This window comes from uncultured Mobiluncus sp. (assembly GCF_947254095.1).
Lineage (GTDB): Bacteria > Actinomycetota > Actinomycetes > Actinomycetales > Actinomycetaceae > Mobiluncus.
Genome location: NZ_CAMYBV010000001.1, coordinates 57,672 through 166,595, shown reverse-complemented (window position 1 = coordinate 166,595; position 108,924 = coordinate 57,672). Strand labels below are relative to the sequence as shown.

90 protein-coding genes and 1 riboswitch (1 of these 91 cut by a window edge) are annotated in these 108,924 nt (G+C 56.8%); of the genes, 68 read left to right on the top strand and 22 right to left on the bottom strand.

What is annotated here, in order from left to right; genetic code table 11:
* Nucleotides 1-539 precede the first annotated feature (539 nt).
* From thrS to Q0X47_RS00640, 16 genes are all read left to right on the top strand, one after another.
* Nucleotides 540-2,549, top strand: coding sequence for a threonine--tRNA ligase (gene thrS / locus Q0X47_RS00715; RefSeq protein WP_297721547.1), 2,010 nt, complete (start codon nt 540-542; stop codon nt 2,547-2,549).
* Between the two features lies 1 nt (nt 2,550).
* Nucleotides 2,551-3,108 (top strand): HIT domain-containing protein, encoded by a 558-nt coding sequence (locus Q0X47_RS00710; RefSeq protein WP_297721544.1) that lies wholly within the window; start codon nt 2,551-2,553, stop codon nt 3,106-3,108.
* Nucleotides 3,109-3,150: 42 nt separating this feature from the next.
* Complete coding sequence (gene ybaK / locus Q0X47_RS00705) at nt 3,151-3,624, top strand: Cys-tRNA(Pro) deacylase (RefSeq protein WP_297721541.1); 474 nt, start codon at nt 3,151-3,153, stop codon at nt 3,622-3,624.
* Nucleotides 3,625-3,685: 61 nt separating this feature from the next.
* On the top strand, nt 3,686-4,585 hold the full coding sequence (gene pdxS / locus Q0X47_RS00700) for a pyridoxal 5'-phosphate synthase lyase subunit PdxS (protein ID WP_282921644.1): 900 nt from the start codon (nt 3,686-3,688) through the stop codon (nt 4,583-4,585).
* Between the two features lie 49 nt (nt 4,586-4,634).
* Nucleotides 4,635-5,255 carry a pyridoxal 5'-phosphate synthase glutaminase subunit PdxT gene (pdxT, locus tag Q0X47_RS00695; RefSeq protein WP_297721538.1) on the top strand — a complete coding sequence of 207 codons (621 nt, stop codon included), beginning with the start codon at nt 4,635-4,637 and terminating at the stop codon, nt 5,253-5,255.
* Nucleotides 5,256-5,285: 30 nt separating this feature from the next.
* Nucleotides 5,286-5,918, top strand: coding sequence for an NUDIX hydrolase (locus Q0X47_RS00690; protein WP_297721535.1), 633 nt, complete (start codon nt 5,286-5,288; stop codon nt 5,916-5,918).
* Nucleotides 5,919-6,098: 180 nt separating this feature from the next.
* The gene (locus tag Q0X47_RS00685) at nt 6,099-7,538 is read left to right on the top strand and encodes an L-serine ammonia-lyase (RefSeq protein WP_297721532.1); all 1,440 of its coding nucleotides are present in this window, start codon (nt 6,099-6,101) and stop codon (nt 7,536-7,538) included.
* Between the two features lie 150 nt (nt 7,539-7,688).
* Nucleotides 7,689-8,450 carry a YebC/PmpR family DNA-binding transcriptional regulator gene (locus tag Q0X47_RS00680; RefSeq protein WP_297721529.1) on the top strand — a complete coding sequence of 254 codons (762 nt, stop codon included), beginning with the start codon at nt 7,689-7,691 and terminating at the stop codon, nt 8,448-8,450.
* An 8-nt stretch (nt 8,451-8,458) separates the two neighbouring features.
* Nucleotides 8,459-9,100 (top strand): crossover junction endodeoxyribonuclease RuvC, encoded by a 642-nt coding sequence (gene ruvC / locus Q0X47_RS00675; RefSeq protein ID WP_297721526.1) that lies wholly within the window; start codon nt 8,459-8,461, stop codon nt 9,098-9,100.
* Between the two features lie 36 nt (nt 9,101-9,136).
* On the top strand, nt 9,137-9,721 hold the full coding sequence (gene ruvA / locus Q0X47_RS00670) for a Holliday junction branch migration protein RuvA (protein ID WP_297721523.1): 585 nt from the start codon (nt 9,137-9,139) through the stop codon (nt 9,719-9,721).
* Nucleotides 9,714-10,751 (top strand): Holliday junction branch migration DNA helicase RuvB, encoded by a 1,038-nt coding sequence (gene ruvB / locus Q0X47_RS00665; protein ID WP_297721520.1) that lies wholly within the window; start codon nt 9,714-9,716, stop codon nt 10,749-10,751. The genes ruvA and ruvB overlap by 8 nt, the downstream gene beginning before the upstream one ends.
* Nucleotides 10,752-10,823: 72 nt before the next feature.
* The gene (gene yajC / locus Q0X47_RS00660; protein WP_297721517.1) at nt 10,824-11,312 is read left to right on the top strand and encodes a preprotein translocase subunit YajC; all 489 of its coding nucleotides are present in this window, start codon (nt 10,824-10,826) and stop codon (nt 11,310-11,312) included.
* Between the two features lie 54 nt (nt 11,313-11,366).
* On the top strand, nt 11,367-13,544 hold the full coding sequence (gene secD, locus Q0X47_RS00655) for a protein translocase subunit SecD (RefSeq protein ID WP_297721514.1): 2,178 nt from the start codon (nt 11,367-11,369) through the stop codon (nt 13,542-13,544).
* Nucleotides 13,541-14,656 (top strand): protein translocase subunit SecF, encoded by a 1,116-nt coding sequence (gene secF, locus Q0X47_RS00650; RefSeq protein WP_297721511.1) that lies wholly within the window; start codon nt 13,541-13,543, stop codon nt 14,654-14,656. Before secD ends, secF begins: the two co-directional genes overlap by 4 nt.
* Nucleotides 14,653-15,198, top strand: coding sequence for an adenine phosphoribosyltransferase (locus Q0X47_RS00645; protein ID WP_297721508.1), 546 nt, complete (start codon nt 14,653-14,655; stop codon nt 15,196-15,198). Before secF ends, Q0X47_RS00645 begins: the two co-directional genes overlap by 4 nt.
* 128 nt (nt 15,199-15,326) lie before the next feature.
* Nucleotides 15,327-17,669, top strand: a complete 2,343-nt coding sequence (locus Q0X47_RS00640; RefSeq protein WP_297721505.1) for a bifunctional (p)ppGpp synthetase/guanosine-3',5'-bis(diphosphate) 3'-pyrophosphohydrolase — start codon at nt 15,327-15,329, stop codon at nt 17,667-17,669.
* 49 nt (nt 17,670-17,718) lie between these two features.
* On the opposite strand, the gene Q0X47_RS00635 is transcribed toward Q0X47_RS00640, so the two are convergent.
* Nucleotides 17,719-19,269, bottom strand: a complete 1,551-nt coding sequence (locus tag Q0X47_RS00635) for a DUF349 domain-containing protein (protein WP_297721502.1) — start codon at nt 19,267-19,269, stop codon at nt 17,719-17,721.
* A gap of 150 nt (nt 19,270-19,419) precedes the next feature.
* On the opposite strand from Q0X47_RS00635, the gene Q0X47_RS00630 reads away from it, so the two are divergent.
* From Q0X47_RS00630 to Q0X47_RS00605, 6 genes are all read left to right on the top strand, one after another.
* Nucleotides 19,420-20,130 (top strand): MBL fold metallo-hydrolase, encoded by a 711-nt coding sequence (locus tag Q0X47_RS00630; protein ID WP_297721499.1) that lies wholly within the window; start codon nt 19,420-19,422, stop codon nt 20,128-20,130.
* 19 nt (nt 20,131-20,149) lie between these two features.
* Nucleotides 20,150-21,469: a histidine--tRNA ligase gene (hisS, locus tag Q0X47_RS00625; RefSeq protein WP_297721496.1), complete on the top strand. Its 1,320-nt coding sequence runs from the start codon at nt 20,150-20,152 to the stop codon at nt 21,467-21,469.
* The gene (locus Q0X47_RS00620; RefSeq protein ID WP_297721493.1) at nt 21,462-23,156 is read left to right on the top strand and encodes a dynamin family protein; all 1,695 of its coding nucleotides are present in this window, start codon (nt 21,462-21,464) and stop codon (nt 23,154-23,156) included. Before hisS ends, Q0X47_RS00620 begins: the two co-directional genes overlap by 8 nt.
* A complete protein-coding gene (locus tag Q0X47_RS00615) occupies nt 23,156-25,030 on the top strand; it encodes an ABC transporter (RefSeq protein ID WP_297721489.1) in 1,875 nt (624 codons plus the stop codon). Before Q0X47_RS00620 ends, Q0X47_RS00615 begins: the two co-directional genes overlap by 1 nt.
* Before the next feature lie 143 nt (nt 25,031-25,173).
* Nucleotides 25,174-26,991, top strand: a complete 1,818-nt coding sequence (aspS, locus tag Q0X47_RS00610) for an aspartate--tRNA ligase (RefSeq protein ID WP_297721486.1) — start codon at nt 25,174-25,176, stop codon at nt 26,989-26,991.
* 100 nt (nt 26,992-27,091) lie between these two features.
* Nucleotides 27,092-27,715, top strand: coding sequence for an L-threonylcarbamoyladenylate synthase (locus tag Q0X47_RS00605; RefSeq protein WP_297721483.1), 624 nt, complete (start codon nt 27,092-27,094; stop codon nt 27,713-27,715).
* Nucleotide 27,716: 1 nt separating this feature from the next.
* On the opposite strand, the gene Q0X47_RS00600 is transcribed toward Q0X47_RS00605, so the two are convergent.
* Nucleotides 27,717-30,059 carry an MMPL family transporter gene (locus Q0X47_RS00600; protein WP_297721480.1) on the bottom strand — a complete coding sequence of 781 codons (2,343 nt, stop codon included), beginning with the start codon at nt 30,057-30,059 and terminating at the stop codon, nt 27,717-27,719.
* A 50-nt stretch (nt 30,060-30,109) separates the two neighbouring features.
* Between Q0X47_RS00600 and Q0X47_RS00595 the strand changes: the two genes are divergently transcribed.
* From Q0X47_RS00595 to Q0X47_RS00560, 8 genes are all read left to right on the top strand, one after another.
* The gene (locus Q0X47_RS00595) at nt 30,110-31,447 is read left to right on the top strand and encodes a replication-associated recombination protein A (protein WP_297721476.1); all 1,338 of its coding nucleotides are present in this window, start codon (nt 30,110-30,112) and stop codon (nt 31,445-31,447) included.
* A gap of 139 nt (nt 31,448-31,586) precedes the next feature.
* The gene (gene rpsD / locus Q0X47_RS00590) at nt 31,587-32,207 is read left to right on the top strand and encodes a 30S ribosomal protein S4 (protein ID WP_296182961.1); all 621 of its coding nucleotides are present in this window, start codon (nt 31,587-31,589) and stop codon (nt 32,205-32,207) included.
* A gap of 119 nt (nt 32,208-32,326) precedes the next feature.
* Entirely contained in the window at nt 32,327-32,683 is a 357-nt protein-coding gene (locus tag Q0X47_RS00585) for a DUF948 domain-containing protein (protein WP_297721473.1), read from the top strand.
* An 8-nt stretch (nt 32,684-32,691) separates the two neighbouring features.
* Complete coding sequence (locus Q0X47_RS00580; protein ID WP_297721470.1) at nt 32,692-32,985, top strand: hypothetical protein; 294 nt, start codon at nt 32,692-32,694, stop codon at nt 32,983-32,985.
* A 105-nt stretch (nt 32,986-33,090) separates the two neighbouring features.
* Nucleotides 33,091-35,778 carry an alanine--tRNA ligase gene (alaS, locus tag Q0X47_RS00575; protein ID WP_297721468.1) on the top strand — a complete coding sequence of 896 codons (2,688 nt, stop codon included), beginning with the start codon at nt 33,091-33,093 and terminating at the stop codon, nt 35,776-35,778.
* 58 nt (nt 35,779-35,836) lie between these two features.
* Nucleotides 35,837-36,298, top strand: a complete 462-nt coding sequence (gene ruvX, locus Q0X47_RS00570) for a Holliday junction resolvase RuvX (protein ID WP_297721465.1) — start codon at nt 35,837-35,839, stop codon at nt 36,296-36,298.
* A 21-nt stretch (nt 36,299-36,319) separates the two neighbouring features.
* Nucleotides 36,320-37,798 (top strand): endolytic transglycosylase MltG, encoded by a 1,479-nt coding sequence (gene mltG / locus Q0X47_RS00565; RefSeq protein ID WP_297721463.1) that lies wholly within the window; start codon nt 36,320-36,322, stop codon nt 37,796-37,798.
* A 6-nt stretch (nt 37,799-37,804) separates the two neighbouring features.
* Entirely contained in the window at nt 37,805-38,647 is an 843-nt protein-coding gene (locus Q0X47_RS00560; protein ID WP_297721460.1) for a shikimate dehydrogenase, read from the top strand.
* 29 nt (nt 38,648-38,676) lie between these two features.
* On the opposite strand, the gene Q0X47_RS00555 is transcribed toward Q0X47_RS00560, so the two are convergent.
* The 6 genes from Q0X47_RS00555 to Q0X47_RS00530 form a co-directional block, all read right to left on the bottom strand.
* Entirely contained in the window at nt 38,677-39,342 is a 666-nt protein-coding gene (locus Q0X47_RS00555; RefSeq protein WP_297721458.1) for a hypothetical protein, read from the bottom strand.
* Between the two features lie 16 nt (nt 39,343-39,358).
* Nucleotides 39,359-40,444 (bottom strand): LacI family DNA-binding transcriptional regulator, encoded by a 1,086-nt coding sequence (locus Q0X47_RS00550; protein ID WP_297721455.1) that lies wholly within the window; start codon nt 40,442-40,444, stop codon nt 39,359-39,361.
* Nucleotides 40,445-40,470: 26 nt separating this feature from the next.
* Nucleotides 40,471-41,976 (bottom strand): 4-alpha-glucanotransferase, encoded by a 1,506-nt coding sequence (gene malQ / locus Q0X47_RS00545; protein WP_297721452.1) that lies wholly within the window; start codon nt 41,974-41,976, stop codon nt 40,471-40,473.
* Between the two features lie 8 nt (nt 41,977-41,984).
* Nucleotides 41,985-42,893, bottom strand: a complete 909-nt coding sequence (locus tag Q0X47_RS00540) for a carbohydrate ABC transporter permease (RefSeq protein WP_297721450.1) — start codon at nt 42,891-42,893, stop codon at nt 41,985-41,987.
* On the bottom strand, nt 42,890-43,735 hold the full coding sequence (locus tag Q0X47_RS00535) for a carbohydrate ABC transporter permease (protein WP_282921610.1): 846 nt from the start codon (nt 43,733-43,735) through the stop codon (nt 42,890-42,892). Before Q0X47_RS00535 ends, Q0X47_RS00540 begins: the two co-directional genes overlap by 4 nt.
* Before the next feature lie 93 nt (nt 43,736-43,828).
* Nucleotides 43,829-45,163, bottom strand: a complete 1,335-nt coding sequence (locus Q0X47_RS00530; protein ID WP_297721447.1) for an ABC transporter substrate-binding protein — start codon at nt 45,161-45,163, stop codon at nt 43,829-43,831.
* Between the two features lie 321 nt (nt 45,164-45,484).
* Between Q0X47_RS00530 and Q0X47_RS00525 the strand changes: the two genes are divergently transcribed.
* The 6 genes from Q0X47_RS00525 (at nt 45,485) to nusB (ending at nt 50,816) form a co-directional block, all read left to right on the top strand.
* On the top strand, nt 45,485-46,168 hold the full coding sequence (locus tag Q0X47_RS00525) for a prepilin peptidase (protein ID WP_297721444.1): 684 nt from the start codon (nt 45,485-45,487) through the stop codon (nt 46,166-46,168).
* Nucleotides 46,169-46,207: 39 nt separating this feature from the next.
* Entirely contained in the window at nt 46,208-47,482 is a 1,275-nt protein-coding gene (aroC, locus tag Q0X47_RS00520; RefSeq protein ID WP_297721441.1) for a chorismate synthase, read from the top strand.
* On the top strand, nt 47,482-49,092 hold the full coding sequence (gene aroB, locus Q0X47_RS00515) for a 3-dehydroquinate synthase (protein WP_297721439.1): 1,611 nt from the start codon (nt 47,482-47,484) through the stop codon (nt 49,090-49,092). Before aroC ends, aroB begins: the two co-directional genes overlap by 1 nt.
* On the top strand, nt 49,089-49,535 hold the full coding sequence (locus tag Q0X47_RS00510) for a hypothetical protein (RefSeq protein WP_297721436.1): 447 nt from the start codon (nt 49,089-49,091) through the stop codon (nt 49,533-49,535). Before aroB ends, Q0X47_RS00510 begins: the two co-directional genes overlap by 4 nt.
* Nucleotides 49,536-49,605: 70 nt before the next feature.
* Complete coding sequence (efp, locus tag Q0X47_RS00505) at nt 49,606-50,169, top strand: elongation factor P (protein WP_297721433.1); 564 nt, start codon at nt 49,606-49,608, stop codon at nt 50,167-50,169.
* Between the two features lie 71 nt (nt 50,170-50,240).
* Entirely contained in the window at nt 50,241-50,816 is a 576-nt protein-coding gene (nusB, locus tag Q0X47_RS00500; protein ID WP_297721430.1) for a transcription antitermination factor NusB, read from the top strand.
* A 9-nt stretch (nt 50,817-50,825) separates the two neighbouring features.
* On the opposite strand, the gene Q0X47_RS00495 is transcribed toward nusB, so the two are convergent.
* Complete coding sequence (locus Q0X47_RS00495; protein WP_297721427.1) at nt 50,826-51,044, bottom strand: hypothetical protein; 219 nt, start codon at nt 51,042-51,044, stop codon at nt 50,826-50,828.
* A 185-nt stretch (nt 51,045-51,229) separates the two neighbouring features.
* Here Q0X47_RS00495 and pyrR point away from each other — a divergent pair, with 185 nt between their 5' ends.
* The 21 genes from pyrR (at nt 51,230) to hisG (ending at nt 73,749) form a co-directional block, all read left to right on the top strand.
* A complete protein-coding gene (gene pyrR, locus Q0X47_RS00490; RefSeq protein ID WP_297721424.1) occupies nt 51,230-51,796 on the top strand; it encodes a bifunctional pyr operon transcriptional regulator/uracil phosphoribosyltransferase PyrR in 567 nt (188 codons plus the stop codon).
* 5 nt (nt 51,797-51,801) lie between these two features.
* Nucleotides 51,802-52,770 (top strand): aspartate carbamoyltransferase catalytic subunit, encoded by a 969-nt coding sequence (locus Q0X47_RS00485; protein WP_297721421.1) that lies wholly within the window; start codon nt 51,802-51,804, stop codon nt 52,768-52,770.
* Nucleotides 52,767-54,077 (top strand): dihydroorotase, encoded by a 1,311-nt coding sequence (locus tag Q0X47_RS00480; RefSeq protein WP_297721418.1) that lies wholly within the window; start codon nt 52,767-52,769, stop codon nt 54,075-54,077. Before Q0X47_RS00485 ends, Q0X47_RS00480 begins: the two co-directional genes overlap by 4 nt.
* Nucleotides 54,078-54,147: 70 nt before the next feature.
* A complete protein-coding gene (gene carA / locus Q0X47_RS00475; protein ID WP_297721556.1) occupies nt 54,148-55,353 on the top strand; it encodes a glutamine-hydrolyzing carbamoyl-phosphate synthase small subunit in 1,206 nt (401 codons plus the stop codon).
* A complete protein-coding gene (gene carB, locus Q0X47_RS00470; protein ID WP_297721415.1) occupies nt 55,353-58,682 on the top strand; it encodes a carbamoyl-phosphate synthase large subunit in 3,330 nt (1,109 codons plus the stop codon). Before carA ends, carB begins: the two co-directional genes overlap by 1 nt.
* 71 nt (nt 58,683-58,753) lie before the next feature.
* On the top strand, nt 58,754-59,644 hold the full coding sequence (gene pyrF, locus Q0X47_RS00465) for an orotidine-5'-phosphate decarboxylase (protein ID WP_297721413.1): 891 nt from the start codon (nt 58,754-58,756) through the stop codon (nt 59,642-59,644).
* An 85-nt stretch (nt 59,645-59,729) separates the two neighbouring features.
* The gene (mihF, locus tag Q0X47_RS00460) at nt 59,730-60,041 is read left to right on the top strand and encodes an integration host factor, actinobacterial type (RefSeq protein ID WP_297721410.1); all 312 of its coding nucleotides are present in this window, start codon (nt 59,730-59,732) and stop codon (nt 60,039-60,041) included.
* Entirely contained in the window at nt 60,041-60,613 is a 573-nt protein-coding gene (gene gmk, locus Q0X47_RS00455) for a guanylate kinase (protein ID WP_297721407.1), read from the top strand. Before mihF ends, gmk begins: the two co-directional genes overlap by 1 nt.
* 47 nt (nt 60,614-60,660) lie before the next feature.
* Complete coding sequence (gene rpoZ / locus Q0X47_RS00450) at nt 60,661-61,029, top strand: DNA-directed RNA polymerase subunit omega (protein ID WP_297721404.1); 369 nt, start codon at nt 60,661-60,663, stop codon at nt 61,027-61,029.
* On the top strand, nt 61,016-61,603 hold the full coding sequence (locus tag Q0X47_RS00445; RefSeq protein WP_297721402.1) for a flavoprotein: 588 nt from the start codon (nt 61,016-61,018) through the stop codon (nt 61,601-61,603). Before rpoZ ends, Q0X47_RS00445 begins: the two co-directional genes overlap by 14 nt.
* Nucleotides 61,604-61,620: 17 nt before the next feature.
* On the top strand, nt 61,621-62,280 hold the full coding sequence (locus Q0X47_RS00440; RefSeq protein WP_297721399.1) for a phosphopantothenoylcysteine decarboxylase: 660 nt from the start codon (nt 61,621-61,623) through the stop codon (nt 62,278-62,280).
* A 9-nt stretch (nt 62,281-62,289) separates the two neighbouring features.
* A complete protein-coding gene (gene metK / locus Q0X47_RS00435; RefSeq protein WP_297721396.1) occupies nt 62,290-63,483 on the top strand; it encodes a methionine adenosyltransferase in 1,194 nt (397 codons plus the stop codon).
* Nucleotides 63,484-63,567: 84 nt separating this feature from the next.
* Nucleotides 63,568-65,619, top strand: coding sequence for a primosomal protein DnaI (locus Q0X47_RS00430; RefSeq protein ID WP_297721393.1), 2,052 nt, complete (start codon nt 63,568-63,570; stop codon nt 65,617-65,619).
* 52 nt (nt 65,620-65,671) lie between these two features.
* Nucleotides 65,672-66,637, top strand: coding sequence for a methionyl-tRNA formyltransferase (gene fmt / locus Q0X47_RS00425; RefSeq protein WP_297721390.1), 966 nt, complete (start codon nt 65,672-65,674; stop codon nt 66,635-66,637).
* Nucleotides 66,634-68,160 (top strand): RsmB/NOP family class I SAM-dependent RNA methyltransferase, encoded by a 1,527-nt coding sequence (locus tag Q0X47_RS00420; protein WP_297721388.1) that lies wholly within the window; start codon nt 66,634-66,636, stop codon nt 68,158-68,160. The genes fmt and Q0X47_RS00420 overlap by 4 nt, the downstream gene beginning before the upstream one ends.
* 65 nt (nt 68,161-68,225) lie before the next feature.
* The gene (rpe, locus tag Q0X47_RS00415; protein WP_297721385.1) at nt 68,226-68,888 is read left to right on the top strand and encodes a ribulose-phosphate 3-epimerase; all 663 of its coding nucleotides are present in this window, start codon (nt 68,226-68,228) and stop codon (nt 68,886-68,888) included.
* A 49-nt stretch (nt 68,889-68,937) separates the two neighbouring features.
* Nucleotides 68,938-69,059, top strand: a riboswitch (FMN riboswitch).
* 99 nt (nt 69,060-69,158) lie between these two features.
* Nucleotides 69,159-69,962, top strand: a complete 804-nt coding sequence (locus Q0X47_RS00410) for an ABC transporter permease (protein ID WP_367178265.1) — start codon at nt 69,159-69,161, stop codon at nt 69,960-69,962.
* A 26-nt stretch (nt 69,963-69,988) separates the two neighbouring features.
* A complete protein-coding gene (locus Q0X47_RS00405) occupies nt 69,989-71,101 on the top strand; it encodes an ABC transporter substrate-binding protein (RefSeq protein WP_297721381.1) in 1,113 nt (370 codons plus the stop codon).
* Nucleotides 71,102-71,207: 106 nt separating this feature from the next.
* The gene (locus Q0X47_RS00400; RefSeq protein ID WP_297721378.1) at nt 71,208-72,500 is read left to right on the top strand and encodes a methyl-accepting chemotaxis protein; all 1,293 of its coding nucleotides are present in this window, start codon (nt 71,208-71,210) and stop codon (nt 72,498-72,500) included.
* Between the two features lie 59 nt (nt 72,501-72,559).
* Nucleotides 72,560-72,823, top strand: a complete 264-nt coding sequence (locus tag Q0X47_RS00395) for a phosphoribosyl-ATP diphosphatase (RefSeq protein WP_296179713.1) — start codon at nt 72,560-72,562, stop codon at nt 72,821-72,823.
* A 77-nt stretch (nt 72,824-72,900) separates the two neighbouring features.
* Nucleotides 72,901-73,749, top strand: a complete 849-nt coding sequence (gene hisG, locus Q0X47_RS00390) for an ATP phosphoribosyltransferase (protein ID WP_297721373.1) — start codon at nt 72,901-72,903, stop codon at nt 73,747-73,749.
* A 12-nt stretch (nt 73,750-73,761) separates the two neighbouring features.
* Here hisG and Q0X47_RS00385 read toward each other — a convergent pair whose 3' ends face one another.
* Nucleotides 73,762-74,955 (bottom strand): DUF3866 family protein, encoded by a 1,194-nt coding sequence (locus Q0X47_RS00385; protein WP_367178264.1) that lies wholly within the window; start codon nt 74,953-74,955, stop codon nt 73,762-73,764.
* 68 nt (nt 74,956-75,023) lie between these two features.
* On the opposite strand from Q0X47_RS00385, the gene Q0X47_RS00380 reads away from it, so the two are divergent.
* Genes Q0X47_RS00380 through Q0X47_RS00360 form a run of 5 tightly spaced genes read left to right on the top strand, consistent with a single transcriptional unit; the run spans nt 75,024 to nt 82,271 of the window.
* Nucleotides 75,024-77,171, top strand: a complete 2,148-nt coding sequence (locus tag Q0X47_RS00380) for a WYL domain-containing protein (RefSeq protein ID WP_297721371.1) — start codon at nt 75,024-75,026, stop codon at nt 77,169-77,171.
* Between the two features lie 9 nt (nt 77,172-77,180).
* Nucleotides 77,181-77,501 (top strand): histidine kinase, encoded by a 321-nt coding sequence (locus Q0X47_RS00375; protein WP_297721368.1) that lies wholly within the window; start codon nt 77,181-77,183, stop codon nt 77,499-77,501.
* Between the two features lie 12 nt (nt 77,502-77,513).
* A complete protein-coding gene (locus Q0X47_RS00370; protein ID WP_297721365.1) occupies nt 77,514-79,964 on the top strand; it encodes an RNA helicase in 2,451 nt (816 codons plus the stop codon).
* Nucleotides 79,952-81,541 carry an apolipoprotein N-acyltransferase gene (lnt, locus tag Q0X47_RS00365; protein ID WP_297721363.1) on the top strand — a complete coding sequence of 530 codons (1,590 nt, stop codon included), beginning with the start codon at nt 79,952-79,954 and terminating at the stop codon, nt 81,539-81,541. The genes Q0X47_RS00370 and lnt overlap by 13 nt, the downstream gene beginning before the upstream one ends.
* The gene (locus Q0X47_RS00360; RefSeq protein WP_297721361.1) at nt 81,528-82,271 is read left to right on the top strand and encodes a polyprenol monophosphomannose synthase; all 744 of its coding nucleotides are present in this window, start codon (nt 81,528-81,530) and stop codon (nt 82,269-82,271) included. Before lnt ends, Q0X47_RS00360 begins: the two co-directional genes overlap by 14 nt.
* A 57-nt stretch (nt 82,272-82,328) precedes the next feature.
* Here the strand turns inward: Q0X47_RS00360 and Q0X47_RS00355 are convergent, their stop codons facing one another.
* The 4 genes from Q0X47_RS00355 to Q0X47_RS00340 form a co-directional block, all read right to left on the bottom strand.
* Nucleotides 82,329-82,679: an RNA polymerase-binding protein RbpA gene (locus tag Q0X47_RS00355; protein ID WP_297721358.1), complete on the bottom strand. Its 351-nt coding sequence runs from the start codon at nt 82,677-82,679 to the stop codon at nt 82,329-82,331.
* A gap of 280 nt (nt 82,680-82,959) precedes the next feature.
* Entirely contained in the window at nt 82,960-83,481 is a 522-nt protein-coding gene (locus Q0X47_RS00350; RefSeq protein ID WP_297588608.1) for a MerR family transcriptional regulator, read from the bottom strand.
* Between the two features lie 193 nt (nt 83,482-83,674).
* Nucleotides 83,675-84,412, bottom strand: a complete 738-nt coding sequence (locus tag Q0X47_RS00345; protein ID WP_297721355.1) for a MerR family transcriptional regulator — start codon at nt 84,410-84,412, stop codon at nt 83,675-83,677.
* A complete protein-coding gene (locus tag Q0X47_RS00340) occupies nt 84,409-84,855 on the bottom strand; it encodes an FHA domain-containing protein (protein WP_297721352.1) in 447 nt (148 codons plus the stop codon). Before Q0X47_RS00340 ends, Q0X47_RS00345 begins: the two co-directional genes overlap by 4 nt.
* A 171-nt stretch (nt 84,856-85,026) precedes the next feature.
* On the opposite strand from Q0X47_RS00340, the gene Q0X47_RS00335 reads away from it, so the two are divergent.
* Both Q0X47_RS00335 and Q0X47_RS00330 read left to right on the top strand, forming a co-directional pair.
* The gene (locus Q0X47_RS00335) at nt 85,027-90,126 is read left to right on the top strand and encodes a DUF3320 domain-containing protein (RefSeq protein WP_297721349.1); all 5,100 of its coding nucleotides are present in this window, start codon (nt 85,027-85,029) and stop codon (nt 90,124-90,126) included.
* Between the two features lie 65 nt (nt 90,127-90,191).
* Complete coding sequence (locus tag Q0X47_RS00330) at nt 90,192-91,052, top strand: hypothetical protein (RefSeq protein ID WP_297721346.1); 861 nt, start codon at nt 90,192-90,194, stop codon at nt 91,050-91,052.
* Nucleotides 91,053-91,140: 88 nt separating this feature from the next.
* Here Q0X47_RS00330 and msrB read toward each other — a convergent pair whose 3' ends face one another.
* A complete protein-coding gene (msrB, locus tag Q0X47_RS00325; protein WP_297721343.1) occupies nt 91,141-91,533 on the bottom strand; it encodes a peptide-methionine (R)-S-oxide reductase MsrB in 393 nt (130 codons plus the stop codon).
* Nucleotides 91,530-94,379, bottom strand: a complete 2,850-nt coding sequence (gene uvrA, locus Q0X47_RS00320; protein ID WP_297721340.1) for an excinuclease ABC subunit UvrA — start codon at nt 94,377-94,379, stop codon at nt 91,530-91,532. Before uvrA ends, msrB begins: the two co-directional genes overlap by 4 nt.
* A gap of 81 nt (nt 94,380-94,460) precedes the next feature.
* Here uvrA and Q0X47_RS00315 point away from each other — a divergent pair, with 81 nt between their 5' ends.
* On the top strand, nt 94,461-94,745 hold the full coding sequence (locus Q0X47_RS00315) for a YciI family protein (RefSeq protein WP_297721338.1): 285 nt from the start codon (nt 94,461-94,463) through the stop codon (nt 94,743-94,745).
* Between the two features lie 34 nt (nt 94,746-94,779).
* The gene (locus tag Q0X47_RS00310) at nt 94,780-95,769 is read left to right on the top strand and encodes a bile acid:sodium symporter family protein (RefSeq protein ID WP_297721335.1); all 990 of its coding nucleotides are present in this window, start codon (nt 94,780-94,782) and stop codon (nt 95,767-95,769) included.
* A gap of 4 nt (nt 95,770-95,773) precedes the next feature.
* Here Q0X47_RS00310 and Q0X47_RS00305 read toward each other — a convergent pair whose 3' ends face one another.
* Nucleotides 95,774-97,444: a cell wall-binding repeat-containing protein gene (locus tag Q0X47_RS00305; protein ID WP_297721332.1), complete on the bottom strand. Its 1,671-nt coding sequence runs from the start codon at nt 97,442-97,444 to the stop codon at nt 95,774-95,776.
* A 31-nt stretch (nt 97,445-97,475) separates the two neighbouring features.
* On the bottom strand, nt 97,476-98,498 hold the full coding sequence (locus Q0X47_RS00300) for a TerC/Alx family metal homeostasis membrane protein (protein WP_297721329.1): 1,023 nt from the start codon (nt 98,496-98,498) through the stop codon (nt 97,476-97,478).
* 287 nt (nt 98,499-98,785) lie between these two features.
* Here Q0X47_RS00300 and putP point away from each other — a divergent pair, with 287 nt between their 5' ends.
* Entirely contained in the window at nt 98,786-100,441 is a 1,656-nt protein-coding gene (putP, locus tag Q0X47_RS00295) for a sodium/proline symporter PutP (RefSeq protein WP_297721325.1), read from the top strand.
* Between the two features lie 126 nt (nt 100,442-100,567).
* Complete coding sequence (locus tag Q0X47_RS00290) at nt 100,568-104,077, top strand: bifunctional proline dehydrogenase/L-glutamate gamma-semialdehyde dehydrogenase (protein WP_297721321.1); 3,510 nt, start codon at nt 100,568-100,570, stop codon at nt 104,075-104,077.
* A 185-nt stretch (nt 104,078-104,262) separates the two neighbouring features.
* On the opposite strand, the gene uvrB is transcribed toward Q0X47_RS00290, so the two are convergent.
* The 4 genes from uvrB to rpsA all read right to left on the bottom strand — a co-directional run.
* Entirely contained in the window at nt 104,263-106,434 is a 2,172-nt protein-coding gene (uvrB, locus tag Q0X47_RS00285) for an excinuclease ABC subunit UvrB (protein ID WP_297721318.1), read from the bottom strand.
* Nucleotides 106,431-107,126 carry a dephospho-CoA kinase gene (coaE, locus tag Q0X47_RS00280; RefSeq protein WP_297721315.1) on the bottom strand — a complete coding sequence of 232 codons (696 nt, stop codon included), beginning with the start codon at nt 107,124-107,126 and terminating at the stop codon, nt 106,431-106,433. The genes uvrB and coaE overlap by 4 nt, the downstream gene beginning before the upstream one ends.
* On the bottom strand, nt 107,119-108,294 hold the full coding sequence (locus Q0X47_RS00275; RefSeq protein ID WP_297721312.1) for a glycerate kinase: 1,176 nt from the start codon (nt 108,292-108,294) through the stop codon (nt 107,119-107,121). The genes coaE and Q0X47_RS00275 overlap by 8 nt, the downstream gene beginning before the upstream one ends.
* Before the next feature lie 225 nt (nt 108,295-108,519).
* A protein-coding gene (gene rpsA, locus Q0X47_RS00270; protein ID WP_297721309.1) for a 30S ribosomal protein S1 crosses the window boundary here: on the bottom strand, nt 108,520-108,924 show its 3' portion. It continues 1,068 nt past the right edge of the window; the window shows 405 of its 1,473 coding nt (coding positions 1,069-1,473); its start codon lies beyond the right edge, outside the window; its stop codon occupies nt 108,520-108,522.

Sequence of the window (108,924 nt, the reverse complement as noted above, 5' to 3'; positions counted from 1 at the left end):
CGCGCAATTTTGCGTAGCAAAATTGCTGGCACCATGGCGTGTGCTACGCGCAATTTTGCGTAGCAAAATTGCTGGCACCGCGATGTGGGTTGAGCGCAGTTTTGTGTAGCAAATTTTCTGGCTCTATGGTGTGTGCTGGCTTGCAATGGTCCATAAAACCAAAACGCGTCAGCGGGGGACCCGCTGGCGGCTTTATCCGAGGCCAAGGAAGTGGCGCGCAATTTTGCGTAGCAAAATTGCTGGCACCATGGCGTGTGCTACGCGCAATTTTGCGTAGCAAAATTGCTGGCACCGCGATGTGGGTTGAGCGCAGTTTTGTGTAGCAAAATTGCTGGCACCGCGATGTGGGTTGAGCGCAGTTTTGTGTAGCAAAATTGCTGGCACGGTGGCGTGTGCTACGCGGAATTTTGTGTTGGATTTTTCCAGAATTTTGTGTCTTTCTCCGGTCGTGTCGTTAGAGGACTGTAGCTAAAACTTTTTTCGTTTAATTCTGTCGCGTATAAGATTGTTTAGTAAACCCAGACTGAGAAAGGCGCAAAGTGTCCGAGATTAACGTCACTATTGACGGGAAAGCAACCCAGATTGAATCCACCACCACCGGCGAGGACCTGTACCGGGACCGCAAGGAAGTCATTGCTTACTTCATCAATGGTCAGGCCCGCGACCTGTATCGCGAACTTCAAGACGGGGACACGGTTGAAGCCATCACAATTGACTCCGAGATGGGCTTGAACATTTTACGACACTCCTGCACTCACGTGATGGCCCAGGCGGTCAAGCAGGTTCGCCCGAACGTAAGGTACGGCATCGGTCCTTTCATCGAAAACGGCTTTTACTACGATTTTGGCGTTGACGAGCCTTTCACCCCGGAAGACTTGAAAGCCATTGAAAAATACATGGCGCGGATTTGTAAAGAAGACCAAAAGTTTGTGCGCCGGGTCGTCACCGAAGAGGAAGGCCGCCAAGAACTCGCCGATCAGCCCTACAAGCTGGAATTGATTGGTTTGAAAGGATCGGACGCGGACAATGATCAGGCTGCTGCCGGAGCGTCGGTGGAAGTCGGTGGCACCGAACTAACGATTTACGACAACGTGCGCAAGAACGGTGAGGTAGCCTGGAAGGACTTGTGCCGCGGCCCGCATGTACCTTCGACCCGTCTGCTGAACGGGGTGTTTAAGCTGATGAAGGTGTCGGCCGCATACTGGCGCGCCGACCAAGCCAACGACTCCCTGCAACGTATCTATGGCACCGCTTGGGCGACCAAAGACGACCTGAAAGAGTACGTGACCCGCATGGAGGAGGCCGCCAAACGCGACCACCGCCGGCTGGGCAATGAGCTTGACTTGTTCAGTTTCCCGGAGGAAATCGGTTCCGGCTTGGCGGTGTTCCACCCCAAGGGCGCGATGGTGCGCATGGAGATGGAAAACTATTCTCGGCGCCGCCACCTCGAGGAGGGGTACTCCTTCGTCTACACTCCGCACGTCACCAAGGGGCAGCTGTTTGAAACGTCGGGCCACCTGGAATGGTACAAAGACGGCATGTTTCCGCCCATGCGTGTGGACGAGGAATGCGACGACCAGGGCAACGTCACCAAGGAAGGCTTCGACTATTACTTGAAGCCCATGAACTGCCCTATGCACAATCTCATCTATAAATCCCGTTCACGTTCCTATCGAGAGCTGCCGCTACGTTTGTTCGAATTCGGTACCGTTTACCGTTACGAAAAATCCGGTGTGGTTCACGGCCTGACCCGCGGACGCGGCTTTACCCAAGATGACAGCCACATCTATTGCACGCGCGAACAGATGAAAGACGAGTTAACGAAACTGTTGAACTTCGTGCTGGATTTGCTCAAAGACTACGGTTTGGATGACTTTTATCTGGAGCTGTCCACGAAGGATCCGCACAAGTTCGTGGGCACGGACGAAATCTGGGAGGAGGCGACCAATACGTTGGCGGAAGTCGCTACAGCCTCGGGCTTAGAGTTGGTGCCGGATCCCGAGGGGGCGGCGTTCTACGGTCCCAAGATTTCCGTGCAAGCCCGCGACGCGATTGGGCGGACCTGGCAGATGTCGACCATTCAGCTGGACTTCAACCTGCCCGAACGTTTTGATTTGGAATACACCGCAGCCGATGGCACTCGGCAGCGTCCCGTGATGATTCACCGCGCCCTATTCGGTTCTATCGAGCGCTTTTTTGGGGTGCTTACCGAACACTACGCCGGAGCGTTCCCGGCTTGGCTGGCGCCGGTGCAGGTGCGTTTGGTGCCGGTGGCAGAGGCTTTCAACGACTACTGCGACGACATTGCGAACCGGCTGCGGGCGGAAAATGTGCGGGTCGAGGTCGATGAGACAGATGACCGTTTCGGCAAGAAAATCCGCAACGCCGCCAAGGACAAGATTCCTTTCACGCTCATCGCCGGCGGGGAGGACGCCCAGGCGAACGCAGTGTCCTTTAGGTACCGCGGCGGGGAGCAAAAGAACGGTGTCCCGATTGACCAGGCGATAGCGGAAATCCTGGAGGCCATCCGCAGCCGCAGGAACGATTAACATGACTGACTTACCCGCGGAATCAAGCGACAACTTCGGCGCGCAAACTGACGGACTGGAGCGCTTGTGGACCCCTCATCGGATGGTGTACATTGACGATGGGCCACATCGTGACGTGAAAGCGTGCCCGTTTTGCGAGGGTCCGAAAGGCGATGACGAACAGAACCTGATTGTGTATCGGGGCAAGACTTGCTTCGTGGTGATGAACCTGTTTCCCTACAATCCCGGCCATGTTCTGGTTTTGCCTTACCGTCACGTTCCTGACTACACCGATTTGGACTTTGCTGAACGCATCGAATTTGGTGAACTGACCGCGCATACGATGGAGGTCATTCGCCAGGTCAAAGCGCCGCAAGGCTTTAACCTGGGGATGAATCAGGGCGCGGTCGCGGGTGCCGGAATTGCGGGTCACCTGCATCAACACATCGTGCCGCGCTGGGCGGGGGACGCGAATTTCTTTCCCATCGTGGCGCGCACGAAAGCTGTCCCGGAACTGTTAGGCCAGACCCGCAAAGTTCTGGCTGAGGCGTTCGGTGACTGGCAGCCGCGCGAAATCTGAAATCTCCCGGCACGGGACTTGTGAAACTGCAGCTCAATCACGATGAAAACCACCAAGACCAACGCGATGCGACTGTTGGACAGCGCCGGGGTAGCTTATGAAACCTCGAGCTACCCCACGGACGGGGACATCGGCGCACTGCATACCGCCGAAGTCTTGGGAATTTCCGCCGAACTCATCTACAAGACCCTGGTGTTGGAGGACGGGCAGGGCGGACACTACGTCGCGGTCGTTCCCGCCGATGCCGAACTGGATTTGAAAAAGACCGCCGCGCATTTCGGCGTGAAACATGTCCAGCTCATCAACTGGCGGACGCTGCGGGACGTGACGGGGTACATCCGCGGGGGATGCTCCCCGTTGGGGATGAAAAAATTGTTCCCTACCGTCATCGAAGAAACCGCCGTTTTGCACGATAAGTTCTATGTTTCGGCAGGGTTGCGTGGCCGGCAAATTGTGCTTAATCCTCAGGATTTGGCACAAGTGGTGTCGGCCGGTTTCGCCGATATCGTGCAGTAATCGCTAAAATAGGGACGACTGAGAAATCGTAACCAGAATTTGAACAAGGAAAGAAGGCAAAATGTCTGATCAACTGGCGCAAGGAACCGGGACTGATTTGGTGAAGCGGGGCATGGCTCAAATGCTCAAGGGCGGTGTCATTATGGATGTCGTCAATGCGGAGCAGGCCAAGATTGCCCAAGATGCCGGTGCCGTTGCGGTGATGGCTTTGGAGCGTGTTCCGGCGGATATTCGGGCTGAAGGCGGCGTCGCGCGGATGAGCGACCCTGATCTGATTGACGGCATCATCAACGCGGTGTCTATTCCCGTGATGGCAAAAGCCCGGATTGGCCATTTTGCGGAAGCTCAGGTGTTGCAGAGCCTGGGGGTGGACTACATTGACGAGTCCGAAGTCTTGACCCCTGCCGACTACAAGCATCACATCAACAAGTGGGATTTCACCGTGCCCTTTGTGTGCGGAGCCACTAACCTCGGTGAGGCTTTGCGCCGTATCAGCGAGGGCGCAGCCATGATTCGTTCCAAGGGCGAAGCCGGTACCGGTGACGTGTCCAACGCGGTAACCCATATGCGCACCATGACTTCGCAAATCAACCGGCTGACCACCATGCGTCCCGATGAGCTGTTTGATGCCGCCAAGGAATTGCAGGCTCCCTATCCGCTGGTCAAAGAGGTTGCGGAAACCGGGAAGCTGCCGGTCGTGCTGTTCACCGCGGGCGGTATCGCCACCCCGGCTGACGCGGCATTGATGATGCAGCTGGGTTCCGAAGGTGTGTTCGTGGGGTCCGGCATCTTTAAGTCGGGCGATCCGGCGAAGCGCGCGGCGGCGATTGTCAAAGCCACAGCCCGCTACAACGAACCGGAAGTCGTCGCCGAGGTGTCCCGTTCCTTGGGCGAAGCTATGGTCGGCATCAACGTTCACGACATTCCCGACGACGCGCGCCTGGCTCAGCGCGGTTGGTAATCCGCGGTATTACTGATTTTTGCCAAAAACGCCAGAGAAAAGAAAGATTTTGGAGCAAAATCAATGGCGCGTGGGTGTCCTCGCTCTGCAAGGTTCGGTGGTTGAGCACGTGCAGGCTTTGCGCGTGCTAGGAGCCGTACCGGTGGAGGTAAAAGTTCCCTCCCACCTGCAGGATTTGGATGGATTGATTATTCCCGGGGGAGAATCGACCACCATGTACAAGTTGGCGCGCGCCTTCGACCTGTTCGAACCGTTGAAAGCCTTTGTCCACAGTGGAAAAGCCATTTATGGTAGCTGCGCGGGCATGATTATGCTGGCGGACCACATTGTTGACGGAATCGAGGGGCAAGAAACTTTGGGGGGATTGGACGTGGTCGTGCGGCGCAATGCGTTTGGCCGGCAAGTCGATTCGGCGCAAAGTTTTGTCGACCCTCGTTCTTTTGGTGGCGACCAGCCCCTTCCAGCTGTATTCATTCGCGCCCCCTGGGTGGAATCAGTCGGAGCGGGGGTGGAAGTGCTCTCGACTTGGCAACAGACCCCGCAGTCGGCTCCGCGCGTGGTGGCGGTCCGCCAAGGCCCCTTGCTGGCGACCTCATTCCACCCCGAAGTCACTGACGACCTGCGCGTACACCGCTACTTCCTGAACCTTGTGAAAACTCAAGCTGACTGAGACGACACCGAAGGGGCGAGGGAACAGGTCATGGACGAGTTTTTGCACTCCGGCGGGCACGGCGAAACTGCGCCGAACGCTAGGCCTGACAACGACACCGAAACCTCTATTGACGACTATTTCCTGCGGGAATGGCCCCGGGACGAGGCCGGCTATTATCATCGCCAAGCGGCGCGAGTCGTGGCTTTCAACAGCCGCGATGAGCTGCTGTTGTTGCGCGGACATGACTTTTCTGACTTCGAGCACTGGTGGTGGTTCACAGTCGGGGGCGGTCTGGAAGCGGGGGAGGACCCGCGAGACGGAGCCGTGCGGGAGTTCTTTGAAGAAACTGGCTACCGCCTGAGTCCAGATGCGCTGGTTGGGCCGGTGCTGCGCCGTCACGCCACCTTCGACTTTCACGCCTTGACCTGCCGTCAGGACGAACTCTTCTTTCTCACTAGGCTTCCCGGGGCGCCCGTGTTCGTGCGTGACGGGTTTACTGCGGTCGAACGGGAAGTTTTAGATGAAATGAAATGGTGGGACCTCGACGCTTTACAACGTGAAATAGCTGGCGGGGCAGTGGTATACCCGCTGGATTTGGTTTCCCTGGCTCGCGGATGGGTGCGAGGCTGGGACGGGACCTGCCCAGAAATCAGCGAAGGTACCGTCGGGAAACGCCACTGAGTTGGTTAAACGTTTGGTGCCCGGTCAAAGACCAGGACTTGCGGTTCATAGTCACTACGTATTCCTGAACGTAGTTCATCAGTCTGACTGGCGATAGAGGCGTGCTCCTGGTGTCGCGAGATTAGCAATCGACAGAGTGGTGCTATCCCCGGGGCAGGTTTCGGGCTAAAATTGATGTTTATGCTCGCTTCCTCGCTTTCCGTGTTCGATGTTATCCAAGTCGGTGTCGGCCCCTCCGCTTCGCACACCGTCGGTCCGATGCGGGCCGGAGCGGATTTCGCGGCACTGTTGCTTGATTCCGGCCAGCCTTTCCAGCGTCTGGAGATTGAGCTCCAGGGTTCTTTGGGTGCCACCGGCCGCGGCCACCTCAGTGATGGCGCCGTGCTGTGTGGGCTCTCCGGTTTCATTCCCGCTACGGTCCAGCCTGGTGGGGTGGCGCGTCTGTTAGATGCGGTGACTCCCGAGGGGTCACTAGTCTTGCCGGGCGGATTGACGGTTCCTTTCTGTTTTGAACGGGATTTGCTTTTTCGACCGCAGACAATAGCCCCGTTCCATGCCAATTCTTTGGTGATTCGAGCCTACGACGACACCCAGGTCATTTTTTCGAAACGCTACTACTCGATTGGTGGAGGATTTGTCACCCGTGACGAGGCGGATTGTGGGGAACCCGGAGAGCTGACCTCACTGGATGAAAGTACCGCCGCAACTGCCGTGCCTTACCCGTACAACTCTATGGACGACCTTCTGCAATTGGCGCAAAGCGAGGGCAAATCCCTCGGCGACCTGGTGCGTGCCAACGAGTTGAGCCGCATGACCCGTGCAGAGTTGGGACACGGGCTGGACAATTTGCGCAAGATGATGAACAAATGCATCGATAATGGCTGCGCGAACACGGAGGCTATCCTGCCAGGCGGATTGTCCGTGCCGCGCCGAGCCCACCGGCTGTTCGCTCACTTGCGGGCTCGTGACGGCAAGCCCGGAACCCCCGCCATCTGGCGCAGTTTCGCCCAAGATCCCATGCGGGCGATGGATTGGGTGAATCTGTGGGCGCTGTCGGTGAATGAGGAAAACGCGGCTGGCGGAATGGTGGTGCGAGCCCCCACGAACGGCTCAGCGGGTATCGTGGCCGCGGTGGGACGCTACCTGCAGTGGTTTTGTCCCGAAGTGGAAACGAAATGCGGCCCGGCACAACGGGACTACCTGACGGTAGCCGGAGCTGTGGGTGGAATCATTAAAACGAACGCCTCCGTGGCCGGGGCGGAAGTCGGCTGCCAAGGTGAAGTCGGATCCGCGGCGGCGATGGCTGCGGGAGGTTTGGCGGCGGCTCTGGGGGGCAGTCCCCATCAAATTGAGAACGCGGCTGAAATCGCGATGGAGCATAATCTGGGTCTGACCTGCGATCCTATCGGAGGACTGGTGCAGGTGCCCTGTATCGAGCGCAATGCCATCGCCGCAGTTCACGCCATCAACGCCGCCCGGATGAGCTTGTGGGGAGACGGAACACATCGGGTCAGCTTTGACGAAGTCATCGAAACTATGTACGAAACCGGCTTGGATATGAGCTCGAAATACAAAGAAACTGCCACCGGGGGACTGGCGGTTAACGTCGTGGAATGCTGAGAAATGGTTCGCTCGAGGGCTGAAATTCGGGTTTCCCGCGACTGAGGTTCGGGAATTAAGTCGGATTTGCGGTAACCTCAGTTAGACGATGCGAGGAATGTTTTATTAAAATGTCTTTGTTATAGGCAAGAAGTTTAAGGAGATACACCAATGTCGGGTCACTCAAAATGGGCCACCACAAAACATAAGAAAGCCGCCATCGACGCCAAGCGCGGCAAGCTGTTTGCGCGCCTGATTAAGAACATCGAAGTGGCGGCGCGTACCGGCGGAGGTGATCCTGCCGGTAATCCGACCCTTTTTGATGCCATTCAGAAAGCCAAGAAATCCTCCGTTCCTGCGGATAACATCGATCGCGCGGTGAAGCGCGGTTCCGGCGCTGAATCGGGCGGTGCCGACTGGCAGTCCATCACTTATGAAGGCTACGGCCCCAGTGGTGTGGGTTTCATCGTGGAGTGCCTGACCGATAACAAGAATCGTGCCGTGTCCGAAGTGCGTACCATCTTTAGCCGCAATGGTGGCAACATGGCTGATTCCGGCTCGGTGTCCTATCAGTTCGCCCGCCGCGGGGTCGTCGAAGTCGCCAAAGTCGACGGCTTGGACGAGGACAAGATTCTTGACGCGGTACTGGCCGCCGGTGCCGATGACGTGGAAGATGCCGGTGAACTCTTTATTATCGAGACCGAACCGGCGGACTTGGTGGCGGTGCGCACCGCTTTGCAAGACGCGGGGATTGACTACGATTCGGCCGAATCCCAGTTCGTTCCCTCGGTTAAGGTTGACCTTGATCTAGAGGCATATCGCAAGGTCATGCGCCTGTTTGACGCCCTTGACGACAGCGACGACGTTCAGAACGTGTTTATGAACGGCGACGCCTCCGACGACGTCATCGCACAATACGAAGCTGAAGAGTAAACAACTTCATGAGAGTTTTGGGCATCGACCCCGGTATCACCAGGTGTGGTATCGGGGTCGTTGACTTTGACACGAGTCGGCAGTGTACCTTGGTCTATGTCGACGTCGTGCGCAGCGACCCGAACACCGCTACTCAGTTTCGGCTGTTGAAAATTTCGCAAGGCATAGCGGAGGCTATCACCCGCTTTCAGCCGGACATCGTAGCTCTGGAGCGTCCTTTCGCGAAAGAAAATCGTCAATCCGTGGCTACCACTATGCAGGCTATGGGCATCGCGATGGTCGAGGCTGCCCGCCGGGGTCTGCCCGTGGCGGTGCACACTCCCTCGGAGGTGAAAGCGGCTGTGAGCGGCAATGGGAGTGCCTCGAAAGCGCAGGTGCAAGCCATGGTGGCACGGATCCTGCGGTTGGATAAACCTCCGAAACCCGCCGACGCGGCCGACGCGTTGGCCATTGCCATCACCCAAGCTTGGCGCGGTACGGGGATTCTCGGTGCCGGGTCAGACGGAGACTTTAGCGTCAGTCTGAGCGGAAAAGTGAAAACTCCGGCCGGAACCCACCTGACCGCCGCCCAACGCTTGTGGGCGGAAGCGGAAGCAAAAACTCGACGTTCCGGCGCGGTGGATCCGCGGCGGCACCAGAAACCGCTATAGTACAAGTGTTCGAATTTCTAACCGCGAGGACAATCAGTGATTTCGATAATTAAAGGGGAAGTCGTCTCTAAGAAGCTCGACCGCGCCACGGTTCTGGCGGGGGGACTGGGACTGGAGTTTTTTGCCACCCCCAACACTTTGGCCGCTTTGGTTCCCGAAACGGTCGCCACCGTGCAAACCTACCTGGTGGTTCGCGAAGATTCCCTCACTCTCTATGGATTTGCCACTGCCTCGGAACGTGATACTTTCGCGACTTTGATGCAGGTCAAGGGGATAGGCCCCAAGCTCGGTCTGGCTGCCCTGTCAGTGTTGAGCCCCGAGGCTTTGGCGGCGGCGGTAGCTAACAGTGACGTGGCCACCTTGCAAAGTATTCCCGGAGTGGGCAAGAAATCTGCCGAACGGATGATTCTGGAAATCGGGGACAAGCTCGGCGGCGTTCCCGGCGTGGCGGCGCCCGCGGGGACGGCAGCCGGATTCAACACTTCCACCGTCGTCGAAGCACTGAGCAATCTGGGCTACAGTCAAGCCCTCGCTACTGAAGCCGTCAGCGCGGTGCAGGCCAACGACGCCCCGACAGCTCTGCGGGAAGCTTTGAAGTACCTGGGGAGTAAACGTGGCTGAAGATACAGATTTTTCCTACGAACAGCGTTTGGTCGATTCCTCCGCTCCCGATGCGGAACGCGCCGCGGAAGCAGCTTTGCGACCAAAGACGCTCAGCGATTTTATCGGTCAGAAAATCGTCAAGACCCAGTTGCAGCTGGTTCTTTCGGCTGCCAAAGAACGCGGCGAGGCCGCTGACCATGTTTTGTTAGCGGGTCCTCCCGGGCTGGGTAAGACGACTTTGGCGATGATTATCGCCGCGGAAATGTCGTCGTCGCTGCGCCTGACTTCCGGTCCGGCTATAGGTCACGCCGGGGATTTAGCGGCCATACTGTCCTCCCTGCAAGAGGGCGACGTGTTGTTTATCGACGAAATTCACCGGTTGGCGCGTCCCGCCGAAGAAATGCTTTACCTGGCGATGGAGGATTTTCGGGTCGATGTGGTGGTGGGCAAGGGTCCGGGAGCGACTTCGATTCCTTTGACTCTGCCGCCCTTTACGCTGGTCGGAGCCACGACTCGGGCGGGTCTACTGCCTGCCCCGCTGCGTGACCGTTTCGGTTTTACCGCGCATCTGGAACCCTACCAGCCCCCCGATTTGGCTCTCATCGTGAAACGTTCGGCCAGTTTGCTGGGTGCTGAAATTACCGAGGACGCGGCCGGCGAAATCGCCAGTCGCTCCCGCGGTACCCCCCGGGTGGCAAACCGTTTGCTGCGTCGAGTCATCGACTTTGCCCTGGTCCACGACCATCCTCGCTGTGACCTGGAGTCGGCGCGCCGTGCCTTGGAACTCTTTGAAGTCGACGAACTCGGCTTAGACCGCTTGGACCGCAGTGTTTTGCGGGCGGTAATAGAGAGGTTTGCCGGCGGCCCGGTCGGGTTGCACACCCTTGCGGTGTCGGTCGGGGAGGAACCGGAGACGATTGAAGAAGTCGTGGAACCGTTCCTGGTTCGAGAGGGCCTTTTGGTGCGTACCAACCGCGGACGCGCCATCACCCCGAAAGGCTGCGAACACCTCGGGGTCACCCCACCGGCCGAAAATGCCCTGTTTTAGTGGGGTATATTTTCCGTTTTTATCCCGCAGGCTTTAGACTTGGAAGGTCGCCTATTTAAGGAAGGTTTATCTGTGCTGCCATTTCAAAATGCTGCAACCAACGCCCAAAATCCCATTTTTACCTGGGTGATACTAGGTCTCGCGTTCGTGTTGATGGTTGTCTTTATGCGTCGCTCCGGTCAGAAACGTGTGTCCCAGATGGAGGAACAGCGCAAGAGTATGGAACAGATGATGACTCCGGGAACCTGGGTGCGTACCACTTCCGGGTTCTTTGGTAAAGTCGTCGAAGTCAGCGGGGAAGTCATCACCTTGTCGAATCTGACCGGCGAGGAAACCCTGTGGGATATCCGAGCCATCGCCAAAGTGGAGGATCCGAACTTCGGGACGGTCAATGACTCGGATGCTGGTGTGCAAACGGCTGTGGAGGTGTCGGATTCGGAGGGGCATTCCGCTCCGCAAGCCCCTGAAACTAAGTCGAACGACTCCGGTTTTGGCCCGAACGAGGACGAAGATTCCTCCCACGGTGAGGACACCGAAACAGGCGAGGGTCACACCTACTGACCCCAAAGATTCTTTAGAGAAAACATTGCAAGTTAGATAAAAGAAGGAAAATCTGTGGCTGCCAAAAAGACTAAGAACAAGGCGTTGCGCACACTCATATTTTTCATCGTGATTGTGGTGGCTCTGGCCGGGACTTTGGTTGGTTCGACCATTTTCTCAAACGGTTCGTTCGCCCCGAAGCTGGCAATCGACCTGGAAGGCGGAACCCAGCTGATTCTCACCCCGAAGAATACAGAAGCCAAGGCCAAGGCCATCTCGGATGCCGATATTGAACAGGCTATTGAGGTTATTCGCCAGCGTATCGACGCCTCCGGCGTGGCCGAAGCTGAGATTGCTCGTAACGGTCAGGAAAATATTTCGGTTGGTATTCCGGGCAACCCCAGTGAAGAAACTTTGGCTTTGATTCAGCAGTCCGCGGTTATGCGTTTCCGTACCGTCCTGCTCAGCGCTCCGGGTAACGCCACGAACAATGAAGATCCCCAAGCGCTCTTGGGGCAGCTGACCGGCGCCGCGGCTCCTGCCGGGCAAAACCAGCCGGCGGCGGGTGCAGCTGGTGGCCAAGAGACTCAGACCAAGGTCGGTGAAGGCAAGAACACGGTGACGATTCCACCGTCTGCACCAGCTGAGAAGGGTCAGACGCAGTCTTTGGTGTTCAACTCTACTGATCCCAACGCCACACCCACGCCGAGCGAGCCGAAACAGACTGAACCCGCTATCGCCCCGGCTGCTAAGCAGCCGTCCTCCGCGGCGATTCCTTTCGATGAACTCATGAAAGAGGCGGAAAAATATCCCGACACCCCGGCTGGTCAGTCCAATGTCATCAATGACCGCAAACACATTACCGTGCGGGACATGTTCATCTTTAACCACCTGGATTGTACCGACCCGGCCTCCCTCAAGGGCGGCTCGTTGGACGATCCGAAAAAGAACCTGGTGGCCTGTTCTAAGGAAGGCTACGAGAAATACATCTTGGGCCCCGAAGTCCTCTCCGGTACCAACTTGGTTTCTGCGTCTTCCGGGATGGGAACCAACCAGCAGGGTAACGCCACCGGTCAGTGGGAAGTTGCGCTGAAACTCGATGCCGATGGGGCTAAGAAATTCGACGAAGTTGCTAAGGTGCTGTACCCAAACCAATCCAAGGGAACGAACCGCAATCCTGACAACAACCGTTTTGCGATTGTGCTGGACTCTTTGGTCGTTAGCGCCCCGGGGGTCAACGCCCCGGCATTTGGCGGCTCAGCATCTATTTCCGGTTCTTTGACGCGGGAATCTTCCGCCACTTTGGCGAACCAGCTCCAGTTTGGTTCTCTGCCTTTGAACTTTGAACAGCAGTCGAAGCAGTCCATCTCGGCGACCTTGGGCGGAGAACACCTGAAAGTCGGGTTCTATGCCGCTATTGTCGGTTTGATTCTGGTCGTGCTATACCTGCTGCAGCAGTACCACGCTTTGGCAGGCTTGGCGACGGCCTCCCTGTTCCTCGCGGGCGGCATCGTGTACCTAGCTGTGGCAATTTTGTCGTGGTCGATGGGATACCGTCTGTCTCTAGCGGGCGTGGTCGGTTTGATTGTGGCAGTCGGCGTGACCATGGACTCGTTCATCATTTATTTCGAACGTATCCGAGACGAGGTGCGTGACGGCAAGCCCTTGGCCACCGCGGTTGAAACCGGCTGGAATCGGGCAAAGCGCACCATCGTGGTGTCCGATATTGTGAACATCGTGGCTGCGGTGGTTCTCTATGTTCTGGCTGTCGGCGGCGTGCAGGGCTTCGCGTTTACCTTGGGCTTGACCACCCTGGTGGACTTGGGAATCATCTTCCTGTTTACCCACCCGATGATGTCATTGCTAATCAAGACCCGTTACTTTGGTGAAGGCCGGAAGTTTAGCGGCCTGGACCCGCTGCACCTCGGTGCCAGTAGTGACCGCATCTATATGCAGTCTGCCTCGACGACGTCTTCGTCCCGCAAAAAGAAATCTGCAAAAAAGGTCGCCGCTCCAACCATCTCTCTGGCTCGCCAAAAGGCCGGTCTGCCTCAGGTGGATGAGGAGGAGGCCGAAGAGACTTCTGCGACCCCGGCTGAGGACACCACGCCGGAAACTCCCGCGAAAGAGCCTGCACCGGAAACTTCTCAGGAAGAACCGAACGACCTCACTTCTGAAACAGCGGAAGCTGCTGAAAGCGAGGACACCGCCTCGAAAGACGAACCCGCCCAGGGAGAGGAGGACGCGAAATGATGAGTTACGCCCAGTGGGGTAATGCGCTTTACGCCGGGAAAAAGTCTTACCGAATCATTCAGAAACGCCGAATTCCGCTCACTGTCGGAGCTATTTTGATGGCTATTTCCGTCATCGGGATTGCAATTTTTGGGTTGAATCCGTCTATCGAGTTTACCGGCGGTGCCGAGTTCGTAGTCACTAACACAGCATCGAATCCGCCCCAGCAACCCGCCTACGATGCGGTGAAAGCCGCCGGCCTGAACGAACAGACCAAGGTTGCCCAGATGGGCACGAACGGTCTGCGCGTCCAAACCAGTCAGCAACCCACCGACGTGGAACTGAAGATTCAAAAGGAGCTGGCCAAAGCCTACAACGTGGATATTTCGAAAGTCTCTAAGACTTCGATTGGTCCGTCATGGGGGGCTTCGGTGTCCAAGCAGGCTTTGGTTGGTTTGCTGGTATTCATGGGCATGATTGCGCTGTTGCTGATGGCATACTTCCGCACTTGGACCATGTCATTCTCAGCACTGTTTGCGTTGATGCATGACTTCCTGATTACTCTGGGGGTTTTTGCCTACACGCAGATTGAGATTACTCCGGCAACGATTATCGGTTTGCTGACCATCTTGGGTTACTCCCTGTATGACACGGTGGTGGTTTTCGATAAAATCCGTGAAAACACCCGCGATATGTACAATCAGTCGCGTTCCAAGTACAACGAGTTGGCGAACCTCTCCATTAACCAAACCATGGTGCGTTCCATCAACACCTCCATCACCGGTATTCTGCCGGTATCGGCGATTCTGTTCCTGGGGGCGGCGCTCCTGGGGACATCCACCCTGCTGGATATCTCCATGCCGCTGTTTATCGGCATGATTGTCGGTACTTTCAGTTCTATCTTTATCGCTACGCCGATGCTGACGCTGATTCGGGGTCGTTCGCAAGCCATCAAAGACCACAACGCCAAGGTTGACAAGGCTCGCGCCGCCGCTGTGGAATCTGGTGCCGCCACCCTCAACGAGGACGGCTCATTCAAAGAAGTCACGCCCGCCGTGGTGGCCGCTCCCATGGTTCCCGGGCACCATAAGGGGCAGGCTGCACAACCGAAACGGAAGAAGACTAAGAAATGAACACCGCTGTCGACTTAGACCCGCGGCTCGGCGAGATTGTCGCCGCGCACCTGACTTCGATTCCTGATTTTCCCCGGCCCGGTATTCTGTTTCGGGATTTTTCCCCGTTGCTCGCTTCGGGGGAACCTTTCCAGGAACTGATTTCGGGGATTGCCGAATACTATCGGGGGCGTGTCAACGCGGTCGCCGGTCTGGAGTCGCGCGGTTTTATTCTGTCTTCACCCTTGGCTGTCGAACTGGGTGTGCCCATGATTATGGTGCGTAAGGCAGGAAAACTGCCCGGTAAGGTAATTAGCGAATCCTACGATTTGGAATACGGCTCTGCTTCCATTCAGGTCCAGCCGGAAACGGTGAATGGCTTTGAAAATATTTTGGTGGTTGACGACCTGTTGGCGACGGGAGGCACCGCGGCTGCGTCTGTGAAGCTGTTGGAGAAGGCAGGGGGACACGTGTCGGAGATTCTAGTGTTGATGGAGCTAAAGGCTTTGAACGGACGTGCTTTGCTGGGCAACACCCCATTCCAATCGCTGTTGGAACTGTAGGTGTGTTTTTCGCGGCCGTTGGGTATCCTGCCTGGGGCGTTGTTGACGTGGCGGCTGATTTTGGAAAAAAATCCAGGTCACGCCTGGTGCGACTAACGCTTATCGGGGAAAACAATTAGAATCTCTGTATGGAGCAAGCGCCGGAGATTGTCAACGAGCCTAGTGAGAATACTGGCGCTTTGCTGGGGTCTTTGTTCCGTTTAACCCGCACCCGCGGTTCGTACCGTGAACTGGAGCCCGTGTTGCGGGCTGTCAAGGAAAACCACCCGAAAGCTGATTTTGCCCTGTTGGAGCGGGCTTATGTGACTGCTGAACGCTACCACCGGGGTCAGTTTCGCAAATCAGGGGAGCCCTACATTACGCATCCGGTTGCGGTCGCGACAATCCTCGCCGAACTAGGCATGTCGGAAACGACGGTAGCCGCGGGGCTGTTACACGATACGGTTGAGGATACCGATTATTCTTTGGAGCAATGCCGGCGTGATTTTGGTGAGGACATCGCCGCTTTGGTCGATGGGGTTACCAAGCTCGACAAAGTGAAGTACGGTGATTCTGCCCCAGCCGAAACTATCCGAAAAATGCTGGTCGCGATGGCAAAAGACATCCGGGTCCTGCTCATCAAACTCTCTGACCGTCTGCATAATGCGCGTACTTGGCGCTATGTCAGTAAAGAGAGCGCGGCGCGTAAGGCTAAGGAAACCCTGGAAATTTATGCTCCGCTGGCTCACCGGATGGGGCTCAATGCCATTAAATGGGAGCTGGAGGACCTGGCTTTTAAAACCCTCTATCCTCAGATTTACCAAGAAATCGACAAGCTTATTCAAGAGGCCGCGCCCCGACGGGAGGAACAGCTCAGCGCCATCATCCAGACTATTGAAGGCGACTTACGGGAAGCAAAAATCAAGGGGACAGTGACTGGGCGGCCGAAACACCACTACTCGATTTATCAAAAGATGATTGTGCGCGGCCGCGATTTCAACGATATTTATGACTTGGTGGCGGTACGTGTGCTGGTGGAATCCGTGCGGGATTGTTACGCCGTGCTGGGGCTGATGCACTCGCGGTGGTCTCCGATGCTAGGCCGGTTCAAAGACTATATCGCGATGCCTAAATACAACCTGTACCAGTCGCTGCATACCACGGTCATTGGTCCCAGAGGAAAACCGGTAGAGATTCAGATTCGCACCTATGAAATGCACCGCCGAGCCGAATTCGGGATTGCCGCCCACTGGAAATACAAGGAAAACCCCAACGCTAAATCGCTGAAAAAGTCCGAGGGTGGCAAAGTCTTGGACCTGGAAAATGAGATGGGCTGGCTGCGCCAATTGGTTGACTGGCAAAAGCAAACCCAAGACTCAGGGGAGTTCCTAGACTCGCTGCGTTACGAAATCAACTCTGCGCAGGTCTATGTTTTCACCCCGAAAGGCCAGGTCGTGGTGCTAGCTGCCGGATCCACCCCGGTGGATTTCGCCTATTCTGTACACACCGAAGTGGGGAATAAGACAGTCGGTGCCAAAGTCAACGGCAAGCTGGTGCCTCTGGAGTCAAAACTCGAAAACGGCGACACGGTGGAAATCTTCACCTCCAAGTCTCCCGGTGCGTCCCCCAGTCGGGATTGGCTGTCCTTCGTGGCCACCCCGCGCGCGAAATCAAAGATTAAAGCCTGGTTTTCAAAGGAGCGCCGCGAGGAATCCATCGATAAAGGCCGCGAAATCCTGGCGAAAGAAATCCGTAAACAGAAACTGCCGATTCACCAAATTGCCACCCACGAATTTTTGGAATCGGTGGCAAACCAGTTGGGATTGCCCAACGTCGATACCCTCTATGCGACCATCGGAGATGCCCACGTCAGCGCACAAAACGTGGTGGAACGCCTGCTAAACTTTACCGGATCCCTGACGGAAGACGATGACGAAGAAGTTTTGGCTGAGGAAGAAGCAGTCCCCACCCACACACCTACGACCGAATCTCGTGCCGGAGGCTCCGGGGTGTTGGTTGACGGTCAGGACGCCGACGACTTGTGGGTTAAGTTGGCAAAGTGCTGCACCCCGGTTCCCGGAGATGACATCATGGGATTTGTCACGCGGGGTCACGGGGTTTCCGTACACCGGGTGGACTGCGTGAATGCCAAGAATCTCAGTGAGGCCCAACCGGAACGGGTCACCGCCGTCACGTGGGCGCAACACGCCAAGACCCCGTTCCTGGTACAGGTGCAAATCGAGGCTTTGGACCGCGGGGGGCTGTTGAGCGACGTAACCCGGGTCCTCACCGACAATCACGTGAACATTCTCTCGGGCAATATTTCCACCACTCGCGACCGGGTGGCGTATTCGCGGTGGTCTTTTGAGCTGGCCGAGCCTTCCCACCTGCAAGACATTCTCAATGATCTGGGACGCATCTCAGGGGTTTATTCCGCTACTCGCGTGACTCCCGGAAAAAATGGTGCCTTAGAACCGACTCCGCAGTCTTAGACGGCGGGGGAAACTCTGAAAAATACTGGCCTAAGGTACAGCGGGGGCGCTACTCCGCAGCGGCTTTCCGAGCCTGGTCAAGCCAGCCCTTCCGGGCCTGCAGATCTTCTTCCAGTTTCTTGGTGTCTTTACCGCTCTGTTTCGCGGCGGCAATTTCGGCTTCGAGCTTAGCGATTTTCTCTTCGAGCTGACCCACTAGCCCCTCAGCACGAGCTTTCGTTTCCGGATTGGACTTGACCCACGCCTCGTTTTCGGCTTTCGCAATCGCCTGTTCCACGGAACGCAACCCGTTTTCCAAGCGCTGCATATCGCCGCGGGGGACCCGCCCAGCTTCGTCCCATTTATCCAACAGGTCGCGGAACTTCGCCTTGGCGGTTTCCAAGTCTTTCACCGGCATGAGGGCTTTCGCCTGTTCCAGCAGCTTTTCCTTGACCTCAAGGTTGGCTTGTTCTTCCGTGCTGGTCTTAGCGTTGTCAGCGCTACGGGCATCAAAAAAGACTTGCTGAGCGGCGCGGAAACGCTCCCACAGAGCATCGTCATCTTTCCGGGAAGCACGTCCGGCCGCTTTCCATTCCGCCATCAAGTCGCGATAAGCCGCGGAGGTTCGCGCCCAGTCAGTCGAGTTAGCGAGTTCCTCGGCGCGTTTAATCAGGGCTTCCTTAGCGTTTCGAACTTCCGCCCGCTTGGCGTCGAGCTGTGAAAAGAATGACTTGCGGTGCCGGTCAAAAGACGTGCGGGCCGCCGAGAAGCGTTTCCACAAGGCATCCTCGGTGGCGCGGTCGATACGCGGTCCCTTGCGCTGGGATTCTTTCCATGACTCCAGCAGTTCGCGCAGGCGTTCTCCGGATTGCTTCCACTGGGTGCGTTCCGGGTCTTGGGCGGCAATTTTTTCGGCGGCCTCCACAATCTTGTTGCGCGTCTCGAGGGCTTGTGCCTTGGCGACTTCGCGTTCCTCAGCCAACTGTTCCTTGCGTGCCGTGCCCAGCTCCCGCAGTTTTTCAACCCGAGAACGCAGCCCAGCCAGGTTGCCCACCACCATCGGGGACTCCATTGCCTTGTCCAAAGACTTCAACGTGGCATCAATGTCATGCGCCTTTAATGTGGCCAAACGTGCTTGAGCCAAATCGACCTGGGCTTGCAAATCCAGGAAACGGCGCACGTAAAGGGCAAAAGGCTGTTCAGGAATGCCGTCCGCGTATTGGCCGACTTCCCGTTCCGTATCTCCGTCCTTGACGAAAACGCGCCCCTCCGCGTCGATACGTCCATATTGGGCAGCCTCATCCATAGCAATTTTCTCAACAGGTCCCACGGGTTTGTTTTGATTGGTACTCTCAAGGTGTACCGGGGTGATCTGCGCGGTTTTTTCAGTAGCTTGGGGCGCGGATGCTGCGGGAGTTGCCTTAGCTGGGGTTGGTTCAGGAGCTGCGGGAGTTTCCTTAGTCAGGGCAGATTCGGGAGCCGGAGCCGCTGGCGTTTCGTTCTGGGGTTCGCCGCCTGTTTCAGCTGCAGTCTGGGCAGGTCCGGTTGGGGTTTCACCAGATTGGTTTTCCTGCGGTTCCTTGATTTCGCTGGTGTTAGATTCCTGTTCAGACGTGGCCATGAATTTTTCCTCCTGACGGGGTTGGTGCCGCGGCACGTTCCGTTCGCGTTGGTAAGTATATTTCCAGGATTACTTTACTTGAAAAGACACGCATTCGGGAAACTGGGCGAAAGAAAATTCGTGATGCAAAAAATCAGTTAGCCTTGAACTATGGATGTGTTACGGATTGTTTCGCCGATTTACGGTGAAAATTGCTATGTTGTGGTCACTGCGAACAAATCCGCTTTAGTTATTGATCCCGGCGCGAAAACCGCCGTGCGTATCAAAGAACTTCTGACTCAGCTCGATGCTGAACTGGCTGGGGTCTTGCTGACTCACGGCCATGCCGACCACCTGTGGAACACAGCTCAGGTGGCTGCCTATAACCCCCAGGCCCCAATCTATTTGGCGAAACCGGATCACTTCTGGATGGATGCTCCCGGTCCGGGGGTTCAACTGGGGGTAGAAAAATACTTCACTGAAATGGACGGGGCGTGGCAGCCCGTCACTGTGCAGGCCCCGCCCGATGCACTGTTCTCTGGCGGGGGAGCGCAAATTATTCCTGATTTAGTGCTGCGTGCCCTGCCGGCTCCGGGTCACTCGCCCGGATGCACGATGTTCTTTGGCGCCGCGAAAGGTGAAGATCATGGTCAGGGCCTCGGTTTTGATGGCCGTGACAATCAGGCATTTTGTTTTTCCGGTGACGTGATTTTTAAAGGCTCGATTGGCCGCACCGACCTACCTCATTCCGACCCCGAGGTGATGACGGAAACCTTGCGAACCCTCAAAATCAGCGTCAACCCCGACACGCTGCTGCTGCCCGGTCACGGAGAAACGACCACCTGGGCAGCGGAGCTCGCGAACAACCCATTTCTGAGATGACTTGGGAAAATGAGAGAATATGCCCATGATGACATCACTGTCAGGTTTTCCTGAGTTCACCCCGGAGGAAAAAATCCTTGAGGACGAGTTAATTTCCCGTCTGACAAGGGTGTTTGAACTGCACGGCTTTTCTCACTTAGAGACGCGTGCCATCGAACCTCTCAGTGAGCTGGAACGCAAGGGAGAAACCTCCAAAGAAGTCTACGTACTGTCCCGGTTGCAGGACAAGGAAGGCAAAGAGGACCGCAAGAACGGGCTGCATTTTGACCTGACGGTGCCGTTGGCCCGTTACGTGTTGGAAAACTCTCACCTGTTGCGGTTCCCCTTTAAGCGTTATCAAATTCAAAAGGTGTGGCGCGGCGAGCGTCCCCAGGAAGGTCGCTTCCGCGAGTTCGTCCAGGCCGACATCGATATGGTGGCCGCGGAAACATTACCGCCCCAGTTTGAGATTGAAGCCCCGCTGATTATGGCGCAGGCTTTGGAAAGCCTGCCGATTCCCACCCCGGTGGTACACGTGAATTCCCGCAAGATTTTGCAGGGCGTTTGCAACGCCTTAGGCATCACACAAGTAGACGAGGTTCTGCAAGTCATCGATAAACATGACAAGGTGCGTCCCGAAGACTTCACACAGATGCTCAGTGAACTCGGGCTCGATACGTCCCAGGTGCAGACCCTGGTGAGCTTGGCGGACATTTGCGGTGCCGATGAACAAGTTATCCAGCAAGTACGCGACCTGGGACTGCAAGACGACCTGTTAGAGGAGGGCCTGGCAGACGTGGCGCGAATGCTACGCAGCGTTTCCGGCCAAGAGCGCGGCAATGTGGTGGCTGACTTTAAGATTGCCCGCGGACTCGATTACTACACCGGCATGGTTTACGAAACGTTTATCACGGGAGCTGAATCCTACGGTTCTATCTGTTCCGGAGGCCGCTACGATAACTTGGTTTCCCAAGGTAAGCGCCACTTTCCCGGGGTGGGGATGTCTATCGGTTTGACCCGGCTCATCTCGATTATTCTGGCTAATGATTGGGTGAAAGTGTCCCGCCCGGTTCCGACCTGTGTTTTGGTTGCGGTGGATAGTGAGGAAACCAGGGCACAAGCCGAGGCGGTAGCTTGGCAGCTGCGGGCCCGCGGTATTAACACGGAAGTCAGCCCCACCGCCGCCAAGTACGGCAAACAAATCAAATACGCGGTGACACGCGGCATTCCCTACGTGTGGTTTGTGGAATCCGGGGAAGTTAAGAATCTGATTAACGAAACCCAGGAAAGTGCCCAAGCCGACACGTTCACGCCCGCCCCCGACCTTCTGAAACCGCAGGTGATTGCCAACTATGAGTGAATCGCCGGCGGTATCTTTGGATGAGTTGGCTGGGCAGCTGGAGGACCTGAAATTTGGTTTTCCGGCAGAGCAGGCTGATGCCATCAAGCTGCAAAAAACGGCGATTTCCCGGCTGCGTGAACATCTCAGCGCGCGTGGTACCGATTTGGACGGCCCTCTCGTGGCGGTGCTGGCGGGCTCCACCGGGGTGGGCAAATCCACCATTCTTAACTCTTTGGTCGGCGCCCAAGTACCGACTTCCGTGAAGCGTCCCACCACCCTCACCCCGGTACTGGTGTACCATCCCGACGATGAGCTGTGGCTGTCGGCAGACCGTATTTTGGGAGGATTTGAAAAGATCCGCCTGTTAGACGACGACACATGGGACGACCCTGCAGCCACGGCTGTCGTGCCGGAACGGGCCTCCGCGGGCGAGGATACCGATACGACACCGCAGCCGCAGCTTATTTTGCGTTCGACTGCAAAGATGACTCCGGGAATATGCCTCATTGACTGTCCCGATTTGGATTCCTATCTGGGCGCGAACCGAGATTTGGCCCAGCACCTGTTGGAAGTCGCTGATCTGTGGATTTTCGTGACCACCGCTAACCGCTATCGAGACGAGCCGGGGCTGGAGCTGCTGCGGAAAGCCGCGCGGCGCGATGTCGCTATCGGGGCGGTGCTCAACAGAGTCTCGCAAGGCTCCCTTCTGGCGGCAAAACAGGATCTCAGCGCGGAAATCGCTCACAGCAATCTCAAAAACGTTCCGATTTTTGCCATTATGGAAACCCAAATCGCCGACGGAGAGCTTCCCGCCGAAGATTTAGTTCCCCTGCGCAACTGGCTTGATAACCTGGCTGGTGATGCCTTGATGCATTCCGCCACAGCTCGTCAGACCCTGTTTGGTTCCCTGCAAGAAGTCTTGGATTTGAGCGAAACAGTATTCGATGCCGCCGCCGCTGAAACGCAACTGCGCCACGACGTACAGCAAACTGTGGACCAGTTGGAACAGCAACTGCTGGATTTCGTTGAGGCCCAGATTGCGGCTTCCACCTGGTTCCAAGGTGAGCCTGCTGACCTTTTGGAACCCTGCGTGCGTCGCCAACTTGAGGAACGCCGGGCTGAAAACAGCTGGATACGCCAGCGGTTGAAATGGAAAAATACTTGGCTCAATCAGCGAGTGCGACCGGATTTGGCGCTGGATGCCGTAAAGAGAGCGGTGTCCAGCAGCGTGTCGAACCTGGATTTTCAGATGGAACAAATCATTGCTGCGGGTATTCAGGACTCCGCGCTACCCGACTTCGGCCAGCTTATAGATGAAACCGAGTCATCCCTGGACGGCAGCGAACTCATGGAACAGTGGTCCTTGACCCCTGCGGAATGCTGCCGCCAAGCTGGATGGAATCGAGACCAGGAACTCTCAACAGACGAGTCCCAGACGCTTTTCCTAGCGGTCCTTTTTGCTGGGGTCGCCTCGCCTGAAACTTGTCAGTTCACCGGTGCTGATGAGCTGATGGGAGCTTTTTTTGACGCCGCGACGCGTTTGCGGCTGCGGTCATGGAGCCGGTCTGCGCTGCGCCGCGGACTGCACGTTCGGGTCTCCCAGCGTATCGCCGCGCTACGGCAAAGCATTCCTGAACCCGATAACTCTGAACTGATTGCCGCGGGACGAAAAATGTTGCGTATCTTGCGAGAGGAGTGGTCCTAGTGCCTCGGAACAATCCCGAACAACGCAAAAATCGGATGCAAACCGCTTTGCACCGCGCGGTGGAGTGTCTCGATGCTGCTCAGGTCACGTCCGGCTCTGAGGCATTCCTAGCTCAGGCTCTCGCAGATTTGCGACGGTTAGAGGATCAGCTGGAATGTCGGGATGCCCTGGACCCCCGAGTCACCGTGGTGGCGGTAGCCGGACCGAGCGGCACCGGAAAATCCACGGTAGTGAACACTTTGGCTCGCCGCAACAGCCTAGTGACGACCGGGACGCACCGGCCGACAACGACGGAGCTGGTCGCCCATGTTGACGCGGACGTGGCGGCTGCACCGTTTTTAGAGCTGAGCGGTATTCCGCGCAGTGTCAGCGTGGAGTTTTGCTCTGGTGGGTCCACCCCGTTTGGGGAAATCCTGGGGGCGACAGGCGAGGGGCACCCAGTTCGCTCAGCGCTTTCGGCGCAATGTGGTCACCCGATCGTGGTGGAGGTTCCCGACACGTTGCTGGTACCGGAACTGGCCGCGGCCACGGCGCAGGTCTTGGAAACAGCGGATGTCATCTTGTGGACAACTGATTCCCAAAAATATGCCGATGCCGCTTTTCACAGCCAAATTTCAGCGTTTCCCCGGCACCGGAATTCGTACTTTGTCCTGACTCACACCGAGGGTTTGACAGAGACCCAGGTGCAAACCCTGCACCAAGAGCTCGCCGCCATTGCCGAACGGTTGGGGATCAGTCCCGAAATCTTACGGATTTCAGTTTACGATGATTCGAGTTTGGCTAGATTCCGCGAAACCGTAGCTGGGTTGACCCGCGCGCCGGAAGCGCGCTGGAGGGGTGAACAGGCTGCAATTCATCATGCTGCCACGCGGCTGAGCCAGGACTTGGAACTGGCGGGAGAGGAGCCTGCAAAGCAGCCCGGTCAGGCCCAATCCGTTTCCGCATCACCAGCTGAAACCACCCTGGTGGATAAGGTGGCTCAGGTCAGTGGTCTTGAAGCTGCGCAAGCTAACTTTTCCAAACAATACCTGCAGGCTGGAGGCTTTTGGACGCTGTGGCCGGTGCTGAACTGGCTGGCGGGAATCAAACCGCTGGTACCCTCCAGTCAAGACTCTGCAATCTCGTTTGGTGAAACTGCTGTAGACGAAGCCACCGACGAAAACCCCGTTGCTCGCTCGACTGACCCTTCCCCAGAAAAAACGGCAGACAATAGCGCGACCCCAGCCGTAGCTGACTCCTCGACAGACCCCACCCACACTTCTGCACAGACAGCCACGCAAACCGACTCGCGCAACCAGTTTTCCGCCCAAGTTAACGCGGCGGGAATCACCAGCGCGGCTCGTGCCTACGCGGTGGCTGCCAGTGCGCAGCGCCCGCCCAAATGGCAGGACATTGCCCAGCTCAAGGCCGTGGAATTGGCCGGCAACTTGGTCAGCGCCCTCAACTTAGCCTTGGAATCGTGGAAATTCCCGGATCATCCCGCCCGAACCTGGTGGCGGGTATGGCGGCTCGGACACTGGTTTTGGCTAGTGGCGTTGCTGGTGGGGCTGCTGTGGAGCCTCGTCGCGGGGGTCGCATTCCTCGGCGGAGCCGGCACCAGCGCGGCCGTCTGGATGGTCGGGCCCGTACCGTTCCCCCTCGTAGTCTTAGCTGCGGCCATCGCGGGTACCGGGGTGTGGAGCCTGGTGGGAGCCAAAATGCTGCACCGGGGGGCGCAAAACTTCGGGAAAGAGTGCGCCGACAAATTCCGTTCGATCATCCTGGAAGTGACCCGTCAGGCTTTCCTGGTCAAAATGAATCAGAATTTGGATTTGTATCCGCAACTGTCTGAACTGGTTTCTGAGATGCGTTTGCGGGACACGGAATCCCGGTAACTTTCATCTGACGCCCGGTCGGGGTGTACTTCCAGGGTTTTCCCAAAGCTCAGATAGGCGTTAAACTTTAGAGAGCCCACTTTCTGGGTACGGGGTATTGCGCCCCGATTGACTTGAGACGAACTTTCAAAGGAAGGCATAAGTTGCTGCGAACTCACAAATGTGCGGAATTGAATCTGAACCACGATGGTCAGACCGTCACCCTCTGCGGTTGGGTGGATCGTCGCCGAGATCACGGCGGGGTGGCTTTCATGGATTTGCGTGATGCCTCCGGGATTGTCCAGTTGGTCGTCAGTGAAGAAGTGGTGCGGGAGGTTCGGAATGAATACGTGCTCAAGGTCACAGGCAAGGTGCGGAAACGTCCCGAAGGCAACGAAAACCCCGAAATCGTCACCGGTGATATTGAGGTCATGGCCGATGATGTCGAGATTTTGAATGCCTGTGCGACCCTGCCTTTCCAAGTTTCTGAACACGCCGAGGACTCCAATGTCGGGGAAGACATCCGGCTGCGTTACCGTTTCGTCGATTTGCGCCGCCGTCAGCTGCACGACAATTTGGTGCTGCGTTCGCGGATTTCTCAGATTGCCCGGCGGGTTATGGAAGAACACGAATTTATCGAGATTGAAACCCCGACTTTGACGCGTTCTACCCCGGAAGGGGCGCGTGACTTCGTCGTTCCGGCGCGGATTCGCCCCGGCTCGTGGTATGCCCTGCCGCAGTCGCCCCAGCTATTCAAGCAACTGTTGATGGTCGGCGGTATGGAGCGCTACTTCCAGTTGGCTCGTTGCTACCGCGACGAAGATTCCCGCGCCGATCGCCAACCCGAATTCACGCAGCTCGATATGGAAATGAGTTTCGTCGACCAAGACGATGTCATTGAGGTAACCGAACACCTGCTGAAAGAGATTTGGAAAGTTATCGGCTATGACCTGAACACTCCGATTCCGCGGATGCCTTTCCAGGAAGCTATGGATCGTTTCGGTTCGGACAAACCAGATTTGCGATTCGGCTATGAACTTGTTGATTTGACCGAATTTTTCAAAGACACTCCGTTTAAGATTTTCCAGGCGCCTTACGTGGGGGCAGTGGTCATGCCCGGTGGCGGTTCCCAGCCGCGCCGCACTTTTGACAAGTGGCAGGAATGGGCCAAAGCCCGCGGTGCGAAGGGCCTGGCCTACGTAACCTTGGACGAAACAGGTGCAGCAGGCGGTCCGGTGGCCAAAAATATTTCTGACGCGGAAAAGGCCGGTTTGGCCGCTGCCACTGGAGCCCAGCCGGGGGACTGCATTTTCTTTGCCGCCGGGAACAAGACCGCTTCGCAGACGTTGTTGGGGGCAGCTCGCCTGGAGATTGGTAAGCGCTGCGACCTCATCGATGAGAAGGCGTGGGCTTTCACCTGGGTGGTGGACGCGCCGCTGTTCAAGCCCTCCGGCGAGGCAGAAGCGGAAGGCGATGTGGCGCTGGGCCACTCCGCTTGGACCGCCGTTCACCATGCGTTTACTTCGCCGAAGCCAGAATGTCTCGATACTTTCGATACCGACCCGGGCAGTGCTTTGGCTTATGCGTATGACATCGTGTGCAACGGAGTGGAACTCGGCGGTGGTTCCATCCGTATCCATCGCCGTGACATTCAGGAACGGGTGTTCAAGGTCATGGGCTTCTCGCAGGAGGAGGCGCAGGCTCGCTTCGGGTTCCTGCTCGACGCTTTCAAGTACGGCGCTCCGCCGCATGGTGGTCTGGCTCTGGGATGGGATCGCATCGCCGGAATGCTGACAGGTTCCCCGTCTATTCGCGACGTTATCGCCTTTCCGAAGGCTGGCGACGGTTTAGACCCGCTCACCGGCGCGCCCGCCCCGATTACGGACGAACAGCGCAAAGAGACCGGCGTGGACTACGTGCCGGAAGACGACGAAGATGCGGAAGGCCCCGAGGAAGCGGAAGACAGCGAAAAAACGCTGTAAAACCCTTGTGAGGAAAAATTACCGCTAGTTTTATCTCCACAGCCGACTGTCCCCTCTAAAATGGATGGGACAGTCGGTAGCGTTTCACCAAGGGGGAACTATGAGCGCAAAAATTTTTGAACTGCACCCGGAAAATCCACAGGCTCGTTCGTTGAACCAGATTGCAGAGATTATCCAGGAAGGCGGCATTATGGCGTATCCCACAGATTCGGGATACGCGCTGGGATGTGCGTTAGCAAACGGGGCTGGTCTGGAACGCATCCGGAAAATCCGCCAGCTCGATGATAAACACCATTTCACCCTGGTGTGCCACGATTTCGCGCAGTTGGGTCAGCTGGTGATGGTGTCGAATTCTCAATACCGGATGATTAAATCGCTGACTCCGGGGCCGTACACGTTTATTTTGAAAGGCACCAAGGAAGTTCCGCGCGCTACGCTGAACAAAAAGAAGCACACCGTGGGCGTGCGGATTCCCGCGCATAAGGTCGCGTTGTCGCTGGTAGAAGCCCTGGGGGAGGCTATCTTGTCCTGCACCTTGCTGCTGCCCGGCGAGACGGAACCGCTGAGCGATCCGGTTGAGGTTATCGCTAAGCTGGGGCATCTGTTGGATGTTATCGTCGACGCCCCGATTGGCTCGGACCAGGCGACTACCGTCATCAACATGGAGGACGATGTTCCGGTGGTAACCCGGGAGGGCGCCGGTCCAGTTGATTTCTTGCTGTAGGTTATTCGCTAGCGCTCTCGTCGGTTGCACTGTGCTGAGAGCGCACAAGCGCGGGTGAGCCGTCTGTTGCGCTGGGATCGGGCGATTCCGGAATCTCGTCGGTCCACACCAAATCAGGGTCTTGCGATTTTTGGTCCGGGTAAGGCTCCAGCAGGGGAGAGAGGAACAGTCGGCTGAACAACACGTTGAGCAGCACCACAATAACCAGAGCAAAAGCCGACTGTTTCACGGGCATAGCGTTCATCGGCAGGAAAGCCAGGAAAATCGCCAGGTAGACCACAGAACGTGTCCAGAGCGCACCGCGAGTCTGGGTCAATTCGTTTAATAACGGGTCATCGTCCAGGTCCGCGAGTTCCTCAGGCAGATGGCGTTTCGATCTGTTCATGGCATAGAACTGGTAATCCAGGGATAGGGCGAAACCGAAGCCTGCCAGCAGAACTGCCACGTTAGGGTCGACCCCTCCGGAATGCGTCAGTTTGGGCAGGAAAGCGCCCCAACCGTCTTGGAACACTAAAGCCGTCAGTCCCAAAGCTACCAGCAGGTTCAAGGAGTTCAGCAAAGTCGCCCACAGCGCTGCCCAGGCACGCCTAGTGGCTCGCAAAATGACCAAGAAAGTTGCCAACACCATAACTCCAGCCAGCAGGGGAACGAACCTGATTAGCTGGGCGGCAAAGTCAACTTGGTTGGCGGCCTGGCCAGTAATCCATTTCGGAAAATCCGAAGACAGCTCGCGGATAGTGTTCACGATTTCGCCGGCTTGACGGTTGGTGACGCCCGGTTTCAAATCCACGTCCAAAACGCTATAGTCCCCGGCGATTTCGGTGTTTCCAGCAGTCATTGCTGCGACACCGGGGATTTTACCCACCGCCACCGACCAGCTTTGCATATTCGCGGCGGTAGTTTTCCCTAAAACCTGGATATCCGGGGTGGCCGCGGTGGTGCCGTAATGGGCGGCGCGCAGGGTTTCAAATTTCGCCGCATTCGTACCCGGAGGAAAAGTCGTTTGCCCCGAGGTGTGCCAGGTAATTCCAAAGGTAGGAATGGCCAGCACCACCAGAACGACCACCAGGACTCCGGTCAAAATCGGTTTGGCACGTTTCCGTGAGGCAAAAGGTGTCCGCAGGCGGGCGCCTAGAGAATGCAGCCGGGAGGAAATCACGGCGAAAGTCCGCCGATGCCATTGTGGACGGGGGTATTCCAGCCATCTGATACCGAGGTACAGTAGCGAGGGAATTAACGTGGTTCCAATCGCGTAGCACCCCAGAATGGAGAACATACTGACTAAAGCCACCCAGCGCAGGCTACTGGCCGGGAATATGGCTACCATAATCAGACCCAGCACAATTAGTGCCGTGGAAATGAGCATGGCCGGAGCCGAATGGGTGAAAACTTCGTCTAGAGGCGTGAGAGAGTCGCGCCGCTTGCGCAATCGGCGTTCGCGAGGCTTGGAGACACGTGGAATCTCGGTGGTGTATTTCACCACTGCTAAACGGGAGCGGCTGCGGCTGATGAGGAACACCGCATAACCCGTCACCACCCCTAGTGAAAGCATAGTGACCAGGGCAGAGTCGCCGGGAGCGGGCTTGACGATGAGGGAAGCCAGAGTGGCGATAGTCCGAGTCACAATCCATCCGCAAAAGCTCGGGATGAAAGCGAGCAGGGCCAGGCGCAGGCGTCCCATCGCCCCGAACAGCACCACGAATACCAGCAGCAAAGCAATGAGATTCGCCTTGAGAGAATCTTGGTGGGCGCTTGCGGCAACTTCTTGATTATTCAAGTCCTCATCCGTGACGATGCCTGTGGCGTGAGGCGCAAAAGAGCGCATATCTCCGGCAATTTCGTTCAAGGCAGTTTCAGTCATGGCGCGAATATCATCGGCGCGTTGGGGGAACTGGGTCAGGTCCAGCAGCACCACCATCATGAAACCGTGCTTGTCCGCGGCGATAAACTGGTCCATCAAAGTTTTCGCGTCGGGGTTATTAACATCGTCGCCTTTCGCAAACGGATACAGCACCCCTGCCGGAATAACGCCGGGAACCTCGCTGAAACTCGCCGCCGCTGAGTCCAGCACGTTCTTAACTTCCTTGCGCTGTTTGTCCATGTCCACCCCGGTGACGATGAGGTAAGCCTGATAGTTGGAACTGCGGCTGTCATTCAAGATTTGTGACGCGACGTAGGATTCCGAACCGGGGATAGAGACCAGACGGTTTTCCACACGGTTCCACATACTTCCAAAACCAAAACCGGTCAAAGCAAAGGCTGCACAGATGACTATCACCAAAGCCCAAATCAGCACCGTGGGCAGGGGGCGTCGATTTAAACGGCGATATAGTTTCAGGAACATGTTATGCATTGTCTCATACACTTTAGGGCATTTTTCACTAGGGTGGTCTCATGGACTTGTTTGATTCCTTGAGTGATACCGGCAGGGGGGTTCCGGAGTTTCGCCCGGACGCCCCTTTGGCGGTACGGATGCGTCCGCGTAGCGTAGAAGAACTGGTAGGGCAGTCACACCTGTTGGCGCCCAATTCGCCGTTACAGCGGCTGCTGCGGGCAGACACCGAGATGACTTCGTCTGTGATTCTCTACGGTCCGCCCGGAACCGGCAAAACGACCTTGGCATATCTGGTGGCGCAGGCAGGCGGCCGGGAATATGCCCAGCTTTCCGCCATCAACGCGGGAGTGAAAGAAGTCCGAGAGGTCATTAACGCGGCGAAACGACGACTGAGCCTGAGCGGTCAAGAAACCATTTTATTCTTAGACGAGGTTCACCGGTTTTCTAAATCACAGCAAGATTCGCTGTTGCCGGCAGTGGAAAATCGCTGGGTTATCCTGGTGGCCGCCACCACGGAAAATCCGGCTTTTTCCGTCATTTCTCCGCTGTTATCTCGGTCCCTGCTACTGACGCTGAAACCTCTCACGAACCAGGACATCGAAACCATCACGGACCGGGCTTTGGCGGACGAACGTGGACTGGCCGGAAAGTACACCCTGACCCCGGACGCTAGGGAAAGTCTCATCAGATTAGCCGGCGCGGACGGGCGCAAAGCCCTGACCCTGCTGGAAGCGGCCGCCGGGGGAGCCGATTCCCGCGAAGCCAGCGAAATTACTGAAGACGATGTCGCGGTGGCGGCAGACACGGCCGTAGTGCGCTACGGCATTGACGAGCATTACGATGTGGCTTCGGCGTTTATCAAGTCGATGCGCGGCTCCGACCCCGATGCCGCCCTGCACTATTTGGCGCGAATGATTAAGGCCGGGGAAGATCCGCGCTTCATTGCCCGCCGAGTCGTCATTGCGGCTGCCGAAGATGTCGGGCTGGCTGACCCTACCGTGTTACCCCTCGCGGTCGCGGCCGCACAAGCGGTGCAGTTGATTGGGATGCCGGAGGGACGGATTCCGCTGGCTGAGGCGGTGGTCGCAGTTGCGACGGCCCCGAAGTCGAATCGGGCGTATGTCGGCATCAATACCGCGATGGCTGACGTGGAGGCCGGCAATATCGGCACCGTTCCGACCTATCTGCGCGACCAGCATTATCCCGGGGCTAGTGCCGACAGGAAAGTTTTGGGTACCTATCAATATCCCCACGACGACACCCGCGGCATAGTCGCGCAACAATACCTGCCTGACCCGCTGAAAGACAAGATCTATTACGAGCCCTCCACCCACGGGTGGGAAGTCACGTTGGGAGAGCGACTGGCAAAAATACGCAAGATTCAAAAAATGCGGTAAGATAGCCAAGTTGCCCGGAGTCATGACCAACCCTCGGTTGGCTGATGTCCGGACACCTGGGGTCTTAGCCATAAAGGTGACCCCTCCCCGCCGAGATGCCCTCGCGGGGTGACTTTGAAATAAGACAGGAAGAATATAAATGGCAAACCGTTCTCGGAAAATGGTGCGTTTGTCGCGCGCCTTGGGGATGCCGCTGACCCCGAAAGCTAAGCGGTACTTCGAACGTCGTCCCTACGGACCTGGTGAACACGGCCGCGCCCGTCGCCGTAGCGAATCTGACTACGCGGTGCGTTTGAAAGAAAAGCAGCGTTTGCGTGCCCAGTACGCAATCCGCGAGGCTCAGCTGGTCAAAACCTTCCAGGAGGCACGCCGCATGGAAGGCCAGACCGGTGACAACCTTGTGGAATTGCTGGAAATGCGCCTTGATGCCCTGGTGTTGCGGGCCGGTTTTGGCCGCACCATGTTCCAGGCTCGTCAGGCGGTAACTCACCGTCACATCTTGGTTGACGGCAAGATTGTGGATCGTCCTTCTTACAAGGTACGTCCCGGTCAGACCGTCCAGGTCAAGCCGTCCTCCCAGGTCAAGGATCCTTTCGTGGTGGCTGCCCGCGGTTCTCACCGCGATGTGCTGCCTCCCGTCCCTGACTATATTAAGGTCGATTTGGAAAAGCTGCGCTTTACCTTGGATCGTAAGCCTAAGCGTGAAGAAGTCCCGATTCAGTGCGAAGTGCAACTGGTCGTGGAGCACTATTCCCGCTAAACATTTCAGTGGCCCCGGGATTTTCCCGGGGTCAATTGTTTAAAGTTAGAATACCTACGGTGTTTTTCGCGCAGACAGCACGAAAAATTTGGGTTGCTACACCGAGACAGGAGAATGACATGATTGGTGAAATTGCCGGGATTATTTCCGCCGTGGCTTTCGCGGTATTGGTGCTATTTTTGGCAGTGCCGCTGTGGAAACTGGGTGGGGTGTTTTCCCAATTGGAGCAATCCATTAAATCTGTCGCCGACGAAACGGTGGTGGCGGTCAAACAGGGACAGACGTCTTTGGATCAGGTCAATAACCAGTTGGAACGGGTTGATTCCATGACTTCGGCGGCGAATCGTTCTGTCGAGGATTTCTCGGCTCTGACGACCTTGTTTACAGCGACGCTGGGCCGGCCGCTGATTAAGGTCGCCGCGTTTAACTACGCAGTGCGTAAAGCCATGGGCATTGACGCTAAGAAAGCGAAGTAGGGGGAGAGATGTCGAATACAGCGAAAGCGGTCGGGACGACGCTGCTGCTTTCCGCGGGGGCGGCGCTGGCGGCTTACTTTACCGTAACCCCGTTCCGTCAGACCGTCGATCAGATGACCCAGCGGTTCCGTGCGGATATGTCACAGCGCGAGGAGGAACTCATCGAGGCTCTGAGCTCTAGTGATTCAGAAATCGAGCAGGCCCGCGACACTTGGCGTGCTCGAAAGGACGACGGTGCGGGTTTCAAGGTCGGACGCGGACGTCACCGTGACTCCACGCTGGACGACGACCTGGAATTTTAACGAAACTAACCGACAATAAACGAAAGCCGCCCGGCGCAAACTGACCGGGGGACCAGGACAGATAATCCCGGGCACTGCCCGGATACGAAGGAAAGATACAGATAGATGCGTACTGCGGAAGTTCGTCAGCGTTGGCTGGATTTTTTTGCAAAGAACGGTCATGAGGTCCGCCCCTCGGTGCCGCTCATTTCGCCCGATCCCTCGATTTTGTTCACCATCGCGGGCATGGTTCCGTTCATTCCCTACATCGTGGGAACCGAACCGGCGCCGTGGCCGCGAGCCACCTCGGTGCAAAAGTGTATCCGCACCAACGACATTGATGAGGTCGGTAAAACCACACGTCACGGTACGTTCTTTCAGATGTGCGGGAACTTTTCGTTCGGCGACTACTTTAAGGAAGGCGCGTCTCAGTACGCCTGGGACCTGTTGACCGGCAAGCAAGAGGACGGCGGCTACGGCCTGGACGGCGACAAGCTCTGGGTCACGATTTGGGAGCAAGACGAAGCCGCTTGGAACATCTGGACCCAGCAAATCGGTTTGGATCCCGCCCACGTCCAGAAACTTCCGCGCGAAGAAATCTTTTGGGATACCGGCCAGCCCGGCCCGGCCGGCCCTTGTGCAGAAATCCACCTAGACCGCGGACCTGAATACGGTCCCGAGGGTGGTCCGGAAGTCGACACGCAAGGTGACCGCTACCTGGAACTGTGGAACCTAGTTTTTGATGAATTCCTGCGCGGCGAAGGCTCCGGCAAAGACTACCCGCTGTTGGGCAAGCTCGACCAGACCGCTATCGATACGGGCTTGGGACTGGAACGTCTGGCTTTTGTCCTCCAGGGCAAAGACAATATGTATGAAATTGACGAGGTGTTCCCCGTCATCGAAGTCGCTCAGGAAATGTCCGGGCGCCGCTACACTTCCAGCCCCGATCCGATGGATGTGCATTTCCGTATCGTGGCTGACCACGTACGTTCCAGCCTGATGCTGATTGGCGATGGGGTTCGTCCCAGCAATGAGGGACGGGGCTACGTGCTGCGCCGCCTGATGCGCCGTGCGGTGCGTTCTATGCGACTCTTGGGAGTGTCAGAGGCAGTCATGCCACACCTCTTGCCGGCGTCGATGAACGTAATGAAAGCTTCCTATCCCGAGCTGGAAAAGGACTGGGATACTATCTCAGACGTGGCTTACGCCGAGGAGGACGCTTTCCGCCGCACCCTTGACGCCGGAACCGTCATCTTGGATACCGCGGTGACGAAGGCGAAACAGTCCGGCGCGGCTCTGAGCGGCGACGACGCCTTCCAACTGCACGACACCTACGGTTTCCCTCTTTCCCTGACGCTGGAAATCGCGGCGGAGGCCGGGGTCAAGGTGGACGAAAAACGTTTCACCGAGTTGATGAACGAACAAAAGCAGCGCGCCCGGGCGGACGCGGTGGCCAAGAAAACCGGACACGTCGACGCTCACGTCTATCACGAGTTGGCAGCGAAACTTGGTGAAAACAACACGGTGGAGTTCCTGGGGTATACCGAAACCAGCGCTCCGGCGCGGGTGGTTGGCATATTGCAGGACGGCAAACCGGTACCGGTCGCAACAGCCCCGGCTACCGTTGAGGTCCTGCTGGACCGGACCCCGTTCTATGCGGAGGCCGGCGGGCAGCTGGCTGACCAGGGCCAGGTGACTTTCGCGGGTGGCGGAGTGCTGGACGTGGCTGATGTGCAGGCTCCCGTGAAGGGACTGCCCATGCATCGGGGGACTTTGACGGAAGGTCAGGTTGCTCTCGGTGAGGACGCCCAAGCTACGATTGATGTTCAGCGCCGCGGCGCGATTGCCCGGGCCCACACGTCTACCCACGTCATTCACCAGATTCTGTTGGATTCCCTGGGGCAGGGAGCGACCCAAGCCGGGTCGGAAAACGCCCCGTGGCACGTCCGTTTCGATTTCCGCAACGCGAGCGCTTTGCCGGATTCTTTGGTGGCGGACATAGAGGCGGAGGCTAATGAACGAGTCCAGACCAATATGACTGTTACCGACTACCAGATGCCCATTGAGGAGGCGCGAAAGACCGGCGCCCAGGCCATTTTCGGGGAAAAATACGGCAAGATTGTGCGTATCGTTGATATTGGCGACGGCTGGTCCCGGGAGTTTTGCGGCGGCACCCACGTGCCGCTGACCGGGCATATCGGCTCTATAGCAGTGTTGGGAGAATCCTCGATTGGTTCCGGGGTGCGGCGTATCGAAGCCCTGGTTGGGAATGGTGCTTCTGGATTCCAAGCCAAAGAACACGCCTTGGTGTCTCAGATTAGCCAGTTGGTCGGGGCTAAGCCGGAAACCCTGGTGGAACGCATTACTTCCCTGATGGAACGCCTCAAGTCCGCGGAAAAAGAACTTGAAAAGACCCGTTTGGCGGCACTGCTGTCCAATCTGGACGACTACGTCAAATCTGCCGAAGTGCTGCGTGGCGTGCAGGTCATTCACCAGGTCGTCCAGGCTGGTTCTGTGGACGATTTGCGTCAGGCGGCTACCACTTTGCGCGGGCGGTTCTCTAATGCGGATCCGGTGGTGGTCGCTCTGGCGGCCGTTATCGGTGAAAAACCGATGCTGGTTGTGGCCAGCAACGAAGCGGCTCGCGACAAGGGCGTGAAAGCCGGGGCATTGGTAAAGGCCGGTGCCGCAGCCATGGGTGGTGGTGGCGGCGGCAAGGACGACTTGGCGCAAGGCGGCGGAGCCCCTGCAGGCAAACCCGAAACCGGTTTGAATGCTGTAGTGGCAGCGCTGCAGTCGGTACTCGCGAAGTAGACAACTGCCGGTTGGGCTTCGCGCCGAGTCGGCACGCGGAAAGGGGATAGCGCAGAGTATGCTTGCCGGAAACTTTCTCGCCATTGACGTGGGTAAGGTGCGTGTGGGTGTGGCCCGTTCGGTAGCGGGGACTTCCCTAGCGTTGCCAGTGGAGACCTTGCAGGTGCAGCCTGACGGTTCCGAGCTGGACGAACTGGTGGACATTATTGCGGAAAGTGACCCCCAGGCCGTATTTGTGGGCTTGCCGAAACTGATGAGCGGCAAAGAGGGCGAGGCTGCCCGGATGGCACGGTCTTACGCCCGGCGTCTGGTCAGGCGGCTCGGCGCACTGCCGGTGCATCTCATCGATGAACGATTGAGCTCGGCTGATGCCCACGCCAAGCTGCACGAGGCCGGGGTCAGTACCCGTCGCCAAAAGCAGATGGTTGACCAACTCGCCGCTGTGACTATCCTCACGCGAGCTTTAGAAACTTTGACTCAAACAGGGAACTTACCTGGCGAGTTGGTTATCATTGAGTAAACCACGTAACGAGGGAAGTACATGGCAGACATTGAAGATTTAGAATCGATGGGACCGCGACGCCGACGCCGGTATTTAGCTCAACAAGCTCAGGCTGCGTTGAGCTCGGCTGACTCTCAGGCTCCCTCGACTCCGGCACTTCCCCAAGATGCGCCACTCCCGCAAACCCCCAATTCCGCGCCAGTCCCGGTCGCACCCCCGAATGTCGCGGTTGAGCCGACTCCGCGCCCACTTCCCAGCCGCCGCAGCCGTGACGAGGAACCTGACACCCCGTCTTTTCCGCGCGTAGCCTCGGTAGCACCCCAAGCCGCGGACGCGACCTGGGAATCCCTGCTGCAGGACACGCAGGTTGCCCCCGCCGAGCAACCCGAAGTCGCCGTGAGCGAACATCATCGGCGTGACAAACGTTCTCGAGTTCGGCGCCGCAAAACTATGCGGAATCGTACGATTATTATCCTGGCGATTGTGGTCGCGCTGCTGGTGGTGGCCATCGTTTTTGGTGCGATTATTTTCAATCGTTGGCTCAGCGCTAAGGGTGCCGACTATGAAGGCAGTGGCACCGGCCGGGTGATGGTGACCGTTCCCGAGGGCGCCCTGGGCTCTGATATCGGCAACATTTTGGCAAAAGCGGAGGTCGTAGCGTCCTCGCAGGCGTTCTTTAATGCGTGCCGGGACCAGGAAGCGGCCTGTTCTGCGATTCAGCCCGGAACCTATGCGATGGCCAAACATATGTCTGCCGTCAATGCTTTGTCCATCTTGATTGACAAAGCGAACCGGGTCGATGATCAGATTACGATTGGTCCGGGTTTGACAAAGTGGCAGGTCAAAGAGCAACTGGTGACGACTGCCGGTTTCAGTGACGCTGATGTGGAGGCGGCTTTCGCCAACGCGCCAGGACTGCCCAAGGTTGCCGGTGGAGACATCGAGGGGTGGCTAGCTCCCGGAACTTACCTGGTGGGACCCGGTCAGGACGCGACCGAAACAGTGCGCCAGATGGTAGCCGCCAATGTCAAGCGACTGCGGGACGCGGGAATTCCCGAGGCCCAGTGGGAGACGTTCCTGACCAAGGCATCTATCGTCCAGCGTGAGGGCAGCGACCTGCAAAAACAGGACTACGCCAAGATTGCACGAGTGTTAGAAAACCGGATGGACGCCAGCAAGGAAACCGTCGGGTTCTTAAATATGGATTCCACGGTTATCTACGGTTTGGGCGAAGCCTCGAAGTCCCGCAAAATTCCGACCGCCGCCGAGGTCGCTGACGCTTCGAATCCGTACAATACCTACCGCCACAAGGGGCTGCCGCCGGGTCCTATTGGGGTCGTAGGCCAAGATGCTTTTGACGGCACCCGCAACCCGCCACCGGGGGACTGGCTGTACTTCACGACGGTGGATTTGAACACTGGTGAGACTCGTTTCAGCGCGACCATGGAGGAACAAAAAGCCAACGTGGAGCTGTTGAAACAGTTCTGCAAGGACCACCCCGATATTTGTAAAGGGTAGCGTGCCATGCCGTACTGTCTGGTTGTGGGGGATCCAATTGCGCATTCTTTATCTCCCGTCATCCACTTGGCGGCGTATCGTGAACTGGGTTTGAACTGGGATTTTCGCCGCCAGCGCGTTCGGTCGGGAACGCTCAAAGGATTTCTGGCCGCGGCAGATCCTCAGTTGCGTGGCTTGGCGGTAACCATGCCTTTGAAACCGGAGGCTCTGCAGGCTGCGACTTTTGCTGACGGCTTAGCCAAAGTTACCGGCGCGGTGAACACCCTGGTCCCCGCCGCGGGAGGGGATTGGACCGGATTCAATACCGATGTCCGAGGTATTGTCGAGGCTTTTCGCCACGACGGCCCGACAAACCCGCCGTCCGGGGCCAGCGCGGTTATTTTCGGTTCGGGTTCCACAGCGGCTTCGGCGCTGGCGGCTTTCACGGAGCTGGGAATGAAAGAGCTGACGGTCGTCTCTCGGACTACTGCCCAAACGGGCGCGGCTTTTCAGGCGGCGCAACGTATGGGCTTGAGCGCCCGAGCGGTGGCGTGGCAACAGGTTGAGGCCGTCAATCGGACGCTGAGCTCGGCAGGACTGGTGATGAGTACGGTTCCCGCCCCCGCCCAAGACGCCCTGCCCCTGTCACAGCTACAGATTACTCCTCACACCGTTTTCCTAGACGCGGCGTACGCGCCGTGGCCGACCCCGCTTGCCAGTTGGGCACAGAGGTGTGGAGCGCAGGTCATTCCCGGATGGGAAATGCTGTTGCACCAGGGCGTCGCCCAGGTGAAATTGTTTACTGGGCAGGAAATTGATGCCGCAGTTTTACGTCCAGCTTTGCTGAAGAATATGCCCAATCGACACTGAAACTGGGCAGTGAGGGCGAAGCCAGACATTTAGGACATTAGCGGTCGTGTTGGGACACCGTGTTCTGTCCAATAACCGCCTAGAGGTTGGTGAATCAGTAGAATTATGAGATAAACACCAAAAGATACGCCAAAACAGATTAGCCAAGTCGCTACTTGCCAAAACAAACTGGGAAAAATCATCATTATGAGGACTGGGACGGCGATTACAGTAATACAGACGACGGTACGACCCAAATAGTGAAAAGAGAGCAACAAGCAGGCACGTAGGTAATCAAGAATCTCAGCTGAGGCAATTTTCCTTTTCGCCAGCATCGGCCAAATCCACGCATTTACGCTCAATACTAGGAATACCGCGAGGCAGAGCAACGCCCCCCACAGGAGCTTGAATACCCCAGACTTGAGGCTACCCAGGGCATAAAATTCCCAAATCACCAAGGCAAAAAACAGTATGTCAACGAACCATAGCAACGTAGCTATCAACCAATTTTGCCTGATTGCTGTCCATACTGAGCGAAAACTCGCGGTGTTGTTTTCAATGAGGGATAAGTTGATGGTAAACAGCATCAACAATGCCCAACCACCGGTGAGGATTAAGCCTAGACCCAACATGGCTGCCAAGTTAGACAAAAAAACCGTGACGATGAAAGCTAGAAGCTGGTTCAGACGAGAATCTGGCGCGAACGGGTTTGCCATGAAAGACTATGCCTCACTATCTGTTCTCTCTAATATCAGAAAGCTGCACAGGGACAGCAGTAGTACCTTTCGGTAACAGGTGACCAGGTACGATGATATGTTGGGGCTGCTCCCCATTGAACTGAGAGAATAATAAATCGCAGGTGATTTCGGCAATCTGATCAGCCGGTTGATTAACAGTCGTGAGAGCGGGATAGACGTAGGAACCCAATGGAATTCCATCGAAACCGACAATCGAAATATCTTGAGGAATACACAGATTCATTTCTCTGGCCGCTTGCATTGCTCCGATTGCCAGCACATCGGCGATGGCAAAAATGGCAGTGATATCAGGGCATTCTTGCAGCAGTGCACGGGTCATTCGGTATCCGTTTTCAAACGAATAGGGGGAATCTTCGGAGTTGTCAAAAGACCGCACCCATTGGGGATGTGGTCTTATACCGTGTTTGCGTAAGGCGTCGTAGTATCCAGCCAGACGGAGAGAACCTACGGAATTATCCAGAGAATCTGAACCAATTATGCCTATCTGACGATGTCCTAGCTGATAGAGATAATCGACTACGCGACCGGCTTCTCCATAGTCGTCAATGGCAACCGAAGCGTAACGTTCACGATGCGCGCTGTCTTTCATACTGACCGTAGAAACCACGAAAGGAACCGAAAGTTTCTCTAAATCATCCACGCGATGTTGGAAATGCCCACCCAAGAAAATGACGCCGAGAGCGGAATCTTCATCGACTGTTTGAATGGCATCTCTCAGCTCATCGGACCAGTGTGGAACCGAGACGATGTTGACTTGATATTCGTGGTTGCGGATAGCCCTCTCTAACTTATCCAAAATTCGTGCAAACAGGGGATTCTCTAAACCCTTGATGACAACTGCTATCGAGCGGTTTGAGCTGAGCTTTAAAAACCGCGCGTGACGATTGGGCTGGTATCCCAAAGTGGCAGCGGCTTCTTCAATACGTTTACGTGTCTGTGCAGAGACACCCTCTTGACCATTAAGAGCTCGGGAGACAGTGGCTATACCGACCCCGGCTGCTCGTGCAACGTCTTTGATATTTGCAACTTGGTGTTTATCCGGGTAATCCGCAGGTAACATGGCTCCCATTCTATTCGAGATGATGGTCAGTGCTGGGTATGATGCGTACCCGGAGCACGTCCAGAGATGGCAGTAAGCTGTGCAATTTCATCCCATGGATATGCATTCCAGTCGGATTGCGACAATCGCCACCCCCAGTTGCCCCGCATTTGCCCCGGAGTGTTTATACGAGCCGAGCTGTCCAGCCCCAAGTAGTCCGCAGCGGGGATAATGCAGGTATCCGCCACGGAGGTCATTGCCAGGGCTATGAAGCACTGGGGCATGTCCTCAATTGCGGTGTGGGAAGCTCCGCAGTAGATTCTGGCCAGTTTTTGATCTTCTGGGGCGAGACTGGCAAACCAGCCTTGCAGCGTGTCGTTATCGTGAGTTCCTGTATAAACAACCGAATTTTTCGGAATTTCATGAGGCCAATAATCTGCAGGTTCGCGGCTGTCGAAGGCAAACTGAATGAGTTGGATGCCTGGTTGACCCGTCGCATTGCGCAGGTCTTCAACTGCAGAAGTCAAATATCCGAGATCCTCAAGCACCAATGGTAGCGTGCCCAATTGCTTTTCTAAAGCTGTGAAAAAGTCAATGCCCGGTCCTGGTTCCCAAGTTCCCGCCACCGCACTGGTCGCGTCAGCAGGAATGGCAAAATACGACTCCAGACCGCGAAAATGGTCGATTCTCAGGATATCTACGCGTTGTAGCTGGAGACCGACGCGTTCCTTCCACCAGGAAAAGTTGGAGCGTTGGTGCGCTTGCCAGTCATAAAGTGGGTTTCCCCAAATTTGACCGGTAGCAGAGAAACCATCCGGAGGTACTCCAGCCACTTTTTTGGGATAAAAGTCGGAACCCAGTTGGAACAGTTGCGGATTAGCCCAGGTATCTGCGGAATCGAGAGAGACGTATATGGGTATATCTCCCAGAATTTTGATCCCTTTACCGGTTGCGTAGTCGTGCAGTTCGTTCCACTGGGTTTCAAAGACCCACTGGCAAAATTCGTGAAATTCGATTTCTTCACGCAAATCTGCAGCAACTCGAGCCAAGGCTTGTGGTTCACGATGACTTAACTCTTTCGGCCATTTTTGCCACGGTTTGTGCTTAAATTCATGACTGAGTGCCAGGAACAAGGCATAATCTCGAACCCAGGGATTGCTGGCGCGAAATTGTTCAAATGAATCGCGTGAAACATGTGAGCAAAACGTAGCGTAAGCATAGCGCAGTGCCTGGTGCTTTGATTGGCTTACTGCTGCATAATCGATATAGGGGGATTGAGCCCCCCAATCCAAATCTTGCAATTGAGAGGCTTCAATCCACCCCCTTTTCACCAAATTGTCTAAATCAATGAAGAGGGGATTTCCGGCTTGGGCGGATTGGCTTGAATAAGGCGAGCCGCCATATCCCGGAGGGCAGAGGGGTAAAATTTGCCAGATACGTTGATTCGCTTGGGCTAAAGCATCGATGAAATGATAGGCAAAACTGCCCATTGAACCCATCCCGTAGGATCCGGGTAGGGAGAACACCGGTAGCAAGATACCAGCTTGCCTCATTCGCATAGTTAGCCCTTCACCGCTCCAGCCACAACACCTTCAATGATGTACTTCTGTGAGAATAGATAGAAAACCACGATGGGAATGATTGCCAAGACAAGCATAGCCATCATCGCTCCCATGTCGTTGGAGCCATGGGAACCAACTAGCTGTTGTACTACTACGGGAATAGTCTTGTAGGGAGTGGACAGACCGATTACCAGGTATGGCAACAGGTAGTCATTCCATACCCATATGGTCATCAGGATCGATACGGTAATCGTTACGGGTTTCAACATTGGCAGAACCACCAAAAAGTAATTTCGCAGAGGTCCACATCCATCAATCATGGCAGCTTCTTCAACATCTATGGGAATACCCTTGATAAATCCAGAAAAAATGAATACTGAAAGTCCCGCACCGAATCCCAGGTACAACAAAATCATGCCCAGGGGATTAGCTAAACCTAATGAATCGGCAATTTTTACGGTTGGAAACATGACCATCTGAAATGGAACCACCATAGAAAAAACCAGTACCAAATAAATCAGATTGGTCCACCAGCTTTTCACCCGCGTGATGTAATAGGCGGTCATCGCTGCAAAGAATACAATGATGATTACGGAAAAAACCGTGATAAAAGCTGACCAGCCAAAAGCTGAGAAAAATCCGGTGGCTGCTAGCCCTTGCACATAGTTAGTAACTCCCGCGAAGTATTGTCCAACGGGAAGTGCAAACGGTGCGTCGGAAATAAAGAAACGTCCCTTAAAGGAGTTCATGAGTATGAACAATAACGGACCGATAAAAATGACTGTGAGAATTGTCAGGAAAATATAGGTGATGAATTTACCGACAGTTACGCCGCTTGAGTGAGCGGTGGTCGTCGTGATCTGGTTCGTGTGGTTGCCAGGCGCAGAAGTCAGAACAGGAGTGCTCATGACTCAACCTCCTTTGAGCGGGTGATGCGTAGTTGTAAGAATGCGATTAAAGAAACAATGAGGAAGAAAATGACAGCTTTGGCTTGACCAACGCCTTCGAAGCCAACCTTGCCGAAGAAGGTGTTGACGATGTTTAGAGCAGCCATTTCTGTTTGTTTCAATGGGGCGCCGTTGGTTAACGCCAAGTTTTGGTCAAACAATTTAAACGAGTTACTCAGAGTTAAGAAAGTACAAATTGTGATGGAAGGCATAATCATCGGTAACGTCACGTGCCGGATAACCTGCCAACGACTGGCACCATCAATTTGTGCAGCTTCGACTAAATCTGGAGGAACTGATTGCAAGCCGGCAATATAAATGACCATCATATAGCCAACCTGCTGCCAGTTTAACAGGAGTATTAAACCAAACAGACCAAGTCGTGCATCGGAGACCAGAGTAGTGTCGAAGTTCCTCAGTACTGCATTGATGATAGTTTGCCAAGTATAGCCCAACACGATACCACCGATGAGGTTCGGCATAAAAAATACAGTACGGAAAAAGTTGGTTCCTTTGAGCTTGCGAGTCAACAGATAGGCGATAGATAAGGCAAACACGTTGACAGTAATGATTGCTATAGCCGTGACTAATACTGTGAACCCCAGAGCGTGGACAAATCCCTGACGTTCACTAAAGGCTTTGATGTAATTTTCTACTCCGTTGAAAGTAGCGTTAGTTACCGTGGTGAACTTGCTGAATGAAAGGTAAATACCAATAAAGAATGGAGCCAAAAAAGCGATTGTAAATGCGAGCAGAGTGGGACCGGTGAATACTAAACCCCATCGTTTAAGACTTTGTTCCATGATTATCTCTTTTAAAAATTGTGTATTTGTGGCATCGGTGAGGGGCGAACATGCCTAGGTTAGAAGCGTTCGCCCCTCACCGGAATGTGACTATTAGGATTGCTTCTCAGCAGCCCAGCCCGTCTTGAACATTTTGACTACCGCATCCCACTTCATCTGACCGGCGGCATATTGGGACAGCGCCTGGCCAAAGTCGTCCTTAAAGGTTTGGCTCGGGAACGTAGTAAATACCCACGGGATGGTCTTAAGTTCACTGTTTGACATGTAAGAAACAACTTCCTTTGCCAACGGATCAGCGGGCTGTTCGGCTTCGCTAAAGGTGCTGAACGGGGGAATGAAGCCAAGCTCGTCGACCATGAATTTCTTGCCACCATCGGAGGAAATCAACCAGTTCACGAAATCTATCGATGCCTTTTGATCAGCAGGTGAGGCTTGGGAGTTAATTGAGAAGAAGTTCTCAGTACCGATGTTCAAGCCCTGAGTTTCCTCTCCGGACTTGCCGGTATAGATGGGGAGCATCTTAACGTCTTCAGCCTTAACCGTGTTTCCGGCAACTTCGGAAATCTGACCATATGCCCAGTTACCATTTTGCACCATTGCGGCTTTACCCAGAGCGAATTCTGCCATTGAGTCAGTCACAGCTTTGGAACTTGCCAAAGTCGGCGCAATTGTGGAGTTGTTCAGGTAAAGGTCAAAGATGTTCTTGTACTCCTTGTTGTACTTGAATTCCAACTCATCCATGTCCTCGGTGTCATTGTCCTGGTATTCAAAGTAAACAGGTAAATCCGCCAAGTGAGTCTGCCAACGCCAGTCCTCACCGGGTTTTAGTGAAGTGGAGGCAAATACCCCATCAATGCCTAAGTCTGCCTTTTTAGCTTGCATGTCTTCAACCAGGGTCTTGAGGGTGTCGAAATTCTTTACTTCCTCCATCGAGGTGACCTTGGCGCCGGGCAGACCAAAATATTTGTTTAAGATTGATTGGTTGTAGATGATCCCGTATCCTTCTACCACATAGGGAACGCCGTAAATCTTGCCGTCTTCTCCGACTGCCATCGACTTATCCAATAGGTTGTTGTAGAAATCTGTGGAAGAGAGGTCTGCAGTGTAGTCTTTCCACGATTGCATACCAATCGGACCGTTAATCTGGAACAGGGTCGGAGCTTCTTTCTTGGTCACCTCTGCCTTAAGAGTTTGTTCATAGGTGCCGGATGCTGCTGTGACAACCTTTACCGGAACGCCAGTCTCGTCGGTGTAGGCCTTGGCAATTTTTTGCCAAGTTTCGTCTTGCTCAGGTTTAAAGCTGAGGTAATAAACTTTACCCTTGCCGTCATCGGCGGCGGTGTTATCAGAGCCACCGCAAGCGCTCAGGGTCAGGGTCAAAGCGGTTGCCGACAATAAGGCGGCGATTTTTGTGAATTTACTTGCCATTTTTTCTCCTAGCGTCCGCTCCGCAGCACCGGTGCTGGGGAGTCGTTACGGAAACGTTTCCGTATAGATAAAGACTACATTTCACCGTGATAAAAAACAAGCATTTGAGAAAAGTTTTTTTAAGATTCGCCCGTTTGGTCGCACGAGTCCTTGATGCCTTGATGGTGTGGGAGCTACGTGAAGGCTCTGGCTCTCCATGCACAATTTTTGAGAAAACAGCACCATCTTCACGCTTTACTCAGCTAAAATAGAAGCAATTTACAGTTGTTGCTCAGCCAAAATACGGGCAGTGATTAAGCTTTTTCTCAAGGAGGGGGAGGGATGCTCTGGCACGTTCTGGCGTGGATTCTCAGCGGAATCTGGGGTTACACGGTGGGCGCGGTCACGACCAAAATTTTGCGCCAGCGTCGCATCGAATTGCCGGACCTGTTTTACCTGCCGTTTCCGCTGTGCCTGACCTTGGCTACGGTCCTCCTCAATGTTATCCAGTGGCTTATTCTCAACTATTTTTCCCACGGTCTGTGCTTCACCCATTTCCTCGTCACCTTGCCGGTGTACCTGGGTACCGCCCCATTCTGTGCGTTATTCCTGACTGATGCCCTCTACCGGCTGCTGCCTAACCGTCTATTGGGGTTGGGGGCCGCGATGCTTCTACCTGTACTGACCATTGTCACTCTGATTCGCCATGACACCGAGGCTCTGGCGAGGATCTGGGTTTTGGGTCTAGCTATGGGGCTGGTTTTGGCTCTCGCCACGCATTTTGGTTTAGGGATGGGAGATGTCAAGCTCGCGGCGCTGCTCAGCGCATGGCTAGGTCTTTATAACTGGTTCGCGCCCCTAGCGATGCTGCTACTGGCCTCACTCTTGGGCGGCGCGTTTGCCTTAATCCAGGTCATCCGTAAAAAACTTGATTTAGATAAAGACATTGCTTTCGGCCCGTGGCTCATCACGGGCGCCTACATCACGTGGGTGGTGTATCTGCCCTTGATATTGGTGGGCATCTAGCCGCTTTCTCACCGTCCAGGCCGAGTAACCCGGTTCGGGATGTGTGGCGAAATGTGGCAAGATGAGCTCATGTTGGATTGTGTCACTGCCGGGGAATCACACGGCGCCGCCCTGATAGCCGTACTCAGTGGACTGCCGGCAGGGATCGAAATCACCACCGATACCCTGACCCAAACCCTGGCCCAGCGGCGAAAAGGCTACGGCCGGGGAACACGTCAAAACTTCGAGCAAGACGCAGTGACCATCCTTTCGGGGCTGCGCCACGGCAAAACGCTGGGTTCCCCGATTGCTGTCGAGATTAAAAACACAGAATGGCCTAAGTGGCAGACGGTCATGAGCCCTGACCCGGTACCTTGTCAGGCGCTGCTGCGAGACGCGGGTCGTGGCGACGAGCGCGAAGTGGCGCGAAATCTTCAGCTTACGAAACCGCGGCCGGGACACGCCGACTTTGCCGGCATGATGAAGTACGGATTCACCGATGCCCGTAACGTGTTGGAACGTTCCTCCGCTCGGGAAACGGCCGCCAGAGTGGCGCTGGGGGCTTTTGCACAAGCGTTGTTGGATCAGGTCGCGGGGATTCGTTTAGTGTCTCATGTGACCTCCGTCGGTTCAGTTTCGGTTCCTCTGGACGCGCCGATGCCGCAGCCGGAAGATGCGGATTATCTTGACAATGACCCGGTACGTTGCCTGGATGCGCATACGGCGGAACAGATGGTGCAGGCTATCGACCACGCGCAACACACGGGCGATACCTTAGGGGGAGTAGTCCAGGTCATCGCCTACGGGGTGCCTATCGGTTTAGGGTCTCACGTGAGCCGAGCCCGCCGACTGGACGCGCGTCTGGCCGCCGCCCTCGTCTCTATTCAAGCCGTAAAAGGGGTGGAGATCGGCGCGGCTTTCCTGCAAGCCTCCCTGCCGGGCAGTCAAGCCCACGACCCTCTGTACCGCGGTGACCAGCCAGCCGACGCAAACACGGGCTTGGGAACGGTAACGCGACCTACTAACCTGGCGGGCGGCATCGAAGGTGGGATGTCTAACGGCAATCCGATTGTGGTTTCCGCCGCTGTGAAACCTATCTCTACCGTTCCCCACGCCCTGCCGACCCTGGATTTGGCTGATGGTAGCGTGGCGACCGGGCTGCACCAGCGTTCGGATACGACCGCGGTAGTGCCGGCTGCCGTCATCGCCCAAGCCGAGGTAGCACTGGTGTTGGCTGACGCTCTACTGGAAAAAACAGGCGGGGACTCGGTGGCGGAATGTTCGCGAAATTTGCGCGCCTACCTCGATGAAGTGACGCAAAGGACGACTTTCTGATGACGCGCAAAATCGTTCTGATGGGATTGCCCACTTCGGGCAAATCGAAAACTGCCGGGATTCTGGCTCAAATTTTGCACACCACCTGGATTGATACCGACCTGGAAATTCAGCAGCGTTTCGGTCAATCCATCCCCTGGATCTTTAAAGAACTCGGAGAACAGGGCTTTCGCGCCCTCGAATACACGGTGGTTCGCGACGCGCTGCGGGGCTCAGCCCGGATTGTTTCCCTGGGAGGCGGCGCCCCGACCTACGCCCCGACCCGCGAGCTACTGAGCGAACACACCGTTTACTACCTGAAAGCGGACCCGGACTTCCTGGTGAATCGCCAGATTCAACGCTCCGAACGCTCCGGCCAAAAAAAGGACGCCCAAGTTCGTCCCCTGTTGGCGGGAGACCTGCGAGAACGGATGCATGAGCTGTATCGGGAGCGAAAAGACATCTATGAAAGCACCGCCACGGTCATTATCGATGCGCAGTGTAAACGCAGCGAATTGGCTGGGGAAATCATTACTTATGAAGAACGCCAGGGTGACTGTATCTGGGTGTCCACCCCCGGCCAGCCCTACGCCGTGAGCTTTGGTGAAGACCTAAACGCACAGGTCGCGGCCTTGATGAAGGCGCACACGAAAAAAGTCTTGCTGCTCAGCGCGCCAGCGGTAGCCCCGGCGGCGAACAGTTTGGCGCAGCACTTGGATTCATTGGGTAAACAAACCACGGTGAAAGTGCTGCCTGACGGAGAAGGTGCGAAGCAGCTCCCGGTGCTTTCCGAAGTGTGGGAGGCGGCCGCCAGCGCGGGTCTGGAACGCCGCGATGCGATTGTGGCTCTCGGCGGGGGAGCCACCACTGACCTGGGAGGTTTCGCAGCGGCGACCTGGTTGCGTGGCATTGACCTCATCACGGTGCCGACGACTTTGCTGGCGATGGTTGACGCTGCTATCGGAGGCAAGACCGGCATTGACTGGAGCACCGGGAAAAACTTGGTCGGGGCGTTTTATCCTCCTATCGGGGTGGCGGTGGATTTCACGACTTTGCGAACCCTTTCGCCAGACCACCTGCGAGAGGGGCTGGCAGAGGCTCTGAAGTGCGGGTTTATCCGCGACCAACAGATTTTGGACATTGCCCGGGATCACGCGTCGGCACTGCTGGACCCGGATTCCTCCTCGCTTCGAGACATTATTCGCCGGGCCGTCACGGTGAAATCCGACGTGGTTTCAGCCGATTTGTATGAGTCGGGCCAGCGGGAATACTTGAACTACGGACATACTTTGGCACACGCCATAGAACGGGTAGAGAACTACCGTTTCCCGCACGGTTTAGCGGTTTCTATCGGGATGGTGTTTGCGGCAAACCTGGCCGCAGTGCTGGGGCGGGGGCCAGAAAATCTGGCCGTGCGCCTGCGTGACCAACTGGAAGCAGTCGGCTTGCCCACTACCTATACCACCCACACTTTCGCGGAACTGTTACCCATCATGTTTAGCGATAAAAAAGTTCGCGGCGGGCAGCTGCGGTTCGTCCTGCTGGAAGATTGGGGCAAACCCGTGGTTGTTCCCGTCGCCGATTCTGCGGCTCTGGCTAAAGCTGCCCAAATGACTGGAATTCCCCAGTGAAACTGCACTGTTCGTTGGCTTTAGTGTCCCTGCCGGGAGCCCGTCTGAGCCAGTTGGCGCAGACGATTTCACCGGACGTTGGTCTGCCCGTGGCTTCCGGTTCAGGCCTCGATACCTGGTCGCCGAGTTGTGCTCCCGCCATTTTTGTGTTGCCCTCTGACGTGCTCGAGACCGGTTCATCCGCCCTGGTCGAGGACTTTCGACAGGACGGGAATCCGGTAGTTTTCCTTGATTTACCCTGGGAACAGTCGTGGCAGGCCGTAAACCCGGAGAAACTCAGTGACCCTAACGGCCTGCCTTGGCGCGCGACCTATCGCCGCCTGGCCCAAAACCGTCGGGAGGATTTGATAGCGCACGCCGACCACACGGTTCGAGCCGAAGGGACTTTCACAGAACTGGCGCAACGGCTGTTGAAAGTTATCGCTGAAAACGGCTGCAGTTAGCCAACGGCCCGCTTTTTCGGTAGACTGTTTGAGCTGATTTGCTAACTGTTAAGACTGTGAAGGATGAAACGTGGCAACGACTAATGATTTGAAAAACGGCTTGGTGATGAAGATTGACAACCAGTTGTGGCAGGTTGTCGAATTCCAACATGTGAAGCCCGGCAAGGGGCCGGCTTTCGTGCGCACCAAGATAAAAAACATCCTTTCGGGCAAAATCGTTGACCGGACCTTTAACGCGGGACTAAAGATTGAAACCGCTACTGTGGACCGCCGCGACATGACCTACTCTTACAACGACGGCACCGACTACGTGTTCATGGACGAAAAGACCTTTGAAATGGTCAACGTGACTCCCGAAATCGTCGGGGATGCCGCGCACTTCCTGCTGGAAAACCAGAAATGCATCTTGGCTTTCAACGAAGGCAACGTTTTGTTCATCGAACTGCCGGCCTCGGTCGTCTTAGAGATTTCGCACACGGAACCGGGCTTGCAGGGTGACCGCTCCAATGCGGGCACCAAGCCGGCCACCCTCGAGACGGGTTGGGATATTCAAGTGCCGCTGTTCCTGAATATCGGCGACAAGGTGAAGGTCGATACCCGCACCGGCGAATACATCTCGCGGGTTACCGATTAATACTGCAGTGGACGCGAGTCGGGGCGCAGGCTTCCGGCTCGCGTTACGCATTTTGCGAGGGGGACGAGACAGTGGGACATAAATTGCCGCGGCGCACGCGGGAGCGGGTTCGGGCCGTTGATGTGCTTTATGAGGCGCATGTGCGAGGCTGGGACACTCCCGAGGGTATATTTTCTCTGGCGCAACTACGTCAGGACGAGACTACCGCGCAGACCCCGCTGCCGGCCTATGCTGTCGAAATTTTGGAGGGTGTGGCCGAGCATTTAGAGCGGATTGATGCGGCTTTGGCGACATATTCAAAAGCGTGGCCGCTGCAGCGGATGCCAGAGGTGGACCTGGCTATCATGCGGGTCGCGGCTTGGGAGATTTTGTTCAATCCCGATGTGGAAGGAGCCGTAGCCATCACTGCCGCTATGCAAATCGCGGAGGAACGTTCTACTGACGAGTCGCCGAAGTTTATCAACGGTCTGTTGGGAGCCATCAACGATATGAAAGATGCGTTGAGCAAAACCGAGTCCGACCAAACTTTGAGCGGCGAGGCGATTGCCAAACTGGAGTCTTCGGTACCGCAGAGCTTTGATACCGCAGCAAAAACGGCCGCAGCGGGCGGCGTTTTGGAACAGATTGATTTAGACACCCTGGAATAGAGTCTGCAGTTAATCTCGATTCATCATTTCGCGCAGGATATCTGCGGATTTTTCCGAGTTGTCCAGAGTTTCGTTGATGGTTTTGGCTTTCTGTTGTGCCTTGACCCACTTTTGGAAACGAGCAGCGGCCTCTGGCGAGTTGTCGGGTTGCGTGACCTCTTGGCTCAGCCCCGGCGTGTCCTCGTTGCCGAATAGAAGCTGCATTAACAGCTCGCGTTTTTCGTCCATGTCTTTATTATCGGCGATTTTGCCAGGAGTTTAGCCTGAAAACGCTCGGTGTTGAAAATTTCGCGTGTTTCTGCTTTTTTCCCGAGAGTTCCAGCATTCCCGACCCGATTTGCGCCGGCACGGGCGGGGGATTCGGAGGTAAAGAAAAAAACGTGTACTATGGAGTCGCTATAAAACCTTTAATTTTGCCCCGTGAGGCAGAAAGGAAAAATATGGAAAAAACAGTGTTGGGCAGTGCTGACATTGCCCGTTCGCTGAAACGACTGGCCTTCGAGATTATGGAGAAAAACCAGGGTCTTGAAGATGTCGTTCTGTTAGGAATCCCCACCCGTGGCGTTGAGCTAGCCAATCGGTTGGGGAATTTTTTAAAGGAAAATAATCCCGATACAGACGTCCCGGTTGGCACCCTGGACATCACCCTGTACCGCGATGATCTTTCCCGTCAACCAATACGCGTACCGAAACCCACCGTGATGCCCCAAACCGGCATTGACGGTAAAACGGTCATCCTCGTCGACGATGTGCTCTATTCCGGACGCACGATTCGGGCTGCGCTCGATGCGTTGAACGATCACGGCCGCCCTGCCCAAGTGCAGCTAGCCGTGCTGGTGGACCGCGGTCACCGCGAACTTCCGATTCGCGCTGACTACATCGGAAAGAATCTGCCCACTTCACGGGTGGAACAGGTACTCGTAAAACTTCAAGACAGTGACGGCGAAGATGCCGTGATTATTGCAGACGGGAAGGAATAAAAATCATGCGACATTTGCTCTCTGCGGCTGATTTGAGCCACGAAGATGTCCTGAAAATTTTGGATACTGCCGAAGCCATGGCGATGACCCAGGCTCAAAAGGTGAAAAAGCTGCCGACCTTGCGCGGCAAAACCGTGGTCAACCTCTTTTTTGAGAACTCCACCCGGACGCGGATTTCTTTTGAAACCGCGGCCAAGCGCCTCAGCGCGGACGTCATCAATTTTTCTGCGAAAGGTTCCTCGGTTGCGAAAGGCGAATCCCTGAAAGATACGGCCTTGACCCTGCAGGCCATGCGCGTTGACGGCATTGTTATCCGCCATTCCTCCTCCGGGGCGGCCTACCGTTTGGCTAACGCAGGCTGGTCTGACGTGCCCGTCCTCAACGCTGGTGACGGCGAACATCAACACCCCACCCAGGCTTTGCTCGACGCGATGACACTGCGCCGGCACTACCTCGGTTTGAGCGGCGGCGACCTCGCAGGTAAAGACCTCGATGGCGCCCACGTAGTCATCGTGGGAGACATCCTGCACTCTCGTGTCGCTCGCTCCAACGTGGACTTGATGTCGACTTTGGGAGCCCACGTGACCCTGGTCGGTCCGCCCACCCTGATGCCGGTTGGGGTAGAAAACTGGAAGTGCGACGTGTCCTACGACTTGGATGTGGCCTTGGCTACCAATCCTGATGCGGTGATGATGCTGCGGGTGCAGCGCGAGCGCATGAGCTCCGCCGGCGGGGGTTACTTCCCGTCTGTGGTCGAATATCACCGGGCTTACGGTTTGAACAACACCCGTTTCACTAACCTGCCCGAACACACGGTAATCATGCACCCCGGTCCGATGAACCGCGGTATGGAAATCTGCGCCCAAGCCGCAGATTCCGCAAAGTCTGTCATTGTTGAACAAGTTGGAAACGGCGTGAGTGTCCGGATGGCTGCCCTCTACCTTTTGCTCGCGCCGGAAGGAGGCCTGCTGTGAAGGAATATTTGATTAAGAACGTAACCCTGCCGAACGGTCAGGGGGCTGACATTGCTGTCAAGGACGGCATTTTTGCGGGTGTAGGCGCGAATGCGGCGGATGCTGTTTCTGCCGGTGCCACGACCATCGATGGCAACGGCTTGGTGGCTTTGCCGGGCCTGGTTGATATGCACACTCACCTGCGCGAACCCGGCGGTGAGGACGCGGAAACGGTTGCTTCCGGCACGCTTTCAGCGGCTTACGGCGGTTATACCTGTGTTCACGCGATGGCCAACACCACTCCCGTCCAGGACAACGCCGGTATCGTCGAGCAGGTCGTGCACTTGGGGAACCTCGCGGGCTGGGTACAAGTGTGCCCGGTCGGTGCCGTTTCCGCCGGTCTGCAAGGTGAACATCTGGCCGACTTGGGGTCCATGAACCGTTCGGACGCGCACGTCACGGTGTTTTCTGACGACGGAAAATGCGTTTCCGACCCGGTATTGATGCGCCGTGCTCTGGAATACGTAAAGACCTTCGACGGGGTGGTCGCTCAGCACGCTCAAGACCCGCGCCTGACGGAAGGCGCGCAGATGAATGAGTCTCCGTTGTCGGCTGAAATGGGGATGACCGGATGGCCGGCGGTGGCAGAGGAAGCCATCATCTTGCGCGATATTCAGTTGGCTTCCCACGTGGGTTCACGCGTACATATCTGTCACGTGTCCACCGCGGGCTCGGTAGACATTGTGCGATGGGCCAAGAGCCGCGGCATTGCCGTGACTGCCGAAGCCACCCCGCACCACATCTTGCTGACCGAAGACATGGCCAAGACCTACGACCCGCGCTACAAGGTCAACCCGCCGCTGCGTACTGCTGCGGACACCGAAGCCGTGGTGGCCGGCCTGATGGACGGCACTATTGACTGTATCGGCACCGACCACGCGCCCCATCCTTTGGAGGAAAAAGACTGCGAGTGGCAAGCCGGGGCTTTCGGCATGATTGGTTTGGAAACCGCTCTGCCGGTGGTTCAGAAAGTCATGGTCGATTCCGGCAAGTTCACGTGGGAGGACGTGGCACGAGTCATGTCCACCGCGCCGGCCCACATCGGGCGGGTCAAGGAACAGGGCCAGGGCATCGTCACCGGCAAACCGGCGAACCTGACCTTGTGGGATCCATCCACGCGCCGCACTATTGACCTGGACACGCAGCATTCCCTGTCTACGAATACCCCCTACCTGGGCATGGAACTGCCCGGTCAGGCGCGGTACACCATGTGGAAGGGCGAGTTCACGATTAGGGACGCCACGGCTATCCCGGTCGATCAGCGCTGAGAACCTAACCATGACGGAAATGCTCAGTCAAAGCAATAATCCGCAAGATTTTGCCCATCCCGCGCTCCCGATGGATCGGGCGGACGCGGTGCTGGTTCTGGAGGACGGTTTTGCCTTAGCGGGCAAGGCCTTCGGAGCCAGCGGGCGAACCTTGGGTGAAGTCGTGTTTTCCACTGGAATGACCGGCTATCAAGAATCTCTCACGGATCCTTCCTATCATCGGCAAATCTTGGTCATGACCGCGCCACACATCGGTAACACCGGCATGAACACGACCGACCCGGAATCTAACCAGATTTGGGTGGCGGGTTATGTGGTGCGCGATCCGGCCCGCCGAGCCTCAAACTGGCGTGCCGAAAGCGACCTGGAAGAGGAGCTGGTGCGTCACGGCATCGTGGGGATTAGCGATGTGGATACGCGGGCTTTGACTTTGCATATTCGTCAAGCCGGTGCCTTGCGGGGAGGCATTTTTTCGGGGGACGCCCTGCCGGTTGGCGCCGAAAATCTGGAACCCCACGCGGTAGCGGCTTTGCGCTCCATTATTCAAGACTCCCCGCGTATGGCGGGGGCGGCGCTCAGCGCCGAAGTCTCTACCAAAACCCCCTACGTGATTGCTCCCACCGGCGAATTCACCGGTGGGAGCCCACGGGCGGTGTTAGCGGCATTGGACTTGGGGGTCAAGTCCCGCACCCCGGAAATTTTGGCTTCCCTGGGCGTGGAAGTTCACGTGTTTCCCGCGGACTCGACCTTGAAAGACCTGCAGTCCATCAACCCCGACGGGGTATTTTTCTCAAACGGGCCCGGCGACCCCAGCGCCGCCACCCACGAAATCGAGCTGCTACGCGAGGTACTGGACGCGGGACTGCCGTATTTCGGAATCTGTTTCGGCAATCAGCTGCTGGGACGCGCCCTAGGCTACGGAACTTACAAGCTCGTTTACGGTCACCGGGGAGTGAACCAACCGGTATTGGATCGACGCACCGGCAAAGTCGAAATCACTGCCCACAACCACGGTTTCGCGGTAGATATGCCGCTGGGAGAAGTCTCGGTAACGCCCTTTTGCAACGGGAAATACGGTCGGGCGGAAGTTACCCACATCGGACTGAACGACAATGTCGTGGAAGGCCTGAGATGTTTGGACATACCGGCCTTTTCCGTGCAGTATCACCCCGAAGCTGCCGCCGGCCCCCACGACGCGTCACACCTGTTCAACGACTTTTTACAGATGATGTTGCAACATCGCTGTGAAAAACCAACCGGGAAGGCGGAGGCCTGATGCCGCTGCGTCAAGATTTACATTCTGTTATGGTCATCGGCTCTGGGCCGATTGTCATCGGTCAAGCGGCCGAGTTCGACTATTCGGGTACGCAAGCCTGTCGAGTGCTGCGTAACGAAGGTTTGAAAGTCATCCTGGTCAACTCCAACCCCGCCACGATTATGACCGACCCGGAGGTTGCCGACTGCACCTACATCGAACCGATTACCACCGAGTTTTTGGAATCGATTATCGCCAAGGAACGCCCCGACGCGCTGCTGCCCACCTTGGGCGGACAAACGGCCTTGAACGCGGCGATTAACTTGAGCGAAGCCGGGATTTTAGACAAATACCAGGTCGAACTCATTGGCGCCAACGCCGCGGCCATCAACGCGGGCGAGGACCGGGAAGAATTTAAGAAAGTCGTGGAACGCTGCGGCGCGGAAGTGGCGCGGTCTTTCATTGCCCATTCCCTAGAGGAGGTCAACGCGGCGGTCGCGCAGCTCGGTTTTCCCGTCGTGGTGCGCCCGTCGTTTACCATGGGGGGCCTGGGCTCCGGGATTGCCTATAATCAACAGGATTTGGAGCGGATTGCCTTGGCCGGCCTGTCTGACTCGCTGACGAACGAAGTTCTGTTGGAAGAAGCCATCATTGGATGGAAAGAATACGAGCTTGAACTGATGCGGGACCGCGCCGATAACGTCGTGGTTGTGTGTTCTATCGAGAACCTCGATCCGGTTGGGGTGCATACGGGGGATTCCATCACGGTGGCACCCGCCATGACTTTGACTGATCGGGAAATGCAACGTTTGCGCGATATCGGGATTGCCGTCATTCGCGAGGTCGGTGTGGACACGGGCGGGTGCAACATTCAGTTCGCCGTCCACCCCCAGACCGGTCGGATTATCGTCATTGAAATGAACCCGCGGGTGTCGCGTTCTTCGGCTTTGGCGTCAAAAGCAACAGGGTTCCCGATTGCAAAAATCGCCGCTCGGCTGGCAGTGGGTTACACCTTGGACGAGATTCCCAACGACATCACGCTGTCCACCCCAGCGTCCTTCGAGCCCACCTTGGATTATGTGGTGGTGAAAGCGCCGCGGTTTGCTTTTGAAAAGTTCCCCGCGGCTGACCCGACACTGACCACCACCATGAAGTCGGTGGGCGAAGCGATGGCCATCGGCAGAAACTTTACCGAGGCTCTGCAAAAGGCGTTGCGTTCCTTGGACAAGCGCGGGTCCAGCTTTGACTTCGCCCAGCCCGCTCCCAGTCCGGAACAAACCGCGCAGCTGCTGGAACAAATGGCTACCCCCACGGAGCGACGCTTAACCCAAGTGGTGCAGGCAATGCGCGGGGGAGCATCGGCTGCCGACATCTATGCCGCAACCAAAATAGATCCGTGGTTTATCGACCAGCTGTTTATCCTCTGTGAGGTGGCCAAGCGCCTGCGGGAAGCTCCCGCTTTGCAGCCCCAGCTGCTGCGCGAAGCGAAACGTCACGGATTCTCAGACCTGCAAATCGCCCAGATTAGGGGCATTTCAGAGGACACCGTGCGGGAAGTGCGCGATGCCTTTGGCCTGCACCCGGTGTACAAGAAAGTCGACACCTGCGCCGGCGAATTCGGTGCCAACACGCCTTATCATTATTCCTCCTACGACCTCAGCACCGAGGTACAGCCGCGCGAGAAACCGGCGGTCATTATTTTAGGTTCCGGGCCGAACCGTATCGGGCAGGGTATCGAATTCGACTACTCTTGCGTGCACGCCGCCCTGACGCTGAAAGATGACTACGACACGATCATGGTCAACTGCAACCCTGAGACCGTGTCGACCGATTATGACATCGCCTCCCGGCTGTACTTTGAACCCGTGACCTTTGAAGACGTCTATGAGGTGTACCGGGCAGAGCTGGCTTGCGGTCCGGTGGCTGGCATGATTGTCCAGCTAGGGGGCCAAACCCCGCTGTCCCTGGCGCGGCGCCTCACCGATGCCGGAGTGCCGATTTTAGGCACCCAGGCGCGTGCGATTGACCTGGCCGAAGACCGGCAAGAGTTTGAACGGGTCTATACCGCTGCCGGGGTGGCCGCCCCCGCTCACGGCACCGCCTCCACTAACGCCGGAGCGCGAGACATCGCCGCCGAGATTGGGTTCCCCCTGCTGGCGCGCCCCTCCTATGTGCTGGGGGGACGCGGCATGGAAATCATCTTCAACGCCGACCATTTTGAGGATTACCTGCGTCGATTGGGGCCGGACTCGGCCGGAGTTGGCGCCGGACCGCTGCTCATTGACCATTTCATGGACGATGCCATCGAAATCGATGTGGATGCGCTCTATGACGGTCACGAGCTGTACCTGGCTGGCGTGATGGAACATATCGAAGAGGCGGGCATCCACTCCGGAGACTCGGCTTGCGTGCTGCCTCCCGCCACTCTCTCGGGCACGATAATTAACCAGATACGCGCCGCGACCGAGTCCATTGCTCAAGGCGTGGGCACTGTCGGGCTCATCAACATTCAGTTCGCGTTGGCGGCGGGAGTGCTCAACATTATCGAAGCAAACCCCAGAGCGTCGCGCACCGTTCCGTTCGTGGCGAAAGCGACCGGAGTTCCCCTGGCGAAGGCGGCCGCCAAAGTCATGACCGGCACCACCATCGCCCAGTTGCGTGAGTGCGGGATGCTGCCCTGTGTGGACTTTGCCCAATGGAGTAACTATCCCGACATTGCCGTCAAGGAAGTCGTCCTTCCGTTCAAGCGTTTCCGCACCTTTAGCGGCACGATGGTCGATACAATTCTGGGACCGGAAATGCGCTCGACGGGCGAGGCAATGGGATTGGGTGTGAATCTGCCGATGGCCTATGCCAAGTCGGAGCTGGCAACGGTCGGGTCATTGCCCAAACCGGGCACGACTATCGTGGTGACAGTATCTGACCGTGATAAACGCCACATTATTTTGCCGTGTTCGCGATTGCACCAGCTGGGCTACAAGCTGGTGGCTACCGAGGGGACGGCATCGGTCCTGGAGCGCAACGGGATTCCGGTTACCCGGGTGGAAAAGGATCGGCAGCTCACCGACGGGTCAGCCGACACAGCCTTCAGCTCTTTTGTGAAATCCGAGGAAGTTGGCATGGTCGTCAACACTCCGGAACGTGGCAAGGGCACTCGCGAAGCGGGATACCGGATTCGTACCGCAGCTGCCACCGCCAACAAAGTCATCATCACGACCATGCGGACCCTACAGGTAGCCGTGCAGGTGATGGATTTCTTAAGTCAGGGACAGAACTTTACGGTGCGGTCTTTGCAGGAACGTCAAATTGAGATGGAGAAGTCCGGTACCCGCACGCCCGGTAAGGCATAAAATGGCTTTTCAGGAGGCTCGGGTTTTGTAGCTCCGAGCGGGTTCCTGAGGTCACTTGAGAAAGGGAAGTCATGAGCGCTGCGCCAGAAGCTGATTCGGTTGAACAGTTCGGGAAACGTTGCCAGGAAACCATAGCGAACCAGGGACCCTTGTGCGTGGGGATTGATCCTCACCCGGAGTTACTGGAGGCTTGGGGGTTACCGCGCAGCGGGGCGGGAGTGTGGGATTTTTCCATGCGGGTGCTCGACGCGCTGGGCGATTTGTGCGGATTCTTTAAACCTCAATCGGCTTTGTTCGAGGAATATGGCTCGTCCGGGATTTCCGCTCTCACTGCGACCTTGCGGGCAATTCACGATGTTGGAGCGCTCAGCATTGTCGATGTCAAGCGCGGCGACATCGGTTCCACCATGAGCGCCTACGCGAGGGCGTATCTATCAGAAGGTCCGCTAGAGGCTGACGCGATGACGCTGAGTCCGTTCTTGGGATTCGAGTCGCTGCGTCCCGCACTGGACCTGGCGAAACAGAACGGCAAAGGGACGTTCGTTTTGGCGTTGACTTCCAACCCGGAGTCCGCCTCGATTCAGTCGGCGATGATTATGGACGACGGTGAGACCCCTGTGAAGTCCCTGGCCGCGGAGATTATGCAACGTGCGGGTGCGGAAAATCATGAGGCGGCACAAGCGGGGTACTGGGGTCATGTGGGGTTGGTCGTCGGAGCCACCGTGGGGGAGCGCATGAGCGGTTTAGGATCTCTGCTGGATGCCGCCAATGCGCCGCTGCTGGTACCCGGTTTTGGCGCTCAGGGTGGAAACGCTGAAAGTGTTGCCAAAGTCTTTGGGAAAGCCGCAGATCGGATTATTGTGTCGAGTTCTCGCGGGATTTTGCGCCGCGGTCCTGAGCCGGGCGCACTGCAAGCCGCCTTTGGAGAAAATTTAGAATCCCTTAAATCCCTAATTTCGTGAAGCAATACTGTATAGAATGCTCTCTAGGGTTGGTCGTTGACCAATTCACGTCCACAAAGAAGACAGAAAAACAGGAGTATAGCAAATGGCACTTCCTCCACTTACCGCAGAACAGCGCGCGGAAGCCTTGAAAAAGGCCGCGGCAGCGCGTAAACATCGCGCTGAAATCAAAGCTGATTTAAAGAACCGCAAAAAGACGCTGTCACAGATCTTAAAGGCAGCCGAAAAGGATGAAGCCCTGGCAAAGATGAAAGTTCAATCCTTGCTAGAGTCGCTTCCTCGCGTCGGCTCTAAGACCGCCGCTTTAGCGATGGAAGAAATCGGGATTTCCCCGGCTCGCCGTATCCGTGGCCTCGGTCCTCACCAGACTGCCGAACTCATCAAGCGTTTCGGCTGATGGTAACTGCCGGCGCTGCTGCCCGGCTGTTCATACTTAGCGGACCCACCGCTGTTGGAAAGGGAACAGTGGTGGGTTCTCTCTGTGCGAATTTTCCGGGAGAGTTTTACCTGTCCGTTTCCGCCACCACTCGTGACCCCCGACCTGGGGAAGTAGACGGACAGTCCTATTTCTTCATGACGAAACCCCAGTTCGAACAGCTCATCGAAGCCGGGGGACTGCTGGAGTGGGCGCAGGTTCACGGTAAGAACTACTACGGCACTCCTGCCGCCCCTGTCGATGAGGCTTTACGTCAAGGCAAACCGGTTCTGTTGGAAATTGACTTGGCGGGAGCGCGGCAGGTGAAGGCGAAGCGTCCGGACGCACATACCATTTTCCTCAAGCCCCCGTCTTGGGAGGAACTGGTGCGCCGGCTCCAAGGCCGCGGCACGGAATCTTTGGAAGAGCAGCATCTGCGCCTGGAAACGGCGCGCACCGAGCTGGCTGCTGCCCAGGAATTTGACGAAATCGTGGTGAACGATGAAGTGCCTAACGCCACCGCGCAACTGGCTAAAATTATGGGTTTGCGCTAGGATAGCTGGGCTGAAGAAACCAAAAATCACTATTGAGGGGGATTTTTATGACCGGAACCGTCGCCCACCCCGAGGGCATTACTGACCCGCCTATTGACGACCTGTTGGAAAACGTAGATTCCAAGTACGCCCTGGTGTCTTTCGCGGCGGCTCGCGCACGCCAGATTAACACCTACAACCAGCAACTGGAAGCCGGTCTGTTGGACACTATCGGCCCGCTGGTTGATCACGCTCCGCGGGAAAAGCCGCTGTCTATCGCCATGCACGAGATTGCGCAGGGGATGCTGGATATGCAGTTAAAGGGCGATGAGCCGGAAGAAGAGATTCCTGAGGAAGACACCCCGGCACCGGTGGATCCGCTGGCAGCCTTGGCGGCCTCATTCCCTGAGGGCCTGGCGAAAGATGACAACGCCTGACTTGGACACCCCCCACGGTCCTGAGAAAACCGTCATTTTGGGGGTAGGCGCCTCCGTGGCTTCGTTTAAAGCCATCGAAGTGCTGCGCAGTCTCATCGCTGCCGGGGTTAATGTGTGGGTTTGCCCCACGGTCGATTCCCTCAACTTTGTGGGGAAAGCAACCTGGGAGTCCCTGAGCGGTCACCCGATTCATACCGACGTGTTCCAGACCCCGGACTTCATTACCCACGTCACCTTGGCCAGCCAAGCTGACCTATTCCTGACGGTGGGTGCTTCTGCCGATTTGATGGCACGGTTCCGGATGGGTCTGGCTGACGAGTTCCTCACCCTGGTCGCTATCACGGTGGATTGCCCGCGTCTCATCGCTCCGTCGATGCACCCCACGATGTGGGAAAACGCGGCGACCCAGGACAACGTGGCGGTGCTGCGTGACCGAGGTTGGCGCTTTATCGGTCCTGAAACTGGCAAGCTGGCCGACAACACTTATGGTATCGGCCGCTTGAGCGAACCCGACGTCATCTGTGACGCGGTTTTGGCGCAGCTGGGCGTGAGCAACCCCGGTTCCATCAGTTAGTTTTCACAAGGCCGCCCATGAGTTTTCGTTCCGTAGTGGTGTCCGCCGGGGGAACCCGCGAGCCTTGGGACGAGGTGCGTTTTTTGGGGAATCGGTCTACCGGACGCCAAGGGTGCGAGGTGGCTCGGGCGGCTCTAGAGACCGGAGCCGACGTCACGTTAGTGGCCGGCAACGTAGAAGCGGCCCTCATTCCTCACGGGGTGAAGGTCGTGGAGGCCCCAACCGCTGAGGACATGTTGCGCCAGATGAACGCCGCCGCCGCGGGGGCAGACCTCGTGGTCATGTGCGCTGCTGTCGCGGACTTTCGCCCGATTCGCGTCTCGGGCAAGATAACCCGCCACGACGCAACTATCCCCACTCTGGAACTGGAACGCACCCCCGACGTCCTTATGAATCTCATTGAGCACCGCCGCGAAAACCAGACCATTGTGGGATTTGGGGCGCTGACCGGCAGCGAGGCGCAGGTGCGGGAGCAAGGACGCAAGAAAGCTCTGGCGAAGGGCGCGGACCTGTTGTGCGTGAATCGGGTCGGGGACGGCCACGGCTTCGCAACTGAGACAAACACCTTGATTTTCTTTGATTCCCAAGGCAACGAACGGGGGCAAGCCAGCGGCACGAAACTTGAGGTCGCCGAGGTCATGCTCCGACTAGCTGGAGAATTCTCGCAAAGTCACTAGAATTCATTTATGAGTAAAAAAGTCACTTTCACATCTGAATCTGTAACTGAAGGACATCCCGATAAGGTTTGCGACCGGATTGCTGACTCAATCCTGGACGCTATTTTGGAACAAGATCCGGCGGCGCACGTTGCGGTAGAGACGTTCGTCACGACCGGACTGGTTCATGTTATGGGTGAAGTGACGACCGAGGCATACGTAGAGATTCCCCACATTGTGCGACACGAGATTGCCCAGATTGGCTACACGTCCTCGGAGATTGGCTTTGATGGGCGCAGCTGCGGCGTAATGGTTTCCTTGGGACAGCAGTCCCCGGACATTGAAGCGGGCGTCAGCCATTCTCTGGAAGTGCGTCAGGGTCCCGAAGCTTACGACCCTCTGGATCAGCAAGGCGCCGGCGATCAAGGGATCATGTTCGGCTATGCCTGCGATGAGACTCCGGATTTGATGCCGATGCCGATTTGGCTGGCTCATAAACTGTCCCAACGCTTGGCTCAGGTGCGCAAAGAGGGGATTGTTTCCGGATTGCGTCCCGACGGGAAAACCCAGGTGTCTGTCGAGTACGAGGATGGGGTGCCGCGCGCCCTGTCCACCATCGTGGTTTCAACCCAGCACGCCCCGGACCGCACCCAGGCAGAACTGCGCGCTATGGTCGAAGCGGAGGTTATTCGTCCGGTACTCAATCAGTTGGATATCGAGCTGGACACAAAGGACGCGGAAATTTTGGTGAACCCATCGGGTCAGTTCATTATCGGCGGGCCCGCCGCGGACTCCGGTTTGACTGGTCGCAAGATTATTGTGGACACCTACGGGGGCATGGCACGTCACGGGGGAGGTGCTTTTTCCGGTAAGGATGCCTCAAAGGTCGACCGTTCTGCCTCTTACGCTTTGCGTTGGATTACCAAGAATATTGTGGCGGCTGGTTTGGCGAAGCGCTGCGAAATCCAAATCGCTTATGCGATTGGCCGAGCCAATCCGGTGTCCCTGTCGGTGGAAACCTTCGGGACCGGTGTCGTTGCTGATGAGGAACTGGCCGCGGCAATTCGTGAGACTTTCGATTTGCGTCCCGCCGCCATCATTCGGGATTTGGACCTGACCCGTCCGATTTTCCGTTACACCAGCAACTATGGACATTTTGGGCGTGAAGGTTTCAGCTGGGAAGAAACCAATCGGGCGCAAGCTCTCAAAGAGTATTTCCAGTGAAACCGGCTGTTTTCGGCTCCGACTTTCGCGATGGATTGGCAACTGCCGGATTTTTGTCTCCGGGGTATGAGCTGTAATTAAGTCGTGCTTGCTGAACCGATATTGCCACTGGACGATTTCGCGCCTCCCGGACCGCGGGAGGTGCGGGTCGACGGTGTGGAAAAGCCCGTGGCGGAGGTACTGCTCAACACGTTTACGCCCGCCTTGTCCCGGCCTCTTGACTTCCTGATTCCCCCAAAGCTCGATGCCGCGGCAGGGCCGGGGGTGCTGGTGAAGGTGAAAGTGGGGACGAAACGCTACATCGGGGTCATCGTGGAGCGGAAAGACAGCACCGAGTGGCAAAAACCGCTGCGGGAAATCGAACGCACCTTGGGCGACTTGCCCCTGTTAGACGCTTCTACCCTGGAACTGCTGGAAAACGTCTCTCTCTATTACGGGACGGGACCGTCCTCCCTGCTGCGCTACGCCCTGCCGGAGCGGCGTGTTCAGGTAGAACAGGCCTTTTCCACTGACCCTCCTCAGTGGGACACATCCGCGGTCACGGTGACACCACCAGAGGATACGACTTGGGCGCGCTACGCCGGGGGAGTCGAGTATTTCTCTGAGTTGTGTCAGGGGCACCACCCTCGTGCCGTCGTCAGCGCGCTACCGCTGGGGAACAATCCGCATTTTCAACCATCTTCGCGCTTCCAGCCTATCGCCGAGTTAGTGGCGGCGACCTGGTCTAACGGGGAACAATCCCTGGTGGTGATGCCTACGGTAGAGCAAGCCGACGAAGCCTACCTGTATCTGCGGGACTACTTCGCCGACTCAAACCAAGTCGTGCTGTACACTTCGGAAATCCCGACTGCCGCCTCCTATGAAACGTTCTTACGTTCCCGTTTCGGCACCGCCGCGGTGGTGGTCGGCACCCGTGGAGCTGTGTTTTTACCGTTGGCTCGTCCCGGTTTGTTTTACCTCTGGGATGACTTGGCGTGGTCGCTTAGCTCGGATATGTTCCCGAACTTTTCCGCTCGGCAAGTCCTGCTGATGCGTTCCCAGTTATGCGGCGCCGCCCTAGCATTGGCGCACTATTCGGTCAACTCGGGGGATTTGCAGCTGGTGACACGCCACTTTGCCCACGGTCTGGCCCCGCATCGCGAGGTTTTGCGCCAATGCACGGGACGATTTGAGTTCCTCAGCGAGGACGCTCAGTTGGCGGAAGGTATAACTGGGGCGATGCTTCTGCCAAACGCGGCTTTGCGCCTGGTGCGCCAGGGCTTGAAATCCGGGCCGGTATTGCTGCTGGTGCCTCCCGACGGGGCTTTTTCGGTCGTGAGTTGCTCAAATTGCGGCGCAAATGCGGTGTGCGAAGTGTGCGGCGGACCGTTGACCTTTGAGGGTTCCCGGCTGGTTTGCACTCGCTGCGGCAACATCCCTGCCAACTATGCCTGTCCGAACTGTGCCAGCATGAAAATGCGCGGGCGCCACCTGCAGTCACGCACCGTGATTGATGACATTGGGCGGGCTTTTTCGGGAGTGCCGGTGTTGGTTTCTCGTCCTGGAAAAGGGCGGGTCGGCCTCATTGACGGAGCATCTCGCCTGGTCATAGCACATCCTGGCGGCGAACCTTTCGCCGTAGGCGGCTACGAAGCCGCAGTTATCCTGCGGGCTCATATGTGGGCTAATCGGACTGCCTTGTGGACCGCTCAAGAAGTCATGCGGCAATTTTTGGCGGCGGGGGCCTTGGTGAAACCACAGGGGCGTATCTTGGTGACAAACCGGATTGACCCGCGCTTGGAACAGGCTTTGGTGCGCTGGGATCCGTGGGGTTTTGCCGCCTTAGACCTGCAGGAACGGGAAGCGGGACACTTTGCCCCCGCGTGGCGCACGGCTTTATTGCAGGGGGAATCTCTGGGCGAGGTGCTGGCTATTTTGCGCCAGGAATTTCCGGAAATCACGGTGTTTGGTCCGGTACCGGCACGAGGAAATCCCGCGCTCAGCACCGCGTTTGTGTCGGTAGGGTTGCGTGAAAGTCAGGATTTCGGGCGGGCGCTCCGCGCAGTGGAACTGCAAAATGCTCGGGAACGAAAATCTGGCAGTGCCTCCCTGCGCATCGTGGTGGATCCCCCCGATCCCGCCGGTCAAATCGGCTAGAACGCGCTGTCGCCTTTAAACCCCTTAGTCGAACTTAGATAGGATAGTTTGTATGCGTATTGTTTTCGCCGGTTCTCCCCAGGCGGCCCTTCCCGTATTGACATACCTCGAGGAATCTGCACACGACCTGGTGGCGGTGTTGTCACGCCCGGACGCTCCCTCCGGCCGAGGCCGGAAGCTGGTTCCGTCACCGGTTTCCACCTATGCGGCCCAGCACGACCTGATGCTCTATCAGCCCAAAACCCTTAAGAACAATACAGAAGCTGCCGCATTTTTGCGTGACCTCCAGCCTGATTTGGGGGTCATCGTGGCTTACGGAGCCATTTTGCCGGCTGATATTTTAGAGATTCCTCAGTTCGGGTGGATTAATCTCCATTTTTCCCTGCTGCCTCGCTGGCGAGGCGCCGCCCCGGTGCAGCGTGCTCTCCAGGCGGGGGACACCCAGACCGGCGTTACGGTCTTTCAGCTGGAACCCGCGTTGGATACCGGTCCCATTTACGCAACCTGCTCTTATACGGTGCCGGAGCAAGCGGCGGCAGGGGATGTGTTGCTCGAACTCGCCGAACTCAGCGTCAGGCCTCTGGAACAAGCCCTGACCATGATCGAACGGGGAGTAGCCCCGGAACCGCAAGTGGACACCGGTGTCACCTATGCGCCACCTCTACACCCGTCGGAAGGTGAAATCGACTGGTCCGCGCCGAACGACACGATTGCCAACCACATCAGAGGATTCACACCGTCTCCCGGCGCCTGGACGATGTGGCAGGAATCCCGCATGAAACTCGGTGTCCTGGAGTCGAATCCGCCTGTGACGATGCCTATCCCGCCTCTGGAACCCGGTCAGATTTTTACCACTCGTCACGAGGTGTGGGTCGGGACCGGTTCGGCTCCCGTCTGTTTAGGCACCGTGGCTCCAGCCGGTAAAAAACCTATGCCGGCTGAGGCTTGGGCGCGCGGAGCTCACTTGGAAAGCGGCGCGAAGTTTGGCAGTTCGAGCCCGATGGGAGGCCAGGAGTGAACCATCCAAGGGGCGCTTCCGGGGGCCAGTCTCGCTCGACGCATCACAGTGCGAAACCCCAGGGAGCCGGTCGAAATTTTCAAAACTCCCGCACCGGTTACGCCTATCGAAGCAAAACCCGTCGCGACCCCGCTCGTGACGTCGCTTTTCAAGCCTTGCGTCGCGTAGACCAAGACCAGGCTTACGCTAATCTGGTGCTGCCCGGCTTGATTGAACGCGCGCATTTGCATCGCCGTGACGCGGCTTTTGCCACCGAGCTGGTGTACGGCACGCTGCGTTTACAAGGGCGCTACGACGCCATTATCGGACTGCTCAGTGACCGGGAAGTCGCGGCTTTAGATCCGGAGCTGCTGACGGTGTTGCGGATGGGCATTCATCAAATCCTCCAGATGCGGGTGGAAAACTACGCCGCGGTAGACACGATGGTTGACCTGGCACGAGACCGCTTATCAGCCGGTCCGGCCGGGATGGTAAACGCGGTGCTGCGCAAAGTCACGGAACATGACCTGTCCTATTGGCTCGATGCCATCACGCAGGGACTGACCGGGGAAAAAGCCCTGAGCCGCGCATTTTCCTATCCGGAATGGATTGTGTGGGCGCTGCGCGATGCCCTGGTCGCCAACGGTCGGGATGCCGCGGAGCTGCCGGGACTCCTACACGCCCAAAACCGTCCCGCCTACGTGACGTTGTGCGCCCGGCCGGGTTTGATAACTGCTGATGAGCTGGCGACCGCAGCCGAAACCTATCTCGACGTCGATACTCGCTTGGGTGAACTCTCTGATTGTGCGGTGGTGCTGTCCGGAGGCGATCCGCGGCGGCTGCGCGCAGTAGAGCGGGGTCTCGCCGGGGTAGAGGATGAAGGTTCGCAGCTGGTCGCCAAAGTCTTGGCAGCCGCGCCCATGGCGGGAGTGGAGCGCACCTGGGTTGATTTGTGTGCCGGACCCGGCGGAAAAACGGCACTGCTGGCGGGGTTGGCTCGCTCGCGTGACGTCTCTGTCATCGCCAACGAGATTTCACCACATCGGGCTGAACTAGTGCGCGACTCCACGAAAGCATTTACGGACCAGACAGTGCAGGTTTTGCAAGGCGACGGCCGCGATTTTGGTGAACTTCACCCGGGCAAAGCTGACCGGGTCCTGGTGGACGCACCCTGTTCCGGCCTGGGTTCGCTGCGCCGCCGCCCCGAAGCCAGATGGAACAAATCCGCCGCCGACCTGAAGGAACTCACCGCCCTGCAACAAGTTTTGCTGCAATCCGCGCTGCAGACGGTTAGGCCGGGGGGAGTGGTGGGATACGCAACCTGCAGCCCGCATCTGGCTGAAACTCGCCAAGTGGTCGAAAACGCGGTGAAAAATCGCTCGGATTTGCGAGTTCTGGACGCTACCGCGGTGGCCCGTGACATCATCGTCAACCCGGAACATGACCTCGGGGTGGGACCTTACCTGCAGCTGTGGCCTGACCGGGACGGTACCGACGCCATGTTCCTGGCCCTGATTGAAAAAATGCCTGATTCCCAGGAATAAAACCAGGCTAAAACCGTCCGAAGCCCACTGCGGAATTAGACAATAGAGGAAAGAAGGGAACCGATATGAGCCTTAAGATTTACCCCTCCGTGCTGAACTGCGACCAGATGCATTTCGCCCAGGCGCTGCAAGACATCAAGAGCGCCGACGGGGTTCACCTCGACATTATGGATAACCACTTTGTGCCCAATCTGACATGGGGACTGCCAACCGCCACGGCGGTGTTGAACGCTACCAGACTGCCGGTAGATGCCCACTTGATGATTGAAAATCCAGACCGTTGGGCTTTGGAATACGCCAAAGCCGGCTGTGCGATTGTCTGTTTCCATCTGGAAGCCTCGAAAGCCCCGGTACGAACCGCTGACGTGCTGCACAGTTTAGGCGCCAAATCCGGCATTGCGTTAAATCCTGCTACACCGGCCAGCGCCATCAAAGACATTTTGGGTCGGTTTGACCAGGTCACGGTCATGAGCGTGGAGCCGGGCTTTGGGGGACAAAAGTTTATTCCCGAGGTGCTGCCAAAGATTCGTAAACTGCGCAAATATGCCGAAGATGCCCGCCTGAACCTCGATATCGAAGTTGACGGGGGGATTAATGAAGAAACCTTGCCGCTGGTGCTGAAAGCCGGAGCTAACGTGGTGGTGGCTGGCTCCTACGTGTTCAAGCGGAAACCCGCTGAGGCTATCGCCACGCTGCGTTCCATCGGCACCGGCGCGCACACCCATTAGCAGTTCTTTCAGGAATGGTCCTGAGTGCGTCGCTGAGAGGCTATACTGTAAGTAGCTCTGGGGGCTGTGTAATTCAGCACCGGCGGTAAAGTCCGCGACCTCGTGTGCGCACGAGTTGAATCGGTGAAACTCCGATACCGACGGTTAGAGTCCGGATGGGAAGAGCTGCACGTTTCGCCGCGCCCGCGTATGTTTACTGAGGCATCGGTGAGCGTTCATCTTTCTTTGCCCTAGGCTGTCCAATGAGGTGACAAACCGAAAGGGGTGAAGATGTCAATGAGTCAGAACCGGACACCGTCAACGGCTAACGCCGTCCCGGAGTTTCGGCCGCTCAATGTCATTGCCCCACTCGCTTTGGCGCTGCTCATTGTGGCAGTCTGGTTCCTCGCGACAAGTTCTGGAAACATTCCGACGTTTATCTTGCCGCGTCCCAGTGACGTAGTTCAGTCCGGTGTGGAGCTCTTGAGCGGAAAAACGTTTTGGCTTTACCTGGGAAACACGTTGCTGGCCGCGGCGGGGGGAACCGTCTTGGGACTGATTGTGAGTGTGCCGCTTTCGTTTGCAATCCATCACCTGCGGCTCCTAAACGCGGCGGTTCAGCCGTTTTTGGGGGCTTCCCAAGCGGTTCCGGCGGTCGCGCTGGCGCCGCTGTTGTTGATTTGGCTGCCTACGCCGCGTTTTGCCATTGCGGTGTTGTGCGCTCTGATGGTGTTTTTCCCCATTTTGGTTTCCACCACCGTGGGTTTACATCACCTGAACGCCAGCATTTTGGAAGCCGCCAAACTCGATGGCGCCGGGACGTGGGATCTGATGAAATACATGGAGGTGCCGCTGGTGTTGCCGTCCTTACTGGGCGGCATCCGTAACGGAGTGACCCTGTCCATCACCGGAGCGGTGGTGGGCGAGATGGTCATCGGCGGACGCGGCATGGGAACCCTCATTACCCTGCAGTCACACAACGTAGACACACCGGGAATGTTCGTGAGTTTAATCATGATTTGCACCGTGGCCGCGTTGCTTTACCTAGGGGTGTATCGCCTGGAGCGTCATTCAAAAACTATCAATGCGGTGTAGCCGCGTCCCAAAGAAAGGTTCACAAGATGTCGCATCGTTTTATCAGGTCCCTAGCAGGGCTGGCTGTCAGTGCCGCCGTTCTGGCCGGCTGTGCTGCCTCCGGTGCTGAAAAGGGGAGTTCCGCTGGGTCTGCCGGTAGTCCCGCAGGGGCGGACCGGGCGGTCACAATCGGTCTGACGTATATCCCTAACGTGCAGTTCGCCCCGTTCTATGTGGCGGCTCAAGACCAGCTGTTCCGTTGGGACAACGGCGGGGGAGAGCGCCCCCAGCCCGTTCACCTGCGTCATCACGGCGCCGATGAGGGGCTGTTCAACGCCCTTCTGTCCCATAAAGAGGACTATGTGGTGGCGTTTGCTGACGAAGCGGTGCAGGCGATTTCAGCCGGTATGGATTTGTGCGTGACGGGTATTCTGTACCAAAAATATCCGGTGGAAGTTATCGCGACCAAGCAGTCGGGGATTACCTCCTGGGCTGATTTGAAAGGGAAAACTGTGGGCGTTCCCGGCCGCTTCGGTTCGAGCTGGTTTGGTTTCCAGGCAGGTTTACAGCAGGCGGGTTTGAGCCTTGATGACGTGAAAATTTCGGAAATCGGATATACCCAGCAGACTCAGATGGCTACCGGGAAAGTTGATGCGGTGGTCGGGTTTTCCAATAACGACCTGGTGCAGTTCCAGCTGGCGGGCCTGGATGTGACCGAGATTCCCCTGCCGCCAAATCTGCCGTTGGTAGGTGCTGCCGTGGTGACGACCGGCGAACGGTGCGAAAACCAGGACGCCGCGAATGAGGGTGTCATCAACGCTATGGCTCAAGCCATCAACAGTATCCAGCAAGATCCGGATAAAGCAGTGGAATACACGAAAAAGTATGACCAAACGCTGAACACTGCCGCTTCCTTGCAGGCTGCCCAGAAAGTCAACTTGGCGACGCTGGAGTTGGAGCAGTTGCCTGACTACGACCCGGCTGACCCCGGACGCTCAGCCGCACCTGACCCGCAAAAATTTAAGGCGATGATTGCCCTTTTGGGTGAGGTCGGGGCGTTAGACGACAAAGTTGACCTCAGTTCTTTGGATCAGGCAGGTTTGAAAAAAATCGCTAGGCCGTGGCAGTCCCTGTACGCCAAGTCGTCCGCCGCAAAGTAGATTCGGGGCATTTCGCGGGATTCGGGTGGTACAGACCCGAATCCCGCCCTGTATTGTTAAAATAAATGCAGAACACCGCACTCGCGTATGTAGTTAGGCAAACCTTATGGCAACAATGGAACAGGAAAGCGCGCAACTCCCGACCCAACCGCCTCGTGAAATGGATAAGCAATTCCGAGCCGGGTGGACGCTGACCAAGAAATTGCTGATGAATGGGGTTATCACAATTTTTTCAGCGTGCATGGTCGCCGGTTCCACCACCGTGTTCCTGATCTTGATTGCGCGGGCTTTGCAAAAGGCCGGCGCTACAGCCACCAACCAAGCCACGGTCAAGGCTCTAGCCGAAGCCCAACACCTGTTGAACATCGGAATCGTGGTGGTCATCGTCACCGTCATGTTGGCCTGCATTTTCGTGATGACCCCCATCGTGGTGGTCATTATCCAGGTCACCCGACAGATTAAAACTTTGAACGCCTCGGTGGAAGCTTTGAGTGCCGGGAATTTCACCGTTTTGCCCAAAGTCATGGGCGCCGACGATTTGGCGGGAATGTCGTGGAAGCTGCGGCAAGCTATCCGAGTTTTGGCGGAAACTATGGGCACGGTGAAGGCGGCCTCCGATAACGTTGATAGGGCATCGGGGGAACTGGGTGTGACTTCCGCTGATTCCAGCCAGGTCGCGCAAAACACTTCCGAAACTTTGGAACAGGCTGTGACGAAGACCGAGATGTCGCGTCAGGCTTCTGCCGGGGCTGATGAGTCCCGCATGGAGCTGCAAAAAGAGATGGTAGCGATACGCCACGCCACCGAGATTGCCGCCGGTCTTTCTGACGATGCGGTGCAGGCTGTGGGGCAAGCCACCGCCTGCGTCACAGCTTTGAACCAGGCGGCCGACGAAATTTCTTCCGTGGTAAAGATAATTGCGGACATCGCCGAACAAACGAACCTGCTGGCATTGAACGCCACCATCGAGGCGGCGCGCGCCGGAGATGCTGGAAAAGGTTTTGCCGTGGTGGCTGACCAGGTTAAGAGCCTCGCTACTGAAACCGCGGGCGCCACGCACGAGGTCGAAACGAAAGTCACCTCTATTCAAGATTCGACGGTGCAGGCGGTACAGGAGATTGAAAGCATCTCGCGGGTGGTTGAAGAGATGGCGCAGGTCCAGGTACAGATTTCCGATTCCTTGAGCGCTCAGGACACCTCCGCAACGCATCTCATGGAATCGTTGACCCAGATGAATGAATGCGTGGGGCAGATGACCGAGCTGATGCACACGGCGGTGACGTTGTCCGAACAGAACGCCAACACCGCGGGTGAGGTTTCCACTACGGCAGCCACCTTGGCTCACCAGGCCAAGGGATTGGATACGTTGGTCGGAAAGTTTACTTACCGAACCGCCTAGGGCCCACGCCGTCAGGACAGAGATTTTTAAAACGGGACGAGGTTGCATACTCTTAGAGAGTGAATAATTTTGAAGACCTGTACCAGATTATTGTGAGCCGAAAGAACGAGCGCCCGGAGGGGTCCCGTACTGTTGAGGAACTGGACAGGGGAGTCCACGGCATCGGCAAAAAAATCGTAGAAGAAGCCGCCGAAGTGTGGATGGCGTGCGAATACGAATCGGAGGAAGCGGCTCAGATTGAGATGTCGCAGCTCATTTATCACTTGCAGGTCATGATGGTGGCGAAAGGCTTTACGCCCCAAGATATATACCAGCATATGTAGAGCGGCATCGCCCAAAGTCCGAATCCGGAACGACCCGGAAAACAGTCAATAACAGCTTGAGAAAGGGAGTGTCAGCCATGTTACGAATCGCGGTGCCGAATAAAGGATCGTTGTGCGAACCGGCAGTCACGATGCTAAAAGAAGCCGGTTATAAAGTAACCCGGCGCGGACGCGAGTTGACGGTTATCGACAAGGGTAACGATGTCGAGTTCTTTTTCCTGCGTCCGCGTGACATTGCGGTTTATGTCGGTTCCGGGGTCGTGTCCTGCGGCATCACCGGTCGGGATTTGTTGATTGACTCCGGGGTGGAAGCGGTGGAATATCTCGGGCTGGACTTTGCCCGCTCCACGTTCCGGTTTGCCGGGCCGGCGGACCATTTCCACGACTTGGCGGACATTCAAGGCAAACGGGTGGCGACCTCCTATGACCTACTGCTGAAAAAGTTTCTCGATGAGCACGGGATTTCAGGGGTTCGCGTGGTACACCTGGACGGCGCGGTGGAGTCTTCCGTACAGTTGGGCATCGCCGATTTGATTGCCGACGTAGTCGAAACCGGTTCGACGCTGCGGGCTGCCGGTTTGCAAACTTTCGGTGCGCCTCTGTTGGAATCGGAAGCCTTGCTGATTACCACCGCGGGTCAAGAAAATCACACTCAGCTGCAAACGTTGGCGGCACGCCTGCGGGGCGTGATGGTGGCGCGAACCTATGTGTTGATGGATTACAACGCCCCGTCCGCCCAACTCGCGGAACTCTTGGCAATTACGCCCGGTATTGAATCCCCGACGATTTCCGATCTAGCTGAGGACACTTGGAAAGCGGTGCGGGTCATGGTGAAAGCCGCGGACGTGAACCTGATTATGGACCGTCTCTATGCAGCCGGGGCGCGCGGTATCCTGGTGACTGACCTGAAAGCCTGCCGTCTGTAACGCTGTTACGCCTCAACTACGCGGCGCCGGGGTCGTGTCTGGTTTCTTGGATTCGCGGGTGGGCACGGTCGCTCCGTAGGCTCCCGCCGCTGCCGCCGCGAGGAAAGCGGCTGGGTCTTCGCTAAGCGTTCGTCCCATCGTGGAAAGTTTCACCGGGAAAGCCTCCAGTGCCGCGTAAAGTCCCGTAGTGGGGTGGTTGATGACCCGATGGTGTTCTTGCAAAAGGCTCAGTTGGGACGTCACCAGGGGAGCGAACGTTCCTTTCGGGTCGGCCAAAGCTTTTTCTACAGGATTGTCGAGGTCGAAAACCGGAAGCACCACGTCCAGAGGGGGCAGTCCCATCCAGGTCAACATGGTCAGAGAGTGGTGCGAAATGCCGTAATGCCGGGGGCGCGCGTCGCCGCTGGACATCCGCAGCACCGCAATGGGATGACCGTTTAACGCCGAAGCCGTATGCAAAAATTGCGCCCCGTCGACCCCCGAGTAACCCCAACGAGTGCCGGTACCCAGATTGCCCGGACCTTGAGACACAATGGCCGCATCAGCCTTGACTACCTCGGAGGCCACGAACAGGGCGGAGGGAAAACTGACGGCTTCAAAATCGCCGCCAAAGCACTGCCCGCAGGTAATCGTGGCGGCTAAACTGCCGGACTCGCGCATTTGGGCTACGGTACGGGAATACGCCAATGGCAGGGCGCCGCCATCAGTTTGGATATAGACCAGCCGGGATCGCGGGTTTTGGTGCAGGAATCCCGCCACGATAGCGGGCAGAGCCGAATGCAAATCCGTTACCAAAACGGGAAGTCCATCCAGGTTATCCGCCGATCGCAACAGAGAATGGTAGGGACTGTCCGGCTCGTCCGCACCCAATACCACCTTTTGATGCGGGGTGTAGCGAGCCTTCACCAAGTGGCCAGGATTAGGCAGTTCGTCCGCCGGCAGGCGGGTTTCATTGGCCAGGACCATGGCTTCTCCGCCAGTGCCCAAGGCTTTAGCCAGGGGAGAGACTTCAATCTGGATGATATCGCCGGGCTCAGCGTTACCGAGCAGCTCCGGGTAGCAGATGGCCCGGCAGTTGTCGCCGGGCTGGAAACTCACGGCAGGGCCGGTTTCTTGGCGGGGAGGCGCAGCCACGATTTCGCAGCGCAAAACCTGATGTGGAGTCTGGCGCTGCACTTCCAGAACGCGAGCTTTCCGAATCATCACGGGTTAAGCATAACCGCTTCAACCTAAAGTTCAGAACAATCCCGGAAGTCCACCGCTATAATTTTCCTATGCACCAGGCACCGAGCGAACCCGACGTTTTCGACGAAGATGACGATTATGAATGGCGTAAAGACCTCCCCAGTGACACGGAACTCGCTCCAGCATCGCGCCGTTACCAGGGACTTTTAACAGTCTTTTACCGAGAAGCCCGCCCGTTAACGTATGACGAGATCTATGCCGCCTACACCGCCACCATCGGACCTTACTTCCCGGCTCGCCCCGGTACTGACGACTCGGCGCAGTCTCATGAAAACTACAGTGTCAAAATCCGCAGCGACATCAAAATCCTCAACGAAATCTTGGGCGATATTATCGTGGAGGATAAACGCAATAATGTGGGAACAGAACATCGATACCTGCTGCGGCCCGATTCGCACCGCCCCACGCTGGCTTTTGATGCTGCTGAATCAGTTTGGGTCCACCTGGCGCTGGGATTATTGGAAGGGGATTTTACCAAAATAGATTCCCATGTCCGTTCCGTGAGCGACATCGACCCCGACAATCCGTTGGAAGTCCAGTCGCAGGTGCTCATTTCGCGTCTGACGCAAGACATTTTTCACGCTATCGCCGCGCATCAGTTTATTGAATTCGATTACCAGGCCCGCTATGGTGAATCCACACATCGACGGGTGCGTCCCACGATGATGATGCTGTCTCGCGGATTTTTCTATGTTCGCGGTTTCGATGAAACCCGCCAAGGTTTCCGAACGTTCAAACTGTCCCGGCTCAGCAACCTGGTTATTACGGACCAGACCTTTGAGGTTGCGCAGCACGTGGAGCCACTTCGCGACGTCTCGTTGGAGAGCCCCTTGGATCGGGTCATGTTTATGGCAGACCCCGAAAAAGCCTCGGAAGCAGTCATGAACGCGGAACTCATCTGTGAGTATGGTGATTTTGCCCGCCAGGGACCGGAACTGGGATTGCCCGAGCTCGATTGGGTTCGGTCCGGGTGGAATCTCTATCGGGCCAAACAACCGGATTTCTATACTTGGAGCCGTCTGGCCGCCGAAGCAATGACCCACCTGGTGGTGCTCGACCCCCCGAAACTGGTGACGGCAACCGTGCAGGCGGCTTGCAGCCTCACTCATCTGAGCTTGACCCCAGGCGAATACGAAACAGGGCGGCTCAAGTTTGACGATTTCGCTCCGCGCAGTACCGGTGTTTCTATCGATAACCAGACGCGCGTGACGACCGAATCCCTGGCGGTGATGACGTTTATCTTTAATGCGAGCACTGCCGGCGGCACCTGTACCGTCGATGAACTGGCTAAACACTTTGGCCTCAAACCTCAGGACATCAAAAATATTATTTGGGATTTCTTAGACTTGGACGCGGCCGCCAGTAACGAAAAATCTGACTATGACAGTTTCCTGCCCTCGATACGCAAGGACGGGACCATTGAAGTTAACGGGTCGCACAGTTGGGTGATGCCCCCGTCCTTTAGCGCTGACGAGGCGTTGTCCCTCCTGTTGGGGTTGGAAGTCGCCGGTTATCTGGCCCCGTCGTCACAAGAGGCGATTGCGACCGCTCGTCTGAAGGTCGCCTCTTGGTTGGGGCAGGCGCACGAACTGGCCGCTCCGCAGCTGGTGACGAACACGGTGCCGCCCTCAATCCAAAGCTCTCTGGAGACGTTAAACCGGGCTATCGAGCGAGGTCACACGGCTGTCTTTACCTACACCAATGCCAGCTGGGACACTGCGGAGCACCGCGTGGCACCCCGGTCTGTCTATACAGACCGTTACCATGTGTATCTGGTGGGAGTGAACCTCGAGAATAACAAGTGGCACAAGTACCGCTTGGATCGCCTCAGTAACCTGCGTGTCACCGCGGAGACGATTCCCGACAAACTCCCGCAAAAGCCCAGCTACAAGTACCAGACAGTGGACCTGGAGCTGAAAAATCAGGCGAAATCCTACGTGGACACGATTCTTCATGCCCAGACGGTGGAACAATCCGCGACTACGTACCGGGTACGTTTGAAAGTCAAAGATCCTGCCTGGCTGCAGCGGGTTATACAGATTCTCGCCCCCGATATCGAAGCCATTATTGGTGGGCCCGCACAAGAGCCGGTCGTGGCGGCAGCCCGGGAGGTGGGCGCCGCGGCCTTGGCACTCTACGCACAGGTCGACTCCGCACAGTCAGCTGCGGACGGGTAAGATTGAGCTATGAGTGTTCAGGATATCGTGTGGCTCATCGCCGTAATTTGTGCCGTGATTATTTTTGTGACCACAACCGCGTGGATTATCGTGCGTAGCATACGTCTCTATCGGACGGTTCGCGATATTGAGCTACCTGCTGCCGACACCGCGGAGTCAGTTCGCGAACCGGCCCGAAAGCCAGCACCTACGGGAGACGCCGCAACTTTGAGCGCGGCACGGGTGGCTCGCGCCGAGGTGAAACAGGCTCGTAAAGCCAACAAGCAGCGCCGCCTGAATGCTGCTCATGACCGCTGGGCGAGCTACGATTTGGTGGCACCGCGGCAGTAAACATCTGAGATTATGAGTCCCAAACGTCACCGTTACCGCGAAAGCCAGAAAGCTGCCGCGCGATTGGCGCAAACGGAAACCTCCGACGCTACCAACCCCTCTCCCGCCCAGCGGTATCAGGCTTTTAAAGCAAACCAGCAATCCCCGGAACTTTACGAGTTCCAAGCCCTGTTCGATTTTCCCCTAGACGACTTTCAAATTGAGGCCTGCCAGGTACTCGATAAGAACCAAGATGTCCTGGTCAGCGCCCCAACTTCGGCCGGGAAAACCATCGTCGGCCTGTATGGGATTTTCCTGGCTTTGCGCCAGGGCAAACGCCTGTTTTACACGACACCAATCAAAGCCCTGTCCAACCAAAAGTATCTGGAACTGGTGGAGTTATTCGGTGCAGAAAATGTCGGACTGCTGACCGGCGACACGGCGATAAACGGCGACGCCGCCATCATTGTGATGACCACGGAAGTGCTGCGGAACATGATTTATGCAGGCGCGCCGCTGGCAGACCTGGGATATGTCGTCATGGACGAGGTTCACTATCTCTCCGATCATTTCCGCGGGCCGGTGTGGGAAGAAATCATTATTCACCTCGATGCGGCGGTGCGCCTCATTTCCCTTTCCGCCACGATTTCCAACGCCAAGGTGTTCGCTCAATGGCTCCAGACCCTGCGCGGTCCCACCACGGTCGTTTCGACCTCAGTCCGACCGGTGCCGTTGAAACACTTTATGATTAGCGCCTCGGGAGAAATCCTGCCCCTGTTCGCCAAAGGCGAGGTGGGCGGACACCTGAACCGGGCTCTGTTAGCCCAAGCCGCCCAGCAGGTCATGCCGCGCCGCGGCCGGATGCCCCGCCGGATTCGCGCGGACAGACCGGCGGTAGCGCGCAGTTTAGAACAGCAAGACCTGCTTCCGGCGATTGTGTTTATCTTTTCTCGGCAGGGCTGTAACGATGCGGCGGCGCAAGTGTTTGACGCCGGTTTGCGCTTTACTACTGCACCGGAAGCTGACCAGATTCGCCTCGAGATAGAGACCGAACTGGCAGGTTTCAGCCAAGGCGACTTGAGCGCGATTGACGTTTCAAACTGGGAAGAAACGCTGGCCGCTGGTATTGCCCCGCACCACGCCGGGTTGCTGCCGATTCAAAAGCAGCTGACCGAGTCTCTGTTCGCAAAAGGCCTGATTCGCCTGGTTTTCGCGACTGAAACGCTGGCTCTGGGCATTAATATGCCCGCTCGTACCGTTGTCTTGGAATCACTGAACAAGTGGAACGGTCAGGAACGCGCGAACCTAACGCCGGGGGAATACACCCAGCTCACGGGCCGTGCCGGGCGTCGCGGGATTGACTCGGTGGGGTATGCCCTGACCCTTATGGAAGTGAAGAATCCGCCGCAGTTGCTGGCCAACCTAGCCAGTCAGCAAACCTACCCGCTGCACTCAGCTTTCGTGCCGACCTTTAACATGGCGGTAAACCTGCTGGCCCGCACCACCTTGGAGGGCGCTAAGGGAACTGTCGAAAAATCGTTTGCCCAGTATGTGGCATTGGGAAGTTCGCGCAAATTGTTCTCGCAGCTGCGCCGGTTTGAAGAATTGGCCGCGGAGCAAGCACACGCGGCGAGTTGTGAGCGCGGTGACGTGCTGGCGCTATTGGACTTGATGAACGCCCTGTCCAAAGCGGAAAAACAGGCCAAACAGCGGCGTCACAGTGGGGAAAACACCCCCGAGAAACAGCAAGCTGACCGCCGGGCTATTGAACAGGCCCGCGCCCAGATGAAAGCCCACCCGGTCTACAGCTGCCCCGACCGAGACAAACACCTGGTGAAAGCCCGTCAGGCCGCCAAAAATCGGGAATCAGCCCAGATGACCCGCCAAAGGATAGAAAACCGCACCAAGTCCCTGGCTCGCCAGCTGGACCAAACCTGCCAAGTGTTGCGGGAACTGAACTATGTCGATGATGATTTCCGTCTCCGCAACGCCGGAACCATGCTGCAATCGGTGTATAACGAACGGGATTTGCTGGTCGTGGAATGCTTGCGCCGCGGCGTTTTCGATGAATTGAACGTGGCCGATTTGGCGGGGGCACTCTCGGTGTGCCTAGCGCAAAACCGTACCGGAGGATTGTCCCGCTTGATTCCAGCCGAGGCTTCTGCCAGCCTGGCCACGGCGTTGGAATCCATGGGACGAATTAACTTTGAAATCGCCACCCTGCAGCAAGAACACTACCTGGAGGCTTACCCGCCGTTAGAAACGGATTTGCTGCCCGGAGTAGTGGCATGGGCTCAGGACGTCAGCCTCGGGCAGTGTCTGGAGCTGACCGGCATGAGCGCGGGCGACTTCGTGCGGGTTATTCGCCAAGTCATTGACCTCGCCGACCAGCTGCGCAAACTGAATCTCGATCCGGCCCTGCACACGAAATTCCGCAGCGTCATCAACCAGGTCAAGCGGGGAGTGGTGACGTGGGACTTCTGATAGCTCTGCCCCTGGCTTTCTTCGGGGGAGTGGCCGGAGCCCTCGCCTTTCCGCACTGGAATCTGTGGCTGTTGCTGGTTCCTTCCGTCATGATTCTGCTGGGAACCTTGCGCTGGCAGTACGGTCACGGCAAATCTGGGCGCCGGGTTCTGTTGGTGTCAGCAGGGTGGGGCCTGGGCTTTTTTGGTCCGCAGTTGACCTGGACCGGGGTTTCTGCCGGTTCGGCCCTGCCGTGGATTGCCCTAACGATTCTCGAGACGCTGTTTATCTGTTTCTTTGCACAAGTGTGGGTGCGCGCCGAACAGGCTATTCCGCGGTTTCCCCGTCTGTTTGGGTTGATGCGGCTGATTTGGGCGCCTTTGGCTTGGGTCGGAGTGGAACAGATGCGTGCCCTGTTGCCTTTCGGGGGTTTTCCCTGGTCAAAACTCGCTTTTGCCCTGGTTGATACCCCGCTGTTGGCGTGGGCGCCGTGGGGCGGTAGCGCGCTGGTCAGCGGAGTCTGCGTGTTCATCGCCGCTGCCATTCTGGAAATTCTGGGCCGGCACCGCGGCGTAACATTGCGGATAGTTTCACTCATTGCTGTTATCGCAGCTACCGTTTTTCCCAACTTGGCACACCCCGCGTTGCCAGAGATTACCGGGCATGTCACGGCAGCGGCGATTCAGGGCAATACGCCGGGCCGTGAGCCGCAAACGGCTTACGGGCAGCTCTACGAAGTGCTGAATAACCACGTCAATGAATCTTTGCGCTTGCGTCAACGGACAGCTCAACACGTCGACGTGGTGCTGTGGGCGGAAAACGCGGCCGACGTGGATCCGCGCACCAGCCCTCGTGCCGCCGCACTGGTGAACGAAGTCATCGCGGCTTTCCAAGCCCCGCTCATCACCGGAACGTTAGGGGCGGGGGCGCGCGGACCGGGCGTACCCAATCTCGCCGAAACCAACACAACTTCCTTGCAAAACACCATCTTGGTGTGGGAAAACGGTCAGGTCCGAGACACGTATGCCAAAAAACACCTGGTTCCTTTCGGCGAGTACCTGCCTTGGCGGAAGTTCTTTGCGGCGGTCATTCCCACTTTCGCCGCTCTGGTTCCCACAGACTTGGCCGCTGGCGAAAGTGTGGCCCAGCTAGAAGTCTCGCTGGCCGGTCAAGACGTGCGCCTCGCCAGCCCGATTTGTTACGAAATCGCCGACGACGACCTAGTGCGCCAAGCGGTCACCGGCGCGAACTTCCTCTACGTGCCGACATCGAATTCTTTCTTCGGTTCTTCCGACCAAGCTGACCAGCAGCTCGCTATCGCGCGGTTCCGTGCTGCCGAACACGGCTTAGACACGATTCAAGTATCCACCATGGATTCCACCGCGCGGATTGACGCCCGCGGACAGATTGTAGGCCGGGTCATTCCGAACTTTACGGCCGGCAGTTTCGTAACGGACATTCCTTTGCGCAGCGGAACTACCCCCGCCACCGCCATCGGGGGACTGCTCGGACTAGGCTCGCTGGTATTGGTCGTCCTAGCTGCAGTTTTACAAGTATTATTAGCTCTGTCAGAAAGTTGGAAACGTGGAACGCACTAACCTCAACGCGAAAACTGTTATCGCCATCCCGACTTATAACGAGCGGGAAAACCTGGAATGGATTACCGCAGAGGTGTTGGCCCAAGCGCCAGGGATTCACGTCCTCGTTGTCGACGATAACTCGCCTGACGGTACCGGTCAGCTGGCAGACGCTTTGGCCGCGGACCACCCGCAGCTCCACGTGTTGCACCGGGCGGGCAAGGAAGGTCTAGGACCGGCGTATTTGGCGGCGTTTGCCTGGGCGGACAGTCACGGATTTACCTGGGTCGGGGAATTCGACGCCGACGGTTCGCACCAGCCTCGGGACTTACCCCGTCTTTTGGCCCTAGCTCACGGCAGCGGTCGTCCGAATTTGGTCATCGGCTCGCGGTGGCGGCGTGGGGGAGCGACCGCGGGCTGGTCTGCCTCGCGCCAGCTGCTGAGCCGGGCGGGCAGTTTTTATGTCAACGTGGTTCTGGGGCTGGGCGTAGCCGACACGACGGCGGGTTTTCGGGTCTACCGGGTCGATTTCCTGAACCGTTTACTGCAGCGTTACGCGATTGAATCAAAAGGGTATGGTTTCCAGATTGAGATGACCTGGCGGACGCGCCGGGCGGGGGGCAAGATTGTGGAAGTGCCCATCACCTTTGTGGAACGCCGGGCGGGTACCTCGAAAATGAGCGGGTCAATCATCAAGGAAGCGTTCCTGGAAGTCGCCCGGTGGCGGGTCCGGGAACTTTGCCAACATTGATAGTGTTATGTCATTTTCTTGGGGCAGAAACCGCCCGATAAAGAAAATAGGGTACTTTCAACGTCCGTAATGGCGCCGGCCGGTGCGCAGGGCTTCCAGACGTTCGTCCAACAGAATCTGTAGTTCCTCTTCGCTGCGCCGATCCATCAGCTGTTCCCAATGGGTGCGCTGCGGCTTAGTAGTTTTTTCTTCTTGGAAGTCTTCCACACCGTTGCGGATTGCAGTTTTCGAGCAGACCGGACATTCCCAAGAGTCGGGTACTTCGGCGTCGATCGCGAAAGGGACGTCGAAGGCGTGGCCTTCCGGGCAGGTGTAGTCCACGTTTTGGCGTTCGACAAAAACCACGCCTTCTTCGGACTCGAGAGAATTGGAACCCATACGCATCCCGCGTAATGCGCGATCAGCCACGATAAGTGCCTCCTTGTAATGCTTAGCGGTTCATTCTAACCGATTTGACGGATTTTTGCTCAAGGGCGGTGCCGGAGTGTTGGGATTGCTACCTCGCCGCGCCCCTCCAATCCGATAATATATATTATGTCATTTTATATATAGCGCGTCTGTCCTGCTCATTCCCCTAGGGCACGCGCACAAAAAAGTGTCCCGGTCGAAACGCATCTCCCTAACCTCCGACCGGGACACCACTGTCGTGCCAAAGTTTTGGCACCGCGCTTGTGAACCAGAAAAACTGTTAGCTGACTTGGCGACGACGCGCGCGGCGCTCCGCCAGTTCATCGCGAACTACCACGTTGTCGTCATTGATGTTCTCTACGGGCAGCTGCGCCAGCTCGCCCTCAATTTCGTGCCAGACGCGGCCCACCGCGATGCCGAACACACCCTGGCCGCCTTGCACCAAGTCGATGACTTCGTCTTGTGACGTACAGGCGTAGACCGAAGCGCCATCACTCATGAGAGTAATCCCCGCCAGGTCTTCCACCCCCATCTTTGACAAGGTCGCTACGGCCACGCGAATCTGTTGCAGGGAGACGCCGGTGTCGAGCAGGCGCTTAACCACCTTAAGTAGCAGACAGTCTCGGAAAGAATAGAGCCGCTGTGAGCCCGAACCGCGGGCATTGCGCACGGAAGGTTCCACTAAACCGGTACGAGCCCAGTAGTCGAGCTGCCGATAGGTAATCCCAGCTGCCTTGCAGGCAGTCGGTCCGCGAAAACCGGTTTCTTCGTCGATGACCGGCAGGGTTTCACCAAACAGCATCCCCTGCTTTATCTGCGGTACTCCAGACTTGCTTGGCTTTTCCAAGGCAACCTCCGTTCAAGTGTGTTTCTATTTTAGATTATGCACCATAGAAACGTGGGCAAATGTGCGCGGCGCGCCCAAACCTTGCACTTAAAGTTTAAGTGCAAGCTAGGCCGGGAAACAAACCCATTTCCGCACCCAGCAGCAATAGCTACAGTTCCTCGACTCCGACGCTCAGCAATGCCTCGGCCAGAGACGCCAATTGCGCCGAAAGTTCCACCGCCCGTATCTGGGCACGATCCTTGGCTGCGGCGTTATTTTTTTGCCGTTCCGGGGCCACCACCCGGTCAATTAAATCCAAAATCGCATTTATGGCCGAGTAAACGGAGCGTAAATTGCGTGGCTCGATACCCTGCTTCTCTAAGACTTCCAAAGCCTGCACCACCGCGACTGTACCGGAGGAAAACCGGGAGGAAAAATCCGGGCTAATGAGTTTCGCATTGACTGCCTTTTCCAGCAGTTCCTCGGAAGCCCCGGTATAAACCAGCAAATCTTGCAGCGTAATTCGTGAGCTTACGGGCAGACGCATCTCACCCTCCGAAGCCACGACCCGCATGACCGGCTGTACCGGCAGGGGTTCCTCCCCCAAATCCAGCAGCCGCAAATTTTCACCAATCTGGTTCAGCGGTAGGTAACTGTCACGCTGGGCTTGCAGGGCGTAGCGAATGCGCTCCACATCGGCCAGAGAATAGCCGCGGTAGCCGTTGGACATACGGGCTGGGCAGACAATCCCGTGCTTCTCAAAATTGCGTAGCTTAGCCTGAGATACTGAAGGAAATTCCTTCACGATGATCTCATGGACTCGTCCAATGGACATAGTCGGCTCATGACTTACCTCCGGGGGCCACGAGCTGCCAACGTCATTGACCTTTCGGGCTACCTGGTTCATTTCTTAAAATTCACCGCCGGGTAGTAAGCCAAACGAAACTTGCCAATCTGGACTTCCTCCCCCGGTGCCAGCAGGTGTGACTCGACTCTTTCGCGGTCAATATAGGTGCCGTTGAGGGAGCCGACGTCACGAACCAAGTAACCGTTGTCTTGGCGAAGGAACTCACAATGCCGGCGCGAAACCGTCACATCGTCGAGGAAAATATCCGACTTGGGGTGCCGGCCTGCGGTAATGCGGTCCGTATCAAGCAGGAAACGCGCTCCTGCGGAGGGGCCGCGCTGCACGATTAGCAGTGCCGAACCTGCCGGCAGAGCCGCGACAGCCTCCTCGTCAGCGGAGGACAAAACCCGCTTACCCAGTTCTGGTTCCGCCTCAGGAACGCCACCTATAGCCCCGAAAACAGCAGTTTCAGTAGGGTCCGGTCCTGGAATCGTGTCCGACACTTCGTCCTCCTTTGAGAAAATTTCGATATCTCTACTTTAGTGGAACCGCCGCAAAAAAGTTAACCGATTTGTTACCTTTCGGTCTGTCACAAGCTAGAACGGTAATCCAGGCTCTAAAATGGCATTTGCACGTAAGTATTGAGATGGCAATCAGGTCAGAGGGGAAGTACAGTGACGGACGCAGCCTCCCGGGGATGGGCGCTATCTCTGACTGATACACAGGTCGGAGTCACTCCCCTGGCTTCTCCCGCCGCCGCACTAACTTTTCCTTTTTCCACCGATTCCCTGAACGCGACCTATCGCCAGCTGCGCACCGGCGGTATTTTCCCGCTTTCTGCCGCCGATGGGGGCACAGAGGCGCAGCTCACCACCGCCGAACACTGGCATTGGCTCTTGGCAAACCGGCGTGATGGACTGGATTTACAGCTGGCTTTCGGCTTTCTCGCCGCGAATCGTGGCAATCTTCGATTTCCGATTTTTCAGTCCCGCCTGACCCCCGACCTTGACCGTTCGGTGGGCTACTTACGGCTGTCTAAGGACGAAAAACTGCAGCTCAACAGCACGTTGGTACGCCTCTTGCAGCAAAAGTTTCAGATTCCGTCCCGCTGGGTCGGGGCGGGCCGAACCGCCCGCGGCCTCAATCTCGACGCCATTCTCGACGCCTTAGAGCAAGCTCTCCAAGACAGTCCTCTTAGGGCCAAAATGCACCTGGAACGCCAAGCTGCCGTGGGATTGGCTCATCTCAGTTGGTCGCCGGCGCTGTCCGACCTGAAAGCCCACCTTGAGGACTACCGCAGCTCCGCCCTAGTGCAGCGCTATGCCGCCAGCAGCGCCCCCACCCAACTTTCCGCGGATACCGCAGATACTGCTCCCCTGGCTGCAGATATTTTCGCACCGCTAAAAGCCGACCGTAAACAACTGCAGGTGCCGAAATTTTTTGGTCAAGGACACAGCCTCATTCTTTCTGGGGCCCCGGCGACCGGCAAAACCGATGCTGTCGTAAACACCCTGGCACAGTCCCTTGTGCAGCAACACTCCGTGCTTGTGGTGGGCAGCCGTACCAGCCTTAAGCATCTGCGCAGCCGGGTTCGCAAAGCCGGGTTTGAACACGTGTTCCTCACCCTCGACGCGCAAGCCGCCGACCGTGATGAGCGCAGCCGGGCGTTGCTTCGAGCGGCTTGGGATCGGCCGGTCAACGCTGACGCGGGTTACCTCGATTCCTGCCGGGCTTCCCTGAAAACCTTGTCTCAAGATTTGGATCTGTACCTCAACCAGATTCACGAGGTCGGCCCCAACCATGTTTCCGCGTGGCAGGCCTATACCGCGCAAATCATGACCGCCGCTGAGCTGGAGCCCGAGGAACGCGTTTTGGCAGGCCGTCTGGCGGCGGCTCCGAACTTCCCCTACCTGTCTCATGACCGGTCCGCCGCGGTGAAACTTGGTAAAGAACTGGCAAATCTGGATGCCAACTCGGTGAACGGCCTCGGCGCTAATCCCTGGTCCCTGGTCGGCGAGACCGCGCGCAGCGTGGACCGCATGGAACTGAAATTGACGTTGAAAGCCCTGGAACAAGCCATTACCCAAGCCCATCCCGCCGTGCTGGAAATCATGTCTGCCACTTCTGAACTGCAAGCCTGGCCGATTTTTGCCCGCTGGCTCGACTTGCTAGAGATTGGATACGGCAGGGCTCCCGTGGAACTGACCGAAGCGGAACGCCACGCAGTCACTTCTAGCATTGAAACTTTGCAGCAGTCCCTACGAGACTTGTGGGACGAGGCCACTCCCCTGTTGGAAATTGCCGCTCCCGCCTATCGCTCCGGTAAAGACCTGGATTTGTTAATGGATGCCCGCCACGCGGAAGCCTCCGGTGGTTTTACCCGTAACAGTCGTCGCAAGGCCGTGTTGGCGCAGTTACAGCCCTACCTCAACGGGCCGGTCACCCCCAACAAGGTAGCGGACCTGTTGGAGGACCTCAACGCCCTACGAATGCGCGCCGAAGCCTTGGGCTCACAAATTAGCGCCAACCCCGTGCTGGGACTGAATGATTTTGATGCCCTGACTGACGACGCCCGCGAAAAATTCTCAAATCACGCTGACACGGTGCTCAGCGCCATTGAATTGAGCCGGTATCTGCCCAACCGCCGATCAGATTTGGAGTCTTTAATGCCGCTGGCTCGCCAGGGCGGGCATCTAGGTCAGCAGGTACGGGCCATCTCCGAGGCTTTTGCTGACGTTTTGCAGTCTTTGCAGGTTTCCAGCCCGGATTTGGAAGCCTGGTCACAAGGCCTGCCGCCCCTGGGTCGTTACCTGCAGGTTCGTAAGGTCTGGGGGACGTCTCTCAGCTCTGAGGACTCGACGTTAGACGATATTTTGGCATTCCGCGCGCTGACCCCCCAGCTGAGAGCCTTGGGCCTGGATGACCTGGTCGGTTGGGTGGCCGAAGGTAAGCTCAGCGGAATGGCGATTCAAGGAGTGCTGGAACACGCCCTGTCTGTCGCAGCGGTACGGGAGCGCCAGCGGGCTTTGGTGCAGCAGGGGTTCGAGCCCGAGACCCACGCAGCTCAGGTGGAACGCCTATCGCTGAACTGCACAGAAACCCGCCGCGAAATCGTCAATCAGGTTATTGCCGCTGCCGGCGGGTTCGCACAGCGAGCCGATAAACAGATTCTGCGCCGTTTCGGGGCACGGTTGCGTGACAAGGACTTTTCCATCCGCCAGGCCTTACATGATGATTTGGAAGGGGTTCTGACCCGCACTCCGATTGTGGGTCTGACCCCGCTCGAAGTCATCACCCATTTGCCTGATTTTGCCGAAGAAACCGCCCGTTTTGATGCCCTGGTCATTTTGGATGCAGCCGAGCTGCCATCCGGTGCCGTGGTGAAGGCCCTGGCCGGAGCCACTCAAGCCATTTTTGTGGCGACCCTGCCCGCCACCGCGAGTTTTGCAAAAGGCCGGGCGCGCAGCGTTTACGAAGCCGCCAAGTCGGCGGGTTTCCCCGAATACGAATTAACTGCTCGCTACGGACAGGATTTGACCTCCACCCCCGGTCACTTGGCACGGCTGTTGAGACCCGGCAAATTGGACACGTGGCCGGTGGCGCAGGTTCAGGCCCACCCGGTTTCAATCCTGGAGTTCCCCGCGGTGCATCGCCCCCTGCCTCTGGACCTCGCCAGTGAAAATCCTGGCTGGAGCGGTCTTGGCGCCGACTATGTGTGGTTTGAAAAGGCCGGAAACCTGTTGATGAATCTGTGCCTAAAGAATCGCGGTAAATCCATCACGGCACTGACTTGGACGTCTGAGCTGGCGGGGGGAATCCGCTGGTATCTCGATGAAGCTAACCGCCAGGGTGAAATCAATCTGATGAATCTTCGGGTCACTCACCTCGGTGCCGCCACAGCCGCATTCCCCAATGCGATTTCCACCGCACCGGGGCTCGGCGGAGGTTATAACGATGGTGAAGGTCAAGCTCCCTGCGATTTATTGGTGTGTTTCCTGGGTTCCACGGCTCAGCCGGAACCAATAAAGACATCTCTCGGTCGGGATTTGTCCCTGGCTTGGACTCAGGCTTTGTTGCAAACTAACGGTCAGGTGCTGTTTGTGGTGAACCGCGACCTTGACCAGAGTGAGCTGCCCGCCTTGCTGCAAGATGTGTTGAATACTCCAGGAACCGAACGTGATACTTCCCCCGTTTCGGCGGTGCGAGATTATCTGGCCAAGCTGCTGGGACATGCCGGGCTGGAAGTTCGCACCAATTTGGGGCCGGCCCCGTTGCGCCTGGATTTGGCGGTTCGCGGCGACGCGGGGGCGCCTTGGCTGGGTCTGATTTTGGACAGCCCCGAACAGCTACAGGTGCGTTCCGCCTGGGATCGAGAAGTCGGTATTCCCCAGTATCTGCTGGAACATTGCGGTTTCGGCGCTATCGAACACGTGTATTTGACTCAGCTGATGGAAAACACTGATGAGGTGACCCGCCGTCTCGTTTCCATAGCCCTGGATTTGGCGTTCCCCGGTGACGTGACGGACGGTTCGGTGGCGAGCGACGATCGCTACACTTCACCCTCGCGTATCGCGGCGGCCCAAAATAACCGCGGTGACGAGCCTTGGGAAGTTCCCGATGAAGACGCGTGGGATTTGCCCTTGCCACTGCGCGAGGCGTTGGCGCGACTTCAAGCCAACAAACCAACCGTCGCCCCCGCACCGACGGAATCCCCGGCAGAAACTGCGACCCTACCTCGTGAACCTCAGCCGGAACCTTCTGCCCCCACCCCGCCTCCGGCTACACAGCCCTCAGCCCGTATCGAGGACCTTCCCCCGGCGGCGCAACGGAAAACCAGTTCGACACTGCCGGTCATCGCCGATATGCCCCCCGATGCCTTTACGCACCTGAATCGCAGGGAACTCACCGAAACTCGTGACGCCCCGACCTTGGGAGACCAACTGGGAGTGCAAGAAACCGACCTTTTCATGGAATTAGCCCACAGTTCCGGGCCGGACGCGAAACTCGGCAAGATTTCTAAGCCCGGTCTGGGCGCGTTCTCGCCTCTTTTTGCGCCGGAGGTACCCAAGGATAGTTCAGAAAAATCGGCTGTCGTGTCGGCTAGTGCGCCACCGCTAAAGAACCCCGTGCCCCCACCCTCCGCGCCGGCCGTTTCCGAACCGACAACGCCGAGTTTTACTGCGCAAATTCCAGCCAACACCGGTGCTAAATCGGTTCCGCAACCGTTCGTACCCCGCGGCAAACCCTTGCAAAACCGGGGTTCCAAGGAAGTTCTCGATGATTTACAGGACCCCGCTAACGCTGCCGCCGTGGCGGACGCGTTGTCACAAGTGCTCTACACAGAAGGTCCGATTGGCGCGCCCCGGCTGGCTAAACTCGTCGCCGATGCGTTTGGCATGCAGCGGCTACACTCGAAACGCCGCCAACGAATTTTGGAATTGCTGGATTCCGAAGTTCATCAAACAGTCACGAAATTCGGTACCTTTGTCTGGCCTGCCGGAACTTCAGCTCAGGAGTTCACCGTTTTTAGAACCGGATCGATTTATGGGCAACGCGCCCTGGTAGACATCTGCGATGAAGAGTTCAATAACGCATTGACTTGGGTTATTGACACGCAACAGCCTCTTGAAGACGAAACCTCAGAAGCGGTGGCGCGTGTGTTGGATCTGACTCCGGCTCGCACCGATATTCGTCAACGTATGCAAGCCGGTCTGAAATCTTTGGAGCAGGCCGGTCGTCTGCGGCGTCAAGCGGGTCACCTGTATCTGCAATAATTTGCAAATGTTGAAACGTTGTCGCCTCTCAGGGTTTAATGGCGGTAAGTGATTGGAGCTCACAGATGTCAAAACAGAAAAAAGGATCATCTAAGCCGAATCTGACGGTGTCCAAACCCGGCAGTCGTTCCGGCACCATTCTGGCTATTGTGCTGGTGGCTGTCGTGCTGGCACTGATTATCGTGTTTGTTAAGATTGCTAGCACAAAGCACGAAATGACTGCTCAGCCCACAGACACAATCGCTGGAACTCAAGCGATGATTGGTTTTGCTGAACCTCAAACCTATGCAGCCGGACGGGGAATCTGGCTCAAGGGCGGCAAAGTCTTGACTAACGATGAAATCACCGCCGAATCGAAAAAAGGCACCAAGGTCCTGGAACTGTACTTCGACTACTTGTGCAACATCTGTAATGACTTCGAAGACCAGCTCAACAACGGTAAACAGCTCAATGACTTGGTCGAGGGCGGTAAGGCCATTGTCGTGCTGCGCCCGACCTTGACTCATGCTCAGCAGCTGAAGTTCCCCAACATTGCTTATTCCGCTAATAACCTCATGTATTGGACGGCAGAAAATCAGCCCGACAAGCTATGGGAGCTCAGTAAGGACTTGACCAAGTTCGCGATGGACAACTACAAGTCCGCCGATTACGAAAAGAACCAGAACAATACCGAATGGGCGCAGACTATCCGCGAACCTGATGCCGAGCTAGCTAAAATCGCTGGTGAACACGGTATTGATTACAGTTCTGTTCCCCCGGCGACGGAGCAATCCGGACTGATGCCAATTAATATTTTGGCTGAGCAGCGTCTGACGAGCCTCGGGCGGGAAAATGCCGGAACTCCCCTCTACATTGCCAACGGTCACCCCGTTGACATGAGCGGAATCGGGAAAGACGACAAGCTGCTAGAGAAAGCTACCCTCTAGAAGCCAGTCTTTAGGCCTGGTATAGCGCTCATTGCGGCATTTTGGGCGGGCGCGACGATACGCCACACCAGCAGGCGTAAATCGGGGTCTATTCCTGGGGTCGAAAACTCAGGGCCACCGAATTCATGCAAAACCGGTTGCCAGTCGGCGTTTGGGGCGCGTCAGGAAACACGTGTCCCAAATGGGAGCCGCAGTTTGCGCAGCGAACTTCGGTGCGAATCATGCCGTGAGAGGTATCGGTGACTTCGCGCACCGCGCCGGGTTTTGCCTCGAAGAAACTCGGCCATCCGCACCCGGAATCAAACTTTGTGTCGGCATCGAACAGCGGCTCCCTGCACGCCCCACAACTGTAGAGGCCGGCGCGTGTTTCATAGAGCAGTTCTCCGGTGCCCGGTCGCTCCGTAGCGGCTTGCCGCAATACTGCATAAGCGCGGGGGCTCAGCCGTTCTTTCCATTCCTCGTCGCTCAGATCTACGGTCATTTTTTGCCTTTCGGTTTCAGAATAGTTGCCAGGTACTGACCGGTAAAAGAACCGGGTACTTTCGCCACGGCCTCAGGAGTGCCCTCAGCCACGACCGTGCCGCCACCCTTACCGCCTTCCGGACCGAGGTCGATAACCCAGTCGGCGCACTTGATGACATCGAGGTTATGCTCGATAGCCACAACCGTGTTGCCTTTCTCGACCAGTCCCTGCAGGATGGACATGAGTTTGCGAATATCGTCGACGTGCAGTCCGGTGGTCGGCTCGTCAAGCACATAGATGGCGCGGCCATTCGTGCGTTTATGCAGTTCACTTGCCAGTTTGACCCGTTGGGCTTCCCCACCGGACAACGTGGTGGCGCTCTGGCCGAGTTTCACGTATCCCAAGCCGACCGCGGTCAAAGTGTCCAGGTAGCGAGACACGCCGGGGATAGCGGAAAAGAACTCGGCGGCCTGAGAAATCGGCATGTCCAGGACATCGCGCACATTTTTGCCGTGATAATACACCTCCAAAGTCTCCCGGTTATAGCGTGCTCCGCCGCAAACCTCACAGGGTACATAGACGTCGGGCAGGAAGTTCATCTCGATTTTCAGGGTGCCGTCGCCTCGGCAGGCTTCACAGCGCCCGCCTTTGACGTTAAAGGAAAACCGTCCCGGTCCATACCCGCGAATCCGCGCTTCTTCAGTCTGTGCGAACAGTTTCCGTATCGCGTCCCAAACTCCGGTATAGGTTGCTGGATTCGAGCGTGGTGTGCGGCCGATAGGCGATTGGTCCACGTGAATAATCTTGTCCAGCAGGGAGGTACCGTCAATCTGCTTGTGACGTCCCGGCACCGTGTGAGCTCGGTTCAAATCCCGAGCCAACGCCTGATACAGAATGGAATTGACCAGGGTCGATTTTCCAGACCCCGATACTCCGGTGACGGCGATGAGGCACCCCAAGGGGAACGACACATCGATGTTTTGCAGGTTATTTTCTCGCGCTCCCCGCACCGTCAAAATACGGTCCGGGTCAGGTTTGCGGCGTTGACGCGGGATTTCGATAGATTTTCGTCCGGCCAAATAGTCCGCGGTTAGCGAGGACTGATTTTTCAACAAATCCTCCACCGTCCCAGAATGAACGATTTGCCCGCCGGCCTCCCCCGCTCCGGGACCGATGTCTACCACCCAGTCCGCTGATCGGATAGTGTCCTCATCGTGTTCCACCACAATGAGAGTGTTGCCCAAGTCTCGCAGACCTTTCAAGGTATCGATGAGACGCTGATTATCGCGCTGGTGCAGACCGATGGAGGGCTCGTCCAACACATAGAGCACGCCAACCAGTCCGGATCCAATTTGGGTAGCTAAACGAATGCGCTGTGCCTCGCCCCCGGAGAGGGTATTTGCTGCTCGCGACAGCGTCAGGTAGTTCAACCCCACGTCAATGAGGAATGACAGCCTGGCCCGCACTTCTTGCAAAATCGGCGAAGCGATTTTAGCTTTCATACCAGATAAAGGAATATCTTTTAAATAGGATTGAACTTCGTCGATGGCTAAATCGGTGAGCTCGGAGATATTAAGTTTCCCGATACGGACCGCTAAAACTTCCGGTTTCAAGCGCCGCCCCTGACACGTCGGACAGGGCACCTCCCGCATATAACCTTCGTATTTTGCTTTGGAAAAATCAGAGTCAGTTTCATCGTAACGACGCTGAATATAGTTCGCGGCACCCTCAAAACCCGTGGTATAGACCCGTTCGCGCCCCCATCGGTTGCGATACTTTACCCGTACCTTATAGTTCTTGCCCCACATCAGGTAGTCGCGCACCTGCTCGGACAGATCCTTCCACGGAGTGTCGAGGTCGAACCCGACCTCGTCCCCCAGGCCTTTTAAGATACGCTGCATAGTATCTTTGGAACTGGTCCAAGGGCTGACGGCACCTTCGCGTAGGGTCAAATCGGGGTTCGGCACCACCAGCTCAGGATCAATGACCAGCCGAGAACCAATCCCGGAACAATCGGGACACGCTCCGTAAGGCGCGTTAAAGGAAAACGTGCGCGGTTCGATTTCTTCCAGAGCCAGCGGGTGATTATTCGGACAGGCACGTTTTTCCGAAAAGCGACGGCTACGTTCGGGATCATCCGGGTCGCGGTCGACGAAATCCACCACTACCAGCCCTTCTGCCAGCCCCAGAGCAGTCTCGATAGAATCCGCCACCCGTGAACGCGAGCCCTCCCGGATAACCACCCGGTCAACAGACACCGAAATATCGTGTTTCAGCTGTTTTTCGAGGGTCGGGGGTTCTTCCAGGCGATGATTCTCACCGTCCACCCGCATCCGGGTAAAGCCTTTGGCGGCCAGCTGCGCAAACAGTTCCGAGTACTCGCCTTTACGTCCGCGGACCACCGGAGCCAAAACCTCTAACCGCGTCCCTTCCCCCAAAGTAAACAGCCAGTTCACGATCTGTTCGGCGGACTGGGCCGTAATTTCCTCACCGCACACAGGACAGTACTGGGTACCGGCCCGCGCAAACAGCAGGCGCAAATAGTCGTAAATCTCGGTAATGGTGCCCACCGTAGAGCGCGGGTTGTGAGAGGTGGACTTTTGGTCAATCGATACTGCAGGAGACAGCCCCTCAATGAAGTCCACCACGGGTTTATCCATTCGCCCCAAGAACTGCCGAGCATAGGAGGACAGAGATTCCACGTAACGCCGCTGCCCTTCGGCAAAAATCGTGTCAAAAGCCAACGACGACTTGCCAGAGCCAGACAACCCAGTGAACACCACCAAGGCATTTCGCGGGAGTGTAACGTTGACAGCCTTGAGGTTATGTTCACGCGCTCCGTGGACTTTCAAAGTTTCATGCACCTGTTCAGTTTAATGCCCAAGTGTGTTTCTGACGATTCGGGTCGGTTTTCGTTGTGCGTGGAGCGCGCCTAGAATCGACCTATGAGTAAAGTCGTCGTTATCTACCACTATGACCCCACCCGGGAAGCCGACCGGGCCACGATTCGCCCCGAGCATCTGGCTTACTTGGGGAACTTGGAAAAATCCGGGAAACTTCAGGCCGCTGGTGCCTGGATGAACGAAACCGAAAAACCCGGCGCGCTGATACTGATGAACGTCGAGACCACAGAGGAAGCGTTGACGTATCTGAAACACGATCCGAACCAGGTTCACGGCATAGTGCAGGAAATCGAGACGCATCAGTGGGGACCAGCTATCGGTTCCTAACTGCTGAATCTCCATAGCTGGCTGGCGCGGTTCCATGTCTTTCATTCGTTGGTTCTTTACCTACGTAGACTGGTTTGTTTTTACCCTGTTGTTGATTATGATTGCGGGGATTTTTATCCCTCTGCCCGCCGCGGTTGTGACCTTCGTGGGTGCCGTCAGCCACTACGCCATCGCCGTGCTGTTCTTTGTTTACGGAGCGCGCCTGAAAACCGCCGAGGTCATGGGTGGACTAAAGAACTACCGCTTGCAGCTGGTCATCTTGGCCTCCACTTTTGTGCTCTATCCCCTGCTGGGAATGTTGAACTATCAAGTTTCCGGCTGGTTCCTGGGGTCGAGTTTCGCTCTGGGGATGTATTACACCTGTCTGTTGCCTTCCACGGTGCAATCCTCTATCGGTTTTACGTCCATCGCCGGGGGCAATGTCGCCGGAGCGGTCACGGCCGCCACCATCTCTAACTTGGTCGGGACCTTCGCGACTCCCCTGCTGGTTCTGTTGCTGCTGGGCAAGGCCGGTACCGTCTCGCTAGCTACGTTGCGCGACATCGCCGTGTTGATTCTGTTGCCTTTCGTGCTGGGCCAGCTCAGCGGACGATGGACCCGCACCTGGTTGAACGCTCACCCCATCATCACGAAAACCGTCGATAAGGGCACGATTTACCTGGTGGTTGTCTCGGCGGTATCCAGCGCGAAGCTGCACGGCTTGTGGGACAGCGTCGGAGTTTTAGACTTCGTGCTGATAGGAGCTGATGCCTTGGTCATAGTCGGTATCATGCTCATCTTGACCTGGTTCGGGTGGGGCAAACTCTGCGCCTTGAATCGTGCCGACCGGATTGCCGCCATGATGTGTGGCTCAAAAAAATCTCTCGCTACGGGTCTGCCGATGGCTATGATTATTTTTCCGACTTCCCTGTTCGGTGCCGTCGCGGTGCCCATTATGTTGCTGCATTTAGAGCAACTCATCATGTGTTCGGTCATAGCCTCGCAGCTGGGACGCAGTGCCGGTTCCCGGAAAGCAGATTTCTGAAAACCTAGCCTCGAACCGCCCAGGCCGCCGCTTCGCTGACAGCTCCCGGCCCTCCGATGACGACTGAAGAAGCGCGGTTGGGCAGTTGTGCCAATCGGGCTGCTGTTGGCGCGGAGAGATAACCGGGGTGGGTCAGCAGCAGGCAGGCGTTGCGGTGCGCGGCTAAAGCTGCCCCGGCCAGCCCATCGGGGAAGTTCACTCCGCTGGCGATAACTGCGGAAGAGGCGCCGGGTGCAAAGGCTTGGGCCACAAACTGAGCAGTTTGATAACGATCCAAGCCTTGAATGGGTTGCGACTTGTAGCCTGCTAATCCGGCCTGATTCCACGCCCGCACTGCCGGTCCACCGATGGGAAATATACTTGCACCCGACTGCGTTTGGTGAGCTTGGATAAACTCCGCAGTTTCCGGCGGAAGGGAAGCTCCGGCGTTCAACACCACTACGCCGTAAATAAAAGCCGCGCCTGCCCCCGCGCTCAGTGCGTCAGGAAATGAAAGTCCGTCCGCAATCAAAATTGGTGTCTGGGTGATTCCCCTCTGGTTCCATTCCGCAATAGTTTGGGCGGCGACCGCTGCGGCGGTGCCGTAGCGATTCATGCCGTAGATGCGGCTCACCTGGACCCCACGTGCTTGTAGAGCCCCCAGCGTGGCGGGGTCAAAAGCGACCTGGCCACCCACCAATCGCACGTCGCGAATTCCCCTGGCTTGGATTTCGGCAACCGTGCCAGGTTCCACAAAAGGACCGTTAGACAGCACCAGCGGAGCGCCCAGCGCCGCGGCTAAAGGACCGGCACTCAAGGCATCGGGAGCCGCTTTACCGGTAGCGATGACCAGGGACGAACTGGTGAACCCACCCTGGCGCCAAGCTTGTAAAGATGTCTCTACACGATTGCTGCCGGCAATTCTTCCTGGTGCTGCACCAGGTTTAGGCTGCGGATTCGGCTGCGGGGAGGGCACTGCCCCCGTGGTGCCCTCAATGCTGGAAACCCCGATAGTTTCGAAAATCCAATTTGCGAAAGAAGAGCTCGGCACGTATTTGTAGTCTTCGAACCGCAAGTGTCCTCGCGGTGTTTGCACCGCAGCCGACAGCACCCCGTAGAGTTTTCCGCCGCTAATGAGAGGCCCGCCGGAATCACCGACCTCCGAATAGTTACCTCGCGCAGAGCGGGCATAGAGATAGCCGTCTTCGAGGGTACCGAGCGCAGATAGCTGAGTCGTCTTAAGATTCAATCCCGTGCCAAAACCGTAGGCTTCACCAGCCTCTCCGGCAGTGAGGTTTTGGCTGGTGAAAGGCAGCACGGCTCTGCCGGGTGAATCTAAACGCACCAGAGCCACGTCATAATAGGGATGCGCGACGACACGTGTTACCGCAGAAGGAAAGTTTCGATTGATGCTCGCACCGATGGACGCATAGGCGTATTCCAGGTTGGCATTTGTGACGCAATGCGCGGCTGTGAGTACCCAGTTTGAGGAGACAAAGGAGCCGCTGCATTCCATCCAGCCATCGTCAGATGTGCTGGAAATCCGTAATGCGACTGCCCAGCCGGTCTCGCTTGAATCCGTCAGAGTACCGCCCTCGATGGCGTATGCAGAAGTTTCACTGCCCACAGCCAGGCCGAGGGTTGCCCCCAAGATGGTGAAAAGGGCGATAAACCTGGAGATAAGACGTCGACTCACGTATCAATTCATCGGCGAAACTTAACAAAATTTAGGCTTCTGGACGCTTCGTGGCAGTTCCGTCCGATTGTTTCCGTTCCCGGTATCGGCTGACCAGCAGAGAAACCACCGTGGTAATAATCAATACCCCGACGATATAGCCTAGAGAAACCGGAATGGTCGCTTCGGGCAGTCCCGTAAAGGGCTGGCCGCCGTTGATGAACGGAATTTCGTTCGTGCTCAAAGCGTGCACGATAAGTTTGCCCCCGATGAAGGCCAATATGGCGGCTAAACCGTAGTGCAAGAAAATCAGGCGTTCCATCAGACTTTCAATCAGGAAGTACAACTGCCGCAGGCCCATCAGCGCGAAAGCGTTGGCGGCGAACACGATGAAAGCTTCCTTAGTTAGACCGAAAATCGCGGGAATGGAGTCTACCGCAAACATCACGTCTGCCGTACCCACCGCCACAACGACCAACAGAAAGGGCGTAATGTGACGTTTGCCATCAATCTTGGCAAAGTATTGATGCCCCACGTAATCGGGCGTGACCGGGAAAATCCGGCGAACCGAGAAAACGAAAAAGTTTTCCTTGTACTCTTCCTCTTCCTCGGAGCCGGCGCTGCCTTCGCGAACCTGTTGAAAAGCTGTGAAAAGCAGAAACAACCCGAAGATATAAAAAATCCAGCTGAAATGTTCGATGAGGGCGGCTCCCAAGAGGATGAAAATCAGACGGAACACCAACGCCAAAGTGATGCCGACCGCGATGATTTTTTGCTGGACCTCACGCGGGGCTTTAAAAGCAGAAATAATGATGACGAATACGAACAGATTATCCAGTGACAGCGACCACTCAGTGACCCAACCGGCGAAGTATTGTCCGCCCAAGTCCCAGCCCAAAGTTAGGCCGATGACCAGCCCTGCCACCACCGCTATGGAAATGTAGATGGCAGTCCACGCCGCAGACTCCTTTATGGAAGGGAAGTGATCTTTGCGAACGTGGGCGAAAAAATCAAAGGTCAAGATACCGATAATAACGACAAACAGAATTATCCAGGCCAGCAAGGGAATATGCATACGTAAACGTTCCTCCGGTACGAAAATAGTTCGGCACCGAAGGTCTCTCCCCGCCTGATGTTTCACAGGCCGATGGCACCGAGTTTCGCGGTTTCGCGGCCGAAGCAGCGGACGGCTTCACTGTGATGACGATGCCCTCAGTTAGTGGGAATACTCCCCCTCGTACCTGCGATTCTATCAGGTGCGGGACACGTTTCTTAAATATGGGACTTAAGTACTATGATGGCGCTTGTTGAAGTATACGACCCGCATTGTTGCCGGTCTAATAATTTTCAGAAAGGTTCAATATGTGCATAACTACAGTTGTACCCGCAGGAGCCGCTGGAACCACGGCTAACCCCGCAGGCATCGCCATCGCGATGATTATCTATTTCGTAGCCATGATCATGATTGGTATCTATGGCTATACCCGTTCCAAGAGCTTGGACGACTATATGCTGGGCGGGCGTGACCTGCCCCCCTTCGTAGCCGCCCTTTCCGCCGGTGCGGCCGACATGTCCGGCTGGTTGATGATGGGGCTGCCCGGCGCCATGTACCTCAGCGGGATTTTCAACGGCTGGATTGCGATTGGTTTGACCGTCGGGGCCTGGATTAACTGGCTTGTCACGGCGCCGCGTTTGCGCGCTTACACGGAAGTCGCCGGCGACTCGATTACTGTCCCGTCGTTCTTTTCCAACCGTACTCACGATAAGTCAAAGATTATCCGCTACGTAGCAGGCATTATTATCGTGGTGTTCTTTACCCTGTATGTGTCCTCCGGCATGGTGGCCGGCGGTACTTTCTTCCATTCGACCTTTGGATGGGACTACCACGTTGGCATGGTTTTCGTGGCCGGCATCGTAATTCTTTACACCCTGGTCGGCGGATTCCTGGCCGTGTCTTGGACAGATATGGTGCAAGGTCTCATCATGATGGTGGCCTTGATAGCGGTGCCAATTATGGGCCTTGTGGTGATTGGCGGATTCGGTGGTGTCGCCGAGGGCCTGTCGACCACTGGCGACAACTCCCTGTTGAACCCCATGGGCACCGGACTTGACGCCGTAGGGTGGATGGACTGGATTTCCAATGTGGCATGGGGCTTTGGTTACTTCGGAATGCCCCACATTATTGTGCGTTTCATGGCGTTGCGTTCCCCGTGCCAAGCCACTCCCGCCCGGCGTTTCTGGCTGGGTTGGATGGTGTTCTGCCTGCTCGGCACCGGTATGACCGCTATTATCGGCCGTGCCATGAGCGAAAAGGGCATTATTACAGATTTGATGCCGAAAGAGGGCATGGAGGGCAACCCCCAAGAGACCGTGTTCCTGGTTATGGGTACCAAACTGTTCCCGGCCATTCTGGCTGGCTTCATGCTGGCCGCTATCCTGGCCGCGATTATGTCCACCGTATCCTCACAACTGTTGGTGACTTCTTCAGCCATGGTGGAGGACATCTATCACGGGGCCACTAAGAAAGAACTTAGCGATTACAAGGGCGTGCTGTTGGGGCGTATCACGGTTCTGTTGGTGTCCGTGGTGGCGGCTCTGCTGGCCATAGATCCGTCGAACTCCGTACTGGGACTGGTGTCCTTCGCTTGGGCAGGTTTCGGTGCTGCCTTTGGCCCCATCGTCATCCTGTCGCTGTATTGGAAGCGACTGACCTGGCAAGGTGCGGCTTCCGGCATGGCCGTGGGCGCCGTGGTGGCGGTGCTGTGGAACAAGGCTTTCAACAACGGCGATGCCTCGTGGATTGTTTATACGCACCTGTACGAAATCGTGCCTGGATTCCTGCTGTGCCTGCTGGTGGCTTGGCTGGTTTCCAAAGCGACTTGGCGCGATGACCCCCAGATTCTTGAGGAGTTCGAACGTGCGGTGGCCATCGCTAAGGGACAGCCCGATCCGAAGGGTCTGATTAAGACTCTCGAGGAAAAACAGTCTGAATCTGCGGCAGAGAAACAGAATTCCTGATTTCTCACCAAAATAGACAGTTAAAGACTCTGCAAAATGTGTCAGTAAATGATAGGTAAAAGGTGACGGAATTGCTCTGGTGAGCAACGAGTACCCCGAGCGAAAACACAACCCAAAGGAGACAAGTTGAAACCGCTCAATGAACAAGAATTAGCTGAACTGAGGGAAGTCGGTCAGCTGGCTGTAAAACGAGCTCAGAAGTGGATTGAGGCCTCAAAAAAATACCCGGTCGATTACGCTTCTAAGCTGTTGTCACGCACTTTAAAGGACCCGCGTGGCCTGGACTTTACCGTGGCTTTTGTCGATGAAGTCGTGCGTCCGGAGGACATCAAGATTGCCGGCGAAAACCTGGCAGCTTTGGTGAAGGAAAATAAGCCGTCTTTCCTGCCTCCTTACCTCAAGTTGCCGGCTGTGTACGGCGGGGCTTTGGGTTCGGTCATTCCCGATATTGCGGTTCCGGCGGCCCGGCGTGTGTTCCGTGAACTTGTGGGCGACTTGGCGATTGACGTGACCAACAAGTCCTTGGGGCGGGCTATCGCGAAACTGCGCGCGGACGGGTCTCGGCTGAACATGAACCTTTTGGGTGAAGCTGTGCTGGGCAACAAGGAAGCCTCCCGACGCTTGAGTGACGTGGTGGAACTGCTGCAACGTGACGACGTGGACTACGTGTCTATCAAAGTTTCTGCGGTAACCGGCCCGCACATCGCTTGGGACTACCAAAAGATGGTGGCTTACGCGGTCGAGAACCTGGTGCCGCTGTATCGGGAAGCCAACAAGTTCAGCCCCAAGAAGTTCATTAACTTGGACATGGAGGAATACCACGACCTGCACATGACCATCGATGTGTTCAAGCAGTTGCTGGACCGCGAGGAATTCAGGGATCTGGAGGCCGGTATTGTGCTTCAGGCCTACCTGCCGGATTCGCTGGGAGCTATGCAAGACTTGCAGGCTTGGGCGGCGAAACGTGTCGAGAGCGGTGGAGCGCGGGTCAAGGTACGCGTGGTCAAAGGCGCAAACCTGTCCATGGAACACGTCGATGCCATGATGCACGGCTGGCCGATGACCCCGCAGCCCTCGAAACAGCATACCGACGCAAACTACATGCGCATCCTCAACTACGCATTGACTCCTGAACACACCAAGAACATCCGTATCGGCGTGGCTGGCATGAACGTGTTTACCGCCGGTTTCGCATACGAGTTGGCGAACAAGCGCGGGGTGTTCCAGTCTCACGGCTGCGAGTTTGAGATGCTGACGGGCATGAACAGCTCCATGGCTCGCGCGGTCATGGAAGACACCGGCCCGCTGCTGTACTACGTTCCGGTGGTTCACCCCGAGGAGTTCGACGTTGCCATCAGCTACCTGGTGCGTCGTCTGGAAGAAATCGCCGCGGAAGAAAACTTCATGAGCGCGGCTTTTGAGCTGACCACGAACCAGGCTATGTACGAACGCGAACGCAACCGCTTCGAGAAAGCCATTTCTATGGTCAACGACCTGGAGTTCGGGCCGCGCCGCCATCAGGACCGCAATAACGAAACCGACGAGGAACTGTCCAAACTTGTCCAGGACGACTCCGGTAAGTGGACGTTCCGCAACGTGCCGGATTCCGATCCTTCCTTGCCAGCTAACGTGGCGTGGGGCGAGGCGATTGCCGCCAAGATGCAGGATTCTCAGATTGGTCAGGATACCGTCGATGCCTCCAAGATTAACAACGAAGACGAATTGCAGGCCGTACTGAAGCGCGCTGAGGAAGGTGGCGCAAAGTGGTGGGCACTCAGCCCGGAGGAACGCGGCGAAATCCTGCACCGCGCCGGTGTCATCATGAGCCAACATCGCGCCGAGTTTATCGAAGTGATGGGTTCCGAGGCCGGGAAAGCCATCGACCAGGGCGACGTGGAAGTTTCCGAGGCCGTTGATTACGCTCACTACTACGCCGAAGAAGCTGTGGCGATGTCTCAGGTGGCTGGCGCCAAGTTCACTCCCGCCAAGATTACCGTGGTGACGCCGCCGTGGAACTTCCCGGTGGCGATTCCCGGTGGTTCGACCATTGCCGGTTTGGCGGCAGGTTCTCCGGTTATTCTGAAGCCGGCCTCCCCCGCTCGCCGCTGCGGGGCGTTACTCGCAGAATGCCTGTGGGAAGCGGGCGTTCCCAAGGACGTGTTGCAGCTGGTGACGCTGGCCAACCACGACTTGGGCAAGATTCTGGTCACCGATCCGCGGGTGGAACGCGTCATTCTGACCGGTGGTATCGAAACCGCGCAAATGTTCCGCTCCTGGCGTCCCGACTTGGGTCTGCTGGCTGAGACTTCCGGCAAGAACGCCATCATCGTCACCCCTTCGGCTGACCTCGACTTGGCGGTAAAGGACGTTGTCACCAGTGCGTTCGGTCACGCGGGGCAAAAGTGTTCGGCTGCGTCTTTGGTCATTTTGGTGGGCACGGTTGGTACCTCCAAACGTTTCCACAACCAGTTGATTGACGCGGTGCAGTCGCTGAAAGTTGGTTACCCGTGGGATTTGGGTATTCAGATGGGGCCTGTTGTGGAGAAGCCCGGCGAAAAGCTGCTGCGCGGTTTGACCCAGTTGGAGCCTGGTCAGAGCTGGGCGGTGAAGCCGAAGGAACTTGACGATTCCGGTCGGCTGTGGAGCCCGGGCGTGCGCGCCAATGTGAAACCCGGCAGCGAATACCACATGACCGAGTACTTCGGCCCGATTTTGGGTGTGATGCGCTGCGACACTTTGGAAGAAGCCGTCGAGTTGCAAAACCAGGTCGAATACGGCTTGACCGGTGGTATTCACTCCCTGAATCCGGACGAAATCAAGTATTGGCTGGATCATGTTCAGGTCGGTAACGCTTACATCAACCGTGGTATTACCGGTGCAATCGTGCGGCGTCAGCCGTTCGGCGGCTGGAAGCGTTCCGTAGTGGGAGCCGGTTCCAAGGCTGGTGGCCCCTCCTACCTGTACGCTTTGGGCGAATGGAGCCCGGACGACGCGACCTTGAGCGACATTTCTGGTTCAGCCTCCGGAACTTTGGCGCGGGAATTGACTGCGCTGGCAGATGAAATCGGAGACCAGGACAAACTTGAGAAGTCGTTGGCTGGCGATGAAACCGCTTATGCTCAGGATTTCCAGGTTAATCGCGATCCGTCCCAGCTTGGTGTGGAACGCAACATCTTCCGCTGCCTACCGGTTCCGGTGGTCGTGCGGATCGGTGAAAACGTCAAGAACTGGGAGATTGCCCACGTGTTGCACTCTGGCTTGCTGGTCGGTTCCAAGATTACGGTTTCTACCGTCAAGCCGTTGACCTCCGGCCTGGCTGGTTTTGCCTCCAAGCACGGTGTCAGTGTGATGGTCCAAGATGAAGCCGCCTGGTTGAACTGGGCACGCAGTTGGGCCGCTCACGATGCCGGCTTTGACGGGCGGATTCGTATCATCGGTGAAAGCCGTACCAAGGTCTCCGAAGCTATCGATGGTTCTGTTGATGTTGCCATCTGGGATCACCCGGTCACCTATTCCGGTCGGGTCGAAATGATCCCGTTCCTCCACGAACAGGCGGTTGCTTTGACGAACCACCGCTTTGGCGATCCCACGCCGATTACCAAGGGAATCCTTGAGGACCACGTGGTGGATTACTAATCCACCCTGCGGGCTTTGAACTCATAACTTAATACATCCGGTGGCTGCTGAAAACCAGCAGCCACCGGTGTTTTTAGTTCATTTGCAAACTTAGACTCCGCAGACCCGAGCGCGTCAAAGTCGGCGAAACCAAGCCAACCCAGCCGCCCTTGTGCATACTTTAAACCAAAACACGACCCGAAACGCTAGTTGCCCAAGGCTTTCCCGCGGCGGATTTCTTTCTTTAGGTCAGCGATTTCATCGCGCAGCCGAGCTGCCAGCTCAAACCGCAGCTCGCTGGCGGCCGTGTGCATCTGTTCGGTCAGTTCCGTGACCAGCGAAACCAAGTCCACGGTATCGTCGGGTGCGCCGGCCTGAGCTGACTGGTCCTCTGCCGCATTGGCTCGCGCTCGACTGATGACCTCCAGAGCCGCGCGGGCTGCCGCCGCGTCCTGAGCCGCGCTGCGGTCTGCGGCAGAAGGCTTTTGATCAGGCTGACGATACCCGGTTCCCAGCAATTCAGCCGTATCGATGTCCTCGCGTGCCAACATATCGGTCACGTCAGAGATTTTTTTGCGCAGCGGCTGCGGATCGATACCGTGAGCTTCGTTATAGGCAATCTGCTTTTGGCGGCGCCGCTCAGTTTCGTCGATGGCTTCGCGCATCGCGTCGGAAACCGCGTCAGCGTACATATGAACTTCCCCGTGTACATTACGGGCGGCGCGCCCAATCGTTTGAATCAGCGACTTTGCGGAACGCAAGAAACCTTGCTTGTCGGCATCCAAAATCGAAACCAGCGACACTTCGGGCAAATCCAACCCCTCGCGCAGCAAGTTGATACCCACCAACACGTCGAACTCACCTTGACGCAAGGAACGCAGCAGCTCCACCCGGCGCAGCGTGTCTACGTCCGAGTGCAGGTATTCCACCCTGATTCCGCGCTGAGCCAGGTATTTGGTCAAGTCCTCTGCCATGCGTTTGGTCAAAGTAGTCACCAGTACCCGCTCATCCGCTTCGGTGCGCAGGCGAATCTGCTCCATCAGGTCGTCAATCTGACCCTCCACCGGTTTCACCACAATCTTGGGGTCGACCAGGCCGGTGGGGCGGATAATTTGTTCCACTACCCCATCGCTGAGACCCAGTTCATAGTCCCCCGGTGTCGCGGACAGATACACTGTTTGTCCGATACGGTCTTGGAATTCCTCCCACTTCAGAGGACGATTATCCATCGCGGAAGGCAACCGGAACCCAAAGTCCACCAGCGTGCGTTTGCGCGACATGTCGCCTTCAAACATCCCCCCAATCTGGGGCACCGTGACGTGAGACTCGTCAATGACCAGCAGGAAATCCTCCGGGAAGTAATCCAGCAGGGTGTGCGGCGGCTCGCCGGGCTGCCGTCCGTCAATATGCAGGGAATAATTCTCAATGCCCGCACACATCCCAATCTGGCGCAGCATCTCCAAGTCGTAGGTGGTGCGCATCCTGAGACGCTGTTCTTCCAACAGTTTGCCCTGGTCATGAAACCACTTGCAGCGTTCCTCTAGTTCGCGCTCGATTCCGGCCAAAGCGCGTTCCATGCGTTCGGGACCGGCGACGTAGTGCGAGGCGGGGAACACATAGATTTCGTTCACTTCGTGCAAGGTAGCCCCGGTCACGGGGTGCAGCAAAGCCAGGGCGTCAATCTCGTCGCCGAACATTTCCACCCGCACCCCAAGCTCTTCATACATGGGAATGATGTCGATGGTATCCCCGCGCACCCGAAAATTGCCGCGCGTAAAATCCACGTCATTGCGGTTGTACTGCATCTGCACGAATCGTTTAATAAGGTCTTGACGTCCAATCTGCATCCCCCGAGTCAAGTGAATGCCGCGCGACACGTACTCTTCCGGTGTGCCCAAACCATAGATGCATGACACCGAGGAAACGACCACCACGTCACGGCGTGTCAGCAGGGAGTTTGTGGCCGAGTGCCGCAGACGTTCCACTTCATCGTTGATAGAGGAATCCTTTTCGATGTAGGTATCGGTTTGCGGCACGTAGGCTTCGGGCTGGTAGTAGTCGTAGTACGACACGAAGTATTCCACGGCGTTCTTTGGCAATAGTTCACGGAACTCGGCGGTCAGCTGGGCCGCTAACGTTTTATTCGGTTCCAGCACAAGGGTGGGGCGCTGCAGTTTTTCGATGAGCCAAGCCGTGGTGGCGGTCTTCCCCGTGCCGGTCGCCCCCAACAGCACGACATCCTTTTCACCGGCATTGATTCTCTCAGCGAGCTCTGCGATGGCTTCCGGCTGGTCACCGGAGGGGGTATATTCGCTGACGACTTCCAGCGGAATCGGATTTTCCACCAAGTCGCGAGGTAGCGCCTTTTTTTCAGTCATAGTCCCAGTGTAGGCAAAGACGAGCCGCCGTGCTCTGCAAAGTCTGAAAGCTCCGGCACCGGGCGGGCAGACAGATTCTTCCACAGCGCTGACGCGTCCGCTTCCAGATCCTCGCGCGTACCGCAGTTATCCACCCAAAAGGTCGCGATGGCCTTCCGCTGGTCACGGCTGGCTTGCGCGTCAATCCGCTCGCGAGCCTGCGCCTCGGTCAGTTGACGGTCTTGGGTGAGGCGCGCGAGGCGCACTTCCAGGGGGGCATCCACCATGACACAGCAGTCAAAACGGGTGTGATTACCAGTTTCGGTCAACAGAGGAATCTCTGCCACCAGCACGTCTTCCGTCCCTAAGTCAGCCAACACCCGGTCCATTTCCTGCCAGACGAGAGGGTGCAAGATGCCTTCCAGGCGGGCTTTCGCGGCGGGGTCAGAAAAAATGAGCTGCGCCAGGGCGGTCCGATTAAGCTGTCCCTCCGGTTCCCACACCACCTCGCCGAAAGCCTCTCGGATCTGTGCCGTGGCGCTCCCTTGCGGACCGGTGGCGGCGCGTAACACCTCATCCGCGTCAAAGCGAACCCCGCCGAGAGCTGCCAAACAATCGGTGAACTCCGTCTTTCCCGAACCGATGCCGCCGCTGATAGCAACTTTTAACGCGCGATTATCCGGAACGGAGAACGTACGCAGCTGTTTAATCATCAAGTGCTTTCAGCAAAATGTCGCTAATGGCAGGATTTGCCCCCACCGTCATCAGCTGCAAAGTCAAAGTCACCGCGTCTTCCAACATGATGGATGCTTTTTCGATAGCGACTTTTTCGCCTGTCATAGCCTGGTGCATGATGGGAATAATCGCGGTGAATCCGTCCTGCAGCAAAATCTCATGTCCCAAGCCCAGGCGCGCGGTAAACGCTAAGGCGGGGATACCGTGTTGGCGAGCTAGCTGGGCCACACCCCAGGGCGTCTTGCCGCGTTGGGTTTGTCGGTCGAGTTGCCCTTCACCGGTCAGCACCAGGTCAGCGCCTTCCATAGCTGCATTCAGATTCGTCGCTTCAGCCACGACCTCGAAACCGCGACGATTTTCCGCGCCCAAAGCCAGGAAAGCGGCTCCCATGCCTCCAGCAGCACCGGCACCTTCTACGTCTGCCACTTTGACACCGGAGGTTTCCTCTAACAGTCGGCCCCAGTTCTTGAGGCAACGGTCGAGCTTACCCAACTGCAACGGTTTAGCGCCTTTTTGCGGCCCAAACGAGGCCGAAGCCCCGCTTGGGCCAGTCAGAGGGTTACGCACATCGTTTGCGGCGACAATCTTAACTTTGCTCAAACGCGGATCCAGCCCCGACAAATCCAACCGAGCGGCGTTAGCCAACACATGAACTTTCGGTTCGAGCTCGTGACCGGCCTCGTCAAACAGTTTTGCACCGAGATTGTGCATCATGCCCCAGCCGCCATCATTGGTCGCGGAACCGCCCAAACCGACCACTATAGTCTCGGGCTCCAATTCCAAGGCGGCTTTCAGCAACATCCCCACGCCTTCGGTGTTGGATTCCATGATGTTGCGTTCCAGCATGGAAATGTACATAATCCCGCAGGCCTCAGCGGTGTCCAAGACGACCATTCGCCGCGCTGGAATCCAAGTAAATTCGCCCTGCCGTTCACGGCCCAAGGCGTCTACGGTCTGAGCAGTTTTCACTTCGCCGCCATAAGCATTGAGCATGACTGCGGCCGTGCCTTCCCCGCCGTCTGCCACCGGCACCGCGACCGTCTCGGTGTCAGGGAAAATGGCCTCAACGCCGCGTTTCATGGCAGCTACCGCTTCCTCGGCAGATAAAGAACCCTTAAATGAATCCGGGGCAATGACAATTTTCACGACAGTTACCTCTCTGTGCTGAACTCAACATTGTGGCGGTGCTGAACAGGTCTCAACCGGTTATCAAAAAACCGCAATCTTTTTCAGCTTAAGCCACCCCGCGGGGAAATGTGGCCAAATGCCGGTGCAAAAATCGAGCATAAAAGTGATGCGGAAACCCAATCGTTTCCGCATCACTATTGAAATTATTGCCGGCCTGACAGCCGCGCCGAGGCTTACGAGGTTTTACTCTCCAGCCAGCTTGTCGCGCAGCGCCGCCAAAGCCTCGTCATCGGCCAAGGTACCAGAGGTATCGGCTTCTTCCTCGGTGGTGGAGCTGTAAGAAGTCTGTTCAGCTACGCCTTGAGCGATAGCGGCTTCCTTGTCGGCTTCCTGAGCGACCTTGACCTGTTCCTTGTGGGCTTCAAAACGAGCCTGAGCCGCAGCGTAGGAGGCCTCCCAAGCAGCGCGCTGTTCCTCGTAGCCATCCATCCACTCGTTCGTTTCCGGATCGAAGCCTTCGGGGTACTTGTAGTTGCCCTCCGCGTCGTATTCGGCAGACATACCGTAAAGCGAAGGATCAAAGTCATCAGAGCTTACGTCCAGCCCCTCGTTGGCCTGCTTCAAGGACAGCGAGATACGGCGGCGTTC

Bases quoted from the DNA above. Each gene is read 5' to 3' on its own strand.
- Q0X47_RS00710 (WP_297721544.1), top strand. From the start codon at position 2,551: ATGACTGACTTACCCGCGGAATCAAGCGACAACTTCGGCGCGCAAACT.
- ybaK (WP_297721541.1), top strand. From the start codon at position 3,151: ATGAAAACCACCAAGACCAACGCGATGCGACTGTTGGACAGCGCCGGG.
- pdxS (WP_282921644.1), top strand. From the start codon at position 3,686: ATGTCTGATCAACTGGCGCAAGGAACCGGGACTGATTTGGTGAAGCGG.
- Q0X47_RS00690 (WP_297721535.1), top strand. From the start codon at position 5,286: ATGGACGAGTTTTTGCACTCCGGCGGGCACGGCGAAACTGCGCCGAAC.
- Q0X47_RS00685 (WP_297721532.1), top strand. From the start codon at position 6,099: ATGCTCGCTTCCTCGCTTTCCGTGTTCGATGTTATCCAAGTCGGTGTC.
- Q0X47_RS00680 (WP_297721529.1), top strand. From the start codon at position 7,689: ATGTCGGGTCACTCAAAATGGGCCACCACAAAACATAAGAAAGCCGCC.
- ruvC (WP_297721526.1), top strand. From the start codon at position 8,459: ATGAGAGTTTTGGGCATCGACCCCGGTATCACCAGGTGTGGTATCGGG.
- secF (WP_297721511.1), top strand. From the start codon at position 13,541: ATGATGAGTTACGCCCAGTGGGGTAATGCGCTTTACGCCGGGAAAAAG.
- Q0X47_RS00645 (WP_297721508.1), top strand. From the start codon at position 14,653: ATGAACACCGCTGTCGACTTAGACCCGCGGCTCGGCGAGATTGTCGCC.
- Q0X47_RS00640 (WP_297721505.1), top strand. From the start codon at position 15,327: ATGGAGCAAGCGCCGGAGATTGTCAACGAGCCTAGTGAGAATACTGGC.
- Q0X47_RS00635 (WP_297721502.1), bottom strand. From the start codon at position 19,269: ATGGCCACGTCTGAACAGGAATCTAACACCAGCGAAATCAAGGAACCG.
- Q0X47_RS00630 (WP_297721499.1), top strand. From the start codon at position 19,420: ATGGATGTGTTACGGATTGTTTCGCCGATTTACGGTGAAAATTGCTAT.
- hisS (WP_297721496.1), top strand. From the start codon at position 20,150: ATGCCCATGATGACATCACTGTCAGGTTTTCCTGAGTTCACCCCGGAG.
- Q0X47_RS00620 (WP_297721493.1), top strand. From the start codon at position 21,462: ATGAGTGAATCGCCGGCGGTATCTTTGGATGAGTTGGCTGGGCAGCTG.
- Q0X47_RS00605 (WP_297721483.1), top strand. From the start codon at position 27,092: ATGAGCGCAAAAATTTTTGAACTGCACCCGGAAAATCCACAGGCTCGT.
- Q0X47_RS00600 (WP_297721480.1), bottom strand. From the start codon at position 30,059: ATGTTCCTGAAACTATATCGCCGTTTAAATCGACGCCCCCTGCCCACG.
- Q0X47_RS00595 (WP_297721476.1), top strand. From the start codon at position 30,110: ATGGACTTGTTTGATTCCTTGAGTGATACCGGCAGGGGGGTTCCGGAG.
- rpsD (WP_296182961.1), top strand. From the start codon at position 31,587: ATGGCAAACCGTTCTCGGAAAATGGTGCGTTTGTCGCGCGCCTTGGGG.
- Q0X47_RS00585 (WP_297721473.1), top strand. From the start codon at position 32,327: ATGATTGGTGAAATTGCCGGGATTATTTCCGCCGTGGCTTTCGCGGTA.
- Q0X47_RS00580 (WP_297721470.1), top strand. From the start codon at position 32,692: ATGTCGAATACAGCGAAAGCGGTCGGGACGACGCTGCTGCTTTCCGCG.
- alaS (WP_297721468.1), top strand. From the start codon at position 33,091: ATGCGTACTGCGGAAGTTCGTCAGCGTTGGCTGGATTTTTTTGCAAAG.
- ruvX (WP_297721465.1), top strand. From the start codon at position 35,837: ATGCTTGCCGGAAACTTTCTCGCCATTGACGTGGGTAAGGTGCGTGTG.
- mltG (WP_297721463.1), top strand. From the start codon at position 36,320: ATGGCAGACATTGAAGATTTAGAATCGATGGGACCGCGACGCCGACGC.
- Q0X47_RS00560 (WP_297721460.1), top strand. From the start codon at position 37,805: ATGCCGTACTGTCTGGTTGTGGGGGATCCAATTGCGCATTCTTTATCT.
- Q0X47_RS00555 (WP_297721458.1), bottom strand. From the start codon at position 39,342: ATGGCAAACCCGTTCGCGCCAGATTCTCGTCTGAACCAGCTTCTAGCT.
- Q0X47_RS00550 (WP_297721455.1), bottom strand. From the start codon at position 40,444: ATGTTACCTGCGGATTACCCGGATAAACACCAAGTTGCAAATATCAAA.
- malQ (WP_297721452.1), bottom strand. From the start codon at position 41,976: ATGAGGCAAGCTGGTATCTTGCTACCGGTGTTCTCCCTACCCGGATCC.
- Q0X47_RS00540 (WP_297721450.1), bottom strand. From the start codon at position 42,893: ATGAGCACTCCTGTTCTGACTTCTGCGCCTGGCAACCACACGAACCAG.
- Q0X47_RS00535 (WP_282921610.1), bottom strand. From the start codon at position 43,735: ATGGAACAAAGTCTTAAACGATGGGGTTTAGTATTCACCGGTCCCACT.
- Q0X47_RS00530 (WP_297721447.1), bottom strand. From the start codon at position 45,163: ATGGCAAGTAAATTCACAAAAATCGCCGCCTTATTGTCGGCAACCGCT.
- Q0X47_RS00525 (WP_297721444.1), top strand. From the start codon at position 45,485: ATGCTCTGGCACGTTCTGGCGTGGATTCTCAGCGGAATCTGGGGTTAC.
- aroC (WP_297721441.1), top strand. From the start codon at position 46,208: ATGTGTGGCGAAATGTGGCAAGATGAGCTCATGTTGGATTGTGTCACT.
- aroB (WP_297721439.1), top strand. From the start codon at position 47,482: ATGACGCGCAAAATCGTTCTGATGGGATTGCCCACTTCGGGCAAATCG.
- Q0X47_RS00495 (WP_297721427.1), bottom strand. From the start codon at position 51,044: ATGGACGAAAAACGCGAGCTGTTAATGCAGCTTCTATTCGGCAACGAG.
- Q0X47_RS00485 (WP_297721421.1), top strand. From the start codon at position 51,802: ATGCGACATTTGCTCTCTGCGGCTGATTTGAGCCACGAAGATGTCCTG.
- carA (WP_297721556.1), top strand. From the start codon at position 54,148: ATGGATCGGGCGGACGCGGTGCTGGTTCTGGAGGACGGTTTTGCCTTA.
- carB (WP_297721415.1), top strand. From the start codon at position 55,353: ATGCCGCTGCGTCAAGATTTACATTCTGTTATGGTCATCGGCTCTGGG.
- pyrF (WP_297721413.1), top strand. From the start codon at position 58,754: ATGAGCGCTGCGCCAGAAGCTGATTCGGTTGAACAGTTCGGGAAACGT.
- mihF (WP_297721410.1), top strand. From the start codon at position 59,730: ATGGCACTTCCTCCACTTACCGCAGAACAGCGCGCGGAAGCCTTGAAA.
- gmk (WP_297721407.1), top strand. From the start codon at position 60,041: ATGGTAACTGCCGGCGCTGCTGCCCGGCTGTTCATACTTAGCGGACCC.
- rpoZ (WP_297721404.1), top strand. From the start codon at position 60,661: ATGACCGGAACCGTCGCCCACCCCGAGGGCATTACTGACCCGCCTATT.
- Q0X47_RS00445 (WP_297721402.1), top strand. From the start codon at position 61,016: ATGACAACGCCTGACTTGGACACCCCCCACGGTCCTGAGAAAACCGTC.
- Q0X47_RS00440 (WP_297721399.1), top strand. From the start codon at position 61,621: ATGAGTTTTCGTTCCGTAGTGGTGTCCGCCGGGGGAACCCGCGAGCCT.
- metK (WP_297721396.1), top strand. From the start codon at position 62,290: ATGAGTAAAAAAGTCACTTTCACATCTGAATCTGTAACTGAAGGACAT.
- fmt (WP_297721390.1), top strand. From the start codon at position 65,672: ATGCGTATTGTTTTCGCCGGTTCTCCCCAGGCGGCCCTTCCCGTATTG.
- rpe (WP_297721385.1), top strand. From the start codon at position 68,226: ATGAGCCTTAAGATTTACCCCTCCGTGCTGAACTGCGACCAGATGCAT.
- Q0X47_RS00410 (WP_367178265.1), top strand. From the start codon at position 69,159: ATGTCAATGAGTCAGAACCGGACACCGTCAACGGCTAACGCCGTCCCG.
- Q0X47_RS00405 (WP_297721381.1), top strand. From the start codon at position 69,989: ATGTCGCATCGTTTTATCAGGTCCCTAGCAGGGCTGGCTGTCAGTGCC.
- Q0X47_RS00400 (WP_297721378.1), top strand. From the start codon at position 71,208: ATGGCAACAATGGAACAGGAAAGCGCGCAACTCCCGACCCAACCGCCT.
- hisG (WP_297721373.1), top strand. From the start codon at position 72,901: ATGTTACGAATCGCGGTGCCGAATAAAGGATCGTTGTGCGAACCGGCA.
- Q0X47_RS00380 (WP_297721371.1), top strand. From the start codon at position 75,024: ATGCACCAGGCACCGAGCGAACCCGACGTTTTCGACGAAGATGACGAT.
- Q0X47_RS00375 (WP_297721368.1), top strand. From the start codon at position 77,181: ATGAGTGTTCAGGATATCGTGTGGCTCATCGCCGTAATTTGTGCCGTG.
- Q0X47_RS00370 (WP_297721365.1), top strand. From the start codon at position 77,514: ATGAGTCCCAAACGTCACCGTTACCGCGAAAGCCAGAAAGCTGCCGCG.
- Q0X47_RS00350 (WP_297588608.1), bottom strand. From the start codon at position 83,481: ATGCTGTTTGGTGAAACCCTGCCGGTCATCGACGAAGAAACCGGTTTT.
- Q0X47_RS00345 (WP_297721355.1), bottom strand. From the start codon at position 84,412: ATGAACCAGGTAGCCCGAAAGGTCAATGACGTTGGCAGCTCGTGGCCC.
- Q0X47_RS00330 (WP_297721346.1), top strand. From the start codon at position 90,192: ATGTCAAAACAGAAAAAAGGATCATCTAAGCCGAATCTGACGGTGTCC.
- msrB (WP_297721343.1), bottom strand. From the start codon at position 91,533: ATGACCGTAGATCTGAGCGACGAGGAATGGAAAGAACGGCTGAGCCCC.
- Q0X47_RS00315 (WP_297721338.1), top strand. From the start codon at position 94,461: ATGAGTAAAGTCGTCGTTATCTACCACTATGACCCCACCCGGGAAGCC.
- Q0X47_RS00310 (WP_297721335.1), top strand. From the start codon at position 94,780: ATGTCTTTCATTCGTTGGTTCTTTACCTACGTAGACTGGTTTGTTTTT.
- Q0X47_RS00300 (WP_297721329.1), bottom strand. From the start codon at position 98,498: ATGCATATTCCCTTGCTGGCCTGGATAATTCTGTTTGTCGTTATTATC.
- putP (WP_297721325.1), top strand. From the start codon at position 98,786: ATGTGCATAACTACAGTTGTACCCGCAGGAGCCGCTGGAACCACGGCT.
- uvrB (WP_297721318.1), bottom strand. From the start codon at position 106,434: ATGACTGAAAAAAAGGCGCTACCTCGCGACTTGGTGGAAAATCCGATT.
- coaE (WP_297721315.1), bottom strand. From the start codon at position 107,126: ATGATTAAACAGCTGCGTACGTTCTCCGTTCCGGATAATCGCGCGTTA.